The sequence below is a fragment of the Collinsella sp. AM18-10 genome (assembly GCF_003471585.1).
Lineage (GTDB): Bacteria > Actinomycetota > Coriobacteriia > Coriobacteriales > Coriobacteriaceae > Collinsella.
In genome coordinates, this window is record NZ_QRJO01000002.1 from 1 (window position 1) to 115,343 (window position 115,343).

General features: G+C 61.0%; 99 protein-coding genes, 4 tRNA genes, 1 other RNA gene, 1 pseudogene and 1 riboswitch (1 of these 106 running past the window's edge). Of the genes and pseudogenes, 88 read left to right on the forward strand and 17 right to left on the reverse strand.

Annotated features, from left to right (window positions below; genetic code table 11):
- Nucleotides 1-278: 278 nt before the first annotated feature.
- From DW211_RS02025 to DW211_RS02150, 26 genes are all read left to right on the forward strand, one after another.
- Nucleotides 279-617, forward strand: coding sequence for a hypothetical protein (locus DW211_RS02025; RefSeq protein ID WP_040358312.1), 339 nt, complete (start codon nt 279-281; stop codon nt 615-617).
- 178 nt (nt 618-795) lie between these two features.
- The gene (locus DW211_RS02030; protein WP_055252564.1) at nt 796-2,457 is read left to right on the forward strand and encodes a CTP synthase; all 1,662 of its coding nucleotides are present in this window, start codon (nt 796-798) and stop codon (nt 2,455-2,457) included.
- A 2-nt stretch (nt 2,458-2,459) separates the two neighbouring features.
- On the forward strand, nt 2,460-3,401 hold the full coding sequence (gene xerD / locus DW211_RS02035) for a site-specific tyrosine recombinase XerD (RefSeq protein WP_117584232.1): 942 nt from the start codon (nt 2,460-2,462) through the stop codon (nt 3,399-3,401).
- A 461-nt stretch (nt 3,402-3,862) separates the two neighbouring features.
- Nucleotides 3,863-4,297: a division/cell wall cluster transcriptional repressor MraZ gene (locus DW211_RS02040; protein WP_006234269.1), complete on the forward strand. Its 435-nt coding sequence runs from the start codon at nt 3,863-3,865 to the stop codon at nt 4,295-4,297.
- A gap of 20 nt (nt 4,298-4,317) precedes the next feature.
- The gene (rsmH, locus tag DW211_RS02045; protein ID WP_006234266.1) at nt 4,318-5,283 is read left to right on the forward strand and encodes a 16S rRNA (cytosine(1402)-N(4))-methyltransferase RsmH; all 966 of its coding nucleotides are present in this window, start codon (nt 4,318-4,320) and stop codon (nt 5,281-5,283) included.
- A 90-nt stretch (nt 5,284-5,373) separates the two neighbouring features.
- On the forward strand, nt 5,374-5,844 hold the full coding sequence (locus DW211_RS02050; protein ID WP_022094483.1) for a hypothetical protein: 471 nt from the start codon (nt 5,374-5,376) through the stop codon (nt 5,842-5,844).
- A 182-nt stretch (nt 5,845-6,026) separates the two neighbouring features.
- Entirely contained in the window at nt 6,027-7,727 is a 1,701-nt protein-coding gene (locus DW211_RS02055; RefSeq protein WP_332068160.1) for a penicillin-binding protein 2, read from the forward strand.
- A 128-nt stretch (nt 7,728-7,855) separates the two neighbouring features.
- The gene (murF, locus tag DW211_RS02060; RefSeq protein WP_118258929.1) at nt 7,856-9,280 is read left to right on the forward strand and encodes a UDP-N-acetylmuramoyl-tripeptide--D-alanyl-D-alanine ligase; all 1,425 of its coding nucleotides are present in this window, start codon (nt 7,856-7,858) and stop codon (nt 9,278-9,280) included.
- 3 nt (nt 9,281-9,283) lie between these two features.
- Nucleotides 9,284-10,303 carry a phospho-N-acetylmuramoyl-pentapeptide-transferase gene (gene mraY / locus DW211_RS02065; protein ID WP_089571579.1) on the forward strand — a complete coding sequence of 340 codons (1,020 nt, stop codon included), beginning with the start codon at nt 9,284-9,286 and terminating at the stop codon, nt 10,301-10,303.
- Nucleotides 10,304-10,312: 9 nt separating this feature from the next.
- Entirely contained in the window at nt 10,313-11,719 is a 1,407-nt protein-coding gene (gene murD, locus DW211_RS02070) for a UDP-N-acetylmuramoyl-L-alanine--D-glutamate ligase (protein WP_118258931.1), read from the forward strand.
- A gap of 36 nt (nt 11,720-11,755) precedes the next feature.
- Complete coding sequence (gene ftsW / locus DW211_RS02075) at nt 11,756-13,249, forward strand: putative lipid II flippase FtsW (protein WP_118065197.1); 1,494 nt, start codon at nt 11,756-11,758, stop codon at nt 13,247-13,249.
- Nucleotides 13,239-14,354, forward strand: coding sequence for an undecaprenyldiphospho-muramoylpentapeptide beta-N-acetylglucosaminyltransferase (murG, locus tag DW211_RS02080; protein ID WP_118238449.1), 1,116 nt, complete (start codon nt 13,239-13,241; stop codon nt 14,352-14,354). Before ftsW ends, murG begins: the two co-directional genes overlap by 11 nt.
- A 97-nt stretch (nt 14,355-14,451) precedes the next feature.
- Nucleotides 14,452-15,870: a UDP-N-acetylmuramate--L-alanine ligase gene (gene murC / locus DW211_RS02085; RefSeq protein ID WP_118258933.1), complete on the forward strand. Its 1,419-nt coding sequence runs from the start codon at nt 14,452-14,454 to the stop codon at nt 15,868-15,870.
- Between the two features lie 5 nt (nt 15,871-15,875).
- Nucleotides 15,876-16,787, forward strand: coding sequence for a UDP-N-acetylmuramate dehydrogenase (gene murB, locus DW211_RS02090; protein ID WP_117636007.1), 912 nt, complete (start codon nt 15,876-15,878; stop codon nt 16,785-16,787).
- 370 nt (nt 16,788-17,157) lie between these two features.
- Nucleotides 17,158-18,000, forward strand: a complete 843-nt coding sequence (locus tag DW211_RS02095) for a cell division protein FtsQ/DivIB (RefSeq protein ID WP_055251672.1) — start codon at nt 17,158-17,160, stop codon at nt 17,998-18,000.
- Nucleotides 18,001-18,199: 199 nt separating this feature from the next.
- Nucleotides 18,200-19,354, forward strand: a complete 1,155-nt coding sequence (gene ftsZ / locus DW211_RS02100; RefSeq protein WP_055251674.1) for a cell division protein FtsZ — start codon at nt 18,200-18,202, stop codon at nt 19,352-19,354.
- Nucleotides 19,355-19,564: 210 nt separating this feature from the next.
- A complete protein-coding gene (locus tag DW211_RS02105) occupies nt 19,565-20,365 on the forward strand; it encodes a polyphenol oxidase family protein (RefSeq protein WP_118258935.1) in 801 nt (266 codons plus the stop codon).
- Complete coding sequence (locus DW211_RS02110; RefSeq protein WP_118258936.1) at nt 20,362-21,198, forward strand: phosphate ABC transporter substrate-binding protein; 837 nt, start codon at nt 20,362-20,364, stop codon at nt 21,196-21,198. Before DW211_RS02105 ends, DW211_RS02110 begins: the two co-directional genes overlap by 4 nt.
- Before the next feature lies 1 nt (nt 21,199).
- Entirely contained in the window at nt 21,200-22,126 is a 927-nt protein-coding gene (pstC, locus tag DW211_RS02115) for a phosphate ABC transporter permease subunit PstC (protein WP_118258938.1), read from the forward strand.
- A 3-nt stretch (nt 22,127-22,129) separates the two neighbouring features.
- Complete coding sequence (gene pstA / locus DW211_RS02120) at nt 22,130-23,035, forward strand: phosphate ABC transporter permease PstA (RefSeq protein ID WP_118258939.1); 906 nt, start codon at nt 22,130-22,132, stop codon at nt 23,033-23,035.
- Between the two features lie 12 nt (nt 23,036-23,047).
- Entirely contained in the window at nt 23,048-23,851 is an 804-nt protein-coding gene (gene pstB / locus DW211_RS02125) for a phosphate ABC transporter ATP-binding protein PstB (protein WP_118258941.1), read from the forward strand.
- A 92-nt stretch (nt 23,852-23,943) separates the two neighbouring features.
- A complete protein-coding gene (locus tag DW211_RS02130) occupies nt 23,944-24,801 on the forward strand; it encodes a PhoU domain-containing protein (RefSeq protein WP_118258943.1) in 858 nt (285 codons plus the stop codon).
- Nucleotides 24,802-24,920: 119 nt separating this feature from the next.
- A complete protein-coding gene (locus DW211_RS02135; RefSeq protein WP_118258945.1) occupies nt 24,921-25,658 on the forward strand; it encodes a YggS family pyridoxal phosphate-dependent enzyme in 738 nt (245 codons plus the stop codon).
- Nucleotides 25,659-25,718: 60 nt separating this feature from the next.
- Nucleotides 25,719-26,441, forward strand: a complete 723-nt coding sequence (locus tag DW211_RS02140) for a cell division protein SepF (RefSeq protein ID WP_055251691.1) — start codon at nt 25,719-25,721, stop codon at nt 26,439-26,441.
- Between the two features lie 57 nt (nt 26,442-26,498).
- Nucleotides 26,499-26,744 (forward strand): YggT family protein, encoded by a 246-nt coding sequence (locus DW211_RS02145; protein ID WP_369832369.1) that lies wholly within the window; start codon nt 26,499-26,501, stop codon nt 26,742-26,744.
- A 60-nt stretch (nt 26,745-26,804) separates the two neighbouring features.
- Complete coding sequence (locus tag DW211_RS02150; protein WP_006234242.1) at nt 26,805-27,479, forward strand: DivIVA domain-containing protein; 675 nt, start codon at nt 26,805-26,807, stop codon at nt 27,477-27,479.
- Between the two features lie 167 nt (nt 27,480-27,646).
- Here DW211_RS02150 and DW211_RS02155 read toward each other — a convergent pair whose 3' ends face one another.
- From DW211_RS02155 to DW211_RS02165, 3 genes are all read right to left on the reverse strand, one after another.
- The gene (locus tag DW211_RS02155) at nt 27,647-28,177 is read right to left on the reverse strand and encodes a nitroreductase family protein (protein WP_118258948.1); all 531 of its coding nucleotides are present in this window, start codon (nt 28,175-28,177) and stop codon (nt 27,647-27,649) included.
- A 282-nt stretch (nt 28,178-28,459) separates the two neighbouring features.
- Nucleotides 28,460-29,083, reverse strand: coding sequence for a DUF47 domain-containing protein (locus tag DW211_RS02160; RefSeq protein WP_055251695.1), 624 nt, complete (start codon nt 29,081-29,083; stop codon nt 28,460-28,462).
- Nucleotides 29,084-29,150: 67 nt separating this feature from the next.
- The gene (locus tag DW211_RS02165) at nt 29,151-30,200 is read right to left on the reverse strand and encodes an inorganic phosphate transporter (RefSeq protein ID WP_055251696.1); all 1,050 of its coding nucleotides are present in this window, start codon (nt 30,198-30,200) and stop codon (nt 29,151-29,153) included.
- 250 nt (nt 30,201-30,450) lie between these two features.
- Here DW211_RS02165 and DW211_RS02170 point away from each other — a divergent pair, with 250 nt between their 5' ends.
- From DW211_RS02170 to DW211_RS02185, 4 genes are all read left to right on the forward strand, one after another.
- Nucleotides 30,451-30,789: a hypothetical protein gene (locus tag DW211_RS02170; RefSeq protein WP_118258950.1), complete on the forward strand. Its 339-nt coding sequence runs from the start codon at nt 30,451-30,453 to the stop codon at nt 30,787-30,789.
- An 85-nt stretch (nt 30,790-30,874) separates the two neighbouring features.
- A complete protein-coding gene (locus DW211_RS02175) occupies nt 30,875-31,570 on the forward strand; it encodes a Bax inhibitor-1 family protein (RefSeq protein ID WP_158568464.1) in 696 nt (231 codons plus the stop codon).
- A gap of 141 nt (nt 31,571-31,711) precedes the next feature.
- On the forward strand, nt 31,712-32,845 hold the full coding sequence (locus tag DW211_RS02180) for a TIGR02452 family protein (RefSeq protein WP_118258953.1): 1,134 nt from the start codon (nt 31,712-31,714) through the stop codon (nt 32,843-32,845).
- 75 nt (nt 32,846-32,920) lie between these two features.
- Nucleotides 32,921-33,580: an SGNH/GDSL hydrolase family protein gene (locus tag DW211_RS02185; protein ID WP_158568465.1), complete on the forward strand. Its 660-nt coding sequence runs from the start codon at nt 32,921-32,923 to the stop codon at nt 33,578-33,580.
- Nucleotides 33,581-33,832: 252 nt separating this feature from the next.
- On the opposite strand, the gene thiD is transcribed toward DW211_RS02185, so the two are convergent.
- Both thiD and thiC read right to left on the reverse strand, forming a co-directional pair.
- On the reverse strand, nt 33,833-34,663 hold the full coding sequence (gene thiD / locus DW211_RS02190) for a bifunctional hydroxymethylpyrimidine kinase/phosphomethylpyrimidine kinase (protein WP_117800350.1): 831 nt from the start codon (nt 34,661-34,663) through the stop codon (nt 33,833-33,835).
- Nucleotides 34,664-34,841: 178 nt separating this feature from the next.
- Complete coding sequence (gene thiC, locus DW211_RS02195; protein WP_099431544.1) at nt 34,842-36,176, reverse strand: phosphomethylpyrimidine synthase ThiC; 1,335 nt, start codon at nt 36,174-36,176, stop codon at nt 34,842-34,844.
- Nucleotides 36,169-36,284, reverse strand: a riboswitch (TPP riboswitch). It overlaps the preceding gene by 8 nt.
- A 63-nt stretch (nt 36,285-36,347) precedes the next feature.
- Between thiC and DW211_RS02200 the strand changes: the two genes are divergently transcribed.
- Complete coding sequence (locus DW211_RS02200; protein ID WP_117736398.1) at nt 36,348-36,863, forward strand: hypothetical protein; 516 nt, start codon at nt 36,348-36,350, stop codon at nt 36,861-36,863.
- A 40-nt stretch (nt 36,864-36,903) separates the two neighbouring features.
- Here DW211_RS02200 and DW211_RS02205 read toward each other — a convergent pair whose 3' ends face one another.
- Both DW211_RS02205 and DW211_RS02210 read right to left on the reverse strand, forming a co-directional pair.
- The gene (locus DW211_RS02205; RefSeq protein ID WP_118258956.1) at nt 36,904-37,713 is read right to left on the reverse strand and encodes a YaaA family protein; all 810 of its coding nucleotides are present in this window, start codon (nt 37,711-37,713) and stop codon (nt 36,904-36,906) included.
- A gap of 103 nt (nt 37,714-37,816) precedes the next feature.
- Entirely contained in the window at nt 37,817-39,214 is a 1,398-nt protein-coding gene (locus tag DW211_RS02210) for an aminopeptidase (protein WP_118258958.1), read from the reverse strand.
- Nucleotides 39,215-39,380: 166 nt separating this feature from the next.
- Between DW211_RS02210 and polA the strand changes: the two genes are divergently transcribed.
- Nucleotides 39,381-42,125 carry a DNA polymerase I gene (gene polA / locus DW211_RS02215; protein ID WP_118258959.1) on the forward strand — a complete coding sequence of 915 codons (2,745 nt, stop codon included), beginning with the start codon at nt 39,381-39,383 and terminating at the stop codon, nt 42,123-42,125.
- A gap of 345 nt (nt 42,126-42,470) precedes the next feature.
- On the opposite strand, the gene DW211_RS02220 is transcribed toward polA, so the two are convergent.
- Nucleotides 42,471-43,298 (reverse strand): Cof-type HAD-IIB family hydrolase, encoded by an 828-nt coding sequence (locus tag DW211_RS02220; protein ID WP_117629407.1) that lies wholly within the window; start codon nt 43,296-43,298, stop codon nt 42,471-42,473.
- A gap of 554 nt (nt 43,299-43,852) precedes the next feature.
- On the opposite strand from DW211_RS02220, the gene DW211_RS02225 reads away from it, so the two are divergent.
- The 4 genes from DW211_RS02225 (at nt 43,853) to ndk (ending at nt 47,814) form a co-directional block, all read left to right on the forward strand.
- Entirely contained in the window at nt 43,853-45,079 is a 1,227-nt protein-coding gene (locus DW211_RS02225) for an argininosuccinate synthase (RefSeq protein WP_118258961.1), read from the forward strand.
- 233 nt (nt 45,080-45,312) lie between these two features.
- Entirely contained in the window at nt 45,313-45,483 is a 171-nt protein-coding gene (locus DW211_RS10090; RefSeq protein ID WP_156058436.1) for a hypothetical protein, read from the forward strand.
- 118 nt (nt 45,484-45,601) lie between these two features.
- Nucleotides 45,602-47,032 carry an argininosuccinate lyase gene (gene argH / locus DW211_RS02230; protein WP_117655127.1) on the forward strand — a complete coding sequence of 477 codons (1,431 nt, stop codon included), beginning with the start codon at nt 45,602-45,604 and terminating at the stop codon, nt 47,030-47,032.
- Between the two features lie 377 nt (nt 47,033-47,409).
- Nucleotides 47,410-47,814 (forward strand): nucleoside-diphosphate kinase, encoded by a 405-nt coding sequence (gene ndk / locus DW211_RS02235; protein WP_055251725.1) that lies wholly within the window; start codon nt 47,410-47,412, stop codon nt 47,812-47,814.
- Between the two features lie 180 nt (nt 47,815-47,994).
- Here the strand turns inward: ndk and rpiB are convergent, their stop codons facing one another.
- Nucleotides 47,995-48,462: a ribose 5-phosphate isomerase B gene (gene rpiB, locus DW211_RS02240; protein ID WP_035138007.1), complete on the reverse strand. Its 468-nt coding sequence runs from the start codon at nt 48,460-48,462 to the stop codon at nt 47,995-47,997.
- Between the two features lie 269 nt (nt 48,463-48,731).
- On the opposite strand from rpiB, the gene DW211_RS02245 reads away from it, so the two are divergent.
- Nucleotides 48,732-50,051 carry a serine dehydratase subunit alpha family protein gene (locus DW211_RS02245; protein WP_118258963.1) on the forward strand — a complete coding sequence of 440 codons (1,320 nt, stop codon included), beginning with the start codon at nt 48,732-48,734 and terminating at the stop codon, nt 50,049-50,051.
- Here DW211_RS02245 and DW211_RS02250 read toward each other — a convergent pair.
- Nucleotides 50,048-50,806, reverse strand: coding sequence for an HAD family hydrolase (locus DW211_RS02250; RefSeq protein ID WP_118258965.1), 759 nt, complete (start codon nt 50,804-50,806; stop codon nt 50,048-50,050). The genes DW211_RS02245 and DW211_RS02250 overlap by 4 nt on opposite strands.
- Nucleotides 50,807-51,121: 315 nt before the next feature.
- On the opposite strand from DW211_RS02250, the gene rpsA reads away from it, so the two are divergent.
- The 3 genes from rpsA (at nt 51,122) to DW211_RS02265 (ending at nt 53,825) form a co-directional block, all read left to right on the forward strand.
- Nucleotides 51,122-52,288, forward strand: a complete 1,167-nt coding sequence (rpsA, locus tag DW211_RS02255) for a 30S ribosomal protein S1 (RefSeq protein ID WP_022095232.1) — start codon at nt 51,122-51,124, stop codon at nt 52,286-52,288.
- A 323-nt stretch (nt 52,289-52,611) separates the two neighbouring features.
- An RNA gene (gene rnpB, locus DW211_RS02260) (RNase P RNA component class A) lies at nt 52,612-52,973 on the forward strand.
- A gap of 213 nt (nt 52,974-53,186) precedes the next feature.
- On the forward strand, nt 53,187-53,825 hold the full coding sequence (locus tag DW211_RS02265; RefSeq protein ID WP_199576637.1) for a YigZ family protein: 639 nt from the start codon (nt 53,187-53,189) through the stop codon (nt 53,823-53,825).
- A gap of 67 nt (nt 53,826-53,892) precedes the next feature.
- Here DW211_RS02265 and DW211_RS02270 read toward each other — a convergent pair whose 3' ends face one another.
- The gene (locus DW211_RS02270; RefSeq protein ID WP_233540866.1) at nt 53,893-54,339 is read right to left on the reverse strand and encodes a C-GCAxxG-C-C family protein; all 447 of its coding nucleotides are present in this window, start codon (nt 54,337-54,339) and stop codon (nt 53,893-53,895) included.
- A gap of 230 nt (nt 54,340-54,569) precedes the next feature.
- On the opposite strand from DW211_RS02270, the gene DW211_RS02275 reads away from it, so the two are divergent.
- The 4 genes and pseudogenes from DW211_RS02275 to DW211_RS02290 all read left to right on the forward strand — a co-directional run.
- Nucleotides 54,570-55,853 (forward strand): O-acetylhomoserine aminocarboxypropyltransferase/cysteine synthase family protein, encoded by a 1,284-nt coding sequence (locus DW211_RS02275; RefSeq protein ID WP_118258969.1) that lies wholly within the window; start codon nt 54,570-54,572, stop codon nt 55,851-55,853.
- 142 nt (nt 55,854-55,995) lie between these two features.
- Nucleotides 55,996-57,300, forward strand: coding sequence for an MFS transporter (locus DW211_RS02280; protein WP_118258971.1), 1,305 nt, complete (start codon nt 55,996-55,998; stop codon nt 57,298-57,300).
- A gap of 157 nt (nt 57,301-57,457) precedes the next feature.
- The gene (locus tag DW211_RS02285; protein WP_089571612.1) at nt 57,458-58,036 is read left to right on the forward strand and encodes a xanthine phosphoribosyltransferase; all 579 of its coding nucleotides are present in this window, start codon (nt 57,458-57,460) and stop codon (nt 58,034-58,036) included.
- Nucleotides 58,037-58,192: 156 nt separating this feature from the next.
- A pseudogene (locus tag DW211_RS02290) lies at nt 58,193-58,501 on the forward strand (peptide chain release factor-like protein); the annotation flags it as partial.
- Nucleotides 58,502-58,522: 21 nt separating this feature from the next.
- Here DW211_RS02290 and DW211_RS02295 read toward each other — a convergent pair.
- Both DW211_RS02295 and DW211_RS02300 read right to left on the reverse strand, forming a co-directional pair.
- Nucleotides 58,523-59,485 carry a diacylglycerol kinase family protein gene (locus DW211_RS02295; protein WP_118258973.1) on the reverse strand — a complete coding sequence of 321 codons (963 nt, stop codon included), beginning with the start codon at nt 59,483-59,485 and terminating at the stop codon, nt 58,523-58,525.
- Nucleotides 59,486-59,572: 87 nt separating this feature from the next.
- On the reverse strand, nt 59,573-60,994 hold the full coding sequence (locus tag DW211_RS02300; protein ID WP_199576646.1) for a chloride channel protein: 1,422 nt from the start codon (nt 60,992-60,994) through the stop codon (nt 59,573-59,575).
- 211 nt (nt 60,995-61,205) lie between these two features.
- Here DW211_RS02300 and glp point away from each other — a divergent pair, with 211 nt between their 5' ends.
- From glp to DW211_RS02375, 15 genes are all read left to right on the forward strand, one after another.
- A complete protein-coding gene (gene glp / locus DW211_RS02305) occupies nt 61,206-62,468 on the forward strand; it encodes a gephyrin-like molybdotransferase Glp (RefSeq protein WP_118258975.1) in 1,263 nt (420 codons plus the stop codon).
- Nucleotides 62,469-62,478: 10 nt separating this feature from the next.
- Nucleotides 62,479-62,958, forward strand: a complete 480-nt coding sequence (locus DW211_RS02310) for a molybdenum cofactor biosynthesis protein B (RefSeq protein ID WP_118258977.1) — start codon at nt 62,479-62,481, stop codon at nt 62,956-62,958.
- Between the two features lie 204 nt (nt 62,959-63,162).
- A complete protein-coding gene (gene modA / locus DW211_RS02315; RefSeq protein ID WP_118258979.1) occupies nt 63,163-64,035 on the forward strand; it encodes a molybdate ABC transporter substrate-binding protein in 873 nt (290 codons plus the stop codon).
- A gap of 68 nt (nt 64,036-64,103) precedes the next feature.
- Entirely contained in the window at nt 64,104-65,546 is a 1,443-nt protein-coding gene (gene modB, locus DW211_RS02320; protein WP_233540922.1) for a molybdate ABC transporter permease subunit, read from the forward strand.
- A gap of 3 nt (nt 65,547-65,549) precedes the next feature.
- The gene (locus DW211_RS02325) at nt 65,550-66,620 is read left to right on the forward strand and encodes a sulfate/molybdate ABC transporter ATP-binding protein (protein ID WP_118258982.1); all 1,071 of its coding nucleotides are present in this window, start codon (nt 65,550-65,552) and stop codon (nt 66,618-66,620) included.
- A gap of 431 nt (nt 66,621-67,051) precedes the next feature.
- The gene (locus DW211_RS02330) at nt 67,052-68,335 is read left to right on the forward strand and encodes a double-cubane-cluster-containing anaerobic reductase (RefSeq protein WP_117798171.1); all 1,284 of its coding nucleotides are present in this window, start codon (nt 67,052-67,054) and stop codon (nt 68,333-68,335) included.
- 150 nt (nt 68,336-68,485) lie between these two features.
- A complete protein-coding gene (locus DW211_RS02335; RefSeq protein WP_118258984.1) occupies nt 68,486-69,649 on the forward strand; it encodes a double-cubane-cluster-containing anaerobic reductase in 1,164 nt (387 codons plus the stop codon).
- 159 nt (nt 69,650-69,808) lie between these two features.
- Nucleotides 69,809-70,573 carry an acyl-CoA dehydratase activase gene (locus tag DW211_RS02340; RefSeq protein WP_118258986.1) on the forward strand — a complete coding sequence of 255 codons (765 nt, stop codon included), beginning with the start codon at nt 69,809-69,811 and terminating at the stop codon, nt 70,571-70,573.
- 70 nt (nt 70,574-70,643) lie between these two features.
- Nucleotides 70,644-71,693 carry a selenide, water dikinase SelD gene (gene selD / locus DW211_RS02345; RefSeq protein WP_117635743.1) on the forward strand — a complete coding sequence of 350 codons (1,050 nt, stop codon included), beginning with the start codon at nt 70,644-70,646 and terminating at the stop codon, nt 71,691-71,693.
- 61 nt (nt 71,694-71,754) lie between these two features.
- Nucleotides 71,755-72,381, forward strand: coding sequence for a sulfurtransferase-like selenium metabolism protein YedF (yedF, locus tag DW211_RS02350; RefSeq protein WP_117635744.1), 627 nt, complete (start codon nt 71,755-71,757; stop codon nt 72,379-72,381).
- A gap of 19 nt (nt 72,382-72,400) precedes the next feature.
- Entirely contained in the window at nt 72,401-72,652 is a 252-nt protein-coding gene (locus tag DW211_RS02355) for a DUF3343 domain-containing protein (RefSeq protein WP_022095212.1), read from the forward strand.
- Nucleotides 72,649-73,788, forward strand: coding sequence for an aminotransferase class V-fold PLP-dependent enzyme (locus DW211_RS02360; RefSeq protein ID WP_118258988.1), 1,140 nt, complete (start codon nt 72,649-72,651; stop codon nt 73,786-73,788). Before DW211_RS02355 ends, DW211_RS02360 begins: the two co-directional genes overlap by 4 nt.
- Nucleotides 73,789-73,855: 67 nt before the next feature.
- On the forward strand, nt 73,856-75,214 hold the full coding sequence (brnQ, locus tag DW211_RS02365; RefSeq protein WP_118258990.1) for a branched-chain amino acid transport system II carrier protein: 1,359 nt from the start codon (nt 73,856-73,858) through the stop codon (nt 75,212-75,214).
- Nucleotides 75,215-75,305: 91 nt separating this feature from the next.
- A tRNA-Pro gene (locus DW211_RS02370) sits at nt 75,306-75,382 on the forward strand.
- Nucleotides 75,383-75,388: 6 nt separating this feature from the next.
- Nucleotides 75,389-75,462 (forward strand) — tRNA-Gly (locus tag DW211_RS02375).
- A 226-nt stretch (nt 75,463-75,688) separates the two neighbouring features.
- On the opposite strand, the gene DW211_RS02380 is transcribed toward DW211_RS02375, so the two are convergent.
- From DW211_RS02380 to DW211_RS02390, 3 genes are all read right to left on the reverse strand, one after another.
- Complete coding sequence (locus tag DW211_RS02380; protein ID WP_118258992.1) at nt 75,689-76,684, reverse strand: hypothetical protein; 996 nt, start codon at nt 76,682-76,684, stop codon at nt 75,689-75,691.
- A gap of 298 nt (nt 76,685-76,982) precedes the next feature.
- Nucleotides 76,983-77,438 (reverse strand): PIN domain-containing protein, encoded by a 456-nt coding sequence (locus DW211_RS02385; protein WP_199576648.1) that lies wholly within the window; start codon nt 77,436-77,438, stop codon nt 76,983-76,985.
- On the reverse strand, nt 77,431-77,754 hold the full coding sequence (locus tag DW211_RS02390) for a type II toxin-antitoxin system RelB/DinJ family antitoxin (RefSeq protein WP_118258994.1): 324 nt from the start codon (nt 77,752-77,754) through the stop codon (nt 77,431-77,433). Before DW211_RS02390 ends, DW211_RS02385 begins: the two co-directional genes overlap by 8 nt.
- Before the next feature lie 427 nt (nt 77,755-78,181).
- On the opposite strand from DW211_RS02390, the gene DW211_RS02395 reads away from it, so the two are divergent.
- The 29 genes from DW211_RS02395 (at nt 78,182) to DW211_RS02530 (ending at nt 114,644) form a co-directional block, all read left to right on the forward strand.
- A complete protein-coding gene (locus tag DW211_RS02395) occupies nt 78,182-78,700 on the forward strand; it encodes a 4Fe-4S dicluster domain-containing protein (protein ID WP_022095206.1) in 519 nt (172 codons plus the stop codon).
- 76 nt (nt 78,701-78,776) lie between these two features.
- Entirely contained in the window at nt 78,777-80,999 is a 2,223-nt protein-coding gene (gene fdhF, locus DW211_RS10365) for a formate dehydrogenase subunit alpha (RefSeq protein WP_118258996.1), read from the forward strand.
- 78 nt (nt 81,000-81,077) lie between these two features.
- A complete protein-coding gene (locus DW211_RS02405) occupies nt 81,078-81,695 on the forward strand; it encodes a 4Fe-4S dicluster domain-containing protein (protein ID WP_117584077.1) in 618 nt (205 codons plus the stop codon).
- Nucleotides 81,688-83,706, forward strand: a complete 2,019-nt coding sequence (hyfB, locus tag DW211_RS02410) for a hydrogenase 4 subunit B (RefSeq protein ID WP_118258998.1) — start codon at nt 81,688-81,690, stop codon at nt 83,704-83,706. Before DW211_RS02405 ends, hyfB begins: the two co-directional genes overlap by 8 nt.
- Nucleotides 83,707-83,718: 12 nt before the next feature.
- Nucleotides 83,719-84,645, forward strand: coding sequence for a respiratory chain complex I subunit 1 family protein (locus tag DW211_RS02415; RefSeq protein WP_118237871.1), 927 nt, complete (start codon nt 83,719-83,721; stop codon nt 84,643-84,645).
- A gap of 15 nt (nt 84,646-84,660) precedes the next feature.
- On the forward strand, nt 84,661-86,118 hold the full coding sequence (locus DW211_RS02420; RefSeq protein WP_118259000.1) for a hydrogenase 4 subunit D: 1,458 nt from the start codon (nt 84,661-84,663) through the stop codon (nt 86,116-86,118).
- Between the two features lie 13 nt (nt 86,119-86,131).
- Complete coding sequence (gene hyfE / locus DW211_RS02425) at nt 86,132-86,785, forward strand: hydrogenase 4 membrane subunit (RefSeq protein WP_118259002.1); 654 nt, start codon at nt 86,132-86,134, stop codon at nt 86,783-86,785.
- A 3-nt stretch (nt 86,786-86,788) separates the two neighbouring features.
- On the forward strand, nt 86,789-88,348 hold the full coding sequence (locus DW211_RS02430; protein ID WP_118259004.1) for a hydrogenase 4 subunit F: 1,560 nt from the start codon (nt 86,789-86,791) through the stop codon (nt 88,346-88,348).
- 3 nt (nt 88,349-88,351) lie between these two features.
- A complete protein-coding gene (locus tag DW211_RS02435) occupies nt 88,352-90,124 on the forward strand; it encodes an NADH-quinone oxidoreductase subunit C (RefSeq protein ID WP_118259006.1) in 1,773 nt (590 codons plus the stop codon).
- 1 nt (nt 90,125) lies between these two features.
- The gene (locus DW211_RS02440; RefSeq protein WP_118259009.1) at nt 90,126-90,842 is read left to right on the forward strand and encodes a formate hydrogenlyase complex iron-sulfur subunit; all 717 of its coding nucleotides are present in this window, start codon (nt 90,126-90,128) and stop codon (nt 90,840-90,842) included.
- A gap of 2 nt (nt 90,843-90,844) precedes the next feature.
- Complete coding sequence (locus DW211_RS02445) at nt 90,845-91,627, forward strand: NADH-quinone oxidoreductase subunit B family protein (RefSeq protein ID WP_118259010.1); 783 nt, start codon at nt 90,845-90,847, stop codon at nt 91,625-91,627.
- Complete coding sequence (locus tag DW211_RS02450; protein WP_199576652.1) at nt 91,628-92,209, forward strand: formate hydrogenlyase maturation HycH family protein; 582 nt, start codon at nt 91,628-91,630, stop codon at nt 92,207-92,209.
- Nucleotides 92,209-92,712 carry a hydrogenase maturation peptidase HycI gene (hycI, locus tag DW211_RS02455; protein ID WP_118259012.1) on the forward strand — a complete coding sequence of 168 codons (504 nt, stop codon included), beginning with the start codon at nt 92,209-92,211 and terminating at the stop codon, nt 92,710-92,712. The genes DW211_RS02450 and hycI overlap by 1 nt, the downstream gene beginning before the upstream one ends.
- A gap of 39 nt (nt 92,713-92,751) precedes the next feature.
- The gene (locus tag DW211_RS02460) at nt 92,752-93,591 is read left to right on the forward strand and encodes a formate/nitrite transporter family protein (RefSeq protein WP_118259014.1); all 840 of its coding nucleotides are present in this window, start codon (nt 92,752-92,754) and stop codon (nt 93,589-93,591) included.
- A 122-nt stretch (nt 93,592-93,713) separates the two neighbouring features.
- The gene (locus DW211_RS02465) at nt 93,714-95,831 is read left to right on the forward strand and encodes a molybdopterin-dependent oxidoreductase (protein WP_158568466.1); all 2,118 of its coding nucleotides are present in this window, start codon (nt 93,714-93,716) and stop codon (nt 95,829-95,831) included.
- Between the two features lie 52 nt (nt 95,832-95,883).
- A complete protein-coding gene (gene selA, locus DW211_RS02470; RefSeq protein WP_199569895.1) occupies nt 95,884-97,338 on the forward strand; it encodes an L-seryl-tRNA(Sec) selenium transferase in 1,455 nt (484 codons plus the stop codon).
- On the forward strand, nt 97,338-99,305 hold the full coding sequence (gene selB / locus DW211_RS02475; protein WP_158568467.1) for a selenocysteine-specific translation elongation factor: 1,968 nt from the start codon (nt 97,338-97,340) through the stop codon (nt 99,303-99,305). The genes selA and selB overlap by 1 nt, the downstream gene beginning before the upstream one ends.
- Before the next feature lie 149 nt (nt 99,306-99,454).
- Nucleotides 99,455-99,551, forward strand: a tRNA-Sec gene (locus tag DW211_RS10095).
- A gap of 154 nt (nt 99,552-99,705) precedes the next feature.
- Nucleotides 99,706-100,338, forward strand: coding sequence for a molybdenum cofactor guanylyltransferase (locus DW211_RS02480; RefSeq protein ID WP_158551528.1), 633 nt, complete (start codon nt 99,706-99,708; stop codon nt 100,336-100,338).
- Nucleotides 100,339-100,353: 15 nt separating this feature from the next.
- Complete coding sequence (locus tag DW211_RS02485; protein WP_158568468.1) at nt 100,354-100,749, forward strand: DUF3343 domain-containing protein; 396 nt, start codon at nt 100,354-100,356, stop codon at nt 100,747-100,749.
- Nucleotides 100,750-101,006: 257 nt separating this feature from the next.
- Nucleotides 101,007-102,362 (forward strand): NADP-specific glutamate dehydrogenase, encoded by a 1,356-nt coding sequence (gdhA, locus tag DW211_RS02490; RefSeq protein WP_118259023.1) that lies wholly within the window; start codon nt 101,007-101,009, stop codon nt 102,360-102,362.
- Between the two features lie 134 nt (nt 102,363-102,496).
- Nucleotides 102,497-103,399 carry a xanthine dehydrogenase family protein subunit M gene (locus DW211_RS02495; RefSeq protein ID WP_199576654.1) on the forward strand — a complete coding sequence of 301 codons (903 nt, stop codon included), beginning with the start codon at nt 102,497-102,499 and terminating at the stop codon, nt 103,397-103,399.
- Nucleotides 103,399-106,230 (forward strand): molybdopterin cofactor-binding domain-containing protein, encoded by a 2,832-nt coding sequence (locus DW211_RS02500; RefSeq protein ID WP_118259027.1) that lies wholly within the window; start codon nt 103,399-103,401, stop codon nt 106,228-106,230. Before DW211_RS02495 ends, DW211_RS02500 begins: the two co-directional genes overlap by 1 nt.
- 140 nt (nt 106,231-106,370) lie before the next feature.
- Nucleotides 106,371-106,454, forward strand: a tRNA-Leu gene (locus DW211_RS02505).
- 88 nt (nt 106,455-106,542) lie between these two features.
- The gene (gene tig, locus DW211_RS02510; RefSeq protein ID WP_233540923.1) at nt 106,543-107,844 is read left to right on the forward strand and encodes a trigger factor; all 1,302 of its coding nucleotides are present in this window, start codon (nt 106,543-106,545) and stop codon (nt 107,842-107,844) included.
- A gap of 163 nt (nt 107,845-108,007) precedes the next feature.
- On the forward strand, nt 108,008-108,628 hold the full coding sequence (locus DW211_RS02515; RefSeq protein ID WP_022095182.1) for an ATP-dependent Clp protease proteolytic subunit: 621 nt from the start codon (nt 108,008-108,010) through the stop codon (nt 108,626-108,628).
- Between the two features lies 1 nt (nt 108,629).
- A complete protein-coding gene (clpX, locus tag DW211_RS02520; RefSeq protein WP_118259031.1) occupies nt 108,630-110,036 on the forward strand; it encodes an ATP-dependent Clp protease ATP-binding subunit ClpX in 1,407 nt (468 codons plus the stop codon).
- A gap of 287 nt (nt 110,037-110,323) precedes the next feature.
- Nucleotides 110,324-113,020 carry a valine--tRNA ligase gene (locus DW211_RS02525; protein WP_118259032.1) on the forward strand — a complete coding sequence of 899 codons (2,697 nt, stop codon included), beginning with the start codon at nt 110,324-110,326 and terminating at the stop codon, nt 113,018-113,020.
- A 280-nt stretch (nt 113,021-113,300) separates the two neighbouring features.
- Nucleotides 113,301-114,644, forward strand: a complete 1,344-nt coding sequence (locus DW211_RS02530) for a folylpolyglutamate synthase/dihydrofolate synthase family protein (RefSeq protein ID WP_118259034.1) — start codon at nt 113,301-113,303, stop codon at nt 114,642-114,644.
- Nucleotides 114,645-114,993: 349 nt separating this feature from the next.
- On the opposite strand, the gene DW211_RS02535 is transcribed toward DW211_RS02530, so the two are convergent.
- Nucleotides 114,994-115,343: the final stretch of a Xaa-Pro peptidase family protein gene (locus DW211_RS02535; RefSeq protein ID WP_118259036.1), read on the reverse strand. It continues 739 nt past the right edge of the window; the window shows 350 of its 1,089 coding nt (coding positions 740-1,089); the start codon falls outside the window, past its right edge — the gene reads right to left on this strand; its stop codon occupies nt 114,994-114,996.

The window sequence follows — 115,343 nt, forward strand, 5'->3', positions numbered from 1 at the left end:
GTGGGGACACATGTATGTCAATCCTGGTCTAACAGAGCCAATTGCATTGCATTTTGGCCGTATCGGGTTAGCGCCCGGTACGGCTTTTTGATCAATAAAGCGTCTATTTCGGCGAAAAATAGCTGTTTACCTGCCTAGAAACAATTTGAGCGGTATACAATAACCGTAACTGTTTCATCCTTAGCGGGATGCCGCATGATGGATATTACCTGCCATCGTGAGGTGTGTCGGTCGCGCACGTCGCGTTAGATGCTCGTGCTCGGTTTGAGGAGGCTGCTATGGCGGGCAAGGGTCGTGCGAGTGTCAACGATATGAAGCGTGTCGAGGTGCTGGTGTTGATGGAGATCGACCAGCAAACCGAAGACAATGGCGGGCCGTATGGTTTCTCGCGCAAAACGCTTGCCGAGCGCGTGGGGGTTTCGCCGTATCGTGCCCGCGCCGCAATCGATCGCTTGGATTCCGAAGGTATGATTGATGTCGTCTCGCGTTATAGCGACGACGGCGGTCAGCTTGCAAATGGCATTTGCCTCACCGAACGTGGTGAGTGGTATCTTGAGGGCGTCCGTACCGGCATGCTCGTTCAAGAAATGCTTGAGGACGAGGTTGCTGATCGATAGCAGCATGTAACCCTTGCCATAGCGACGCCGCCTGGGAAACCGGGCGGCGTTTTGTTTCAAGATTGAGAAATGCAATCGCACGCGAGAAAAATTGCGGACGGTCCGCGGCGCGAGTATTACAATGAAGACCCGTAAGATGTGGATAAACAACTTCTACGGGAAGCGCAGGTAACTCAATATGACCAAGCATGTGTTCGTAACCGGTGGCGTGGTTTCGTCCCTGGGCAAGGGTATCACCGCGGCCTCGCTGGGCCGTCTGCTCAAGTCGCGTGGCTACAAAGTAACGATGCAGAAGGCCGACCCGTATCTGAACGTCGACCCCGGTACCATGAGCCCGTTCCAGCATGGTGAGGTCTTTGTAACCGAGGATGGTTACGAGTCCGACCTGGACCTGGGTCATTACGAGCGCTTTATTGATGAGAACCTGACCCGCGATTCCAACTTTACGACCGGTGCCATCTACAAAAGCCTAATCGCCCGCGAGCGTCGCGGCGACTTTTTGGGCGGTACCGTGCAGGTGATTCCTCACGTCACCAATGCCATTAAGGATAAGTTCCGCCGCATCGAAGAGCAGACCGGCTCCGATGTAGTCATCACCGAGCTGGGCGGCACGATCGGCGACATCGAGTCCCAACCGTTTGTCGAGGCCATTCGTCAGTACCGCAAGGAGGCCGGCCCCGAGAACGTCTGCTACATCCACGTGTCGCTCGTTCCCTATATCGCCGCCGCCCACGAGGTCAAGACCAAGCCCACGCAGCATTCCGTCAAGGAGCTCCGCAGCTTTGGCATCCAGCCTGATATTATCGTGTTGCGCTCCGACCACCATATCGATGACGCTATCCGCGGAAAGATCGCAAGCTTCTGCGACGTCGACACCGATTGCGTCTTTACCAACGAGGACTGCGCGAGTATTTACGATGTTCCGCAGCTGCTTGCCGAGCAGGACTTTGACCTGCGCATTTGCGAGCGCCTGGGTCTGGACCCGCGTGAGCGCGACATGAGCGAGTGGAACGAGTTCCTGCGCAAACAGAATCACGCCAACCATCACGCCGACAAGGTGAAGATCGCCGTCGTTGGCAAGTACACGCAGCTGCCCGATGCGTACCTGTCGGTTATCGAGGCCCTGCACCATGCGGGCGTCTTCTACGATCGCCATGTGGACGTCCAGCTGGTCGACGGCGAGAGCCTCGACGAGCAGAATGTCTCCGAAGTTCTGGGCGACGCCTCGGGCATCCTGGTCCCCGGCGGCTTTGGCAAGCGCGCCCTGGAGGGCAAGATCCTCGCGGCCGAGTTTGCCCGCGAGCACAAGATTCCGTATCTGGGCATTTGCCTGGGTATGCAGGTGGCCGTGTGCGAGTTCGCCCGCAACGTCGTCGGCCTTGCCGGCGCCAGCTCCTCCGAGTTCGACCCGGACGGTCCGTTTAGCGTCATCGATCTGATGAGCTCGCAGGAGGATGTCACCGAGAAGGGCGGCACCATGCGTCTGGGCGCCTATCCGTGCAAGCTCGCCGCCGATACCCTCGCTCGCGAGGCATATGGCGAGGATCTCGTCTACGAGCGTCACCGTCACCGCTTTGAGTTTAACAACGCCTTCCGCGACCAGCTTGAGGACGCCGGTTTGGTTATCTCGGGTCTGTCGCCCGACGAGCGCCTGGTCGAGATGGTCGAGCTGCCGCGCGACGTGCATCCTTGGTATGTGGCAACCCAGGCTCACCCCGAGTTCAAGAGCCGTCCGACCAACCCGCAGCCGCTGTTCCGAGAGTTCGTGCGTGCCTCGATCGGTCAGCACGAGGGTGTCGATCGCCTGCAGGTGACGCCCATGAACCTCGCTACGGACTAAGGGTGCCGGCGAACAAAGAACATACCGAAGCTACTCCCTCGTCGCTCGCCGTGGCGGCGGGGGAGTATCTCGATTACCTCGCGGTCGAGCGGGGTTTGGCGCGCAACACGATTGCGGCCTATCGTCGTGACCTGACGACGTACTGCGCGTATCTGGAGCGGGCGGGCATCATGTCTTTTGATGAGGTGACTCGTCAGGTCGTGGAGGGCTTTGTCGCCGACCGTCGCGATGGGGGCTATTCCGATGCCTCGGTGGAGCGTGCGCTTGCGGCCGTGAAGGGCCTGCATGCCTTTTTGGTGCGCGATGGGATTGTGGCCCAAAATCCAACGGCGGCGTTGCGCCTGCCTAAAAAGGCTGAGCGTTTGCCGGAGTATCTATCGGTGGAGGATGTCTCGGCGCTGCTCGATCAAGACTTCCCCGAGGGCGAGATGGGCTTGCGCGACCATGCCATCTTGGAAGTGCTCTACGGATGCGGCTTGCGTGTGAGTGAGTTGGTGGGGCTCGATGTGGGCGATATCCATATCGACGATGGCTTTGTGCTCGTTCGCGGTAAGGGCTCAAAGGAACGCCTGTCCCCGTTGGTGGGAAGCGCGGCGCGAGCTCTGACGCGCTATATAACTAAGGGGCGTTCTCGCTTGGCGGCCCATGCCCACGGAACCGAGACCTCGGCGGTCTTTTTAAATAAGAACGGCCGCCGTCTGTCGCGCCAGGGCATCCATGCCATCTGTGAGCGCTACGGGCGCCAGGTGGGGCTGGTGGGACTCCATCCCCATACGCTGCGTCACTCCTTTGCCACCCATATGCTTGCGGGCGGTGCAGACCTCCGTGTGCTACAGGAGATCTTGGGACATGCCGATATATCGACCACGCAGGTCTACACGCATGTCGATCGTACGCAACTGACCGAGGTCTATCTGGCGGCGCACCCGCTGGCACATCGTTAACACATCGCTGGCCTGCATATCTATAGGTATTTGGGGACGGGCCCCAGATTGCCGCGGCGTGCTTTTGCGCGCGCATGGGCAATCTGGGGCCCGTCCCATTTTTGCCACTTGTCGTCGCGGTGGCGGGCCGCATGTGCCTTGGGTGGGGGAGTTTGGGGGCGATGTGAACGGCATGTAAAGGGACGCAAAAATCGCCTCAAGGTCAACTTGAAGGTTGAGGTTGAAAGGCGGGGTGCCACAGGTGGCATCCCGCCGTTGCTGTAAACACAACATATTGTGTTTTCGAACATATGATTGGGGGTGTTTTGCAATATATGGTGGGTGGAGTGGTGGGGCGGGGTGGGGGAAGGGGTGGGGAAAGGTGTTGAAAAATGGGGCGGTTCCCCATATTATTAATGACGTCGACAGGCGGGGTGGTTCCCCGCGTACGTGCCATCTGAGTAACCGAGGGGAGGGCGCACATGGGAATGACTGGTGCATACGAGCGCAATCTCGATGCAAAAGGTCGTCTGTCCCTGCCTGCACCCCTTCGCGAGGAGCTTGGAGAGCACGTTCGCGTGTTCAAAGCCCTGGATGTCGATGCTCTGTACGTGTTCTCTGCCGAGGCCTTCGATAAGTGGGTCGAAGGACTCTTCGCGGGTCGTGAGGGCCACGAGGGTTTTAACCCGCGTGACATTAATGACCAGAAGCTCATGAGGGCGATCAACAAGCGCACCACGTCGATGGACGTGGACAGCGCCGGTCGTATCGGTCTTTCCGAGTCTCTCCGCAAGCAGGCGAACCTCGACCGCGAGGTCACGGTTGTGGGCAACTACGACCACCTTGAGGTTTGGGATCGCGCCGCGGCCGATGAGGACGATGACGATGAGGCCCTGCTGGACCTCTTCTTCTCGTAAGGGCAAGGCACGGGTAACGGATGGAGCGTGGGATCTTGACACAAGAATATCGGCATGAACCTGTCATGCTCGGCGAAGTGCTTGAGTCGCTGCGGCTAAAGAGCGGCTCCGTTGTCTGCGATTGCACCCTTGGCGGTGCCGGCCATTCGGTAAAGATGGCTGCGCAGGTGGGGGAGACGGGTCTTTTGCTCGGCGTCGATCAGGACGACATGGCCCTCGAGGCCGCTGGCGCCCGTCTGGACCGCGAGGTTCCCGGCGTTCCGCACCAGCTGCTGAAGGGCAACTTCGGCGACTTGGACGAGCTGCTTTGCTCGGCCGAGGTGCCCGGGGTCGATGGCTTCCTGTTCGATTTGGGCGTTTCGTCGCCGCAACTCGATATCCCTGGCAGGGGCTTTTCGTATAACGAGGACGCCCCATTGGACATGCGGATGGATCCGGGTAATAACACCTTAAACGCAGCTGAGGTCATCAACACCTATAACGAACACGACCTCGCCCGGATTCTACGCGTCTACGGCGAAGAGAAGTTCGCCTCGCAGATCGCGCGCGAGATCGTGCGCCGCCGCGAGCAAGAACCGATCGAAACCACCGGCCAATTTGTCGAGATCATCAAGGCGGGTATCCCGGCTGCCGCTCGTCGGCATGGCGGACACCCGGCCAAGAAAAGTTTCCAGGCCATTCGCATCGAGGTCAATCACGAGCTCGATGTGCTCGAACGAGGGCTTGATGCCGCCACCAGGTGGCTCAATCCGGGCGGACGTATCTGCGTCATCTCGTATCACTCGCTTGAGGACCGTATCGTAAAGAATCACTTTAAGGAGATGAGCCAGGGGTGCACGTGTCCGCCGGAGATTCCGGTGTGCGTGTGCGGCAACGTGCCGATACTCAAGGTCATCACCCGCAAACCCTTGGTTGCCCAGCCTGATGAGGTTGAGCGCAACCCTCGGGCGAGATCAGCCAAAATCCGCGTGGCGCAGCGTCTGTAGGCACGACCGCGCGATATTGGACCTCCCGCTCGCACCATAAACGAAGCTTAAACACACTACCAACGTACTCGGGATGGGAGGCGGCATATCATGGGCTACAACACTTCAAGCGCAGCACTCGCCTATGATATGAACGCCATGCCCGCCTATCGTGAGACGCCGCAGGCCCCCGTTGCTCCCCGTGAGCAGCGCACGCCGCGCTTTGATGTCTACACGGGCGCGGGCCGTCAGGCAAACCAGGCGGTAAGCCCGGTTTTCATGAGCGTTCTTAAAACGTTTTGCATCATTGCGGCCATCTTCATGACGATCGGCGTCGCCCGCGTGGCGCTCGCCGGCGTTACGGCCCAGGTGCTCAACAGCAACGCCGAGCTTACCAACACGCTCGAAAAGGCGACCGATGAGAGCTCCGACCTGGAGGTCATGCATTCGGTCTATGGCGCCGACACGCGCATTCGCGACCTTGCGGGCGCTTACGGCATGGTGGAGCCCAGCGAGAGCGTTACACTTGACTTTTCGCAGGATGCAGCCGCGGGCGCCAACGCGACCGCGACCGCTCAGTAGCAAGACGGTAGCTGAGTATGACAAATGACTATCGCCGCGGTTCCGATGGGGGCCGCGGTTCTGGACGTCCCTCGTCGCGGGGACGTTCTGGTTATCAAGGAACGGGTCGGCAATCTTACAACGCCGGGCAGTCCCGTGGCAACGACCCGGCGTCGCGACTTCGCGGCTCGGGCGGCCCTCAAGTGCATAACACCAGGTCGCGCAAGAGTTCGTCGACCGAATGGCTCACGGGCACGCCTCTGCCTCGCCGCAAAGCCGTCATGGGCTTCATTGGGCTTGGCTTGGGCTTGGGCGTCTTTCGCCTTGCCGACTATCAAATTGTCGAAGCCGATAAACTGCGCGAGCGTGCCGATGCGCGCCGCCTGCTTGCGCAGACCCTCTATGCCAAACGTGGCACCATCTACGACCGCAACGGTAACGTGCTGGCGTCGTCGGTCGAATGTCGCAACATCGCCGTGAACCCCCAGCTTGTCGAGGATGTTGACAAGACGGTGTCGGCGCTGGTCAAGGCAACTGGAATCGATAAAAAGACCTGCCGCAAGCTCGTTGAGTCCGATGGAACCTGGGTGTATATCAAGCGCCAGGTGGACGAAGACGACGCTGCGGCGCTGGAGAAGAAGAACCTGCCCGGCGTGCTTTTTGAGCAGGCCATGAAGCGCGTATATCCATACGGCAATCTGGCATCGCAGGTGCTGGGTGTAGTGAATGTAGACAACGACGGCTTGACGGGTCTCGAAAAGCAATACAACAAGCTTCTGACCGGCACGAACGGTTCTCTCGTACGCGAGCGCGCGAGGGACGGCAGCTATATCGCGGGCGGTGCCTATAAAAAGGTGGCTGCGGTCGACGGCGTTGATATCGTGACGACGCTCGACGTCAATATCCAGCGTGCGGCCGAGGATGCCCTGGCAGAGGCTGTCGAGAAGACAAAGGCCAAGAACGGCTCGGCGCTGGTCACCGATCCTACGACAGGCGAGATCTTGGCAGCCTGCTCGTATCCGACCTACGACCAGACCAATTTGGAAAACGCCAAGACCGAGGATATGAACCTGCGCCTGGTCACCGATGCCTACGAGCCCGGCTCGGTCTTTAAGACGCTCGTGGCGGGCGCCGGCTTCGACTTGGGTGTCGTGCGGTCGAGTACGTCGTTTGAGGTGCCGGCGAGCATCAAGGTGGGCGACGATACCGTCACCGATGCCGACAAGCGCGACTACGCCATGACCATGGATGTGCGCGAGATGATGCGCCGTTCGTCCAACGTGGGATTTGTCCTGGTGGGGCGCAAGATCGGTGCCGACGACTTTGCTGCCTATGTGGACAAGTGGGGCATCGGTCACAGCTCTGGTGTCGATTTTCCGGGCGAGAGCCTGGGCATCGTCAAGGAGCGTGACCAGTATGACGGCGCCACGCTGGGCTCGATGAGCTTTGGACAGGCGCTGTCTGTCTCACCGATTGAGATCGCACGTGCCGTGGGCGGCATCGCCAACGGCGGCGTGATGATGACCCCGCACTTCTATAAGTCCAGCAAGGGCGACGAGAAGGACTGGGGCGAGGGCGAGCGCGCGATTTCGGAGGACGCCGCATCCCAGGTGACATCGTGCATGCAGACGGTCGTGTCGGAGGGAACGGGCGTTGGCGGCGCTGTTGACGGCTATGACGTGGCGGGTAAGACCGGTACGGCCGAACGTGCCGACGAGAACGGCGGCTACCTCAAGGAGAACTACATGTCGTCCTTTATGGGCTTTGCACCGGCACAATCGCCCAAGGTGCTGTGCTATATCACGCTCGACGGAACGCCGAGCGGCTCAGATGCCGCTGCGGTGCCGTTCCAGTCCATTATGGCCAACGCGCTCGACGTGCTGGGTATCCCACACACGAAGTAGGGGGTTACAATCTTTGGGGCGTGGTTTGTTGTCCCATATGAGGGGTGTTCACATGCCCTGCACCACGCATGCGCGGCGCTGGGATACAATACGCCGATAGCATTATTTAGGTTTACAGGGGAGCTGCAATGATAGAGATCGCCGTCAACAACCTCGCGGCCGCAACAGGGGCCCGAACCGTGACGGGAGAAGTCGATCGGGTATGCCGCGGGTGCGTTATCGACTCGCGCCAGGTCGAGGAAGGGACGATTTTCGTCGCCTTTCCCGGTGAAAACGTCGACGGCAATGATTTTGCTTCCCGTGCCGTCCAGTCGGGTGCCGGCGCCGTCGTGATGACGCGTGAGCCCGAGACCGAGCTGGTCTCGCTGGCGCAGGACAAGGGCTGTGCCATCTTGCTGACCGATGATCCCGAGGAGTTTCTGCTGCGTTTGGCGCACGCGTATCGCCTGGAGCTTGGCTGCCTGGTCGTTGGCATTACCGGTTCCATCGGCAAGACGACGACCAAGGACGTTCTCGCCGCTGTGCTCGCCAAGCGCTATCGTGTCTGGGCCACCAAGGGCAATTTCAATAACCTGATCGGCATGCCGCTCACGGTGCTTTCCGCTCCGGCCGATACCGAGGTCCTGGTGCTCGAGATGGGCATGAACCATTTCCACGAGATCGAGCGCCTGTCCCAGTCCGCCAATCCTAACCTTGCCATCGTGAGCAAGATCGGCACCTCTCATATCGGCATTTTGGGCAGCCGCGAGAACATCGCCCGCGCTAAGGCCGAGATTGTCCAGGGCATGTGCGCCGCCGGCGACTATTTGCCGCTGCTGGTTTTGGGCGGCGAGGACGATTTTACGCCGTTCATTCGCGATACGTTCGCCCAGCCTGCTGGTATCGACGTGATGCTGGCCGGTGTCTCGGACGATGATGAGGTCCGCGCCCGCGACGTTCGCGTTGATGACGAGGGCCGTCCGGTCTTTACGCTCGATTTTGGCCAGGGCGAGACAATCGATACCATGCTTGCCATCCCCGGCGTGCAGTCCGTTCCTAATGCCGTTAAGGCCGCCGCGGTTGCCTATCGCCTGGGCGTGACGCCCGAGCAGATCGATGCTGCCTTTAGGGGTCTTACGATCACCGGGCACCGCCAGGAGATCAAGCGCGCCAAGAGCGGTGCACGCATCATCGACGATTCCTATAACGCCAGCGCCGAATCGATGGCAGCCGGCCTCGATCTGCTGTGCTCGCTTTCGTGCACGGGGTCTCGCATGGCGATCCTGGGCGAGATGGGCGAGATGGGCGATGAGGCTCCTCGCATGCATGAGCTCGTGGGCGCCTATGCCGCCGCCAAGAAGCTCGACATGCTGGCGTGCGTGGGTGGTGAGCTGGCCCAGCTTATGGCCGATGCCGCGCGCATGATGGGCATGGACGAGGACTGCATCCAGGTGTTCTCCGATTATCAGCAGGTGCTCGACCGCATGGGCGGCGCGCTTGAAAAACATGATGTTGTACTGGTCAAGGGTTCCCGCTTTGTTGAGCTCGACCGCTTTGTGGAAGGTGTGTGCTAGCCCATGTTCGGCAATCCCTCGTATCCAACGTATCAGGCTTTTTTGGGGCTTGGCATCGCCGCAGCCATTGCGCTGCTGCTCATGCCGTGGTGGATTAAGCTGCTCAAGGTCGAGGGTATCGGCCAGCAGGTTCGTGCCGACGGCCCCAAGCGTCATTTGGTTAAGCAGGGAACGCCCACCATGGGTGGTGTTGTCATCCTCGTCGCGATCTCGCTGACCTGCCTGCTGATGGGAAAGCTCACCACCGAGCTCGTGCTCGTGCTGCTCGCCACGCTGGCGACCGGTGTGCTGGGCCTGATCGACGACCTGACCTCCGTTACGCATGGGCGCTCGCTCGGTCTGACGCCTCATGCCAAGATGATCGGCCTAACCATTATCTGTGTCACCTTTACGGTGCTTGCCGTCAACTGGTGCGGCGTCGCCCCCGAGATTCGTTTTCCCGGTGGGTTGACGATTGACCTTGGCGTGCTTTCGACTACCATCTGCGGCTATTCGTTCCCGTGGCTCTATATTGTCTTTTGCTGGCTGATGATTGCCGGTCTTTCTAATGCCGTGAACTTGACCGATGGCCTTGACGGTCTTGCTGGCGGCACCTCCATGATCGCCATGCTCGCCATGGCTGCCATGGCGTTTTTGCACGGAGACGTGAACCTGTCCATCTTCTGCACCGCGTGTGCCGGTGCCTGCCTGGGCTTTCTGTGGTTCAACTGCTATCCGGCGAGCATCTTTATGGGTGATACCGGCTCGCTTGCCCTGGGCGCCGCGTTTGCCTGTACGTCCATCATGACTAACACCGAGGTCGTCTCCCTCATCATCGGTGGCCTGTTTATCGTTGAGACCCTGTCGGTCATGATTCAGGTTGTCTACTTCCACTTTACGCACAAGCGCGTCTTCCTTATGGCGCCCATCCATCATCATTTCGAAAAGAAGGGTTGGGCCGAGACCAAGGTCGTCATCCGTTTTTGGATTATCGCTGCGGCATTTGGTGCCGTTGGCCTTGCTCTGTTCTTCCAGTTGGGATAGTGGTCTTTCATGCCTCTTGCTGATGTCTTTAGCCTGCTCGTTTTGGGTCAGGGCAAATCCGGTCTCGATGTCGCCCGCTGGGCGCTGGCACATCCAGAGCGCGTAAGCGCCGTTACCGTGTATGGCGGCGGCACCTCTGAGCCCAATGACGCCACGCGTGCGCTCGAGGCTGCTGGTGCGTCGTTTGTCTATGGGACCGAACAGGTCGAGGGCGCCTATGACGTATGCGTGACGTGCCCGGGCATCTCGGAGTTCTCGGGCTTCTTTAAGGCCGGGCGCGAGCATGCCGCCCAGATTATGGGTGAGCCCGAGTTTGCCTATCGCCTGTCGCCCGATAACTGGATTGCCATCACGGGCACCAACGGCAAGACGACCACCACGTCGCTGACCGATTATCTGCTCAAGGCTTCCGGTGAGGCCAGTGTAGCTGTCGGCAACATCGGTGAGCCGCCTATCAACGAGATTGACGGCCGAGCCCACAACGAGTGGTTTGTGGCTGAGCTCTCGAGCTATCAGATTGCTACGACCACCGAGCTCCACCCCCGCGTGGCGGTGCTGCTCAACATCACTCCCGACCACTTGGGCTGGCATAAGAGCCATAAGAACTATGCGCTTGCCAAGATCAAACTGTTTGACAATATGGTCGATGACGATCTGGTGGTCGTCGACGTCGAAGACGCCGGCATTCACGAGTTCGATGAGTACATCTACACGCCGGGTCGTCGCATCTGCAAGGTTGCCTTTGATGAGCCAGAGGGTGAGGATGTCGCCTTTGTGCGCGATGGCAAGATGATCGTGCGCCTGAAGGGCGTCGAGACCCAGCTTGTCGCCACGTCCGAGCTCAAGATTTCGGGCCATCATAATGTTATCAATGCCCTGTGCGCTGCCACGGCTGTCCTGGCCGTCGGTGCCAATCCCGAGGGCATTTGCCGCGGTCTGGCCTCGTTCCAGCCGCTCGAGCACCGCGTGGAGCCGTGCGGCGAGATTGACGGAGTGCGCTACGTCAACGATTCCAAGGCGACCAACACCGACGCGGTCGAGAAGGCGCTGACGGCATTTCCCGATGACGACGTGATCTTGCTGCTCGGCGGCCACGATAAGGGCACGCCGCTCACGGACTTCGCGCGCGTCGTTATGGATAACGTGCGCTCGGTCGTCTGCTTTGGCGATGCGCGCGAGCGCTTTACCGCCGCTATGGACGAGGCCGATGTCGATGGCGATGTGGATATCGCCCAAGCGGATGACCTACGCGATGCCGTGGACGTTGCCCGTTCGCTGTCGAGCCGTGGCGACGTGATCTTACTTTCTCCTGCCTGCTCTTCGTTCGATGAGTTCTCGGGCTATGAGGAGCGCGGCCGCGTGTTTAAGGACTACGTGGCTCAGCTTGCCGCTGCAGCGAAATCGCAAATGGAATAGGGGTTGCCGGTGAGAGAGGAGAGCCCCCGACAAGGTATGAGGAGGCCCGACTCGGACCGTGCTTCCTCGCGGCGCAGCACACCGCGTTCCGGTCGTGGCAGGCAGTCGTTTAGCGAACGCTATATTGCCGGCGTTCCCGCCCGCATCATGCGCCCCCGTCTGATATTTATGGCCTGCCTGTTTACTTTGGTGTGCTTTGGTCTGCTGATGGTGTACTCGGCGTCTTCGGTCGAGGCGCTGCACGAGAATGGCTCGGCGACGTTTTTCCTGGGTCGACAGGCCGCGTTTGCCGTGGTTGGTGTTCTGGCGCTGATTGCCATCGTGCGCGTTTTGCCGGACAGCTGGTTTGGGGAGGATGTGCTTAGGATCTTCCTTATCGGCATGATAGGGCTACTGTTTCTGGTGTTCTTGGTGGGCAGCGGCAGCCGTGGCGCCACGCGCTGGCTCAACATCGCCGGTATTCAGTTCCAGCCTTCCGAGTTTTTAAAGCCATTTGCCATTGCGTATTCGGCCATCATGCTTGATCGCTTCTTTTCGCCCGGTGGCAACATCAACGAATTCCTTCGCAAGATGGGCATCTACCTGGGTATTTCGCTCTTTCTGATCTTTATCCAGCCCGATTTCGGTACTGTCCTGATCATCCTGTTGACCCTCATGTGCATGGCGTTGTTTGCGGGTCTCGACCCGAGATTTATCATCGGCGTGCTAATCTTCGGCATTCTCGTGATCGTGATTGCACTTGTCGCAGAGCCGTACCGTATGGTGCGTATTCAGGTTGCCTTGAACCCTTGGGCTGACGAGTATGGTGACGGCTATCAGGCCACGCTTGCCATCATGGCCTTTGCCTCGGGCGGTCTGTTCGGCCGTGGCATCGGCAACTCAACCATGAAGTACTCGTATCTGCCCGAGGCGCACAATGACTACATCCTGGCCATCATTGGCGAGGAAGTCGGCTTTGTCGGAACCGTGCTGTTCTTCTTGGTGTTTGCGATGCTGATCTACTCGGCGTTTCGCATTGCCGAGCAGGCGACCGATCGTCGGGGCGCGCTTATGGCGTCTGGCTCCGCGGTCATTCTCGCGGTGCAGTTTTTGATTAACGCGCTGGGCATCCTCAACGTGTTTCCCATGACGGGCAAACCGTTGCCGTTTATTAGCTACGGCGGTTCGTCGATTATTGTGTCGCTTATGCTTGCCGGTCTGATCCTGCGCGTTTCGTACGAGAGCGCCCGTCGCGATGAGTACGACCGTCGCCGCGAGAGCTTTGCCGTTATGGATGAGAGTACCGCCGGCGTAGCCCATGTGCGCGGTGAACGACCTTCGCGTAGCGGCTTTACCGTTCTGGATGGTTCTACATCCGAGCCGGCAGCTCGTCCACGTCCGCGGACGGCTCCGCAAGGTCGTCCTCAGCGCCCCAGCCCTCGCAGCGCGGGCGGCGGATATAATCGAATCGATTTGAACTCGGACCCGTCGGCGCGTCTACGCACCGACGACCAGGGACCGCGTGTACGAAGGGACTACCATGACCGATAAGATGACCGTTGCTATTGCAGCCGGCGGCACGGCGGGACACATCAACCCCGCGCTCGCCTTGGCCGAAGAGCTGCGTGATCGTGGCCACCACGTTGTGTTCGTGGGCCAGTCGCGCAAGCTCGAGGGTCGTCTGGTCCCCGAGGCTGGGTTTGATTTTGTGCCCATTACGGTCACGGGCTTCGACCGCTCCCGTCCTTGGACGGCGCTGACCTCCCTGTGGCGTGTCAACAAGGCCAAGCGTGCGCTCACCAGTCATTTCTCAAAGGTCGGCAAGCCCGATGCCGCCATCGGTTTTGGTGCCTATGTCGAGGTTCCGCTGCTGGGGTGGTGCAAGGGCGCAGGCGTTCCGTATCTGCTGCATGAGCAGAACTCTGTTCCGGGCCTGGCCAACAAGATGATGAACTCCCACGCCGCCCACGTGTGCATCTCGGTGCCGGCAGCGCGTTCGGTCTTTGAGCGCGAAGGTGACCCTGACCACGTGCTCATGACCGGCAACCCCGTACGTCGCTCGGTGATCGAGGGCGATCGCGCTCGCGGCCGCAAGGCACTTGGCGTTCCCGAGGACGCTACGCTGCTGCTCGTCTTTGGCGGTTCACTCGGCGCCCAGCACCTCAACGAGCGCGTGGCTTCGCTCAAAAACGAGCTGCTTTCGCGCAAGAACCTCTATGTGTTGCATTCGACGGGTGCCGACGGCTTTGAGGAGACCGAGCGCGCTTTGGCGCTGACGCTCGAGGAGGCGAAGCGTTACCGCGTCCAGCCTTACATCGACAACATGGGCGACATGCTGGCTGCTGCCGATTTGGTGCTATCGCGTTCGGGAGCATCGAGCGTGGCCGAGATCGCTGCGCTCGCCGTGCCTTCGGTGCTCGTGCCGTACCCGCATGCGACGGCCGACCACCAAACCACCAATGCCCGTTATCTGGTCGACGCCGGGGCCGGCGTGCTCTGCGCCGATGCCGATATCGACGGTTCTGCCTTTGCCGATGAGCTGCTGCACCTGGTCGATGACGCGGCGGCGCGCGACGCCATGCGTCAGGCGGCGCGTGGTCTGGCTCAGGATAGAGCCGCCGCTCTTCTGGCGGATGCAGTAGAGGGTTTGCGTTAGTTAGACGGGATATCTTCGGTCGCCCTCGCGCTGATGCGGTAGGTGCGGTACAGTTAACGGGTTACAGGCAGTGTTTACGCAAGGAGTACACGAGCACATGGCTGATTCCCAGACTGCAACCTCCGCGCCCGAGTTTAAGAGCGCCCACTTTATCGGTATCGGCGGCGCCGGCATGAGCGGCATCGCCCTCGTTCTGCACGAGCGCGGTTATGCCGTTACCGGCTCCGACCTTAAGACGTCACGTTATATCCGCCAGCTTACCCGCGCTGGTGTGAAGGTGCATGTGGGCCATGAGGCCGCCACGATCGACGAGGTCAAGCCCGACGTGGTTGTTGTCTCCACCGCTATTCCGGAGTCCAACCCTGAACTCGTGCGCGCTCGCGAGCTTGGTATTCCCGTGTGGCCCCGTGCCAAGATGCTCTCTGCTTTGGGTCACGGCTACACCACCGTCGCTGTTGCCGGCACGCATGGCAAGACCACCACGTCTTCGATGTGTGCCACCATGCTCGACCGCATGGGTCTGGATCCGAGCTTCCTGATCGGTGGCATCGTCGAGGGCTATGACACGAACGGCAAGAACGGCTCGGGCGACTACTTTGTCGCCGAGGCCGACGAGTCCGACAGCTCCTTCCTGTTCCTGAACCCCAACGTAGTCATTGTGACCAACGTCGAGGCCGACCACCTCGATCACTACTCGGGTATCGAGGAGATCGAGGCAACTTTCGCCAAATTCATGAGCCTGGTGGGCGAGGACGGCACCGTCATCGTCTGCGGTGAGGACCCGCATCTGGTCGAGCTCGCCAAGTCGACGGGCCGTCACGTGCTTTCCTACGGCTTTGCCGAGAGCAACGACATCGTCTGCATGCACCCGGACGTCAAGGGCATCCAGAGTGACTTTATCGTTCGCTTTGAGGACGGCACTGAGCGCGCTGTGGAGATCAAGAGCAATCCTGGTCGCCACAACATGCTCAACGCCACGGCGGTGCTCACCGTCGCCCATGTCCTGGGCCTTGACATCGACGCCGCCGCCAAGGCGCTCTCGAGCTTTGAGGGCGTCCGCCGTCGCTTTACCCACGTGGGCGATATCGATGGCATCACCGTGGTCGATGATTACGGCCATCACCCCACCGAGATCAAGGCGACGCTTGCTGCCGCTTCGTCGCTGGGTTACAAGCACGTCGACGTCGTGTTCCAGCCGCACCGCTATTCGCGCCTGCAGGCCCTGTGCGACGACTTTGCCGATGCATTTGCCAATGCCGATAAACTGCTGCTGATTGATGTGTTCTCGGCTGGCGAGATGCCCATTCCGGGTTTCACCTCTAAGATGCTCGCCGATACCGTGCGCGCCAAGCATCCTGGCAAGGAGGTCGTGTACTGCTCCAGCCGTCTTGAGCTCAATCAGGAGCTCGAGCAGATGGTGGGCGAGGGCGACCTGCTGCTCACCATGGGTGCCGGCGACGTTACGACCGTCGGTCCCGAGTTCATTGAGTATCTGACTGCCAAGAAAGACGCTTAAGTCTAATGGGTCTGTTTAACGCCGTCATGGCGCTCTCGGGCATGATCGACACGGATGTGATCGAGGACGAGCGCCTTGCGCGTCATACGAGCTATCGTATCGGCGGCAAGGCCGACCTCTTTGTGACGTGCCATAGCTATCATGCCCTCCGCCGCGCCGTGGCGGTGCTCGATCGCGAGCAGGTGCCGTGGGTCATCATCGGCAAGGGCTCCAATCTGCTGGTTGCCGATGGCGGTTATCGCGGTGCCGTCATTTCGCTCGGACGTGAGTTCCAGCGCACGGTTGTTGCCGATGACGGTTGTACGCTGACGGTCGGTGCGGGCGTGATGTTTGCGCGCCTGGTCAACGATGCCCTGTCGCGTAGCCTCTCGGGCCTTGAGTTTGCCGTTGGCATTCCTGGTTCGGTCGGCGGTGCGATATCTATGAATGCCGGCACGCGGACCGAGTGGATTGGCTCGCTGGTTGAGGATGTCGTAACGTTTGACCCGGCATCCGGTATCAAGCATTATGCGGGGTCCGAGATCTCTTGGGGCTACCGCGAATGTAGCCTTCCCCGCAATGAGATCATCCTCGAGTGCGTGCTCAAGCTTAAACCGGCGCCCAAGGCCGACATTCGCGAGCGCATGGAGCGGTACCTTACAAGGCGCAAGCGTACGCAGCCCATGGGTCGCGCATCCTGCGGGTCTGTCTTTCGCAACCCGCCCGATGCGAGTGTGGGCAAGCTTATCGAGGATTGTGGATTAAAGGGTTTTTCGATTGGCGGCGCGGAAGTTTCGCCCGTTCACGCTAATTTTATCGTTAATAACGGAACTGCCTCGGCCGATGACGTTGCCGCGGTTATCAGACATGTGCACGGAAAGGTGAGGGAGGCGTATGGCATCGAGCTCAGACCGGAAGTTAAATTCCTCGGCTTCTAGAGCATCGAAACCCACCTTCCGCCGCGCCGGAGGGCGTTCCGGCGCGCCTGCCAAACCTCAACGCAATACCGTCGCGCACTCTAAGTCTGTCGGGCATGCTCGACAGACCAGTCGTCCGGTCGTCGGCTCGCAGCTCGGTAATCGTCCGGCCGCAAAAAAGTCCTCTCGTCCCTCGGTGACGTCAAAGCCTGTTATGGGCGCCAAGCCTGCCCGTCCCATGGCAGCTCCCAAGCCCTCGACGGGAACTAAAGCGGCGCGTCCAGGTCTCACGCTGGGCGCATCGAAACCGCGCTCGCTGACATCGGTGCCGGCTACCGCCAAGAAGCCTTCGAGTAAAAAAGGTTTCAACCCGTTATCTTCACTTGGAGCGATGGCAAATAAAACATCAGATGCCGCTTCTGTCGTTACAGGCAAAGGCAAAATCGTGGGCGGCGTTCTGGCCGTCTTGGCCGTGCTCGTCGTCGTTGCCATCGTGGTGATCAACTCTGGACTGTTTACTGCCACTGATATTCAGATTCAAGGCAGCGAGCATGTGACGAAGCACGATGCTATCCAGCTGATCGACTTGCCCGAGGGAACGTCGCTTTTTAACGTCGATCCCGACCAGATTACCGAGGATCTCAAGCAGAACCCGTGGGTTTCGGGCGTGGATGTCCAGCGCCAGTTTCCCCATACGCTTATCATCACGCCGACGGAGCGTAAAGTTATCGCCATTGCGTATATCAGCTCCGACGACCTTGCCTGGGCTATCGGAGACGATGACACCTGGATCGCCCCGCTGTCGACGTCGGTCGAAGTGGACGACCAGGGCAACGTCATCACGACAGGGCAGGGTTCAAATACCTTGACCGGAATCGATGCCGCGCTGGCGCTCGCCAAGCATTATGGCGCGGTGTTATTGACTGATGTCTCGGCGGATGTCGCTCCGGTTTCCGGCCAGGCGGTGAACTCCAAAGCCGTTAAGGCCGGCCTGGATTATGTGCGTGGTTTTTCGAGCGAGTTCTTGGGACAAGTCAAGGATATTTCCACGCCTTCGGTCGAAGCCATCTCGGCAAACCTCAATAACGGCATTGAGGTGTCGCTGGGCGATTCGGACGATATCGCCAAGAAGGAACGCGTAGTCACCAAGTTGCTTTCGCAGGTAGAGGGCGTAACGTATATCAATGTGCGCTCTCCGGGCAACTACACATTTAGGAATGCTCCGACCTCGTAGCGCTGGTTGATGCTTTGTTGAGGGGCCATACCACGCCGTTTATCTGGTTTGTTTGGTTTTCACGGTCAATTATTTGACTGATACGTTCATAATGTGCAAACATAATACGGTTTACCTTTGCATTTACTTTCAACCTGAAGGTTAATGTGCGCAGGGGTCGACCCATGCTATGGCTATAACCTTTGTTCGGAGGACCGACATGCACGAGACAGAGATCAACAACTACCTTGCCGTCATTAAGGTGGTCGGCGTCGGCGGCGGCGGTACCAACGCGGTCAATCGAATGATCGAAGAGGGCATCCGCGGCGTCGAGTTTGTTGCCATCAACACCGATGCTCAGGCACTCGCGATCTCTGATGCCGATATCAAGGTGCACATCGGCACCGACCTTACCCGCGGCCTGGGCGCCGGCGCCAATCCCGAGGTTGGCCGCAAGGCTGCCGATGAGTCCCGCGACGACATTGCCGAGGCGCTTGCTGGTGCCGACATGGTGTTTATCACCTGCGGTGAGGGCGGTGGCACCGGTACCGGCGCTGCTCCCATCGTTGCCGATATCGCGATGAACGAGGTCGGCGCACTGACCGTCGCCGTCGTGACCAAGCCCTTCACCTTCGAGGGCCGCAAGCGCAAGAAGAGCGCCGAGGAGGGCATCAAGACCCTCTCCGATTGCGTCGACACCATGATCGTCATCCCTAACGATAAGCTGCTCGACATCGCCGAGAAGAAGACCACCATGCTCGAGGCCTTCGCGATTGCCGATGGCGTCCTTTCCCAGGGCACCCAGGGCATCACCGACCTCATCACCGTCCCCGGTATCATCAACCTGGACTTCGCCGATGTTAAGACCATCATGAAGCAGGCCGGTACCGCCATGATGGGTATCGGTACCTCTTCTGGGGATACTCGTGCCGTCGACGCTGCCCAGCAGGCCATCTCCAGCCCGCTGCTCGAGAGCTCCATCGATGGTGCCACGCGCGTTCTGCTCTCCATCGCCGGTTCCAAGGACCTGGGCATCCAGGAGATCAGCGACGCCGCCGACGTTGTCGCCAACGCCGTCGACCCCGAGGCGAACATCATCTTCGGTACCGTTGTCGACGAGTCCCTGGGCGATCAGGTGCGTATCACCGTCATCGCTACGGGCTTCTCCGATTCCAACGTCAACCGTCAGGACGAGCTCTTTGCTGCTCAGCAGTCTCAGAGCAAGGCCGCTGCCTCCGCTGAGCCGCAGCGCACCGCTCCGGCTGCCAGCCCGGCTCAGGCCGCTCCGACCCGCAACGTCGGTGGTACCGAGCTGCCCAACTTTGGCAACGACCAGTTCGAGCTTCCCGACTTCCTGAAGCGCGGCAGCTTCTAGTTCGTTTTTCTCAACGACCTGCACGGGGTGTGTCCATTTGGATGCACCCCGTTTTGTTTCTCGTTTGTAAACGAAAGCCTCCAATCTCCTTACGTTCCCTTTACGTTTGGTCCCTACCGCTGCGGGTATCCTTTTAAGGAAGTATGACAGCCGTATAAACGCGGACTGCGCGGCGACGCCGCGGTACTTGTGTTATTAGGAGGCTTTAGTATGGCAGCACGTGCGGACAACGTTTCGCGTGTCGACCATGATGGAGTTACGTTGGTGGAGGGCGCGACATCCGATGTCCGTTTTGCCTTTACCGAGCGCACCGGTGGCGTTTCTGAAGATGCGTACTCCTCGCTCAACCTGGGCTCGCATGTAGGCGATGACCCCTTTGCTGTTCAAGAAAATCGTCGTCGAGCGCTCGAAGCTATGGGTGCCACTGAGTGCGAGCATAATCTGCTCGTGCCCAATCAGGTACATGGTGACCATATCGTTACGGTGACTTCGAACGGCGCCGACGATCTTGAGGCTGTTCGCGAGCAGATTGCTGAGGGCTGCGATGCCATCGTCTGTACGGCCCATGACGTGCCCGTGCTGCTCTGCTTTGCCGACTGCGTTCCCGTGGTGCTGGTGGCCCCCGGCGGGTTTGCCGTGGTGCACTCCGGTTGGAAGGGCACGATTGCACGTATTTCTGCCAAGGCGTGCCAGGCGCTTTGCGATGCTGCCGGCTGCGATGCGAGCGACGTTTCCGCCTATATCGGCCCCCATATCTTGGCTGACGAATATGAGGTATCCCAGGAACTCATGGACCGCTTTGCCGCCGAGTTTTCGTGCATCGATGCGGGCGCTTCTCGCATGCTCGATCTATCTGCCGCCATTTGTGAGGCGCTGGTAGATGCCGGTGTGGACGCGGATAATATCGTGGATACCCAGCTTTCGACTGTGTGTCAGAACGACCGCTTTTATTCCTACCGTAACGAGGACGGCACCTGTGGGCGCCATGCTGCGATCGGCGTGATGCTATGAGAAAGATCGTATCGGTCCTGAGCGCCGCTGTGCTTACGCTTACGCTGTGCGCCTGTTCTTCGGGATCTTCTACCTCTTCCATTACCGTGGCCGGCTCCACGACCTGCCTTCCTATCGCCGAAATTGCGGCAGAGGGCTTTAAGGAGGAGACCGGCATCGACGTGCTCGTTTCCGGTTTGGGCTCTTCCGCTGGCATCGAAGCCGTCAGCGCTGGCACGGCCGATATCGCCAGCTCCTCCCGTGGACTCAATGCCGACGAACAGGATCTGGGCCTGACTCCCATCGTCATTGCCCACGACGGTATCGCGGTCATCGTGAACGAAGACAACCCCGTCGATAACCTCTCGACCGAGCAGCTCCGCGATATCTATGCCGGCAAGATCACCAACTGGAAAGAAGTCGGTGGCGAGGACCTGAGGATTCAGGTTATCAACCGAGATGAGGCGTCTGGCACGCGTGAAGCCTTCCGCACCATCGTGATGGACGGCACCCCGTTCGATCGCCGCTCCGCCGTTCTTTCGGGCACGGGCCAGGTGCGCGACGTGGTATCTCGTTCGCGCGGGGCTATCGGCTACATTTCGCTGGGCTTCGTCGATGGCCTCAACGCCAAGACCTCGGTCAAGGCCGTCTCGGTCAATCATGTTGAGGCGTCCGAGAAGACGGTCGCGAGTGGCGGCTATCCCATCTCGCGCGACCTTTACTTCTTTGTGAAGGGTGCGCCTTCGCAGCAGGCGCAGGATTACATCGACTACGTGACGTCCGAAAAGATGGACAAGCAGATTCGCGAGGCGGGCTTTATTCCCGTCACCAACGACGAGAAGGGGAGTGAGTAGCATGGAAGCACAGGAAAACTCCCAGACTGAGCAGAATGCTCAGGCGCCCAAGAAGCGCGAGCTGGCGCTCGTATCGCGCAGCACCTATATCAAGGAGAAGGCGCTGCAGTGGATTTTCTTTGCCTGCGCGTTCTTGGCGGTTGTTACCGTCATCCTGATTTTTGTCTTTACCACGTACTCGGCGCTGCCCGTCTTTACCGACATCGGTCTGGCGGACTTCTTTAGCTTTACGTGGGCGCCCTCTGAGGGCCACTACGGCATCGTGTCGCTGCTTGCCGGCTCGGGTCTGGTGACCGTCGGTGCGCTCGCCATGGGTGTGCCCCTAGGCGTGGGCACGGCCGTGTATCTGGTCGAGATCGCCAGCAAGCGCGTGCGCAAGCTCATCAGCCCTGCCGTTGACCTGTTGGCCGGCATCCCTTCTATCATCTATGGCTTCTTTGGCATGATCATCATCCGTCCGTTTATCGCGCAACTGACCGGTGGTCTTGGTTTTGGTGCGCTGACGGCGTGGTTCGTGCTTGCCATCATGATCGTCCCTACCATCACCACGCTCACCATCGATGCTCTCAATTCCATTCCCATGGGCATTCGCGAGGCGTCCTATGCCATGGGTGCCACCAAGTGGCAGACCATCTACAAGGTCGTGCTGCCGGCCGCCAAGTTGGGCATTGTGGACGCCATCGTTTTGGGCATGGGGCGCGCCATCGGCGAGACCATGGCCGTGCTCATGGTCGTGGGCAATGCTCCGGTCATTCCCGATAGCATCGCGAGCCCCATCTCGACGCTCACGAGCCAGATTGCGCTCGACATGAGCTACTCCTCGGGATTGCACCGCTCGGCGCTCTTTGGCATGGGCGTGGTCCTGTTTATCATCTCCGCCGCACTGGTGGGCATCGTCCGTCTGCTTTCCAAGAAGAAGAGGGGGTAGGCTATGTCCGATTCCGTTGACACGACGGTCGATACGACCTCGTCGCGCGAGCGCATCAAGCGTGCCCTTTCCCACGGCAAGAAGGGTCGCATTAACAAAGACCTGTCCAACAAGATCATGCTCGGCGTATTCCGCGCGGCTGCCTACATCACCACGCTGGTGCTGGTCGCCATCATCGCCTACGTGGTCATCAACGGCCTGCCGCATATCTCGCTCGACTTTATCTTCGGCTGGCCGCAGGGCGTCAACGCCGAAGGCGGCATTTGGCCGACGATTGTCTCGACCGTCTACGTGACGGCGCTCGCCATGCTCATCTGCACGCCGGTTGCCGTCCTAGCTGCGGTCTATCTGGCCGAGTACGCCAAGCAGGGCAAGGTCGTCGACATCATTCGCTATGCTGCCGATGCCCTGGCCTCGGTGCCCTCCATTGTTATGGGCCTCTTTGGCTATGCCTTGTTTGTCGAGGCCATGGGCCTAGGTCTTTCGATGGTCTCTGCCGCGCTGGCGCTGGCACTTCTGATGCTGCCTATCGTCATGCGCACCACCGAGGAGGCAATCCGCGCCGTTCCACGCTATATCCGTTGGGGTGCATATGGCCTGGGCGCCACCAAGTGGCAGGTCGTCTCCAAGATCGTGCTTCCCTCTGCCTTCGGCCGCATCGCCACCGGCATTGTCCTTGCCATAGGCCGCGCCATCGGCGAGACCGCCGTGGTGCTCTACACCATGGGCCAGGCCATCAACCTGCCTATTTTGCCGCTCGATTCCGGTCGTCCCATGACCGTTCACCTTTATCTGCTCGCCAATGACGGCATCAACATGAACGCAGCCTACGGCACCGCGCTTTTGCTGATGGCGATTATTCTGGCCTTCAACCTGTTTGCGCGCTATCTGTCGCGCAAGCGCCGCTAGTTAAGGAGTCCCATGTCCGTCTATCAGTCCGCTCCCGCGCCGGAGCAAGCGGCCATCACGGCCAAGGATTTCAACTTTTGGTACGGTGACTTTCACGCGCTGACGGGGCTCGACCTCAACATCGCCAAAAATGCCATCACCTCGTTTATCGGTCCTTCGGGCTGCGGCAAATCGACGTTTTTGCGCTGCATCAACCGCATGAATGACCTGATCGAGGGCACTCGCGTCGAGGGCACCATGACGCTCGACGGCAACGATATCTATGCCGAGGGCGTCGACCCGGTTGACCTTCGCCGCCGCGTGGGCATGATTTTTCAGCAGCCCAATCCGTTTCCCAAATCCATCTACGAGAATGTCGCTTTTGGCCCTCGTCTGCAGGGCGTGACTAGCAAAAGCGACCTCGACGATATCGTGGAAGAATCGCTCAAGCGCGCCAACCTCTGGAAAGAGGTATCCAATCAGCTCAACAAGGACGGTTTGGCGCTCTCGGGCGGTCAGCAGCAGCGTCTGTGCATCGCGCGTGTGCTTGCGGTGCAGCCCGATGTCCTACTGATGGACGAGCCCTGCTCCGCCATCGACCCCACGTCCGTCTCTAAGGTCGAGGATCTGATGGCCGAGCTGGCGCCCGAGATGACGATCATCATCGTCACGCATTCTATGCAGCAGGCGGCTCGTATCAGCGACTACACCGCATTTTTCTTGCAGGAAGTTGCCGGCGAGCCCGCCACGCTCATCGAGTATGGTCAAACCGACGCGATCTTCTCCAGCCCGGTGGATTCGCGGACGGAAGACTATATCACCGGCCGTTTTGGCTGATCGGTGCGACTAGTCCCAAGCCGATCGGACCTGGTCCGGTGCGTATTCACTGTGCGGGCGGCATGACCGCACCCAACTGATTGGAGTGAACCATGCGCAAACTGTTTTCCCGTCAGCTCATCGAGGCCCGTCACGAGATGCTGAGCATCTACGAGGCTGTAGACCTGGCGCTTCACGACGCCGTGAAGGCCTACGCGACCGACGATCGCAAGCTCGCCACCAAGACCAAGAAGCGCACGCTTTCGATTGACGCGCGCTGCGCCAACTTGGAGGCCGTGTGCTACAACCTGATCGCTACGCAGTCGCCGGTCGCCTCTGACTTCCGCTTGTTGCAGACAATCATCTACGTCGACTTTAACCTGCAGCGCATGACCGATAAGGTTCGCCAGATCTGCCGCGCCACGCGTCACATGGTCAAGGCCGACATCTCGCTGCCTCAGGAGCTTGTGACCTTGGTTGAAGCCGAGGCCGAGGCCGTCTATCAGGTGCTGGGTTCGTCGCTTTCTGCGCTCGTCACCAACGACATGTCCATCATCTGCAATCTGGCCGTCGAGGACGAGCCGGTGCATGCGGCGTACGAGAAGTTCTTCCGTACCTTCAACCGCATGGACACGGGAGATTTTATGGACGACGACAGTAACTATGACGATCTGCGCCGTGCCATCATGGTTTCGCGCTACCTCGATCGTATCGCTTCGATTTCCATCGATGCAGCCTGTCGTCTGACCTTCCTTTTGACCGGCCAGCGTATGACTGCCGGCGATATCGCCCGCACGGACGAGGACGAGCTCGAGAGCATGCGCGTGCCTTCGGGCGAGGGCGTTATCATGAGGCCCGCCGTCGATGCGCGTTTTGTTGCTAGGGTGCCTGCTAACGAGCTGAGCGAGGGCCTTCGCTACCTGCTTGAACACCTTGAGGACGAGGACGATGGCGAGGATGACGAGGAGTAAGTAGCCCCGTTCGTCGAAAGATTGTAAATACCTATGTGAGCGCGGCCTTGCACATGCGAGGCCGCGCTCTTGCGTTAGCATGGGACTACTTGTATGGCTGTCAGCGGAGGCGATTGGCAATGGATAACTATTTGGACTTGATGCGCGCTCGCCGTGAGCAGATTCTGGAGCGTTTTTATGCGGCACTCGATCGCGCGGGCCGTCCTCACGATGCCGCGCGCCTGATTGCCGTCTCCAAGACCGTTGGCGTCGATGAGACCGTTGCCGCCATCCAGGCGGGGTATCGCCATTTTGCCGAGAACCGCCCGCAGGAGCTCGTTCGCAAGCTTGCGGGCCTCACAGAGCATCCGGAGCTACCCGAGGTGCGCTTCGATATGATCGGCAACCTGCAGACCAACAAGATCAATGCGGTTCTGGGCTCGGCCGAGCTGATTCATTCGGTAAGCTCGCTGCATTTGGCGCAGGCTATCTCGACCCGTGCGGTCCGCAAGATTGAGGCGGGCGAGCTCTTCGGCCCCCAGCGCGTGCTGATCGAGGTCAATGTGAGCGGCGAGGAGTCCAAGGGCGGCTTTTCGCCCGACGAGATTCGTGCCTTCGCCGGCGAGCTTGCGGAGCTTGAGGGAATTTGTGTGCAGGGCCTTATGACTATGGCGCCGCGGGGGAATAAAGATGTGGCGCGCCGCACCTTTGCGGGGCTTCGTGAGCTGAGGGATGAGCTGGAGGCGGCGCATCCCGATTTGAACCTGCCTGAGCTTTCCTGCGGCATGAGCGAGGACTTTGAGCCTGCCCTTGAGGAGGGCTCTACGCTCGTTCGCCTGGGCAGGGTAGTATTTAGCCCGGAGTTTGCAGTAAAATAAGGCTCTGAAGTGCGCACTGATTATCGGGGCGCCTGCACTAAACCGCGAGAGGACACAACCATGGGCTTCCTTGACGAGATTAAAAATAAGATGCACCTGGGCGGCCAGCAGGGTTACGACCAGGGTTATGGCCAGGACGACGACTACGGCTACGATGACGGCTATGACGATAGTTATCAGGGCAACGGCTACAGCGGTGCTTCGGGCGAGGGCTTCTACACCCAAGACGAGCCGAGCAACGGCCTGCTTGGTCAGACGCGCCGTGGTGAAGCTGAGTCGGTTGCCGTGTATACGCGCTCCGGTCAGCTGGTCGGCGATGACTCCCGCCATGCCACGACGTATAACCCGCCTTCGCGCTCGCAGGACAGTGTTGCGAGCGGTTATCGTCCTGGTGCCTATGACACGCCGTCGAGCTACGCCGAGAACACCCGCGCCCGTGCCGCCGCTGCACCCGCGCCTGCACCGAGCGATGCCTCGGCCTATGCGAGCAATATCATCAACGCCACGCCGCAGCTGCCGGCCTATGTCCTGCGCCCCGAGAGCTATGACGACGTGGAGACCGTGGTGCGCCGCGTTCGCACCAAGCAGCCTGTCGCACTGATTTTTGTGGGCGTACGCACCGAAGTTGCCAAGCGCGTCTTGGACTTCTCTTACGGCTTTGCCTGCGGTCTGGGCGCCACGGTCAAGGAGGTAGGCGACCGCGTGTTCATGGTGCTGCCCGCCGGTTGCGAGGTCAAAGATTCCGATCTCAAGAAGCTTCGTGCCGACGGCTACCTTAAGTAAAGACAAGACGAGGAGATTCCCATCAACATCTACACTATCGTCCAGCTGGTCAACACGCTGTTCAACTTCTATTCCACGCTCATTGTCGTCTACTGCTTTATGACGTGGATTCCCATGAAGCAGGGCGGTTTGCTTCAGGATATTGCTGCGGTGCTCGATAGCGTGTGCGGTCCGTGGCTCGGCCTGTTCCGTCGTTTCATTCCGCCGATGGGCGGTATCGATTTTTCGCCGGTCGTTGCGATTATTGCGTTGCAGTTGGTGCAGAGGCTGGTTCTGCAGCTTCTTATAGGTATACTCGTATAGAACTGACTTAGTAACTTACGTCGGGCGTGTACGCCGAGGCGATGAAAAAGGAGACTTGTTATGGCTATTACCCCTGCAGACATCCAGGCTCAGACTTTCTCTGAGGCCAAGCGTGGCTACGATCCTGCTGAGGTCGACGTCTTCTTGGAGACGCTGTCCTCCGAGGTTGACGCTATGCTCGCTAAGATCGTCGACCTTAAGGGTCGTCTGACTGCTACCGAGCAGCAGCTTGCCGATGCCCAGGCTCAGCTTGCCCAGGCTCAGGATGCCACCGCCCAGGCCGTTCCTGCCGCCCCCGTGGCTGCTCCCGCCCCTGACTTCTCCGCTCAGGAGCGCCAGATTTCTGCTGCCCTGATCGCTGCCCAGCAGACCGCTGAGACCATCGTCAACGATGCCAACGAGAATGCTGAGCGCATCCGCAACGAGGCTGACGCCAAGGCCCGCGAGGTTATCCGCCAGGCTCTGACCGAAAAGCAGGCCGAGCTCGAGGAGATCGATCGTCTCAAGGCTTCCCGTGAGGAGTTCAAGGCCGAGTATCTCAAGCTTATCCAGCACTTCATGGACGATGCCCAGAACTCCTTCCCGGCCGACCTCATGGCCTCCACGCCGGTCGGTTCTGCCGCTTCTCCTGCGGTGACTGTTCCCGCCGAGCCGCTGCCCGTCGCTGACCCGGTTGTCCCCGTGGCCGATCCCTTTGCCCCGATCGACAACTTTGCTGCCGACGACCTGGACTAACATTCGGTCTACAATTTAGTGCCTAGAAAGGACCCGCAGCTTGCGGGTCCTTTTTTATGACTGTGCCGGGGTGCTTAACATAAAAAAACCGAGCCCTGCACATAATGGCGCAGAACTCGGCAAATGGGTGAGCGGTAAAAGGTAGGTTTTAGGGCATGTGCCAAAAACTACTTGAGGAGGAAGTTGGGGAGGGGAATGGTGCGGGCCTCGCGATGCTCGGGATCGGCGATGTGGTCGGCGGGATAGCCACAGACGAGCATGTGATAGGGATAGACGCCCTTGGGCAGATTGAACTGCTCCTGTGCCACCTCAGGCTTAAAATGGCATACCCAGCACGTTCCAAGGCCCTGCTCGGTGGCCTCCATCATCATCTGGTCGCACACGATGGACGTATCGATTTCACTGGAATTCATCTGGTCATACGGGCGCACCCAAGCATCATCGGTAACGCTGCAAATAAGGAAGACAAGCGGAGCTCCAAAGATAGACCCATCACGAGCAAACCAAGGCTGACAAGCAGCAGCCTTCTCCAACAGCTCAGGCGTATCCAGCACCATCACACGGGCTGGATGATTATTACAAGCAGAAGGAGCAATACGCCCAGCCTCAACAATGGCATCCACCACAGCCTGCTCAACAGAACGGTCCTCAAAAGAACGACAAGAATACCGACCACGAGCCAGATCCAAATAAGACATACAAGCCCTCCTAAAATTAAAAATCAAACAAACCCAAAGTAACCCAAACAGTACCCAAAGCAGCAATCAGCCAAACGCTCGTCAAGGGCCAAAGTGTCCGAACGGGTACCAAAGGTCCCTTCAGCCAAACCCCCATTGCGCTATAACTATCAGCCAAAGTTCCAATGGTGATACGTAAGGCGAAGGGCCGGCCATGGTTTACTTTCGAACGACTCTGCTACGCAGCCGGAGTGAGAAAGCAAACCGTGGCCGGCCCTTCGCCGCCGGGACACGTACCCCCAATTAACTGTTCTTCATGACAATCGAATCCACAACATCGGCCACATTCTCGCAGCAGTCAGCGCAGTACTCCAGGAAGGCGTAGACGTCACGCCAGGCGATGACCTCGAGCGGATCCTTGCCGTTGACATGCAGGTTGCGCATGGCGTTGATGTAGAGCTCGTCGGCCTCGGACTCGATGGTGTTGATCTGGATGACCAGCTCGCGCAGCGTTTTGGACTTGCGGTAGTTGGGCAGCTCGACCATCAGGTCCTTCATGGCGCGGCAGGCGTCGGTCACCTTGTGGGCGATCACGATGGCATCGGGATGGATGCTCTGGATGTTGGTGAAGTAGACGCGCTGCACGACGCCCTCGATACGGTCGAGCACGGTGTCGAGCGAGCAGCTCATCAGGTCCAGGTCCTCGCGCTCAAGCGGGGTGATAAAGGCCGTGAGCAGGGCGTCCTCAAGCTCATGGTGCTTCTTGTCGGCCGCATGCTCGATCGCGTGCATCTTGTCGAGCATATCGTGAATCTTTGCGGGATCGAAGTTCTCAAAAATCTTGGTAAGCAGCTCGGCGGCCTGGACGGCAAGGTCGGCGCAGGCGACGTAGTTGTCAAAGTAGAACGAATCGGGTTTCTTTGCCATGAGTGGGTCCTTTCGAGGCGAAGACGGGTGGGCGAGATATTACGGTCCGGATGGACGCTCGGTTTGACTAGATGAACATCATGAACAGCTTGGCCATGACAAAGCTGATGAGTCCGCAGGCGGGGAAGGTGAAGAACCAGGTGAACATCATGTCCTTGACGACGCCGAAGTTGATGGCCGAGAGGCGCTTGACGGCACCGACGCCCATGATGGCGCAGGTCTTGATGTGGGTGGAGGACACGGGGATACCGGTAAGGGTGGCAAGCAGCAGATTCGCGGCGCCCGCGAGGTCGGCGGAGAAGCCCTGATATTTCTCGAGCTTGACCATGCTCTGGCCGACGGACTTGATGATGCGCTCGCCGCCCACACTGGTGCCGATGCCCATGGTTGCCGAGCACAGCAGCATAATCCAGATGGGGATGCCGGCATCGCCGACGCTCGTCTGGCCGCTGGCAAAGGCCACGCCTAAAAAGAGCACGCCGATGAACTTCTGTCCATCCTGCGCGCCGTGCATAAAGCTCATGGCCGCAGCACTCGCGATCTGAGCGTATTTAAAGAAGACGTTGGCGCGTCGCCTGTTGGCGGCGGCGAAAAGAATCGAGACGAGCTTGCACAGGACCCAGCCCATGACGAAGCCCAGTCCGATGGAGAGCGCCAGGCCGTAGATGACCTTCATCCACTCGTGGACGTTGACGCTGCTCGCACCGCCGAGGGCGATGGCGGCACCGGTCAGGCCGGCGATAAGGCTGTGGCTTTGCGAGGTGGGGATGCCAAAACGCGACGCTGTGGCGCCGTAGACGACGATGGAGAACAGCGCCGCGCAGAGGCACGCGAGCGCCATGGTGCTGTTTCCGCCAAAGTCGACGATATGTGAGATGGTGTTGGCGACGCTCGCGTTAAAGTGCGTCATGATGAGCACGCCCAAGAAGTTGAATGCGGCACTCATGAGAATGGCGGCGCGGGCGGGCATGCAACGTGTGGTGACGCAGGTCGCGATGGCGTTGGGTGCGTCGGTCCATCCATTGACGAAGATGGCGCCGAGCGCGAGGATCACGGTGACGGCAAGGACTGGGTTCGACACAAGTTGGCCGAGGAAGGTTGAGAACGTTACGTCCATATATGGGCTTTCTCGAAGTTTGCAGGCACGTTACAAAAACATGATAAATCGTATCACCTCCTGCTGGTTTCTTTACCGAGTTCTGATGGGAGAAGTGAATTTTTTGGCACTAACATTGAATATTAGCCCTGTTGACCGCGGGTGTTCTTTTTGCTAACGCGTTGTGCGGACGTGCGCCTGCGGTCCGACACGCCAAAACCACAGCCTGTTCGCTTTACAACATACAAACATGCGTTCGATAATAGGGGGCATGGAATATCGACAGACAGATGGCAAAACTCGACGCGTGCACAAGCAGTATGTGGACGTCGTGGCCCGCATCCTTGCGGGCGGGCAAGTCGTGCCGGTCACCGTCTGCTGGGTCGACGGCCGTTGTTTTACGATCGACGAAATTATCTCGACCACCGGGTTTGGCCTGACGGTTCACGGCGTTCGTACGGCAACCTATAAGGTACGTTTTGGCGGACATGCGACCGAGTTGTATCTGGAGGACCAGGCGCGCGAGCGGGCGGATGGCTCGCAGGCGCACGTGATGCGTTGGTGGGTATGGGCGTTTGACCGTACGCTTGAGGGCGAGCGCCGCAGGTAAGAGCGCACGGCATTCGGGTACAATGGCAGGGATATTGTCGCCTACGGCGCCGTTATTTGTGGCGCTTTTTGAAAGGACGAAGTATATGAACGATATCCAGGGCTATCAGAACGGCCCCGTCGAGACCGGCGCAAGCCGCGCCAAGGAGATGTCGCCGCGCGCGTACAATCTCGCCATGTCTGCCCTGATCTTCTTGGGCTTTTGCGCCATGGGCGCCGGCGCCTACTTTACGAGCACCATGTCGTTTGCGCGCATGATGATGAGCGGCGCCGCCCTACCGCTGGTCTTTGGCTCGTTTATTTTGACCATCGTCGGCATGGTCATGATGTCGGCTGCTGCGGGCAAGCAGTCCGTGGGCCTGTCCCTTGTGGGCTACGTAATCTTTGCGAGTACCTTTGGCCTGACCGCGTCGTTTGGTCTCGCCAACTACGACCTGCCTACCATTAACACCGCCTTTATCGCCACGGCCGCCATCACCTTTGTCTTTGGTGCGCTGGGCGTGACCTTCCCCAAGTTTTTCCAGCGTGTGTATGGCATTGGTTTTGGCATCCTGCTTGCCACGATTCTGGTCGAGATCGTGCTGATGTTCATGGGCGTTTCGCAGTCCATCACCGACCTGATCGTGATCGTGGTGTTCGCCGGCTTTATTGGCTACGACACCTATGTTGCCACGACGGTGCCGCCCACGCTTCCCAATGCGGTGCTCATGGCATCCAACCTGTTCGTGGACATCATCAACGTGTTCCTGCGCATTCTGAACATCCTCGGCCGTCGCGATTAAAGCGCGGCATTGCGATGCTTCCTGCCGGACGCGGTAAAACGATGTGAAAGGCGGTCCTGCGGGGCCGTCTTTTTTGTGCACGGCGGGGTATCATGGATGGGAAAAAGCCGACACCGGCAGCGACAGGAAAGGTGACCACTTATGGCAGACGTCGACAACAGGAACCGTAACCGCAGGCCCAACCGCGCGGGACAGCCCAACCCCAAGCGTGAGGCGCGTGCCAAGGCCGCCGAGCGCCATGTGGCGGCTGTGTCCGAGGCCTGCGCCAAGGATATCGAGCGCTCGCTTGTCGGCGTTCGCGAATTCGACGGTATGCCTGCCGGTTTTGTCGCGGCGATGAAGGCCAAGGTCCAGAAGGCAGCGGCTGCTGAGGAGCCGGTTGCCGAGGTTGTGGAGGCCGACGCTGCCGTGGTTGAGGCCGCCGAGGTGGAGACTGCGGTCGAGTCCGAGGTGGCACCCGAGTCCACTGAGTCGGCCGACGGGGCTGAGTCCGCGCCCGCGGAGGAGGCTGCTCCGGTCCTGCCTGAGGTCACCGTGCTTGATGCCTCCGCCACGCAGGCAATCCTCGATAACGGTCGCGGCTATGCGCAGTTCTGCGATATGGCCGTGCTCGCCTTTGCCTCGTTTACCAATCCGGGCGGCGGTTATATCCAGGGCTACCTGGGCCAGGAGGCGATGCTCTGCGCCGATTCGTACCTGTACAACGTGCTCGACAAGCAGCGCAAGTGGTACGGCGAGAACCGTCGCCGCAACATCAACTGCGAGCTTTACCGCAATCGTGCGCTGGTGGTGCCCGCCGTGCGCTTCGACCGCAACCACGTGCACGCATACGCCGATGTGATCGTTGCCGCCGCACCTAACGTCAAGCGTGCCCGCCAGGAGTACCGCGTGAGCGAAGACGCCCTGTTGGATGCCCTGCGCGACCGTATCCGCTTTGTCCTTGCCATCTGCGATGAGCTGGGTCGCGAGAAGCTCGTGCTGGGTGCTTGGGGCTGTGACAATAACGGCTTTGATGCCGAGGTCGTAGCCGAGCTCTTCCGCAAGGAACTCGCGTCGGGCGACTTCAAGGTCAAGCAGGTCTTCTTTGCCGTGCCCTCTACGCGCTGGGACGAGGACTTCGCCAAGTTCGAGCACGTGCTGGCAAACTTCCCCGAGCGCAACGAGGAGTCCTATGCTCAGGTTGCCGCCCGCACCGCAGCCGCCCGTGCCGCCGAGCAGGCTCAGGCCGCTGCCGAGGATGACGAGGATGACGACGACTGGCGCAAGTACCTGTAAACGGTGCGCGTGATGCGATATACCGAGCCGACGGGGGCTGCTCCCGTCGGCTTTTTATTGAGTGGGGAGCTTACGATGAAAAACGTTCTATGCTTTGGTGACAGCAACACCTATGGTTACGATCCGGCGGGCATGCGCGACGGTACCGCGGTGCGCTATGCGCAGGATGTGCGCTGGTGTGGCGTGATCCAACGTGACTTAGGCGAGGGCTGGCATGTAATTGAAGAAGGCCTCAACGGCCGCACGACGGTACGCGACGACATGTGCCATCTGGACACTAACCTCAACGGTATTCGCGCGCTTCCGATGCTGCTCGAGGCCCATAAGCCGCTGGACGCCATTGTGATCATGCTGGGCACCAACGACTGTAAGACGGTCTTTAACGTGACAGCTTCCGATATCGCCCGTGGCGCCATGGCGCTGATTCGCGCCGTCCGCGCGTTTCCGTGGACCGACGCTGCGCCTTGCCCGCGCATCCTGCTGATGGCTCCTATCAAGATCAAGCCGCAGATCGCCGATGTGTATATGACCGACTTTGACGAGCATTCCGTTGAGGCATCTGAGCATTTTGGCGAGTACTATGCGCACGTGGCCGAGCAGTTTGGCTGCGACTTTTTGAATGCCGCCGAGTTTGCCGAGCCGGGCGATATCGACTATCTGCATATGATGCCCGAAAGCCACGAGAGCCTGGGTCACGCCGTGGCAGCCAAGCTCAAAGAGATGCTCGGTGAGTAGCACGGCCCCAAACCACCACAGAGTTCCCCTTGCGGGGGCTTGTTTCGTTTGTTTGTCTTGATCTGTAACAGTTCCAAGGCCGAAAACGGGCTAGATGTTACAGATTAAGATTATTTAGGTCGATATCGATTGTTTGTCTTGATCTGTAACATCTAGGGTCGATTTTGCCGAGTTACTGTTACAGATCGAGATGTTTGTGGGAGCCACCGCAAAGGTGCCTGTCCCCTTTGCGGCGGTTTTGGGCTGCGAATCTTAATATTGCCACATGTGGTTGACGGGGCCGGAGCCTTTGCCCATGTTCAGGCCGGCGGCCAGAGCGCCTGTCAGGTATGCCTTGCCCGCATTGACGGCATCGGCAAGATCCATGCCCTGGGCCAGCGCGCAGGCGATGGCGGACGAAAGCGTGCAGCCGGTGCCGTGTGTGTTGTCGGTCTCGATGCGCTTGTGGCGGAACCACGTGGTGAGCGGATCGCCCAGATGGTTGCCCTCGTCATCGAGTGGCGCGGGTTCGGCCAATACATCGTTGGCCTCGTTGACAAGATGCCCACCCTTAACGAGGGATGCGCAACCAAAGCGGCGGGTGAGGAGCATGGCAGCATTTTGCTGTGTGCGCTCGGAGTCGACCTCGTAGTCAAGCAGGGCCATGGCCTCGGGAATATTGGGCGTGATGACGGTTGCTAGTGGGAACAGGCGGCGGGTGAGCGCCTCGGCGGCATCTTCGGCAATCAGCCGTGCGCCCGAGGTGGCTACCATGACGGGGTCGACGACCACGTTTGTCGCGTTCCAGGCGCTCAGGCGGTCGGCGATAACCTCGATAATCTCGGCAGAGGAAACCATGCCGATCTTGACGGCGCTGGGGCGGATATCGTCAAATACGGCGTCGATCTGCGCAGCGACGATATCAGGGGAGATATTCTGCACGGCGGTGACACCGAGCGTGTTTTGTGCGGTGATGGCGGTGATGGCCGTCTCGGCATACAGGCGGTGCGCCGTGATGGTCTTGATGTCGGCCTGAATGCCGGCGCCACCGCTGGAATCGGATCCTGCGATGGACAGGACGGCAGGTACCTTACTGCGATCCATGTTTGCTCCCTTGTTCGGTCGGAATCAAATGGGTCTTTAAGCCAGCATTATAAAGATGCCCGGGCCGACTCTATGTCGAACCCGGGCGGGCGATGCAATCTTTACGCAAATGTAAGCAAATGTTCACACGTCAACAATTGACGAACACCATGTTACCGATTGTGGCTCCGGTGACGAGTTAGTCCTCCATGCCGAGGTCGATCGTCGTGCCTTCGAACACCTTGTTAACGGTGCGGACGGCGCACATCTTGCCGCACATGGTGCAGGTGCCCTCGGTGGCGGCGGGGGATTCTTCATAGCGTTTCTTGCCGGTGACCGGGTCGAGAGCACACTTCCACATGGCATCCCAGTCGAGCTTGCGGCGTGCCTGGCCCATCTTGTCGTCCATGTCGCGGGCGTGCGGCACCTTCTTGGCGATATCGGCGGCGTGCGCGGCAATCTTAGTGGCCATGAGGCCATCGAGCACGTCCTGGGCGTTGGGCAGGCACAGGTGCTCGGCCGGCGTCACGTAGCACAGGAAGTCGGCACCGGAGCTGGCGGAGATGGCGCCGCCGATGGCAGCGGTGATGTGGTCGTAACCCACGCCGATATCGGTCACCAGCGGCCCGAGCACATAGAACGGGGCATTGTGGCACAGGCGCTTCTGCAGTTTCATGTTGGCGGCGATCTCGTCGAGCGCCATGTGACCCGGGCCCTCGACCATGACCTGGACGCCGGCGGCCCAAGCGCGCTTGCACAGCTTGCCCAGCTCGATCATCTCAGCGGTCTCGGTGGCATCGTTGGAGTCGTAGAGGCAGCCCGGGCGGCAGGAGTCGCCGAGCGAAATCGTCACGTCGTACTCGTGGCAAATCTCGAGCAGCTCGTCAAAGTACTCGTAGAAGGGGTTTTCGTTGCCGGTGACCTCCATCCAGCCAAACAGCAGCGAGCCGCCGCGACTGACGATGTTCATCAGGCGGCCGGTCTCCTTAAAGGTCTTGGTGACCGACTTGTTGATGCCGCAGTGGATGGTCATAAAGTCCACGCCATCCTCGGCGTGCGCGCGCACGACCTCGAACAGGTCGTCCTTGGTCAGCTTGACCAGCGGCTTTTCCATGTAGCCGATGGCGTCGTACATGGGGACGGTGCCTACCATGAGCGGCGTCTCGTCGATGAGCTGCTGGCGGAACTGGCGCGTCTTGCCCGAGTTGGAAAGGTCCATGATGGCGTCGGCGCCAAAGTCCTCGGCGATCTTGACCTTCTTCCATTCCTCGGCGGCATCGGCTTTATCGCCCGAGATGCCCAGGTTGACGTTGACCTTAGTAGACAGGCCCTCGCCGACACCAAAGGCGCGCATGCCCTTTTTGATATGCACGATGTTGGCGGGAATGGCGATGCGGCCGTCGGCCACGCGCTCGCGGATGTACTCGGGGTCGCGATGCTCGCGCTCGGCAACCTCCTTCATCTGCGGTGTGATCTGCCCGGCGCGGGCGAAGTCGATTTGCGTGACGAGCTTGGGCTCGGTCTGTGTGCTCATTGGCACGGCTCCCTTCGTTGGCATTACCCATATCAGGTTTGCGGGTCAGGGCGGGCGCGCCCAATCTCAGCCTGCCGTCTTGTCCTGCAAGCTCCCCGTTTATGTAATGGGCTCAAGTATAGCTCGAATGGGTACGATTGGCCTAACGAGCGTGCCTGTGGGGAGGCGAACATGGAAGACAAGCATCTATATCGAGAGACGCAATGGGATGTATCGGCCGAGGAAAGCCGTGCGCACCATGGCCTTGTCGCGATTGGTTTTGCGGTGCTTGCTGTGCTGGTGATTGCCGTTTGTATCTGGACGTTTGGTGGTCGCGGCGGCGCTGCATGGGAGTTCGAGGCTGATGATAGCCTACCGATAATGACGGTGAAGGTCGCGGGTGGCAATACCGTTGCCGCGCCGGGCGACTATTGGTATCCGCGCGATGGATTTGTCCAGCTGCAGCTGAGCGGCGGTTCCATTCCTGGTGAAGAGATCGAGCGCGTGACCTTCGATGCGTCGCTTAAGACGCTGTCGGTCGAGCTCAAAGATCAAGGGGATGTGCCCACGACGATGGATATCGCGCTGACGGAATGGCGCTTGGAGCCCCCATCGGGTGTTGCGGTGTCCGAGGTAGAGCACGTTAAGATTACCTACCAAGATGGCTCGACAAACGAAGTTGCCAAAGCCGACGGCTTGGCGGAATAGACGCCGTGCCTAGGCAGCACATTCAAAAGTAGCGGTGGTCCTACAAGGTCTGTTCGTTCAGGAAGACCAAAGTGTTCTTATTTGAAAGCTCGGGAAAGTGACGATAACCAACATCAAACGCGGTGAGCCCGCTTACATCCTCGAGCTTGTTTTCTGCCATCCAGCGCACCATGGAACCACGTGCCTTTTTGCTGGCGGTCGAGCGCTGGATGGGCTTGCCGTTGCGGATGCCTTCGCCAAAGAGGCACGTGACGACCGTGGCGTCGCCCGCGAGATGGGGCAGAACGGCTTTGGCGTACTCTACGCTGGCGAGGTTGACGATCGTGGTGTTTGAGCCTGCCGGGGCGATAGCCCGCGCGAGCTTGTCGCTCCAAAACGCATAGAGGTCTCGGGCATCGTCAACGGCGAGCTTCGCGCCCATTTCCAGCCGATATGGTTCGACGGCATGAAAGGGGCGAACGCACCCGTAAAGGCCCGAGAGGATCCACAGATGGTCTTGCAGCCATGCGAGCTGCGCGGAATCCATCACCTCGGGCGCCATGCTCTGGTATTGAATGCCGTGGTAGGACATGACGGCAGGGGAGAGGTGACAGGCGAGTGCGGGATTGTCGAGATCGCCGTTTTTCAGGATGGGCCGGAACTCACGCAGGGTGTTGAGGCAAGGCCCCAGCAGTTTGTCACTCACGTTCCATAGCGCCTGCAGGCTGTCGCTGCCTTCATTTCGCTCGATATCTAGCAGTGCGCGGTGGAGGCGAGCCGTCTCGCGCGCAAAGGGTGGAATGCCCAGGACTTCAAAAGCATCTTGGGCCGAGCGCATTTGCTTGGCGGGTGAAACGATGACCTGGAGCATGAACTCTCCTATGCCAAAAAGGAAGTTGCGGTGGAATACGGTCTGTTTTGGTCGTTTATGGGCCAGTTTAGTCCGTATTTCACCGCAACTGATGAAGGGTTGGTTAGGCGCGCTCGAGGAAGGCCTTGTAGCCGCGATAGGCCTCGTAGATATCGGCCTTGTTAGCGACCTCCCACAGGGCGTGCATGGACAGGATGGCAACGCCAGAGTCGATGACGTTCATGCCGTACTTGGCCATGATGTAGGCGATGGTGCCGCCGCCACCTGCGTTGACGCGGCCGAGCTCGCAGGTCTGGAAGTCAACGCCCGCCTCGTCCATGATGTCGCGGATGAGGGCCACATACTCGGCGTCGGCGTCGTTAGAGCCGCCCTTGCCGCGGCTGCCCGTGTACTTGTTAAAGCACAGGCCACGACCCATGAAAGCTGCGTTCTTGGTCTCGAACTTGCCGGCATAGCCCGGGTCGAAGCCGGCGGACACGTCGGAGGAGAGCATGCGGCTGCGGGCGAGCGCGCGGCGCAGGGCCAGCGGGCTATCCTCGCCGGCGAGCGTCATGATCTCGGCGACGGTGTTCTCGAAGAAGCGGCTCGTCATGCCGGTGGCACCCACGGATCCGATCTCCTCCTTGTCGACGATGAGTGTGATGCTCGTGCGCTCCACGTTGGCGACGTTGATCTGGGCGAGCATGGACGGATAGGCGCAGACACGGTCGTCGTGGCCATAGCCCAGAATCATGGAGCGGTCGAGGCCCATGTCACGGGCGGGGCCGGCGGGCACGACCTCGATCTCGGCGGAGAGGAAGTCCTCCTCCTCGACGTCGTACTGCTCCTTGAGGATATCCAGGAACATCTGCTTGACGGGCTCCTTGGGAGCGTCCTTGTCGTCCTCGTCAAACTTGACGGGGCGGCCGCCCACGATCACGTCGAGGATCTCGGCGTCGACGGCGTCCTTGGCGGGCTTGGCCATCTGCTCGCTCGAGAGGTGGATCAGCAGGTCGGAGATGGTAAAGACCGGGTCGTCGGCCTTGTCACCGATGTTGATGTCGACGGTGGTGCCGTCCTTTTTGCAGATGACGCCCACGAGTGCGAGCGGGGAAGCGACCCAGTGGTAGCTCTTGACGCCGCCATAGTAGTGCGTGTCGAGATAAGCCATGTCGCCGGCCTCGAAGGCGGGGTTCTGCTTGAGGTCCAGGCGCGGCGAGTCCACGTGGGCGCCCAGGATGTTAAAGCCCTGCTCGAGCGGGGCGGTGCCCAGGTTGACGAGCATGAGGTCCTTGCCGTGGTTGGCGGCGTACACCTTGTCGCCGGCCTTGAGCGCGCGGCCCTCGGCGATCACGGTCTCCAGATTGACGTAGCCCGCCTCCTCGGCCATCTTGATACCGGCCTTGACGCACAGGCGCTCGGTCTTGTTCTCACTCAAAAACTGCTTGTAGCCGCGGCAAAGCTCCTCGAGCTCCTCGATCTGCTGTGGCGTGTACTTTTTCCATGCGCAGGGACGCTCCATGACGCAGGCTCCTTTCGGATCGATCGTGCTGGTTGATGTACCGTGAGCCATCGTATCACGCGCGGGCCCGCGGCGGCAGGGAAGCCTGATGTGCGGTGGCCGCGGGGCGGGGAGCGTGTAAACTGGTGTGAGCAAACCGTGCCCAGCCCAAAGCGAGGTATTCAATATGTCTGAAAAGCGCCGTACCTTTGCCGTCATCGACGGCAACTCGCTCATGCATCGCGCCTTCCACGCCGTGCCGCCGACCATGAACGCGCCGGACGGTCGCCCCACCAACGCGATCTTTGGTTTTCTGAACATGTTCCTCAAGATGATCGATGCCTTTAATCCCGACGGCGTTGTCGTGGCGTTTGACAAGGGCAAGCCGCGCGTGCGTATGGAGATGCTGCCGCAGTACAAGGCGCAGCGCCCGCCCATGGACCCCGACCTGCACGCGCAGTTCCCCATGATCAAGGAGCTGCTCGGTGCGCTCAATGTGCCGATTCTGCAGTCCGAGGGCTGGGAAGGCGACGATATCCTGGGAACCATGGCGCGCTTGGGTGAGGAGGCCGGCTGCGACATGCTGCTGGTGACCGGTGATCGCGATATGTATCAGCTCGTGACTGAGCACGTCAACGTGGTCTCGACTCGTAAGGGCCTGTCCGACGTGGCGATCATGACGCCCGAGAGCGTGGACGATCTGTATCACGGCATCACGCCGGCGCTCGTGCCCGACTTTTATGGTCTGAAGGGCGACACGTCCGATAACATTCCCGGCGTACCGGGCATCGGCCCCAAAAAGGCGAGCGCGCTCATTGCGCAGTACGGTAGCCTGGACGAGGTCATCGCACACGCCGATGAGGTCAAGGGCAAGATGGGCGAAAACCTGCGTGCGCACATCGACGATGCGCTGCTGAGCCGCAAGGTCGCAACCATTCGCACCGATGCGCCCGTTGAGCTCGATTTTGAGGCGACGTCCTTCCCGGCGTTTTCCGCCGATGAGGTTTCCGCGGCGCTGGGCACGCTTGGTATCACCGCCATGCAGAACCGTTTCTTGGCGCTGATCGGCGGCGAGGGCGGGGCAGCTGCCAGCACGTTTGAGATTCCCGCCGTTTTGCGCGCAGCCGCCGGCGATGCTGGCGCGCTTGGTGCCGTTGCGGCTGAGGTCTCCCGCGTGATTGATGCCGGCGAGTGGGTCGCCGCCGTGGTGGACGATGACAAGGAAGAGGGCGCGCTCTTTGGGCTGACGCGCACGCTGTGGTTGGCGACGTCCAAGGGCCTGTTTGCGCTCGAGGAGGGCGACAGTGGTGCGGCGGCTGAGGTTGAGGGCTTCAACTTCGCCCACGGCGTGATTGCCGGCGTGCTCGCGCGTCTGTTTATGGAAGGCCGTGTGGCGAGCCCGGATATGAAGGCGCTTCTGCATGAGCTTTCGCCCATCGATTCTTCTGAGCTCGAGCTCATGGATCCGCTGGCAGTCGATTCCACGCGCATCTTCGATACCGTTGTTGCCGCCTACCTGTTGGATTCCGACCGCTCCGAGTTTGACGAGGTGTATCTGGCCGATACGTATCTGCAGATGGCGCTGCCTGCGGCGCGCGGCGCAGAGGGTGCTGGCGAGGACGCTCCTGCGCCCGCCGCTCGCACGGCGGCCTTGACGCTGGCGCTGGTTGCACCGCTGCGTGACCGCATGGCCCGCGAGAACGCCGCCAACGTGTTCGATGGGATCGAGATGCCGCTCGTGCCGGTGCTTGCCAAGATGGAGCGCGCGGGCATGCTCGTGGACCCCGACCGCCTGCACAGTCTGTCCGAGGGCCTGGCGACCCAGATTGCCGATGTCGAGCGCAGCATTCGCGACCTGGCCGGCGACGAGACCTTTAACATCGGCAGCCCCATGCAACTCTCGCACGTGCTGTTTGATGTTATGGGACTTCCGACCAAGGGCCTCAAAAAGACCAAGCGCGGCTACTATTCGACCAACGCCAAGGTGCTGAGCGACCTTGCCCGCGACCACGAGATCGTGTGCCTGATTTTGGACTGGCGTGAGAAGTCCAAGATTAAGTCGACCTATCTGGACACGCTGGGCCCGCTGCGCCGTGGTGACGGGCGTGTGCACACCACGTACAACCAGACCATCACCGCGACGGGGCGTTTGTCTTCGAGCGACCCCAATCTGCAAAACATTCCGACGCGCTCGGAGCTGGGGCGTACCGTCAAGACGGCGTTCTCGGCGGGCGAGGGCAGCGTCTTTTTGGCGGTGGACTACTCGCAGATCGAGCTGCGCCTGCTCGCGCATCTTTCGGGTGACGAGCACCTGGTGCGCGCCTTCAACGAGGGCGAGGACTTCCATGCCGAGACGGCCGCGCGCGTATTTGGCGTGCCGGTGTCCGAGGTGACACCCGACCTGCGTAGCCGCGCCAAGGCCGTGAACTTTGGCATCGTGTACGGTCAGCAGGCCTATGGTCTGTCGCAGTCGCTGCACATCTCGATGGCCGAGGCGCGCGATATGATCGATCGCTACTACGAGGCCTACCCGGGCGTGCGCACGTTCCTCGACAATGTGGTGGCGCGAGCCAAGCGGACGGGCTATGCCGAGACCATGTATGGCCGCAGACGCCATATTCCCGAGCTCAAGGCCAAAAACCCACAGCTCCGCGGCTTTGGTGAGCGCACGGCCATGAACCACCCCATGCAGGGCACCGCCGCCGACATCATCAAGATCGCCATGGCCCGCGTAAGCCGTCGCTTGGAAGAAGAAGGCTTTGCCGCCCACATGATCCTGCAGGTACACGACGAACTGGACTTTGAGTGCCCCGTCGATGAAGTCGAGCGCCTCACCGCCATGGTCCGCGACGTCATGGAACACGTAGTAGACCTCCGCGTACCGTTGATCGCCGAAGCCAGCACCGGCATAACCTGGGCCGACGCGAAATAGGGAAGCACTCCGTAAGGCAAGCTCGCCCAAGACGCAAGCCCCCACATACTTAAGATTTGGGACAAACACTACTGATTAATTTGTCCCACAGTAACCAAAACAGAGGGGAGCCCCTTCCAACAAGGGGCTCCCCTCTGCTCAAATCATTTCAGCTAAGTATCTAGACACTCAAGACGCCATCTTGGCGGCAGGAAAGTAAACCTAGGACCTGGCCGGGCGGCGCGGATTAGTTTTTCGTAGATTCCGCACGAGCCGGAAAGCACTTAATGTGCTTGCCGAGCGAGCCCAGGACCTGACCGAACGAAAAACTTACCCGCCTCGCCCGGCCAGGTCCAACGAGTCACGTTACCGAGCCGCCAAGATGGCGTCGATGAGCGTCAGTACGCCCCCGTCGTTGTTGCTCGGAATGCGCCATTTGGCATGCGCGTTCATGTGCTCCTCGGCATTGTCCACGATAAAGCTATGCCCGACGCGCTCCAGCATGGGGATGTCGTTGTACGTATCGCCCACGGCAGCGGCGTCGGCGATATCGATGCCCAGGCGCTCGCAGAGATGTGCTACGCCCGACCCCTTGTCGACGCCCAGGTTCATAAAGTCGATCCACTCGCGGCCAGCATTGGTGACATAGAGTCGGTCCGAGAATGCCGGGCTGTAGTCCTCGCGAAACGCTGGCTCGGCATCGTAGGCGGGGAAGAAGATCGAAATCTTGTTAGACTCGATGTCAATGCCCTCAAAGCTATCGACGTAGTTGATCGTGTTGTAGTAGACGCTGATCTCGTCGTGGTATTGATGATCGCGGGCAAGTACATAGAACTCGTCGAAGCAGCACAGGACGGGGACAGCGCGCGAATCCTCCGAGGCGCGGCTCAAGACCTGCTGATACAGCGCCACGTCGATAGTGCTCTTATAGATATAGTTGCCGCGGTAGATAACGCACGCGCCGTTATCGGGGCAAAAAGCGATGCGGCTCTTGATGTCCTCAAACATCTCCTCGAGTTTGGGGGCGGGGCGTCCGCTGGCGGGGCAGAACACGATGCCAGCCTCGGCGAGCTTGTCCAGGCGCTCGTCGAGGCCCTGAGGCAGCACGCGCTCGTCGGTCAGTAACGTCTTGTCCATATCGACAGCGAGAATCTTAATGTTGCCGATGTTGGCGTCTGATTCGTAAGTCTGCATAAAACGCGCCTTTCGGTTTCCAGAATGTTTCGGGTGATTGACCCTCTACTTGATAGTCGGGCGTATTTTCGCAGGATTGGCGCATATTTGCATCATCATTCACAAAGTAATGAAAAAACTTTTCAGAAATTTGAATTTGTCGCTTGTACAGCAGGCACTTTAGCGTAATATAGCGACCATCGAAAACGGAGACGGAAAAACAACCGCTTACCGAGGAAAAGGTACCGTTTACGATATTAGAATTGCGCCCGGCGATAGGTGAAAGGAGAGGCAGATGCAGTTCGTAAAGATTATCACTACTGCAGACAATGCCATCCGACGCCAGCGCGCAATTTCCCGACGACGATAACAATCGTCTCTGTCCGCATGGGGCTAAATGCCCCAACAGAGTCATTTTGAGGTCGTTGGGTTTTAGCACGACATTGCTGCATGTTTCTAGGGCATGCTGTGCTGCTTTTTGCTATTTAACCTGATATTGCACGGTTTTTTGACCTCGAAATGACTTGCAACTGACCGATGTTCTAACTAGCTACCAAGGGCGAAAGGAAACAGCCATGAGCAAGGAAAAAGTCGTTCTCGCATATTCCGGTGGTCTTGATACATCCGTATGTGTCAAGTGGCTCCAGGACGAGAAGAATCTCGATGTCGTTTGCGTCTGCGGCAACGTGGGCCAGGAGGAGACCGGCTTGGATGCCAAGAAGCAGAAGGCGCTTGACCTGGGCGTTCTCGATTGCCAGGTGCTCGACCTGCGCGACGAGTTCTCCGATGAGTTCCTGACTAAGGCCATCGCCGCAAACTCCATGTACGAGAACAAGTACCCGCTGCTCTCCGCGCTGTCTCGCCCGCTGCTCGCCAAGAAGCTTGTCGAGGTCGCTCACGAGTTTGGCGCGACCTACGTCGCCCACGGCTGCACCGGCAAGGGTAACGACCAGGTTCGTTTTGAGGCTGCCGTCAAGGCCCTCGACCCCGAGCTTAAGGTTATCGCCCCGGTTCGCGAGTGGGATCTGAAGTGCCGTCCCGATGAGGTTGCCTATGCTCACGCCCACAACGTGCCGGTTCCCGAGGGCGCCAACGACAACCCCTACTCCATCGACGACAACCTGTGGGGTCGCGCCATTGAGTGCGGTCACCTGGAGGATCCCTGGAACGAGCCGCTCGATGACGCCTGGGTTATGACCAAGAACCCCGAGGACGCGCCCGACACCCCGACGTATGCCGAGATTGAGTTTGAGGCCGGCAAGCCCGTCGCCGTCGACGGCAAGAAGATGAAGCTCTCCGAGATCGTCATCGCCCTCAACAAGATCTCTGGTGACAACGGCTTTGGCCGTCTCGACCTGGTCGAGGATCGTCTGGTGGGCCTCAAGAGCCGTGAGTGCTATGAGGTTCCCGGCGCCCTGACGCTCATCACCGCCCACAAGGCACTTGAGGACATTTGCGTCGAGGGCGACCTGCTCAAGACCAAGATTAAGCTCGAGCAGGATTGGGCCACCGCCGTGTACAACGGCCAGTGGTACAGCCCGCTCAAGAACGCGCTCGATGCCTTTATGGCCGATACCCAGAAGTTCGTGACCGGTACCGTCCGTCTGAAGTTCTTTAAGGGCAACTGCCATGTCGTCGGTCGCAAGAGCCCGTTTAGCCTGTATGACTACGGTCTGGCTACCTACGACCGCGACACCACGTTTGACGAGAAGGCCAGCGCCGGCTTTATCGAGATCGATACGCTGTCGCTCAAGACGTGGGCAAAGGTCCAGGGTCCCAGCTCCGCTGCCGCCCAGGCCTAGCGCCTCCTTCCCTTGGTATCCGCGCGGCCCATCCGCGTGATACATAACGGGCGCACGGGGTCCCTACCTTTCGTTATGCTTGCTGACACTTCTTAACATCGGTGGCCCCTACGTTCCGCCCGCATAAATGATGCCGCGTCTACGGCTGAGTCCGAGCCCCGCCGGGGTTGTCCGGCGGGGCTCCTTATATCAATTTGGCGGCTCTGTGCCTATATATATGAGGAGTATCCATTATGTTCAACGCTATCGCGCATGCCTTGCTTGCCCTCGCGCCCGAGTTCGATGCTGCAAAGGTCGAGGATGTTCCTATGAGCCTGAAGGCCTGGATCGATGGTTCGCAAGGCAACATCCGGAGGGAGACGTTGGGCGCCAAGTGCATGGCGCGTCACTTCTTTGCAAATTAGCTATATGGCCTCGCACATGGTGGGGAATATGCAAAACTAGCGGTTGAGAAATCGCTTTAGCGACAGGGCGCATTGCTTTGGGCGCTTGTTTTGGGATTTGATGAAAGGGGACGGTTCCATGGCTCTTTGGGGCGGTCGTTTTGAGGCAGGCGTGGCCGAGGTCACGCAGGAGTTTGGCGCGTCGTTGCCGGTTGACAAACATCTCTATAAGCAGGATATCGCCGGATCTAAGGCACATGCCAAGATGCTGGCGGCCCAGGGCATTATCAGCGCCGAGGACGAGCAGGCGATTGCCGAGGGCCTGACCGGAATCGAACAGGATATCGATGCCGGCAACTTCACCTTTGATATCAACGACGAGGACATTCATATGTCCATCGAAAGCGAGCTGACGCGTCGTATCGGCGAGGCTGGCAAGCGCTTGCATACTGGGCGTTCGCGCAACGACCAGGTGGCGACCGATACGCGCCTGGGCGTCAAGGCGCTGGCCAAGGAGCTCATGGAGGCCAATCTTGAGCTGCGCCATGTGCTGGTGGATGCGGCCAAGAAGTACGACAAGGTGATTCTTCCGGGCTACACGCATATGCAGCACGCTCAGCCCGTGCTGCTCTCGCATCATCTGCTGGCGTATTCCTGGATGTTCGCGCGCGACTTTACGCGCCTGAAGGCCGCCTTTGATGCCGCTGACAACTGCCCGCTGGGTGCTGCCGCGCTTGCCGGTACGAGCTATCCGCTCGATCGCCAGATGACGGCTGCCGAACTTGGCTTTGCGGGCGTGATTCCCAACTCGCTCGATGCGGTTTCCGACCGTGATTTCCTGCTCGATCTGCATTACGCCGGATCCGTCATGGCGATGCACCTGTCGCGTCTTTCCGAGGAGATCGTGCTGTGGTCGAGCTCCGAATTTGGCTTTATCACGCTTTCAGACTCCTACTCCACCGGCTCGTCTATCATGCCGCAGAAGAAGAATCCCGACTTTGCCGAGCTTATCCGCGGTAAGAGCGGTCGCGTGTACGGCAACCTGGTGCAGCTGCTGGTAACCATGAAGGGCCTGCCGCTCGCTTATAACAAGGACTTGCAGGAGGACAAGGAGGGCGCGCTCGATACCGCTCACACGCTCATGCAGTGCCTGTCCGTTATGGCCGGAATGATTTCGACCTGGACCGTCAACGAGGATGCCATGGCGCGCGAGTGCGGCGTGGGGCACCTTGCCGCCACCGATGTTGCCGATTACCTGGCAAAGCGCGGTCTACCGTTCCGCGAGGCACATGCCGTGGTGGGGCACCTGGTCCTGATGTGTGAGAAGCGCGGCTGCAATCTTGAGGACCTGCCGTTTGAGGTGTTCCAGGAGGCAAGCCCGCTCTTTGAGCGCGATATTACCGAGGCGCTCGATATCCCGTCGATTGTCGCCGCGCGCACGACCGAGGGTGGTACCGCCCCTGCTGCCGTTGCCGTGCAGTTGGGAAGCGCCGAGGCGCAGCTCGCGGCCGATGAGGGTGTGTTTGGCTCGTTATCCAAGGTCGTCGAGATGGGCCACGGAGCTAATTAGCTTATTGGATGCGTCTGTCTGGTGTGTTCATCATATTTTGCCTTTACGGGTGCCCGCTATGGTGGGCACCCGTTTTGTTATAGAGAAGGAAGGAGCTTGTCGAGAACTTCTGTAGGACATTTGCGCAGGTTGTGAAGGGGGTGCGTTCACGGGCGACAATCGACCGCCCGTTCTGTTCGTTGCAGTTGAAAGTGGGACGGATGGTACTCTAGTCGGGCTTCGAAACAGAAGTGACACATATGGAGCGCTTTAATAAATAATAACGCTTCAATAAACGGCTTTTTGTTTAACTGCAGCTAGAACTCTGTTACGATGCAGTCCAGGCGGGTGCCGGAATGGGACTTGGGCACGCGCGAACCTACTTGAAAGGCTACCTTATGGCTATCGAGAAGACCTTCATCATGATTAAGCCCGACGCCGTGCGCGATCGCAAGATCGGCGAGATCGTTGCTCGCATTGAGCGCAGCGGCCTTGTTATCGAGCGCATGGAGATGACCACGCTCGAGCGCGCTACCGTCGAGGAGCACTACGCCCATCTGGCCGACAAGCCCTTCTTTGGCGGTCTCTGCGACTTTATGACGAGCGGTCCGGTCGTCAAGATGGTCGTTTCCGGCCTCTCCGCTGTCTCCAAGATGCGCACCCTTATGGGCGCCACCAACCCGCTTGATGCTGCCCCCGGCACCATTCGCGGCGACTTTGCTGTCGATGTCAACGCCAACGTGATCCACGGCTCCGACTGCCTGGAGAACGCCGAGATCGAGATCAAGCGCTTTTTTGGCTAAACCAGCTTTGACTCCTTAAAGCTGTTAGCGTGTGGCTTGGGCGCCGCGGAACTTCATCCGCGGCGCCCTTTTTATTCCAGTAGACTTTTGGTAAACCCCCACAAATCTACTAAAGAGCCCCCGTCCGGATGTTTCTTCCGGGCGGGGGCTGGCGTTAGCGTCGTATGGCTTTGTGAATCTTTAGGCCTCGTCGACGATCTTAAGGCCGCGCGTGTGGTCGATCTCGTTGAGGAGGTTAACGCGACGCTCGTGACGGCCGCCCTCAAACTCGGCGTCGAGCCACTCGTCGACGATCATCTTGGCGAGCTCGGAGCCAACGACGCGGGCGCCAAAGGCGAGCACGTTGGTGTTGTTGTGCATGCGCGAGAGCTTGGCGCTGAAGGGCTCGGAGCACACGACGGCGCGTACGCCCTCGACCTTGTTGGCAGCCAGGCTGATCCCGACGCCGGTGCCGCAGATCAGGATACCCAGGTCAACGTCGCCGTTGGCAACGGCCTTGCCCACTTTGTAACCGGCGATGGGGTAGTCGAAGCTCTCGGAGGTGTCGGTGCCAAAGTTCACGACCTCGCAGCCGCGCTCCTTCAGGTGCTCGGAAATGATGTTCTTGAGCTCGACGGCGGCGTGGTCGTTACCGATACCGATCTTCATGGATGGTTCCTCTCTGGTCTGTGCGGCGCAAATGCTAAAGGTGTTTACCGCGTTCGACTGCATGATAGCGCGACTTTTGCGTAAACGCTCGGGCGTTTTTTGGTCAAACGCTTTAGCAGGCAACAAGACCGGCCTCTCATGAATAATGCCGCCAATTTGTGCTTGAGCGCCGTCCGCCGGAACCGTGGTTGCGGTTTTTGATGCATTGTTATCAAATAAAGGAGCCAACTTTTTGAGAGTCCAGCCCGTTATGCAAGCAGGAGATACCTATGCCTACCGATTCCATCCGTGATGCCGCGTTTTGCGATGTTTTGAACCGCGAGCTTGTCTGTGCGCTCGGCTGCACCGAGCCTATTGCCGTTGCCTATGCAGCGGCGCTGGCGAGCCAGACGCTCGGTTGCGAACCCGATCATATGGACGTTGCCTGCTCGGGCAACATCATCAAGAACGTTAAGAGCGTGACCGTGCCCAACTCGGGCGGCATGCACGGTATTGAAGCCGCGGCCGTGCTGGGTGCCGTGGGCGGCGACGCCAAGAGCGCGCTCGAGGTGCTCGAGACCGTTAACGACGAAGATCGTGCTCGCGTGGCCGAGCTCCTCGCCGATGCCGGTTACTGCGGTGTATCGCTTGTCGAGGGTGTGCCCAACCTCTACATCAAGGTGACTGCCACGGCCGGGGGCCATACCGCGGTCGTCGAGATTACCGACCACCACACCAATGTCACGTGCCATACGCTCGACGGTATTCCGGTGTGCGGCAAGTCGGCGGGGGAGTGTGCCGCCTGCGCCGAGCGCGTGGTGGCCGAGCGGGCGGCAGATAATGCCGACACGCCCATGTCGATTGAGTCCATTGTCGACTTTATCGAGGACGGCGACATTGAGGGCGCTCGCGCTGCCGTTGAGCGTCAGATCGAGCTGAACGGCGCGATCAGCGCCGAGGGTCTGGCGCACGCTTGGGGTGCCGAGGTGGGTCGTACGCTGCTGGGTGCTCGCGCCGATGACGTTGCCTGCCGTGCCCGTGCCCGTGCCGCCGCCGGGTCCGACGCCCGCATGAACGGCTGCGCGCTGCCGGTCGCCATTGTGTGTGGCTCGGGCAACCAGGGCATTACCTGCGCACTGCCCGTTATGGAGTATGCCGAGTACCTGCGCTGCGACCACGACCGCCTGGTGCGCGCCGTGATGCTGTCCGATCTTATCGCCGTGCATATCAAGAGCTATATTGGTGCGCTCTCGGCGTTTTGCGGTGCTATTTGCGCTGCGTGCGGTGCCGGTGCTGCGATTACCTGGCTGTGCGGTGGCACGCGCGAGCAGATTGGCGCGACGGTTTCGAACACGCTCGGTAACGTTGGCGGCATCGTGTGCGATGGCGCCAAGGCGAGCTGTGCCGCCAAGATCTCGGCTGCCGTCGATGCAGCGATCCTGGGCCATGATATGGCCATGCAGGGTCGCGGCTTCCGCGCCGGCGAGGGCCTGATCCAAGATACCGTTGAGCAGACAATCGCCAGTATGGGCTACGTAGGCCGCGTGGGCATGAAGGACACCGACGTCGAGATCCTCAACATCATGATCGGCAAGACTCGAGTCTGTTAGGACAACTCTTCCGCTACTTGGTGTTCGTAGAAGGCTTCTACTACGGCGTTAAAGTCGCGGGCGAAGCCTTCCATGGTTCCGCGCCAGGTGACTCGGTTGGGCTTGCCCTGGCCTACATAGGCAGTCTGAATGCCGCAGGCGGGGCTAGGGAAGTCGCGTTTGGGATCGTTGCCCACCATAAGGACCTCGTGCGGTTCGAGCCCCATCACCTGAAGCTGCTCTAGATAGTAGGTGGCATCAGGCTTGCAGCGGGTGGCGTTTCCCATGTGCGTGACGAGCTCAAAGGGGGCGTCGGCCAGGTCGCCCCAACCCATGCGGCACTCGATGGCCCCCTGCGGAAAGCTGGGGTTGGTAAAGAGCGCGCAGCGCAGCCCTGCGTCCTGTACGGCCTGGAGCGCGGCGTGTGCGCCCGGCATGGCATGGGCGTTGATGAGTTCGTCATTCTTGTACGGAAGAACTTCGCGGTCGTAGTAGGTAAACGCCTCGTAGATGAGGGGATCGGAGAGGCAAATCCCGCATCGGCGCTTGACCTCTTCTTGGTAAAACTCAAGATTGGTGCGGTTGTCCGTGCCGCTGCGGCGATTGGCGTTGAGGTCGACCAGGATGGTGCCGAGGCGTGCCATCGTGCCCCCGCGGCTGCGACGTCCGATATCCGCGAGCATCGATGAGACATCCTTAAAATAGCGAAGGATGAACGCATTGAGGTTAATGCTAAGAAGCGTCTCGTCCATATCGAAAACGACTGCTTTGAGCACGCGGGCACCTTTCTCGAAAAATCGTTCCAGAATCGTATGTCTGGGATACTTTACCCCAAAGCAGTATGCTTCACTGCTTATCGTCAACTTGTGGAGACAGTCGTTCACAAGATTGCGAAAAAGTCTCCATACGAGTAAAAAATCGCAGTTCACGCTTGAAATCGAAGTGATTTCCCCGTAATCTATACGAACGTGATTGCATAAGCGTCACATCAGTATCTGTCGGCTCCCGAGTGTTCCTAAACGTTGTGTGCTTGTCGCACCCTTCTGTAGGTCCTAGCAATCGGGGCCCCGTAGTTCGAAAGGGGTCCACCTTTGAGTGAGATTCAGAACTCGTCCATTTTCTCTCTTGACGATGTCAACGAGGAGGAGATGAACAACCTCATCGACGGTACGATTACCGACTTTGATGAGGGCGATCTCGTTAACGGCACTGTCGTTAAGATCGAGCATGACGAGGTGCTCGTTGACATCGGATTTAAGTCCGAGGGCGTTATCCCGGTCCGCGAGCTGTCCATCCGCAAGGACGCTAACCCTGCAGACATCGTTGCACTCGGTGATCCCATCGAGGCCCTCGTTCTCCAGAAGGAGGACAAGGACGGTCGTCTGGTCCTGTCCAAGAAGCGTGCCGAGTACGAGCGTGCTTGGAACCGCATCGAGGAGAAGTTCAACTCCGGCGAGAACGTCGAGGGCGAGGTTATCGAGGTTGTCAAGGGCGGCCTGATCCTCGACATCGGCCTGCGTGGCTTCCTGCCCGCTTCCCTCGTCGACCTCCGTCGCGTCAAGGACCTCACCTCTTACATGGGCACCCGCATCGAGGCCCGCGTCATCGAGATGGACCGCAACCGCAACAACGTCGTCCTCTCCCGTCGCGTCGTGCTCGAGGAGTCCCGTAAGGCCGAGCGCTCCGAGATCCTGTCCAAGCTCAAGTCTGGCATGCGTCTCCAGGGCACCGTTTCCTCCATCGTCGACTTCGGCGCCTTCGTCGACCTCGGCGGTATCGACGGCCTCATCCACATCTCCGAGCTCTCCTGGAACCACGTCAACCATCCTTCCGAGGTTGTCAAGGTCGGCCAGGAGGTCGAGGTCGAGGTTCTCGACGTCGATCTCAACCGCGAGCGCATCTCCCTGGGTCTCAAGCAGACCACCGAGGATCCGTGGCGCGCACTGGTCAAGAAGTACCCCGTCGGCGCTATCGTCGAGGGCACTGTGACCAAGCTTGTCCCGTTCGGCGCTTTCGTCGATCTGGGCGAGGGCATCGAGGGCCTGGTGCACATCTCCGAGATGGCCAACAAGCACGTCGATCAGCCTTCTCAGGTCACCCATGTGGGCGACAAGGTTCAGGTCAAGGTCATGGAAATCGACCTCGACCGTCGTCGTATCTCCCTGTCCATGAAGTCTGCTGCTGAGACTCTGGGCGTCGAGATCGAGGTTACCCCGCTGCCTTCCGAGAAGAAGGACGAGGAGACCGACGCCGAGTAAATCGGTTTGACGATCACTTGTTTTAAGGGATCCGTCCGTAATGGACGGGTCCCTTTTTGCATTTGGCACCGAGATGCGCAATGCTGCCGGGCTGTCCACAGGCTATTGGATTGTCGGTGCATGAAAAAAGCCGACATCCCGCCTCGGGGAGGAGGCGGGAACACACCGAGTAGACGGAGGGGTGCGGAGCGCGGTCGCGTCTCGACTGACGACGTTGCCCATCGACAGGACCATTGTAGCGCATGGCGGTTCTTGGTTTATCGTGTCGAGCGTTTGCGTTGTGCCATTGCCTGCGGCAACGGTGTGTTACACTCTTGCACTGCTGAGTGGGCCAGACGGTCGCGCGATGTGCTGCTTGCAGTACGCGTGAGGAAAGTCCGGGCTCCAGAGGGCGGGATGCCGGCTAACGGCCGGGCGGAGTGATCCGACGGAAAGCGCCGCAGAAAAGAAGACTCCCACCTGCGCCGCAAGGCGTAAAGGGAAAAGCTGAAACGGTGGTGTAAGAGACCACCAGCGTCGTGGCAACATGGCGGCTTGGCAAGCCCCATCCGGAGCAAGCGCGAATAGGAACGCTATGGGCCGGCCCGGTCCGCGTTCGGGTAGCGTGCGTGGAGCTGCACGGTAACGTGCAGACAAGATAAATGACCGTTCACGACAGAACCCGGCTTATCGGCCCACTCGGCACTTTGTTGACGCTGCGAACCCGTCAGCGCGGCAATCTGCCTTTCAAACCTTCGGGCATGACCATAAGGTCAATGCCCTCGGCTTTCAAGGCACCTTGCTCGCGCTGACGGGTTCTCGCTTTCGTTGACGGAATCATCGGCGTTGCCATTCTTTTTACTAGGGTTATCGTATTATTGAGGCTGTTTGTTGCTGCGCTTTATTTTGTTGAGGGGCTTTGTTGGACAGCTATTTTACTCTGCAATTGAATATTGAGGCTTCGGGCGAGTTTGTGGACCGCAAGAGCCGGTTTATTGCCCAGCTGGTCCATATTGAGTCCGAGGACGAGGCGAATGCTTTTATCGAGATGGTTCGCAAGCGTCATTATGACGCTCGGCATAATGTGCCCGCGTGGATTTTGGTCGATGGACGCGAGCGCCAGAGCGATGATGGCGAGCCAAGCCGCACGAGCGGAATGCCGACGCTCGAGGTGCTGCGCGGTGCGGGACTTAAAAACGTATGCTGTGTTGTGACACGTTATTTTGGTGGCACGCTGTTAGGGCCCGGTGGCTTGGTGCGCGCCTATACCGCGGCGACGCAGGCGGCGGTGGCCGCGGCTCAGGAGGCCGGGCAGATCGTTGAGATGACGAGTGTCGTGCCGGTTGACGTGCATGTAGCCTATCCACAGTATGAGCAGGTGCTTCGCTTGGCGCAGGATTCGGGCGCCAAGGTTTCGGATACCGATTACGCGGATGCCGTGACACTTCACTTGGTGTTTAAAGCGGGGGAGCAGGAAGCGTTTTGCGCCAAGATGCGCGAGCTTATGGCGGGGCGCGAGGAGATTGAGGTCGGCGCTCCCGAATTTGCCGAGTTCTAACGGCGACGGCCGGCGTGCTTTTGGATGGATTCCAAGCGCGCCGGCCGTCGTTTTATGTCGCTGCCGTTTACTCGGCGAGCTGCTTTAGCACATCGCAGGCGATCTCGATGGCATCGTCGATGCAGCCGGGGCAGCTGCGGAGCGGACCCTTGTCCGATCCGATGCCCTTGAGCGTGCCGCAGATGGTCGTCGTGTTCTTCTCGCCAAAACGCTTGGCGATCTCGCGCGACAGCTTGTAGGTCTGGCCCTTGGTCTTGGGGTTTTCCATGCCATCGCTCATCACAAAGCCCATGATGGCCACCGCGCCCGAGATGGCGCCACAGGTCTCGGTCATGCCGCCCATGCCTGCGCCAAAGCCCTCGGTGAGGGTAAAGGCGACTTGGGGGTCAAGCCCGACGGCGGGCGCGAGCGTGCAGGCGACGGCCTGCGCGCAATTAAAGCCACGGGCGTGGTACTCGGCAGCCTGAGCCTGACAGGCGGCGGCGTCGAGCTGGGCTGTATCGATTTGCTTCATCGTTGTCTCCTTGGTCACGGTGTACCCGCCTATGGTACCCGTGACGAGGCATGTAATCATCGAGAGCTTCATGTATGCCTCATGTATATCCATCGAATAAATGCCTAAGGCTGAGACGAATGCCCCTGATTTATTTGTCTCATAACCTATCGGCGGGATGGGTTGAGAGGGGTGCGGGGTAGCGGTATCGTGAACCGAATAAAATCAAAACCCAAGTAAGGGAGTTGGATATGAGCGAGCAGACCATCGGTACCACGTGTGTTCAGGGCGGTTATCGCCCGGGCGATGCAGAGCCGCGTCAGGTGCCTATCTACCAGTCAACCACGTGGAAGTACGACACGTCCGAGCACATGGGCAAGCTGTTCGACCTGGAGGAGTCGGGCTACTTCTACAGCCGCCTGCAGAATCCCACGTGCGACCTGGTTGCCGCCAAGATCTGCGAGATGGAGGGCGGCACTGCTGCGATGCTCACGAGCTCGGGCATGGCTGCGAACTTCCTCGCCATCTTTAACGTGGCCGGTGCCGGCGATCATGTGGTCGCAAGCTCTGCTATCTACGGCGGTACCTACAACCTGCTTGCCCATACCATGGGTCGCATGGGCGTTACCTGCACGTTCGTTGCCCCCGACTGCACCGATGAGGAGCTCGAGGCTGCCTTTGAGCCCAACACCAAGCTCGTCTTTGGCGAGACGATCGCCAACCCCGCCCTTGCCGTGCTCGATATCGAGCGCTTTGCCAAGGCCGCGCATGACCACGGCGTGCCGCTGATGGTCGACAACACCTTCCCGACGCCCGTGATGTGCCGTCCCTTTGAGTGGGGCGCCGACATCGTTACGCACTCCACCACCAAGTATATGGATGGCCACGCTGCCTACCTGGGCGGCGTGATCGTCGACCACGGCCAGTTTGACTGGATGGCCCATGCGGACAAGTTCCCGGGTCTCACCACGCCCGACGAGAGTTATCACGGCGTGACCTATGCCGAGAAGTTTGGTCGCGAGGGCGCCTTCATTACCAAGGCCACCGCGCAGCTCATGCGCGATCTTGGCCCCATGCAGAACCCGCAGGCGGCGTTTTTCCTGAACAGCTCGCTCGAGAGCCTGCATGTGCGCATGCCGCGTCATTGCGAGAACGGCCTGGCCGTTGCCAAGTTCCTGCAGAGTCATCCCAAGGTGCGCTTCGTGAGCTATCCGGGCCTGGAGGGCGACAAATACTATGACCTGGCTCAGAAGTACATGCCCAACGGTACCTGTGGCGTCGTGAGCTTTGGCTTTAACGGCGGTCGCGCGGCAGCTGAGACCTTTATGAAGAGCCTCAAGCTCGCCCAGATCGCCACGCATGTGGCCGACGCCCGCACTTGCTGCCTGCATCCCGCTAACGCCACGCATCGCCAGATGAACGATGAGGAGCTCATCGCCTGTGGCATCTCCGCCGACATGGTGCGCCTGTCGTGCGGCCTCGAGGACACGGCCGACCTGATTGCCGACCTTGAGCAGGCTCTCGAGCAGTGCTAGGCTAGCGTTCGCATAAGTCGCCGATGCCGACAGAGGGCTTCGGCGACCTTTACGTTCCGATTCCGTAGGCGGGACCCCAATCGCGGCTGTTTGCAGGCGATTGGGGCCCCGTTTTTGTGTTGCGCCACTCGAAAGGATGGATATGGAGAAAACCGCAGAGCAGCTGCGCCGCGAGCACATTGCCCTAGAGGGCGACACCCATGGCAAGAACAAATGGGCGATTCTGTTTACCGTGCTCATCATGACGTTTATGGCGTGTCTGGATTCGACCGTCGTGACCGTGGCACTGCCCGTGATGCAAAAGGAGCTGGGCGTGGGCCTCGACCGCATCCAGCTGGTGAGCTCGGTGTATCTGCTTGCGACATGCGTGGCTATGCTGCCGTTTGGCCGTCTGGGCGACGTGCGCGGCAAGGTGGGCGTATTCCAGTTGGGCGTCATCGTCTTTACGGTCGGCTCGCTGCTGTGCGGCCTTTCGGCCTCGCTCGAGGTTCTTATCCTGGCACGTATTGTTCAGGGAGTCGGTTGCGCGGCGGCCATGGCTAACAACATGGGTATCATCACCGAGTCGTTTCCGGCGCGCGAGCGCGGTCGTGCCATGGGTATCCTCGCGACTTTCGTGGCCCTCGGCATGATGTGTGGTCCCGTGCTCGGCGGCATGTTGGTGGCAAGCTTTCCCTGGGAGAGCATCTTCCTCATCAACCTGCCCATTGGCGTCATCTCGCTTATCGTGGGGCTTTACACACTGCCGCATGTTAAGCCGGAGGCCGGCGAGCGCCCCATGTCGCTGGCGGAGGCCACGCGTCGCTGCTTTGCGAGTTCGGCTTTTACGATTAACTTGGCATGCATGCTTATTGTGTTTATCGGCATCGGTGCATCTGAGTTTGTGCTGCCGTTCTATTTCCAGGATGCCCATGGCTTTAGCTCCGATATTTCCGGACTGCTCTTTTTGGCGCTGCCGATGGTGAATGCCTTTATCGGGCCGCTTTCGGGTACGGTTTCGGACCGTGTTGGCTGCGAGGGTCCCACGGCGGTCGGCCTGGGTGTGTACGTATGCGGTCTCTTTGCGGTAAGCATGCTCGACGAGCACTCCTCCATCCCTGTGATCGTGTGCTGTGTCGCGTTTATGTCGTGCGGCACGTCGATTTTCCAGAGCCCCAATAACTCCCTGTACATGGGCTCGGCTCCGCGCGAAGCGCTCGGTTTTGCTGGCAGCTTGGGCAGTTTGGCGCGCTACGCTGGCATGGCAGTGGGCATTACGGCGGCGTCGCATATCCTGTATGGGCAGATGAGCGTGGCGATGGGCGAGGCCGTGACCAGTTTCGTTGCAGGCCGTCCGGATGTGTTCTTATTCGGCTTTCGCTCGGTGTTCTACGTGCTCATGGCTGTGGCCGCTGTGGGCTTTGCGCTCGCCATGGTGCGTTTGGTGAAGATGCGCGCCCGCCATTAGCGTGTTGGGAGGCTGTCTGCCACGATTCGCGCCGTCCCAAAAAGACTGGTTTGTGGTGCGATGTGGCTTGTGGGACGGGCGGGGGTCGGTCCGTGGTAGACTATCGAACAACGTTTATTAATCGCGCGGTATCGTTGCCGCGAGAAGGGGTTGCGCCATGCAGGAGCTTGAGGATCGTATTCGCCATGACGGCATCGTAAAGGCCGGTAACGTCCTTAAGGTTGATGCCTTCCTCAACCACCAGTGCGACGTTGAGCTGTTCGATCACATGGGCGCTGAGTGGGCCCGTCTGTTCGAGGGCGTCGAGATCAACAAGATCCTGACGATCGAGGCTTCGGGCATTGGCATGGCCTGCATCGCAGCTCAGCATTTTGGCGGCGTGCCGGTGGTCTTTGCCAAGAAGGCCCAGTCCATTAACCTCGACGGCGAGCAGTATGCTACGACCATCTACTCCTTTACCAAACAGAAGGAGTACCCGGTTATCGTGGGCAAGCGTTTCTTGTCCGAGGGCGATAAGGTCCTGATTATCGACGACTTCCTGGCCAACGGCTGCGCGCTTGAGGGTCTTATCAAGATCTGTGAGGCCGCGGGTGCCGAGGTTGCTGGCATTGGCATTGCGGTGGAGAAGGGCTTCCAGGGCGGTGGCGATAAGCTCCGCGAGCGCGGCTTCCGCGTTGAGAGCCTGGCTCGCATTGCCGATATGGACTGCGAGAACGGCGAGATCACCTTCGCCTAAGCGCGAAACACAAGCGATTGGTATGCGATGTGACAAAGGGACTGTCCCTTTGTCACATTTTTTTGTATGAGGGGAGGTGTTGATATGGATGAGAACAAGATGGGATGGCGCGAGTATGCGCGCTATGCCGCGATGGCGGCCGAGGAGCTGGCGCGCGATTGCGAGGTACAGGTGTTTCGCGCGACGGGTCCGGGCGGCCAGGGTGTGAACACGACGGACTCGGCGGTGCGCATGAAGCATATTCCTTCGGGGATTACCGTGACGGCGCGCGAGAGCCGCAGTCAGTTCCAAAATCGCTCGAGCTGCCTGCGTAAGCTGCGCGCCGAGCTTGAGCGTCGTGGGCGTCCGCCGCGCCGACGCGTAAAGACCAAGGTGCCTCAGCGCTCCCGCCAGCGCAGGCTCAACGACAAGCACTTCAATGCCATCAAAAAGGCTAACCGTCGCAAGCCGGGCAGCGACGAGTAGTCGATTGCTCCACTGGCCTTGCTAGCGGGCGGGGTGCCAAACTTGGAGGGCGCTGCCGAGGACGTCAACCTCGATGCGCGAGGCGACAATGGGCTCGCCGTCGGCCTGGATGGGGTAATCGGGCTGCTCGAAGGTGAGCTCGGCATGGCGGCAGCGGCGCATGCGTACCGGCGGAAGCTTGGTGTGGTGGCCGTCTTTGGCCGAAAGGAACATAGGCAGGGCAACGGCGCGGGGGACGGGGCCGCAGGCGTAGCAGACATCGAGTATGCCGTCGCAGGGGTCGGCATCGGGGCAGATGCGATAGCCCGAGCCATAGGTGGGGCCCAGCTGAATCGCCATGATAATCGCCCGCACGCGCTCGGCGGGCGCGCCGTCAAAGCTGACTGTCATGGGGTAGTTGCGATAGCGCAGACCAAACTGCTCAAGTCCCGAGAGGGTGTAGAGCGGCGCGCCTGTCAAGCCGGTCTGTTTGCGCAGCTCGGTGGTGCCAAGGCCGATGGCGGCATCGATGCCGACCGAAAGCGTCTGGTCATAATACTCGACCGTCGCCTCGCCGCTACCGCTTGCGGGGTTCCATGAGCGAATGCGCCCGATGTCCTGACGTTGCAGCTCGCAGGTGAGCAGCGCGCCAAAATCCTTGCCGGAGAAATCGTCGATACCGAGCGTTTGGGCAAAATCGTTGCCGGAGCCCACGGGCAGGACGGCAAGGGCGGGGCGGGCGTCCTGCTTTTGCTTCATAAGCCCATTGACGACCTCGTGGATCACGCCGTCGCCGCCAAGAGCGATAACGGTGCGGTAGCCCTGGGCCTGTGCGGCAAGTTCCTTGGCATGCCCCATGCGCTCGGTCAGTACCAAGTCAAACTGGGATGCGCGTGCAGTCATGTCCAAAAAGCGTTGCAGGCGCTCGGCAACTTCGCGCGCCGCACCCGACTGGGCGGCTGGGTTGGCGATGATGAGCGTGCGACCAAAATCAGTTGCGTGCATGGGGCGACTCCCGGCGTGTGACATGACAGTGCGGTCGCGCTCAGGTCGAATTGCCCCCGATTGTGGCTGCACGGCGAATACTAACGTCTACTCTATCAGGTCGTTGTGGCGCTCGATAGCATCCGCTACCGTACCGCCCTCATCCACAATAAGCGAACGGCGCTTGGGTGAGATGATGCGCTGGGCGGGGTACACGCCGCGGTGTCCGCCGGTTAGGTAGCTGATAAAGGCCACGATGGCAAAGAACCCGGCGGCCGTGCCGTGGAACAGGTCGATGGCCATCATGCAGGTGGTGATGGGCACGTTGAGGCCGGCGCAGAACACGCCGAGCATGCCGAGAGCCGCCAGAAAACTGGGGTCGAGCCCGGTAAGGCAACCGATCCAGCCACCGAGTGCCGCACCGATGCCAAACAGGGGCGTGACCTCGCCGCCTTGGAAGCCCGCGCCCAGGGTAAGCGCTGTGACGACCAACTTGATGACTGCGTCCGCCAGGGTGGTGTTGCCTGCAAATCCGGCGCCGGAAAGCCACGTGGAAAGGCCGGCGTAGTCCCAGGCGTCGAGCATCGCGTAGGCCGCGAGCACCACGAGTGCGCCTATAAGTGCGCGAATGAGGTAATTGGTGATAAAGCGACCGTACAGGTTCTTGACGGTTCGAACCGACCACGCAAAGAGGCGCGCGGTGAGACCAAAGATAATGGCGCTGATAACAACGATGGCAACCGTCCGCGGCGTCATGTCGGGGACGCTGGCGATGACATTCACTTCGTACTCGGTACCCAGGGCGAGTGATGTAAAGTAGCCGGTAAACGAGGCGACCAGGCAGTAGATGCCCGCGGTGTAGTCGATCTTGCCGATAAAGCACATCTCCATGCCAAAGAAAGCTCCGGCAAGGGGCGAACCGAATACGGCTCCAAAGGCCGACGAGATGCCGGCGAGCATGAGGTCGTGGTGGTCATGCTTTTTGAGGTGGGCGAGGTTCGAGATGTTGCTGGCGATGGTGCCGCCAATCTGCACCGCGGCTCCCTCGCGACCGGCCGATCCGCCCGTTAGGTGCGTGAGCGTGGAACAGACGAAGGTGAGGACGGCCATGCGCATATGGATGAGGCGTGTGCCCAGAGCGGAGTCGATGACCAGGTTGTTGCCACGCTTGGCGGCGAGGCCGTGGTTTTTGTACACCCATGCGGTGGCAACGCCCACAACGGGGAGCAGCGCGTAAATCCACTCATGGTGCTCGCGATAGTCGGTCGCGATATTCAGCGAGGCCAAAAACGCCCAAGCGGCAACGCCCATGGCGAGCGAGACGATGACGACGAGCGCGAGCAACTTGGCGCTCGCGAGTAGGTTGCGGGCGTTGCGGCGCGTGTCGGCAGCCAAGAGATGCTCGGAGCGGGTGAGCTGTTGCCTGCCTGCCATGATGACGTCATTAAGGGAGAAAAAGCCGCCGTCGTCGAGCGACTGGGAATGATCCTGCGCCTCGTTTGCGCTTTCGGGTTTGTCGGTAAAAGCCATACGTTCCTCTTTTGGGTTGCAACACGAGCATTATAGAACGTGCCAAACGTGACAAACCGGCTGGTTGGTTTTGGTTCTGTTTCGCCGTCCGTTACCGACAGGTGTATTCGTGGGCACGGGCCGTGTCGCCGTCGTGCGGCGCGGGATTATACTGAGATAAACATAAAGAATCGGCGCCCGTGATGTGCGCCGTTGCATGCTAGAGGTGTATATGGCAGAGAAACTCATTCCGTTGGAGGACGCACAGGCGATCGTCTTGTCGCACGTGAATCGCACCGGAGTTGTCGAGATTCCCGTGTGGCAGGCCGCCGGTCTTCCCTTGGCAGAGGACGCGGTGGCCGATATCGACATCTCGCCGTTTGCCAACAGCGCTATGGACGGATATGCCGTGCGCTCGGCGGATTTGGCGCAGGCATCTGGTGAGGCGCCGGTGACGCTCGACGTTATCGGACACGAGGCCGCGGGCCATGTGTTTGAGGGCACAATTGGCGCGGGCGAGACGGTCCGCATCATGACGGGCGCGCCGGTGCCCGAAGGTGCCGATGCCGTTGTGAAATACGAGATCGTTGATGTGCTCGACGGCGATGGCAACGAGGGCTCGCGTGCGAGGTTCTCGGCGCCGACAAAGGTGGGGGAGAACGTTCGCTCTGCCGCCGAGGAGGCCCATGCTGGCGATGTTGTGATGCACGCCGGCGAGGTCGTGGCTCCGGCGGGCGCTGGCTTGCTGGCGAGCGCCGGTTACGCGAGCGTGAAGGTCCATGCCGCTCCGCGCGTGGGCATCATCTCGCTGGGCACGGAGCTGGTCGCGCCGAACGAGCTGCCGGCGCGCGGGCAGATTCGCGACTCCAACTCGTCGGCGTTGATGGCCGAGGCGCTCGATGCCGGCGCCGAGCCCGTGTTCTACGGCATTGCGCCCGATGATGAGCGGGCGATTGCCGAGCTGGTGCATCGTGCCGTGCAGGAGTGCGATTTTGTCATTACGAGCGGTGGCGCCTCGGCAGGCGACTACGACTACGTGACGGCGCTGGTCCAGCGCGAGGGCGAGGTGCTGTTTGACCGCATCTCGATGCGTCCGGGCAAGGCCATCACGTTTGGGCTGCTCGGCGGCAAGCCGTATCTGGGGCTTTCGGGCAATCCCGCGGCGGCGTATGTGGGCTTTGAGATGCTCGCCCGCCCGGCGATCCGCAAGATGCGCGGTTTTGCCGAGGGGGCGCGTCCCGTGCAGCAGGCGATGCTCACGCACGGCGTGAAAAAGCGACAGCATCGCCGCTTCTTCGATCGCGCCACGGTTTTGCGCGACCCCGAGACCGGTGAGCTGTTGGTGACCGAGGCCAAGACGCAGAATTCGGCGTTGCTCGGCACTATGCAGCGGGCCAACTGCCTGCTGCGTATTGACGAAGGTCCGTGCGAGCTCAAGGCGGGCGACATCGTGGATGTTGTGCGTGTCGACCTGCCTGAGGGCGCCGTGTTGTAGGAGGAATGCTATGGAGCTGAAGATATCGATCGTGACGTGTTCGGATACGCGGGACCTTGCCCAGGACGAGGCTGGAGCCGCACTCGAGGAACTTATCGAGGCGCAGGGCTGGACGGTCGTCTCACATCTGGTCGTGCGCGACGACGTCAGCGAGATCGGTGATGCCATTGTGGAAGCCGCCGATGAGTGCCACGCCAATGTCGTGCTCACCTGCGGCGGCACGGGGCTTTCGATGCGCGATGTGACGCCCGAGGCGACGCGTGCCGTCTGCGATCGCGAGGTGCCGGGTATTGCCGAGGCGATCCGTGCGTACTCGATGACCAAGACGCGCCGCGCCATGCTCTCGCGCGCTATTTGCATGCAACGAGGTCATACACTTGTCGTAAACTTTCCCGGTTCTACGAAGGCCGCTCGCGAAAGCTGGGAGGCCATAGCGGACCAGCTGGAGCATGCGGCTCAGATGACAGCGGGCGGCGGACATACCAACTAAGCGGTTTACCTGCGGCGGAGCGACCTGAACGGCTGCTCCGCCTTTTATTTGCGCCCAAGGGGACGGCATTCTGTAGGCATGCTTGAAACTATATTCTCAGACGAGAATAATTTCTCATAATCATTATTCGCACCGAAGTATAATCTAATTACAGAATAAAGCCCGCGGTGGGGTACCCGGGCATAAGGTCCGAAAGGGTTGAACATGTTCGATATGGTTTCTCGCCGCGGATTCGTCTCGCTCTCTGCTGTCGCCGCTGCCGGCCTTGGCCTTGCCGGCTGCTCTGGCAACAAGACGTCTGAGCCGACTGGCTCCGATGCCGGTTCTGCTAAGGCATCTTCCAAGAAAGCTGTCGAGCTGCAGGTCTTTGCCGCCAACTCGCTCGAGAAGGCTCTGCCCGAGGTTCAGGAGCTTTACACCGAGCAGACCGGTACCACGTTTGCCGACACGCAGTTTAAGGCGTCTGGCGACCTCGTTGAGCAGATGCGCGCCGGTGCCACGGTCGACGTGCTCATCACCGCTTCCAAGGGCACCATGGACGACGCCGAGGCCGTCGAGCTCGTCGATGCCGACACGCGTGAGGATATGTTCGTCAACGATCTTGTGATCATTCGCGCTGAGGGCTCCGACACCAAGATCGAGGCCATCGCCGGCGTCGCGAACCTGGACGGCAAGATCGCCATCGGCGACGCCAAGACCGTCCCCGCCGGCAAGTACGCCAACCAGGCGTTGGCTTCCGTGGGCCTCTACACCGGCACCGAAGGCGACGACGGCGAGTATGCTCCCGAGATCGCCGACAAGGTCGCACTGGCCGACAAAGTTGGTACCGCTGCCGCCTATGTGTCCACAGGCGACTGCGTGGCCGGTTTTGTCTACAGCTCCGATATCTTCCGCTACGACGGCATCGAGGAGGCGTTCGTGTGTCCCGAGGACTCGCACAAGCCCATCGTGTATCCGGGCGCCGTTGCCGAGAGCTCCGAACATGCCGACGAGGCTAAGGCGTTCATCGACTTTTGCCTGTCCAACAAGAAGGCTCAGAAGATTTGGGCTAAGTACGGCTTTGAGCTTTCCGCGTAGTGCGGCTTGGCGCGATAATTCCATCGTTTTGTGTTTCACTCCGTCCTTGTATTCGCTTGGAGCTTTTCGTGCTTAATAGATTCCGCATGCTTGTCGCCTGTGCTTTGACCTTCGCGCTTTGCTGGATGCCGGGATTTGCGTTTGCTGGGGACGCTGAGGACGGGGCCCAGGTTGCTGCGACCGCTCATGGGCTTTCCTATGGGATCGAGGGTTTTGAGCGGTTGGCCAAGGGGACCGCTCGTGCCATGGAGGGCCAGCCTGAGGGCTACCGGTTTCCCGTTGACGAGGACGTGGACCTTGTAGCGGCGCCTGCTGCCGATCGCGTTGTGGTGTGGATATCGCCCAAGGCGGTCGAGAAGTTTGGATTGGATCCGCAGGACAACGAGTGCGTATCGGGTCTCAAAGCCCTCGTCTGTGAGCTCGACAGCTCAAACTGCATGGGAGGTGCGCAGCTAGGGGACGTGGATCTTCCTTGGTATGTCACGGCGGAAACAACGTTTGATACCGGCGGGTATACCTATGGCTTTGACGAGCGTGGTACGGATGGGGACCGCTATGTGGTGATTGCATCAGCCTCGGGTGATGCCAAGGGCGGCGCGCGTTGGCTTGATAGCGCTCAAATGGTAGAGGCATCGTCTGCCGTGTTGCGGGATGAGCGGGGGCCCTTGACCTCTCTGGCCTCCTTTTTGGGCGACATCGACTATCGCCCGTTTTGGGTGTCCATTAAAACGAGCGGCCTTGCCCTGCTGATCTCCTTTGCGCTGGGCCTGTTCGCCGCGTGGAAGACTATGGGTACCTCGAGCCGCATCAAGGGCCTGCTCGATTCGGTCTTTACGATTCCTATGGTGCTGCCGCCCACGGTCTGCGGCTTTCTGCTTCTCATGCTGTTTGGCCGCTCGACCGGGGTGGGCCAGTGGCTCATCGCGCACGGCATCTCGATCGTCTTTACCTGGCCCGCGGCGGTGATATCTGCCGTGGTAGTGTCGTTTCCGCTGGTCTACCGCACGACGCTCGGAGCCTTCGAGAGCCTCGACACGCAGATGCTCGACGCCGCGCGAACCCTGGGATGGTCCGAGCGTCGCATTTTTACCAAGCTTATGATGCCGCTTGGCTGGCCCTCGATTGCCGCCGGCACGGTGCTCGCCTTTGCCCGCGCGATGGGCGAGTTCGGTTGCACCCTGTTCTTTGCGGGCAACTACGCTGGCATTACCCAGACCATCCCCATCGCCATCTACTTTGAGTGGATGGGCGGCAACACGTCGGTGGCGCTCTTTTGGGTCATCGTCGTAATCGTGTTCAGCTTCCTGGTCATTCTGTTCATCAATATGTACACGGCGCATTCGCAAAAGTACCGTGAGCGCGGCCTGTCCCGCGCAGAGCGCAAGCAGGCCAAGCAGCTGGGCGGCCAGACCGATTCGCTCGACCCAGTCGGCGGCGATGCACTGCGTATCGATCGCGAGGCGCTGGCCGAGCTTATGCGCGATGACACGGTCGCAAAGGGAGGTCGATAAGCCATGTCGCTTGTTCTGGCTATCAAAAAGCGCTATCCGGGGTACACTCTCGACATGCAGCTTGAGGCCGGCGAAGAGCGCGTGGCGCTGCTGGGCGCCTCGGGTTGTGGCAAGAGCTGCACCTTGCGTTGCATTGCCGGCGTGGAGACGCCCGACGAGGGCGAGATCGTCGTCAACGGCGTGACCTTCTTTGACTCGGCGGCGGGTATCAACCTGTCGCCCCAGGAGCGCAAGTGTGCCCTGCTGTTCCAAAACTATCAGCTGTTTCCCAACATGACGGTGGCCGATAACGTATGCGCCGGTGTAAAGGACGCGGGTGACGCCGCCGCGCGCAAAACGCTCGCCGAGCGCTATCTGAGCATTTTCGGTCTGGCCAATTTTGCCGATCGCTATCCCGCGCGCCTCTCGGGCGGCCAGCAGCAGCGCGTGGCGCTCGCGCGCATGGTGGCGGCGCACCCGGGCATCTTTATGTTCGACGAGCCCATGAGCGCGCTCGATGCTTACCTTAAGAGCGCGCTCGAGCAGAACATGCTCGACCTGTTCGACGTGTGCAACCGCACCGTGCTCTACGTGAGCCACGACATCGACGAAGCGTGCCGCCTGTGCCAACGCATCTGCGTGATGCATAGCGGGCACATTGAGGAGATTGGTTCTGTCGAGGACGTAGTTCGCCGCCCGCAGACACTGGCGGCGCTGCGCCTGACGGGCTGCAAGAACACGAGCCGTGCGCGCAAGATCGGCTACGAAGAAGTTGAGGCCCTCGATTGGGGCATGACCTTTAACGTGGGCCGCGAGGTCCCCGATGATGTGGCGTACCTGGGGATTCGTGCAAGTTACTTCCATGTTGACAACCGTGCCGAACGGGGCCGCAACAGCTACGATTTGCACGTGGCCCGTGTGAGCGATTCGCGTTTTGAGCGCTTGGTGCTGTTGGATGTGCCACGTACCGATGCGCCGACTCGCCTGCAGTGGAAGGTCAACAAGGTGGGCGTACCTGTAGAGGAGTTGCCACAGGCGGGGGAGACCTTGCGCATGCATTTTGATGCGAGCAGGATTCATTTGGTTTGTCGATAGCGCCGGGTAATGCCGTCGGGGGATATAAGCCTCGGCGGCTTTGTTTTTGCCGTTCACCGAATGAGGGATGACAAACTCTTATCAATCAAGATAATAATTTATTGAATGACGGAACACGACGCTGTCGTACGAATGTCAACGGTGTTCGCATGGTCGATGACCGTTGATATAGTTGACCTCAACTTGTAAAGGAGGGTGCGCACATGCCGCAGACGACATACATTCGCCGCGTTGCCGCGCGCGCCCTGTATATGGCTCGGAGTCGCATATGAGCAGGTATGTTCACGGCTCCGGGAGAGACGACACGCAGCTAAATAACCGAACGCAAGGCAGGTTCCCCAAAATTCCGGGTTTAGGCGCGGCTGGGTTTTCGCCACCCACCGTGCAGCAATACCGTAGCTATTCATATTTGGTTCGAGAGGGGAACCGTCATGGCTGAAGAATTTGATTTCCATCCGATGTGGGAGAGCCTCGGCATGAATCTTGCCGACCACGACATGCTGCTGGGCGCCGTGGGCCAGATGTACGGCGATATGTTCTTGACGCAGAACAATCGCCCCAAGTCCACGTCCTACCTGGACTTTGTGGCCAGCAACATCCACAGCGGCCGTATTAAGGAGATGCTCGACAAGAAGGAGGCCGGCGAGGCCACCAAGATCGTCGGTTCGTTCTGCGTGTACGTGCCCGAGGAGATCGTGCTTGCCTGTGACGGCATTCCCGTTGGCCTGTGCTCGGGCGCCGATTGGGCAACGGACAAGGTCGAGGAGCACCTGCCGCGCAACACCTGTCCGCTTATCAAGAGCTTTGCCGGCTTTAAGCTGGGCGAGGTCTGCCCCTACATCGAGTCGAGTGACCTGGTGGTGGGCGAGAACACCTGCGATGGCAAGAAGAAAGCCTACGAGTTCTTTGCCACGCAAAAGAACATGTACGTCATGGATATTCCCAACGTGCACGACGAGTCGACGCTCGTGACCTGGAAGGCCGAGGTCAAGAAGCTCGCCGCCAAGATCGAGGAAGAGTGTGGCGTCAAGATTACGCCCGAGCGTCTGAAGGCCGCCATCCACGCCGTCAATGAGAAGCGCCGCGCCCTGCAGCGCCTCGCTGCCACGCGCGCTGCCGACCCAGCGCCCATCAGCGGTCTCGACAGCCTGCTGACCGTTCAGGCCGCCTTTATGGACGACACGCCGCGTCTGACCGGAGCCATCAACGATATGGCGGCTGAGTGCGAGCAACGTGTCGAGGCCGGCGAGGGCGTGGCGCCCAAGGGGACCAAGCGCATCCTGTACACCGGTACGCCCATGGCTGTGCCCAACTGGAAGCTGTTCAACCTCATCGAGAAGGCCGGCGGCGTTGTGGTGGGCGAGGAGTCCTGCACGGGTTCGCGCTATTACAAGGACCTGGTCGATGAGTCCGGTGAGACGGTTGACGAGATGCTCGATGCTATCGCCGAGCGCTACTTTAAGATCAACTGCGCCGTCTTTACGCCCAACGACCAGCGTATGAAGGACATTGTCCAGATGGCCAAGGACCTGCATGCCGACGGCATTGTCGACGTGGCTCTGCAGTTCTGCACGCTCTACGAGATGGAGTCGTTTGCCGTGGAGAAGGCTGCCGAGGAGGCAGGCATTCCGTTTATGCACATCACGACCGACTACGCCGGTGAGGATGCAGGCCAACTGCAAACCAGGATCGAGGCCTTCTTGGAAACCATTTAGGGCTATCCGTCCCGGCGGCTTTTCCAGGCACCCGATCTTGCCGTTCAAACCGTCGCTTGCGTGCGAAAGTACGCGGCGGGCCTCTTTCACGGCAACCTCGGGCACCTGGGAAAGCCGCTTCCTTGGTTGGTTAAAAGGTTTAAGAGTTATATGTCGGAAAATATTGAGCAGCCGTTGCCCAGCACGTTTGAGGAGTTCAACGAGCAGCGCAAGGCGGCGTTTATTCGCGTCAAGGATTACAAGCAGGCCGGTAATCGCCTGATCGGTTTTCTGTGCAGCTACACGCCGCTCGAGATTATCGATGCCGCGGGCGCTGCAAGTGTGGCCTTGTGCGGTACGTCCGATGAGGTGATTCCCGAGGCCGAGAAGGTGCTGCCGGCAAATCTGTGTCCGCTCATCAAATCGACGTACGGCTTTGCCTACTCGCAAAAGTGCCCGTTTACGTACTTTAGCGACATGATCATCGGCGAGACCACCTGCGACGGCAAGAAGAAGATGTACGAGCTGCTCAACGAGCTCAAGCGCACGCACATTCTGCATCTTCCGCAGGGCCGCGATCGCGCTTATGAGCGTGAGGGCTGGTACGAGGAGTGCCGCCTGCTCAAGGAGGAGCTCGAGAACTTCTACGGCATCACGATTACCGACGACGACCTGCGCGCCGCCGTCCGTCGTCGCAACCGCTTGCGTGCGGCCCAGCTCGAGATGTTTGCGTTGCAGGCTAACCAGCCGGCGGCCATGAGCGGCGTCGACCTGATGAGCACGATGTTTGCCGGTACGTTCAGCTTTGATATTGAGGCCTATACGGAGCAGCTGGAGCAAAAGGTCGCCAAGCTGCGCGAGGCCTACGACGCGGGCGAGCGCCCGGTTGCGGCGGATGCCAAGCGCATCCTGATCACCGGCTGCCCTGTGGGCGGCGTGATTAACAAGATCGGTCGCACCATCGAGTCCAACGGCGGCGTGGTCGTGTGCATGGACGATTGCTCGGGCGAGCGCACGGCGGCCATGATGATCGATCCGGAGGCTCCCGACATCCTGCGTGCCATCGCCGACCGCTACCTGGACATCAACTGCTCGGTCATGACGCCCAACGATGGTCGTATGGAAAACACGCTGGCCATGTGCGAGAAGTATCACGTCGATGGCGTAGTGGAGAGCGTGCTCCAGGCGTGCCATACCTTTAACGTGGAGAGCGCACGCATGCAGGAAGCTGTCGAGGGTGCGGGCATTCCGTACATGAAGATTGAGACCGACTACAGCAACGGTGATATGGGCCAGATCGAGACCCGCATCGCCGCCTTCATCGAAACCCTCTGACGTCTGAGGCGCCCGACCTTCCGGCTCCAACCCTCCTCGCGTACCTTGAGTACGCTTCGTCGGGCTTGTCGCTCGGAATCTCGGGCACCTCAGACGCCAGAGGGCCGTTGTTGCAGCAGTGTCTGATCGTTTGATTTTCTTGCTGATTAGGAGAGAGCCATGATAGGGATCGGGATCGATATCGGGTCTACGGCGGCTAAGGCTGCCGTGGTCGATGGGGAGGGTTCGGTGGCGTGGGCGTGCGTGCAGCCCACCGGGTTCTCGTCGGTCGATGCGGCCGAGCGCCTACGCGGTGAACTCGCCGCAGCCGGCTATGACGTGACGGGCGACGATGTTCGCGTGGTCGCGACTGGCTACGGCCGCATCGCGGTGCCCTATGCTCACAGGGTCGTGACCGAGATCACCTGCCACGGCGTCGGTGCCGTGCGCCTGTTTGGCGAGCGGGGCACGGTGATCGACGTGGGCGGCCAGGACACCAAGGTCATTCAGCTTAAAAGTGGCCGCGTGGCCAAGTTCGCCATGAACGACAAGTGTGCCGCCGGCACGGGGCGCTTTCTGGAGATCATGGCCGACCGCCTAGGCATTTCCCAGCAGCAGATGGCCGACCTGGCGCGTTCCGGCGAGCCCACCAAGATCAGCAGCATGTGCACGGTGTTTGCCGAAAGCGAGGTCATCAGCCTGATCGGTCGCGGTGAGCCGCGCGAGAACATTGCGCGTGGCGTGATCGACAGCGTGGTCTCGCGCGTGGCGACCATGGCCGGGCAGGCCGCGGGCGCCCCGTACTACCTGACCGGTGGCCTGTGCGAGAACGCCTTCGTGGTGGAGCGGTTGGGCGAGCTACTGGGGTCGCCGGTGACCACCTCGCCCCAGGCCCGCTTTGCCGGTGCCATCGGCGCGGCGATTCGCGCACAGGCGCTCGATTAATGCATCGGCCGTGGGCCTGCATTCATGCGTATACTGGGAGGAAATGATTGACCGATGAGAGGGGGTATCGATGCCTGACGATCAGATGAAGCTCACGTCTATGACTGCCGCGAGCGGTTGAGCCGCTAAGTTGGCTCCTGGAGCCCTCGCCCAGGTCCTGGGCGACTTACCCAATGTGCATAACGACAACCTGCTCGTGGGGTTCGATACCTCCGACGATGCGAGTGTCTTCCGTGTTGGCGATAATTTGGGCCTCGTGCAGTCCATCGACTTCTTCCCGCCGATGGTCGACGACCCGTTCCTGTTTGGCCAGATCGCCGCGGCAAACTCGCTGTCGGACATATACGCCATGGGCGGACGACCGAGCCATGCTATGAACCTGCTGTGCATTCCCAATTGCCTGGGTGTTGAGGTTGCCGGGCAGATTTTGGCGGGTGGCGCCGACAAGTGCGTCGAGGCTGGCTGCACCATCGCGGGCGGCCACACCATCAACGACGACGAGCCCAAGTACGGCCTGTCCGTGAGCGGCTTTGTCTCGCTCGACCGCATGCTCGCCAACAGCGGCGCGCGCGTGGGCGATGTCCTACTGCTGACCAAGGCGATCGGCTCGGGCATTATCACCACGGCCATTAAGGGCGAGCTCATCGAGCAGGACGAGGCCAGCCGGATGTTTGATTCTATGCGCACCCTCAACGAGGCCCCGATCCGTTTGGCCGAGGGGCTCGAACTTCACGGCTGCACCGACATTACGGGCTTTGGCCTGATTGGGCATGCGTGCGAGATGGCCGAGGGCTCGGGCGTGCAGATTGAGCTTGCGTCGGGGGCGGTGCCTCTCTTTGACCAGGTGCTCGACATGGCGCGTCTGGGCATTATCCCCGCTGGCTCCTACCGCAACCAGGACTTCTTTGGCCCGCGCGTGGCGGCCGACGATGACCTGGAGCCGGGCATGCTGGATGCGCTGTACGATCCGCAGACCTCGGGCGGCCTGCTCATCGCAGCGCCTGCTGCCGATGTGGATGAGCTTGCGCGTCGCCTGCATGCCGAGGGGCGCATCGCGGCCGTTGTCGGGCGCGTGTGCGAGGCGGAGCCGGGCGGTCCTGCCGTCCGCGTTGTTCGCTAGCCCGCACGTTTATGTAACTGTTTGCCGTTCTCTAGAACGGCTCTTTCGAAAGGAATTTGCTATGTCTACCAAGATTGAAGTCAATGCCATGGGCGATGCCTGCCCGCTGCCCGTCGTCAAGACGCTCAAAGCTCTGAAGCAGCTCGATGGCGAGGGCGCCGTCGTGACCTCGGTCGACAACGAGACCGCCGTCAAGAACATCTCCAAGATGGCGCAGGAGAAGGGCTGCACGGCCTCGGTCGAGAAGGTTTCTGACGCCGAGTGGCACGTGACCGTGGCGACCTCTGGCGCCATTGCCATGGCCGATCCCGAGCAGGATGGCGCTGCCTTCTGTGATGCCAGCGCCGGCAAGGGCAGGCTCGTCATTTCCGTCTACACCGACTGCATGGGCCGTGGCGACGACGAGCTGGGCCACAAGCTCATGAAAGCGTTTATCTTTGCCGTGACGCAGCAGGAGGAGCTGCCCGCGACCATGCTGTTCTACAACGGCGGCGCCAAGCTCACCGTTGAGGGCTCGCCGGTGCTCGACGACCTGAAGGGCCTGGCCGAGCAGGGTGTCGAGATTCTCACCTGTGGTACCTGCCTCGACCACTATGGCATTAAAGACCAGCTTGCGGTGGGCGAGGTCACCAACATGTACGTGATCGTGGAGAAGATGGAGCAGGCCGTGCGCGTCGTGCGCCCGTAGCGTATTGGTTGGAGTTGCCATGAGGGAGAAGCGCCCGGCGCTTGTCATCACGTTTCCCACCACGGCGGCCGCCATGGGCTGCGAGTCCCTGTGCATCGAGCGCGGCCTTCCCGGGCGAACGATTCCCGTGCCCGGGGAGGTCGCTGCCGGCTGTGGTCTGGCGTGGAAGGCGTTGCCTGCCGATGAGGAGCTGCTGCGCGGCGAACTCGCCGCGGCGGGCGTTCCTACCGAGGGCTATACCGTGATTGATATGTGGGAGGTCGTGCGATGATCTACCTGGATAACGCGGCGACGACCATGCACAAGCCTCAGACGGTCATCGATGCCGTGACGCAGGCGATGTGCTCGCTCGGCAATGCCGGGCGCGGTGCCACGTCGGGTGCCCTCGATGCCGCTCGTACGATTCACGCTTGCCGTACCAAGCTCGCGCGCCTTTTGGGCTGCCCGAGGGCGGACCATGTGTGCTTTACGCCCAACTCCACGGCTGCGCTCAACACCGCCATCAATGGCGTGGTGCGTCCCGGTGACCGCGTGGTCACGACGGTGCTTGAGCACAACTCGGTGCTGCGTCCGCTCAATCGCTTGGCGACGGAGCAGGGTGTGACGGTTGAGCATGCGGGCTGCGACGCGAACGGCGCGCTCGACTACGACGAGCTCGAGCGGTTGGTCACGCCCGGTACGCGTGCCGTGGTGGTGACGCACGCTTCCAATGTGACCGGCAACGCGGTCGACATTGCGCGCGTGGCGGCCTTGTCACATGCCGCGGGTGCGCTTGTGATCGTCGATGCCTCGCAGTCTGCCGGCACGGCGCATATCGATATGCAGGCCATGGGGCTCGACGTCGTATGCTTTACCGGCCACAAGGGGCTCATGGGACCCCAAGGCACCGGCGGCCTGGTCGTGGCGGAGGGCATTGACGTGGCTCCGTGGGCCATGGGCGGCACGGGTGTGCACAGCTTCGATACGCTGCAGCCGCTTGGGTGGCCCACGCGCCTTGAGGCGGGCACGCTCAACGGTCACGGCATCGCCGGCCTTTCCGCTGGTCTCGACTTTATCGAGACCCAGGGTGGGGTCGAGGCGATTGCGGCGCGTGAGCGCGCGCTTGCCGAGCGCTTCCTCGCCGGCGTTCGCGAAATATCCGGCATTGCGCTCTACGGTGCGTTTGACCAGCCCGTGCGCTCTGCGATCGTGTCGCTCAACGTGGGCGATATCGATTCGGCCGAGATCTCGGATGCACTCATGCAAGGGTGGGGGATTGCGACGCGCCCCGGCGCCCATTGCGCTCCGCTCATGCACCGTGCATTGGGGACCGAGCGCCAGGGCGTCGTCCGCTTCTCGTTTGGGTATTTCAACACGAACGAGGAAGTCGATACCGCGATTGACGCTTTGCGCGATTTAGCCTGCTAAAGCGTATATACTTGCGGGACGGGTCTTTTGCCCGTTCCGTTTTAGTTTCGACCCGAAAGGTGGTCCCATGGCTTCATCCGCCTCGCGCGGTCTGCGCTCCGACCATGTCGTCACCGTCGGCATCGCCCTGTTCTCGATGCTCTTTGGTGCCGGCAACCTCATTATTCCGCCACTGCTGGCGCTGCAGGCAGGTTCTGCCACGCCGGTCGCCATGCTCGGCTTTCTGATTGTCGCCATCGGCCTGCCCGTCATGGGCTTTATCGCCGTGGCGCTTGCCGGAACGGCACGCGAGCTTGCCGGCCGCGTGCACCCCAAGTTTGGCGAGTTCTTTGTCGCGGCGGTGTATCTGGCCATTGGCCCGTGCCTGGCCATTCCGCGTACGAGTTCCACGGCCTTCGAGATGCTGGTGCCGCTGCTACCCGGGGGCGTCTCGCTCGGTACGGCTCGCCTGGTGTTTGCCGTTGGCTTCTTTGTCGTCGCGTTTGCGCTCACGCTGCGCCCGGGTGTCATCACACGCGTGCTCGGCCGCATTACGGGCCCCGCACTCATTGCGCTCATTGTGCTGGTCGTGGGTGCTGCCGTGATCTCGCCGCTGGGACCGGCTGCCGCGCCTCAGGCTCCTTACGATGCGGGCGCCGCCGTGCAGGGCTTTCTGACTGGCTATCAGACCATGGACCTGCTCGCGTCGCTCGCCTTCGGCATCATCATCGCCGAGACCATCCACGAGTTGGGTGTCACCGATGACAAGCGCGTCGCTTTTGAAATTTCGCGCTCCGGTGTGATCGCCGGCGTGCTCATGGCCATCATCTACTGCGGCTTGGGCCTTGCCGGTATGCAGCTCGGCACCGTGATGCCCGACGCTACCAACGGCGCCGCCATCCTCGCCCGTTCGGCCTCCATGCATTTTGGGCTTGCTGGCACGGTCGTGGTCTTCGCCATCTTCTTCCTCGCCTGCATGAACGTGTGCATCGGCCTCATCAGCTGCTGCTCGCGTTACTTCTGCGAGACGTATGTGGTCGAAGGGGGAGCGGAGGCCTCTGAGGAGGCCATGCGCCGTCCCTTTGCTGTGCTCGCCTTTGTGTTCGCAGCGTTTTCGTGCGTGCTCTCCAACGTGGGCCTCGACGTGATCCTTATGTTCTCGGTGCCCATGCTCAACGCTTTGTACCCCGTTGCCATCGTGCTGGTGCTTATGGGCCTGGTGCACGGCTTTTGCGACGCTCATCCGCAGGTGTGGGTCTGGGTCGGCGGCGTAGTCGCTGTGCAGAGCGTGATCACCTCGGTCCGCGATGCGTTCTTTGCGGGAGCGTGGCTACCGTTTGATGTGCTGCCGCTGGCAGACATCGGTGCCGCGTGGGCGCCGGTCGCCGTAGTTGCCTTTGTGATCGGTCTGCTCCATAGTCGTTTTGTTGCACATTCGAGGAGCTAAGGCATCAATGCTTGCACAGGCGGGGAGTCTCCCCTATAATTTCCTTCGCTTTGGGACACGCAAGGTTTAGACCTTAGCTGCTCAACACCTTCGGGACGTGGCGCAGTTTGGTAGCGCGCCTGCTTTGGGAGCAGGATGTCGCAGGTTCAAATCCTGTCGTCCCGACCATATCTTGCGGGCGTAGTTCAATGGTAGAACCCCAGCCTTCCAAGCTGATGACGCGGGTTCGATTCCCGTCGCCCGCTCCATAAGATAGATGAATGGCTCTGGTTCCTTCTGGGACCAGAGCCATTTTCGTAAGTGTACGGGGTGACGGGAATCGAGTCCGCCCCGCGCTCCACCTAAGTTGCGGTGAAATAGTTCCTGGTTTTGGGCTTTTAAGGGTTATTCGGGAACTATTTCACCGCAACTTATTGAGGCCGAGTTGGTTGGGCCGATGTTAGGTTCTGTTGTCGAGAAGATGCGTGCCGTTGGTCAGGAGTCGGCGTAAGGTTTTGTTGTCGGAATACCATAGCCGCGCATCATGGCGCCAAATGCTTCGACATCGTAGGTGTCTGACAGCTTGAAATGTATGACGTTATGACCCATGGCGCGAAGGTTTGCGTCGCGTATGAGGGCAGCTCGATAGGTCTTTGCTGCAGTATGTTCCGGATCATTTTGAGCATCGTCCTCAAACTTGCCTAGTCCATGAAGTTCGGCAAGCATCCAAGAGCCGTTCGGCATCTGCCATCCGTAGTCGGCCAGATAGTAGCCGGCGTTCCCCGGCCGTGTTATCTCAACCTGTAGTTCGGGCGTGGTGACGCCGGCAAGAATCATCGCCGCCCTTGCCTCCGATTCGCCACCGTTGTCCGATTGACCGTCCATATACTCAAAAACATCAAACGCACGCGCGATGCCGTGCAGCCCTCGGCAATTGGCCTGCGCGTATGCCCGCAGTTCTTCGCGCTCGACATCGTACTCACGGGCCAAGCCATCGACATAACCTAGCGCATAGCGAAACGCGGTCGTTCGGGCGATATCGACAACCGTTCGATACGGATCCGTCAGCGTAAACGGACCGAGCTGCCACACTTCGCCCGCCCGCCAGCGACGATACTCAACGAATTCATACGTATCACGCCTGGTAGAACGCGGCAACAGCACTTGCACCTTGTCGAGAAGCGTGTGTGCAGAACCGATGCCATAGAGCAGTGCCGCTGTTGCTCCGCAAAACACGGCATCCGGTTCAACGATCGCAATGGCGGATGCCAGCTGAAAAATTCGACCTTCTATACCAAGTCCATTCCAATATGCAGGGTCGGCATAGACGTGGTTATAGAGTCGAACGATCATTTGTTTTTTCATGAGTGCGTAGGCGCATCGTTCATCCCATTTTTCCGTAGCTACAAACAGGCGCCCGTCATGATGAGCCTCGAATATCGAGAAGAATAGCTTTACCTGTGGTTTAGTACAGCGGTCATCGTTACTCATTGGCGACCCCAGGGCATTGAGAGGGAATGAATGACATCAAGCTATCGCATATTCATTCTGTCGGAGCTTGCCATGAACTGACCAAAAGCTTGACGGTGCAGGTCAGGGGCTTATAACGGAGCTGGGTACATCGGCAAACGGTCGATAATGGCCTTTCGGCGGTATTAAAACCTGCCCTTACAGAAAGTTGCGGTGAAATAGTTCCTGAAAAGCTCGAATAAGCCTAAATCCAGGAACTATTTCACCGCAACTTAGGAGGGGATGGGGCTGAAGGGAGGGCGATGCCGTTGTCTGTCGGTTAGTGGCGGGATTGGTGGCGGAGCTTGTCGATAGTGGCGTCGGTGCTTCGGCTGCGGGCTTCGGCTGCGGTTTGGCGCTTGCGGCGGTAGTCGATCATGCCTTGGATGATGGGCTTGCCAAAGCTCACGACATCATCGTTGTAGATGGCGGTTCGGGCTGCGAGGAGGCAGTCGGTAAAGTCCATATGGGTCTTGCCAAAGAGTTTGACGGCAAGGGCGACAACGGTGGGCTCGTCGACCATGACGTCATCGAGCAGCCTTTTCATAGCCGCAGCAATCTCAACGCGGGGAACCTTATAGACGTCGCGCAGCGTGACCACGACGCGCGTGATGATTTCGGGGTAGACACGAGCGGTGCGCGTGGCGATGACCTTAGCGGCGCGTGGTGACAGAACTTCGTCGTCGTCAAGCAGGTAGCGTAGGATGACGGTCTCGTCGATGATGGTGCTACTCATGGATATCTACTTCCTCGGGACCCAAAATCGAATCGTCGCTTTCCGTAGCAAGGTATTCAATCCAGGCATTGCGTTCCTCAGAGCGGCGATTGGGGTCCCCATATGCTTTGAGCGATCCATAGGCGGCGGTGCCGTCCTTTGAGCGCACGGCGACTGGCTGAAAGGGGAGTTTGCGCATCAAAATGCTCTGCGCGACAAATAGGCGGACGGCCTCGGCGAGCGAGGTGCCCATGGCGTCGTAGAGGCGCTCGGCATGCTGCTTGTCATCTTCGCGGATGCGCACCTGCAGGATGGCTCTTTTTTGAGTCGATGACATCGCTGGCCTCCCTTTATTAGCGTGCAATATGGATGGTCAAATACGGCACGTGCCGATACTTGGCAATCATATATCCAATACTTTATTGCACTCAAGTTTATGAGTGTAAACATTACTACAAGCGTAGTACATCTTTAAAAGAAGAGCGCGAAATCTCTCGCGGCGTACGCGTGTAATACACTCATCTCTATATCTAAGCAAGAATAATCCTAACCAGCCCAAACCCCTGCAATACACACGTATTGCAGGGGTTACGCTCAAGTTTACCCCCTGCAACTGCGTATATTCAACCTGTATACCGTTGGAGAAATTCTACCGAGTGCCTGTTTCGCCGCATGCATTCGATACGCCGATGCCAGGCCACGGGCGGCTTGGGACAACGTCGACAGGGTCTCTCCGGCATGGGATTCAGGAGGGAGTGAACAACATGGGCAATAAACGAGTCGTAGCCGATTCCTCGCGCTGCATTGGGTGTCAAACCTGCATGGCGGCGTGCATCGAGGCGCACGACATCCCCGGTAACATCGCCGCGCCGCGCCTGCGCGTGACGCGTACGTACGAGATCTCCGCACCGGTGGCTTGCCATCACTGCGAGGACGCCCCGTGCGCCAAGGCCTGCCCCACGGGTGCCTTGTTCTTTGATCCAAAGAACCATCGCATCGGCGTTAACGAGGACAACTGCATCGGCTGCAAGAGCTGCGTCATGGCTTGTCCCTTTGGCGCCGTGAGCGTGGCGACCACGCAGGTCCCCGTCTTGATGGGCGACGTGCGCGTGGGTTCGCAGACCAAGAGCTTCGTGCTCAAGTGCGACCTGTGCGTGGACCGTCCCGGCGGTCCGGCGTGTGCCGAGGCGTGCCCGACCAAGGGCCTCACCCTGGTAGACGAGGAGCGCCTGGCGGAGCTGACCGCCGAGCGTGCCCGCGCCACCATCGAAAACGAGGCGTAGGCGGGCGGCCATACAGGCCCAACGATTGTCAAATACGTACCGATTAATCGGTAGCAGAGAAAGGAAGGAGGGTGTCATGGAGAAGCATAAAGTGATCTGCCCGTACTGCGGCGCCGGTTGCCAGTTTAACCTCCTGGTCCAAAACGGCCAGGTCGTGGGTACCGAACCGCTTAACGGCATCACCAATCAGGGCGAGCTGTGCCTCAAGGGCATGAGCGGCTACGACTTCATCAACGACACCAAGATCTTGACTCCTCGCGTACTGCACCCGATGATCCGCCGCACCAAGGGCGCGGATCTTGAGCGCGTAAGCTGGGACGAGGCACTGGATTTCACCGCATCTAAGATGCAGGCCATAATTGACGAATATGGTCCTAACGCTGTCATGACCACCGGCTCTTCGCGAGGCGGCGGCAATGAGGCGAACTACGTCATGCAGAAGTTTACGCGTGCGTGCATCGGCACCCACAGCGTGGACAACTGCGCCCGTACTTGACACGGCCCTACTGTCCTCGGTCTGATGGACACGGTTGGTTCAGGTTGCATGTCATGCTCCATCCCCGGTATGGAGGATGCGGGCTGCATTTTCCTCTTCGGCTATAACCCTGCCGATTCGCACCCCATCGTCGCAAGGCGTATCGTGCGAGCCAAAGAAAAGGGTTGCAAGATCATCGTCGCCGACCCGCGCCATATCGAAACTGCGCGCATCGCCGATATCTACCTTCCGATCAAGAACGGTTGCAATGTTGCGTTCCTCAACGCCTTTGCCAACTGTCTGGTCAACGATGGCCTCTACGACAAGGAATTCGTCGCCGAGCATACGAACGGCTTTGACGAGTGGTGGGAGACCATCAAGAACTACACTCCCGAATCCGTACAGGACATCACGGGTGTCGAGCCCGCGCTGATCCACCAAGCTGCCGAGATGTACGCCACGGCGAAGCCTTCTGCCATCATTGGCTGGGGCATGGGCGTATGCCAGCAGAAGCAGAACCTGAAGACGGTGCACACCATCGCCTCCATCGCCTGCGTTGCCGGCCAGATCGGCAAACCCAACTCCGGTCTCGCGCCCGTGCGTGGCCAGAATAACGTCCAGGGCTCCTGCGATATGGGCATGCTGCCCAACCTGTACCCTGGTTACCAGAAAGTCACCGACCCCGCCGCTCGCGCCAAGTTTGCCAAGGCCTGGGGCGTGCCCGAGGAAAAGCTTCCCTTGGAGGAGGGCTACAAGCTCACCGACCTGGGTCACCTGGTCGACGAGGGCAAGGTGCACTGTTTCTACAACTACGGCGAGGACCCGGTCCAGACCGAGCCCGATTCGGCCGGTATGCGCAAGACGCTCTCCGAGCTGGATCTGTTCATTTGCCAAGACATCTTTATGACGCAGACGACTATGCTCGCCGACGTCATCCTGCCTGCCACCTCTTGGGGCGAGCACGAGGGTGTCTTTACCGCATCCGACCGTAGCTTCCAGCACTTTGACGCGGCCGTTCCGCCCAAGGGCGAGTGCCGTCACGACTGGGAGATCTTCGCGGACCTGTCCACGCGCATGGGCTACCCCATGCACTACGACAACACCGAGCAGATCTGGAACGAGTGCATTAGCCTGTGCCCCAACTTTGTGGGCGCGACCTACGAGAAGATGGCTCCCGAGGGCGGCTACGCTCAGTGGCCTGTCAAGAGCACCGATGTGAACGACCACGGTACGGCCGACATGTTCGCTGGTGGCAAGTTCACCACCAAGGACGGCCGCGCCAACCTGATGGCGCACGACTGGGAGGCGCCCTCCGAGCTTCCCGACGATGAGTACCCACTCATCCTGTGCACCGTCCGCGAGGTCGGCCACTACAGCTGCCGCTCGATGACCGGCAACTGCAAGACGCTGGCGCTGCTTGCCGACGAGCCCGGCTTTGTCCGCATGAATCCCGCGGACGCCCAGGCGCGCGGCATCAAGAACGGCGACATCGTCTCGATTCACAGCCGCCGCGGCCAGGTATACAGCCGCGCCGACGTGAGCGACCGTATCAACAAGGGCACGGTCTATATGACCTACCAGTGGTGGATCGGCAAGTGCAACGAGCTGACCATGCACAAGGTCGACCCGGTCTCGCATACGCCCGAGGACAAGTTCTCCGCCTGCCAGGTCGACGCCATTGCCGACCAGGTCTGGGCCGAGGGCGAAGTCGAGCGTCAGTACACCGAGCTCAAGCAGGCTCTGGTCGACGCCGCCGCTCCCCAGGACGTTGAGCCCGGTGCCGCCAAGTTCGACGACGAGACGCACGTGAATCAAATCGTGTAGTCCCGTTCTCGTTGGCTTTTTGGGCCGGGCGTCCCGTACGTTCGGGAGCCCGGCCCGTTATTTTGAAAGGAAGTGGGGATGAACCGCTTCATCGACATCAACCCGGAGAGGTGTATCGGCTGCGGAACATGCCAGTCCGCCTGTGCCGACGCCCACCGGATGCAGGGTCTTCAGGATACGCCGCGCCTGGCGCTCGTGAAGACCGGCGGTATTTCGGCCGCCCTTGCCTGCCACCATTGCGAGGGTGCCCCCTGCGCCGAGGTTTGCCCGGTGAATGCCATCGAGCACGATGGCGATCGCATCCACGTCAAGGAGCAGGAGTGCATCGGGTGCAGGCTGTGCGCCATCGCGTGCCCCTTCGGAGCCATCCATCCCGATGGCACGTCTATCGCCGGTGTCGCAGGCATGTGCGACCCGACGCCTTCGTATCCTAAGTCCCTGAGCAGCCTGCTTACGTGGGCTCCTGGCCAGTACACCTGCGCTGTCAAGTGCGACCTGTGCGCCTTCGATCCGGACGGCCCGCATTGTGTGGCGGCGTGCCCCACCAAGGCGCTGACCGTCATGGGCGGCGCGGCCGATCGCGAGCTCGACGAGGCCAAGCGCCTGCGCTCGATCGAAAACGGTCCGGCCGTCGACGTTACCGCCGTGGCCCAGGGCCTGTCCGAGAAAGCAGAAGGGAGCGTAAACAATGGATAGCATGACGCTGTTTATCGCATCGCTTGCCGTCTCGTGCATCGGTGCGCTCGCCTCGGTTCTGCTGATCAAGGCCGATAACGCCGCCAAGACCGCCGGCTGCCTTATCGGCGCCGTCGCCGCGGTGCTTTCGTTTGTGGCCGGTATCCAGGCCGTGCTGGGCGATGTCACGTCGGTCGACACCATCGTGTTCTTCCCGTTTGCCCATTTCCAGCTGCTGCTCAATCAGCTGTCCGGCCTGTTCGTGGCGCTCATCTCGGTGCTCGCGTTTGCCGGTTCGATCTACGGTCTCAACTACTTTGATGAGTACCCGGGCAAAAAGGGCCGCGCTGGCTTCTTCTTTAACACCTTCGTGGCGTCCATGATGCTCGTCATTACCGCCGACAACGTGTTTTGGTTCCTGGTCGCCTTTGAGCTCATGTCGCTGACCTCGTACTTCCTGGTTGTGATCGAGGAGAACGAGAACTCCATCCATGGCGGTTGGCTCTACTTTGTGATCGCGCACGTGGGTTTTGTGCTCATCATGGCGAGCTTCCTCACCATGACTAACTTCGCCGGCGGCTCGTTTGCCTTTGCGGATTTCCGCGCCACGCAGTTTAGCCCCGCGGTCGCATCCGCGTGCTTCGTGCTCGCCTTCTTTGGCTTTGGTGCCAAGGCCGGTATCATCCCGCTGCACGGCTGGCTGCCCAAGGCACATCCCGAGGCGCCGTCCAACGTGAGTGCCCTCATGTCCGGCGGCATGATCAAGATCGGTATCTTCGGCATCCTCAAGGTGGGCCTCGACCTGCTCTCCGCCTCGGGCGTTCAGGTCTGGTGGGGTCTTATGGTCATGGTCTTCGGTGCGATCTCGTCGGTTCTCGGCGTGGCCTTCGCCCTGCAGGAGCATGACATCAAGCGCCTGCTGGCCTATCACTCCGTCGAGAATATCGGCATCATTCTGCTCGGCGTCGGCGCCTCCATGGCCGCCATGGCGCTCAACTCGGTCGGCATCGCCGTCCTGGCTCTGATGGCCGCCCTCTACCACACGTTTAACCACGCGATGTTTAAGGGCGAGCTGTTCTTGGGCGCCGGTGCGCTGCTGTACTCCACGGGTACGCGCAATATGGAGAAGATGGGCGGCCTGCTCCGCCGTATGCCGGCAACGGCCATCTGCTTCCTTATTGGCGCGCTTGCCATCTCGGCCATCCCGCCCTTCAACGGCTTTGTGTCCGAGTGGTTTACCTACCAGTCGTTGTTTAATGCCGCCATGCAGGGCGACAAGGCCGTCATGATCGTGGCCGTGTTCGCTGCCGTCGCGCTTGCCATTACCGGCGCGCTGGCCGTCACGTGCTTCGTCAAGGCCTATGGCGTCTCCTTTGCCTCCGCGCCCCGCTCCGAGGCCGCGGCCAATGCCAAGGAGGTTCCCGCCCCCATGGTGTTTGCGCAGGGCCTGCTCGCGGCCATCTGCGTCGTGCTGGGCATTGGCGCTCCCGTGATCGTTCCCGTGCTGGTCGATGTCGCCGCGTCCGTGCTGCATCCGTACGGTGGCGTGTTTGCCGCCGAGGGCATGGAGCTCATGAACCAGTACTCCGGCGCTGCCACCTCCACGCCCGCGATCGCTATTGCGCTCGTGGTGCTTGTCGGCCTTGCCTGCGGTTATCGCAAGCTCAAGACCGTCGGCAAGGTGCAGAAGTCCCAGCCGTGGGCATGCGGCTATGCTCCCAACGAGCATATGCCCGTCGTGGCCACGACCTTTGCCTCCGAGGTGTCCTGGTTTATGCAGCCGCTCTACACGCTGCGCGACCGCTGCACGGCCGTCTGCTGGTCCATCGCGCACTTCTTCCAGAAGCTCACCGGTGTGGCCGAGGCTGTGGAGCCCGTACCCGACAAGGTTCTCGTCGATGCCCCGCATAAGGGCGTCGAGAAGCTCGCCGACCTCGCGACTAAGCTCGAGGGCGGCAACTACAGCATCTATATCTGCTACATCGTCGCGGCACTCGTGGTGTTCCTCGTGCTCGCCGTGCAAATGGGTTAAGGAGGGGAGAGCATGAACAACATCGTACTTGCCGTTCTGCAGGGCGTGGTCGTTATGGCCGTCGCGCCGTTCTTCTCCGGTCTCGGTCGCGTGATCCGCGCCAAGATGCACAACCGTCGCGGCCCCAGCATCATGCAGGACTACCGCGACCTGGCCAAGCTTTTTGCGCGCCCCGAGTCCCAGAGCGAGGACGCGAGCTTTGCGCTTCGCATTATGCCGCCGCTGTTCTTCGCCGTCGCCTTTATGCTCGCGATGGGCCTGCCGCTCTTTACGGCACAAAGCCCCATCCCGGTCTTTGGTGACGCTATCACCATCATGTACAGCCTGGCGCTTGCCCGCTTCTTCTTCGCCCTCTGCGGTGTGGATTCGTCCAACGCCTACGCCGGTATCGGCGGCGTCCGCGAGCTGCTCATGAGCGTGCTCATCGAGCCGTCCATGCTGCTGGCGCTGTTTGCCGCGGCCCTGGTGTGCGGCTCCACCGACATCGCCACCATGGGTCAGCACATCATGACGGGCGCCGTCGACGCGCCGGTCGCCGTGATCCTCGCCGGCATCGCCTTTGCGATTGCCTGCTATATGGAGCTCGGCAAGCTGCCGTTTGATCAGGCCGAGGCCGAGCAGGAGCTCCAGGAAGGTCCGCTCGCCGAGCTTTCCGGCCCGTCGCTTGCGATGGCCAAGCTCGCCATGTCCATGAAGCAGGTCCTGGTCGTCGCCTGGTTCTGCGCGATCTTCGTCCCCTGGGGCGAGCCCGCGACCGTGGGCGCCGCCGCCGTTCTGGGCGCGGTCATCTTCCTGGTGAAGTGCCTGATCGACTTTGTCGTGTGCGGCGTGATCGAGAACTCCTGCTCGCGCTCGCGCTTTAAGGTGCTTGGCAATCAGACCTGGGCCGTCGTGGGCATCGCCGTTCTGGCGTTTGTCTTCGTGGTCGTCGGCGTGTAGGAGAAGGGAGAAACAATGTCATTTGCAGTCAGTCTGTCCCTTCTCGGCTTGGTCGCTATCGCGGCCCCGATGGTGGCCTCGGTGCTCGTCGCCCTGTTCCCCCGTCCGTACGCCAAGTGGTTCAGCGTTTTGGGTGCCGCCGTCTCGACGGCCTGCACCATCGCCCTCGCCGCGAATTTCGCCGGCGCCGGCATGCCCGACACGCAGGTCCCCCTGATCTCGTTTGGGCAGACCCTCGTCATGGGATTCACCTTCGATCGCATGAGCACGCTGCTCGCGCCCGCCTTTGTGGGTATCGGCCTGCTTGTCGTGATCTATTCGATTCCCTATATGAGCGAGAATAACCGTGAGCATCCCGACGCGCCGCGTCGTCGCTTCTACGCATACCTCGCGACCTTCATCGGCGCCATGGCCGGCCTCGTGTACAGCTCGACCCTTTTGGGCCAGCTCGTGTTCTTTGAGATCACGGGTGCGTGCTCTTGGGGCCTTATTAGCTACTACATGACGCCTACGGCCAAGAAGGCCGGCATGAAGGCCCTGATCATCACGCATATCGGTGCGCTCGGCCTGTATCTGGGCGCCGCCATTGTGTTTGCCCACACCGGCACCTTCGCCATTACCGCGATTGCCGGCCTCGATGCCAAGCTCAAGGCCATCGTCCTTTTGCTCGTGTTGTTTGCGGCCTGGGCCAAGTCCGCACAGGTTCCCATGTACATGTGGCTGCCTTCGGCCATGGAGGCGCCGACGCCTGTTTCGGCCTACCTGCATGGTGCCTCGATGGTCAAGGTCGGCGTGTGCGTGTTCGCGCGTGCACTCGTCTCTGCCGGCGAGATTCCCGAGATCGTGGGCTGGGTTGCCATTATCGACGCCATGGTCACCATGCTCTTTGGTTTCCTTATGTACCTGCCGCAAAAGGACATGAAGCGTCTGCTGGCCTTCTCCACGATCGCCCAGCTCTCCTATGTGTTCTTTGGTCTGGGCCTTTCGGTCTTTGGCAGCCAGCTGGCCTTTGATGGCGCTGTTTGCCACATCTTTAACCACGCTTTCGCCAAGACGCTGTTCTTCCTGATTGCCGGTTCGTTCTCCTTCACCCTCGGCACGCGTATGCTGCCCAAGCTTCGCGGCATCGTAAAGAAGTACCCGATTTCGGGCGTGGGCTTTGGTGTCGCGGCGCTCGCCATTGCCGGCGTGCCGCCCATGAACACGTTCTTCTCGAAGTTCCAGATCATCGCCGGCGGCTTCTCTGTGGGTGCCGGCAACGTCGCGATCCTGGTGCTCGTGTGCATCATGGTCGCCGAGACTGTCGCCACCTTTGCCTGGTTCCTCAAGTGGATGGGCTATTGCCTGCCCGGCGAGCCGAGCGAAGAGGTCGCTGCGGGAGCCCCGCTTCCCCGCGCGATGGCGTTCGTGTTCATCGTGCTCATCATCATGGTCATCGTCAGCGGCCCGCTTTCGGCCAGCTGGATCGGTTAGGAGGTAGAACGACATGGGTTATTCGATCGTCAACATCCTTGGCGGCCTTCTGATCGTCACGTCTACCATGGTGGTCGTCTCCAAGAACATCAAACATGCCATCCGCTGGTATGCGGTGCAGTCGCTGGTGCTCGTGGGGCTTCTCGCCACGCTCGGTATCACCACCGGTGCGCAGGAGCTGCTTATGTGGGCTGGATCTGCCTTTATCACCAAGGTCGTCTTGGTCCCTTATATCCTCAACCGCGCATACAAGAAGATGGGCGAGCCGAGCGACGCTTCGCTCAAGGCCGGCCTTAAGCCCGCGTGGGCCATTTGCATCATCGCCGTGGAGGTCGCGATCTGCTTTGCCGTCGTGACGCAGATCAGCCTGCCCACGGCCGAGGTCGCAACGCCTGCGCTCGCCATTAGCTTCGCTCACTTCTTTGTGGGCCTCACCTGCATCATTTCGCAGCGCAACATCATGAAGCAGATCTTTGGATACTGCCTTATGGAAAACGGCAGCCATGTGACGCTCGCGCTTTTGGCCCCCACCGCTCCCGAGATCATCGAGATCGGTATCGCCACCGACGCCATCTTTGCCGTTATCATCATGTCCATCGTCGTGCGTCGCATTTGGGACGACTCCCACTCGCTCGATGCGCGCGACCTGTCCGAGCTGAGGGGGTAGTCCATGGAAACGCTGATTCTCGCCCTGCTCGCGACTCCTTTGGTGTTCTCGCTGGTCATGGCGTTTTTGCCCAAGAACACGTCCTATAACGTGTTTGCCGGTCTCAACCTGGTCTCCGTCGCAGCCGTCCTGGTGCTGTCGATTGTGACGGCCGGTGACGTCCTTATGAGCGGCGACACCGCGAGCGCTCTTGGCCTGTGGTTCCACCTCGATTCGCTGGGCGCCATCTTTGTGCTGCTCATCGGCTTTATCGGTTTTCTTACGGGGCTGTTCTCGCTGCCCTATGTAAAGGCCGATATCGAGGAGGGCTCCATGCCCGCCGAGCGCGCCAAGCAGTATTTTGCGCTGTTTAGCCTGTTTGTGTTCACCATGCTGCTCGCGTGCCTGTCCAACAACATGATCCTCACGTGGGCCGCCGTGGAGGCAACCACGCTTTCCACCGTGTTCCTCGTGGGTATCTACAAGAACAAGACGGCCCTCGAGGCTTCTTGGAAGTATGCGATGGTCTGCACCGCCGGCGTGGCCTTCGGCCTGTTCGGTACGCTGCTGATCTACGCCAACGCCGCCGACGTGATTCCCAACGCCCACGAGGCCGCATTCCTGTCGTGCGTGCTGCCGTATGCCGACCGGTTCGACCCGACGCTCATGCGCCTCGCCTTTGCGTTTGTCGTGATTGGCTTTGGCACCAAGGCCGGCCTGTTCCCCATGCACACTTGGCTGCCCGATGCCCACTCCCAGGCCCCGAGCCCTGTCTCGGCCCTGCTCTCGGGCGTGCTGCTTAAGTGCGCCATGCTTGTGATCATGCGCTCCTACGGCTTTACTATCCAGGCCGTGGGCGCCGAGTATCCGCAACTTTTGCTGCTGATCGTCGGCACGCTGTCCATTTTGGTGGCGGCACTCTCGATGTTTCGCCAAGACGACCTCAAGCGCCGCTTTGCGTACTCGTCTGTGGAGAACGTGGGCGTTATCGCCCTGTGCCTGGGTATCGGTGGCCCGCTGGGTATCGCCGCGGCCCTGCTGCACTGCGTGTTCCACGGCTTTACCAAGACGCTTGCCTTCTGCGTGTCCGGCAACATCCAGCATGCCTTTGGCACGCGTAGCCTGGCCAAGATTCAAGGCGTCGTTGAGGTTGCACCCGCAACCGCCGCACTCGCCATCCTGGCGCTGCTCGGCCTTGCCGCCTTCCCGCCCTTTGGCATGTTTATTTCCGAGTTCCTGACTTTTGTCGCCGGTGTTACCGCCGGTCCCATGTGGCTGGTCGTCGTGGTCGCCCTCGGTCTTACCGTGGCCATCTCCGCGCTCACCCGCATCGCACTCAAGTCGGTATTCGGCCATGCGCCCCAGGGCATGGGCAAGCATGAGGCCCCGGCGCTCATGCTTATCCCCGAAATCATCCTGGCTGTCATGATCTTGTGGTTTGGCATCGCCACCCCGCTGCCTCTCGTGCACGGTGTGGAGACCGCGACCGGCATCGTGCTCGAGCAGAGCACCGAGGAACTTCACGCGACGCCGATGTACCGCGCTGTGTTCGGTACCGAGACCGCTCAGAGCGAGGTGGAGTAACGAATGATTGAAACTGAGAACAAGGTGTATGCCCGTCGCTGCGAGAGCCATGTCGAGGCCCTGCGCCGCGCCGTTCCGGGCTGCATCGAGAAGGTCGAGTGGCAGTGCGAGGACCAGCTGACGATTACCGTCAAGCAGGACAAGCTGCCCGAGGCCGTCCACTACCTGTATTACGAGCGCTACGGCTGGATTCCCGTGATCATCGGCAATGATGAGCGCAGTCTGTGCGGCCGTTACGCTGTGTACTACGTCATCTCCATGGAGGGGGAGGACCCCGGTTGGGTGACCGTGCGCACCGAGGTCGATCCCGCCAAGATGACGTTCCCGTCCGTGACGCCGTTCGTCCCCGCCTGCGTGTGGGGCGAGCGCGAGCTTCGCGACATGTTCGGCCTGATCCCCGAGGGCCTGCCCGATCGTCGTCGCTTGGTGCTGCCCGACGATTGGCCCAGCGGCCTGTACCCGCTGCGCAAGGACTCCATGGACTACCGTTTCCGTCCCGCTCCCGCGAGCGACATGGAAAACTACGAGTTCTTGGCCGATACCAAGGGCAAGGAGACGACGCTCGTCCCCATGGGCCCGCTGCACATCACCTCCGACGAGCCCGGCCACTTCCGCCTGTTCGTTGAGGGCGAGACGATCGTCGACGCCGACTACCGTCTGTTCTATGTGCACCGCGGTATGGAGAAGGTCGCCGAGACGCGCCTGAACTATGACGCCGTGACGTTCCTCGCCGACCGCATCTGCGGCATCTGCGGCTGCGCCCACTCGGTGGCCTATGCCGAGGCCGTCGAGCGCGCCCAGGGCATTCATGTCCCGCCGCGCGCCCAGTACATTCGCGCCATCATGCTCGAGGTCGAGCGCCTGCACTCGCATCTGCTCAACATTGGCCTCGCATCCCACTACACGGGCTTCGACTCCGGCTTCCAGCAGTTCTTCCGCGTCCGCGAGAAGTCCATGGACCTGGCCGAGAAGCTCTCCGGTCACCGTAAGACCTACGGTCTCAACGTGATCGGCGGCGTGCGTCGCGACATTTTGGCCGAGCAGAAGCTTTCCACGCTCACGACCATCCACCAGTTGCGCTCCGAGGTTCAGGAGCTTGTCGACGTCTTGCTCTCCACGCCCAACTTTATTGAGCGTACGAGTGGCATTGGCATCTTGGACCGCAAGATCGCACGCGACTTCTCGCCGGTCGGCCCGCTCATGCGTGGCTCGGGCTATGCCCGCGACGTGCGCTTTGACCATCCCTTCGACGGCTACGCCGATCCGGATATTCAGAAGATGCACGCCGCCACGGCCGACACCTGCGACGCCTTCGGCCGTACCGCCGTTCGCATCCAGGAGGTCTACGATTCGATCGACATGATCGAGACCATGCTCGAGAACTGCCCGTCGGGCCCCATCCTCACCACGGATTGGGAGTACACCCCGCACAAGTACGCCATCGGCGCCACCGAGGCGCCGCGCGGCGAGGACGTGCACTGGGCGATGCTCGGCAACAACCAGAAGTGCTACCGCTGGCGCGCCAAGGCTGCCACGTACAGCAACTGGCCGGTCCTGCGCTACATGTTCCGCGGCAACACCGTGGGCGACGCGGCGCTGATCGTCGGTTCGCTCGACCCGTGCTACTCCTGCACCGACCGCGTGACGGTGACCGATGTCGCCGCCAAGCGCGACCACGTGCTCGACAAGGAGCAGTTCGAGAACGTCTGGCGCGACAAGTCGCCGCTTGCGGGCGAGGGCACCATGGCCGCTCCGCTCGATGAGGAGGCGCTCTAATATGCTGAAGCTTTGGAAGGTCAACGCCAAGGCCGGCGACGCGACGGTCAAGTACCCGTTTGCGCCGTTCCCCACCAACAAGGACATGCGCGGCAAGCCCGAGCACAACGCGGAGCTCTGCATCGCCTGCGGTGCCTGCGGCGTGGCGTGCCCGGCCGATGCCATTCGCATGGACACCGACCTTGTGGCCGATACCATCACCTGGTCGATCGACTACGGTCGCTGCATCTTCTGCGGCCGCTGTGAGGAAGCCTGCCCCATGGAGGCTATCAAGCTCACCGAGGAGTTTGAGCTGGCCGTCATGAGCAAGGACGACCTCACCAGCAAGAGCGTCTATACGCTCGAGCACTGCTCGCGTTGCGGCAAGCCGTTTGCCCCGCACAAGGAGATCGACTACGCCAAGCGCCTGCTGCAAAAGGCCGGCGGCATGGAGGCCATCCAGGCCGCCCGTACCGTTGGTATGTGCCAGGAGTGCAAGCGCGAGCTCGACGCCCTGCGCGCCGCCTCGGCCGTAAAGACCGGTAACGCGCGCGGCATGGCTGCCAACGAGACGCTTGCGTCCGGTGAGCCCCAGGGCCCCGGCATGGAGTATCTGGGCGGCCACGGTGTGAATCCGGAGTATGTCGACCGCGAGCTCAACCCCGATGCGCCCGAGATCCCCGCTGGACCTGCACCGGTCGAGGGCATCATCATGGATTTTGAAACGAAGGAGGAGTAACCATGGCCGAACCCACGCTTTTGCCCGAGCGGCTCCAGTACCGCCCGACCAAGATCGAGCTCGACGAGAGCATCGAGAAGGCCAAGGCGACCCTTCTTAAGAAGATCAAGCGCTCGGTGTACGTCTACCGTGTTGACTGCGGCGGCTGCAACGGCTGCGAGATCGAGATCTTCGGTTCCATCACGCCCGTCTTCGACGTCGAGCGTTTTGGCATCAAGGTCGTGCCCTCGCCCCGTCACGCCGATGTGCTGCTGTACACCGGCGCCGTGACGCGCGCCATGCGCATGCCGGCCCTGCGCGCCTTTGAGGCCGCGCCCGATCCCAAGATCGTGGTGTCCTATGGCGCGTGCGGCTGCACTGGCGGCATCTTCTACGACAACTACTGCGTCTGGGGCGGAACGGATAAGATCCTGCCGGTTGATGTCTACATCCCCGGCTGCCCGCCCAGCCCCGCGCAGACCATCTACGGCTTTGCCATGGCGCTTGGTCTGCTGGACCAAAAGCTCCATGCCGAGACCACGGTGGAGGCTACCGGCGAGCAGGCCGATATCCTGCACCCCGGCGTGCCGTACAAGCTGCGCGTTGCCATCGAGCGCGAGGCTCGCGCCATGAGCGGCTACCGTTACGGCCGCGACCTGGCCAACGAGTTTATGGATACGCTCGAGGGTGCGCCCAAGGGCGATATCCGCGGTGCCATGGCGCTACTCATCGACAAGCAGGACGATCCGCGCCGCGTTGAGGTGTACTCGGCGCTGCAGGATCTGGTGCTGGCCGGAGGTCGCTAGATGGAGCTCACGGACCGCTCTGGTTACTTTGCGGGCCCCGGCATGCTCGGCGGCTCCTTTGGCGATGCCTCGCGCGCAAGCGACGAGGCCGCCGAGGGCGTCGCCGACCCCTGCCTGGGCCATGCGCCCGATCAAGTGGTCTTTTACGAGCTCACGCGTAAGTTTGTGGAGACCGAGGAAGACGTTCCCCAGGAGGCCTGCGACGTGCTGTACTACACGCTCGCCGTGGGCCACCACACCGGCGTGCTCGACTGCTTTGAGCCGCGCCTGTCGGTGCCGGTGAACGTCTTCTATTCGCTCGTCGACGCGCTGCCGGAGGGGGAGGCCAAAACCAAGTTTGAGGCCATCCGCTCCTTTGGTGAGTGCCAGCTCGACAAGACGGCGGTGCCGTCGTTGCTCGAGGCCTGCGATGCGTTGCTCGACGAGCGCGGTTTTCGCGGTTCTGCCAAGGCCGGCATCTCGGTGTTCGATGACGACTTTGGCCTGCATGCCCAGCAGGTCGCGTTTTTGATGAAGTTCCGCGATCTGGTTGAGCGCGTGCGCGATGTGTCGGGCGTGTATCTGACGGGGAGGTTGCAGTAATGGGTCGCGTTGTGGATGGACGTGTGAACGGCGCCCCGTTTGCGGGTATCGTGCTCACGGCGGGAAGTGTGCTGCGTGCCGACGATGCCGCCGGCCCCGTGCTCTCCAAAAAGATGGAGGACGCGCCCATTGCCGGTTGGTACACCATCGACGGCGGCCAAACGCCCGAAGACGACATCATCGAGGTCAAGCGCGAGCGTCCGCCGCGCCTGGTCTTGGTCGATGCCGCCGACATGGCGCTGCCCGTCGGGTCCATCCGTTTGCTCGACAAACGCGATGTGGCCCGCAAGTCGATGTTCACCACGCATTCGCTTCCCTTGTCGATTCTGATCGAGGAAATCGAGCAATCGTGCGATGATATCGTCTTCGTCGGGATTCAGCCGGGCGACACGGAGTTCTACAACCCCATGTCCCCGGAAGTCTTTGACGCCGTCGGCGCCGTGTACGACGCCGTGGCCGCCAACGACTTTTCCCACTTTGTCCGCTTGGGGCAAGAGCAATAGGAGCGCTTGTCTCTGCTGATTAGGAAAGAAGTGATTGACATGGCAGATTCCAAGGTGGAGTACCCCGCTCCCGATTGCCTGGCGCCCGCTGCGATCGAGGCCAAGACCGAGGCCGCCGGCGTGACCAAGGCCAACCTGCCGGTCGCAAAGGCCTTTGTTTTGGCAATGTTCGCTGGCGCGTTCATCGCCTTCGGCGGCCTGTTCTTTACGGTGTTTTTGAGCGACAGCACGCTGGGCTGGGGCGCCCAGCGCGTCGTGGGCGGCCTGTGCTTTTGCCTGGGCCTGGTGCTCGTGCTGGTGTGCGGCGCCGAGCTGTTTACCGGTAACTCGCTTATGGTCTGCGCGCTCAAGAGTAAAAAGATCACCCTGGCTCAGATGCTCAAGGCTTGGGTCGTCGTATGGGTCGGTAACTTTGTCGGTGCCCTGTTCATCGTCTTTTTGGTGTACATGGCCGGCATTTACAAGCTCAACGGCGAGGCGGTCGCCAATTCCATGGTGAGCGTCGCCGCCGGCAAGGTGACGATCGACTGGGTGACGATCTTCTTCCGCGGCATCCTGTGCAACATCTTTGTGTGCCTGGCCGTGTGGATCGGTACCGCCGGCAAGACCGTGGTTGATAAGGTTGTGGGCATTCTGCTGCCCATCGCCGCCTTTGTGGCCTGCGGTTTTGAGCACTGCGTCGCCAACATGTACTTTTTGCCCATGGGCGCCGTGATGCACGCGTGCGGTTATGGTGCCGACGTCGCCGGCGCCGATGCGCTCAACGCCGCGGGCATTGCGTTTAACCTGTCCGCCGCCACGCTGGGCAACATCGTGGGCGGCGCGGTTCTGGTCGCGCTTGGCTACTGGTTTATCTACGCCAAGAAGTCCGAGGCGTAAGGTACCGTCTGTTTGACGTTGGGCCTCCCGCGGGGCGTTGCCGTGCGGGAGGCTTTTTTGGCCCGGGACTCGTTGCCGGGCTTTTGGCCTGTTGTGTTTGGCTGATGAAAGGGGTAATCGAGATGGCATCTGCTGTGAAGCGTGACGGTCGCGCCGTGGTGACTACATGCGGGGGATGCTATGCCGATTGCGCCTTTGCGGCACGCGTTGGGGACGGTCGCGTGGTGGCCGAGTTACCGGTGCCGGGGCATCCGTGCGCGGCGCGTGCCCTGTGCACCCGCGGACGGCATCGCCTGGCAATGCCGTTTGACGAGCGCGACCGCATTGTGCACCCCATGCGTCGGCGAGCTGATGGCTCGGGGTTCGATGCGATTTCGTGGGACGAGGCGTTCGCGCAGATTGCGGCGCGCCTTGGGGGGATTATTGACGAGTGTGGTCCGCGTGCGCTGGGCATGACGCTCGGCGTGCCCTCGTTCGACCGTTACTGGGCGTATCGCCTTATGCATGCGCTGGGCTCGCCCAACGTGTATGGTGCCGACGGTGCCTGCGAGGTGAGCCGTCTCACCGGCTGGGAGCACAGCCTGGGTTACAGCCCCGCCTCCGACCTGGCGCATACCGATTGCATCATGTATTTGGGGCGTTCCATTGTCGATTCGTCGACGATGGGGGCCGTTGATGCGCTCAACGATGCCCGTCGCCGTGGGGCGAAGATCATCGTGGTTGACCCCCGGCGCAGCGGCTCGGCCGCGCTTGCCGACCGCTGGCTGCGCGTGCGCCCTGGCTGCGACTTGGCATTGCTGTTGGGTATTGCCCATGTCTTGATTGCCGAGGGCCTGTACGATCACGAGTTTGTTGCCCGCTATACCATAGGCTTTGACGAGCTGGCGCAGGCGGCCCGTGCTTGGACGCCCGAGTGGGCCGAGTCGATGTGCGACGTGCCGGCCGCAGAGATTGTCGCCACGGCGCGCGATCTCGCTGCCGCCGCGCCTGCCGCTGTGGTGGATGCGGGCTTTCATGGTGGCATCGGTATCGCGTATGCCAATAGCACCCAGACCGCGCGCGCTATCTGCTTGGTCGATGTGCTGCTGGGCTGCATCGGGCATGTAGGCGGCGCGTTCAATCCGCCCACGCCGCTTGTGTTGGGCGACCTCGATCCCGCGCGCTTTGCGACGCCGCCGGTGCCTCGCGGGCCCAAGCTGGGGTCCGAGCGCTATCCACTGGTCGATCCGGTGCGCGGCCTGTGCACGACCATCGGTCAGTCGATACTGGCCGGCGATTTGCGTGGGCTCATCGTCTATGCTAGCAATCCCGGGGCAGGCTATGGCAACGCCGGAGCGTGGTTGGGTATTTTGCAGCAGCTCGACTTGCTCGTGACGATTGATATCCGCTGGTCCGAGACAGCGCGCGCTTCTGACTTCGTGCTGCCCGATGTGACGTATTTGGAGGCCGACCGCGGTGTGGGCACAGTCGTGGGTGCCAACGATTCGCGGGTGTTCTACCGCAACGCCGTGCTGCCTGTGCAGCATGACGACACACGTCCCGGTCGGGAGATTTTTGCCGGTCTGGCGCAGGCGTGTGGGGCTGGCGAGTACTTCCGGTTTACGTCTGACGACCTGGCGGCTGCCCAGGTGGCGCCTTTTGGGATCGATCTGGACGAGCTCAAGGAGCGCGGCTGGGCCGACACGGGTGTTGCGTTGCCGTCGCGTACGGGCGAGCCGGCGATTCCCTTGGATGGCGGCAAAATTGCGCTGGCAAGCGACGTATGGGAACGAGCTGGCCTGGGTCGTGTACCCAACTGGATCGCCCCCATGGTGGAGCCGGGCCCGGGGATGTTTCGCCTCATTAGCGGCAACCGTCCCTTTGAGTCGCATACCTCGCGAAGGCTTGCAGCCCAAGGTGCCGCCGAGGCTGGGTCGGACCTGGATGCCGTGCAGATGAATGCCGATGCTGCCGCGCACATGGGCATCGCCGACGGCGAGGTCGTCGAGCTTGTGAGCGATATGGGCCGCGACCGCGTGCGCGTGGAGACGACGCCGTACCTGCATCCGGCGTGCATCTTTACGTCGGCCGCCCCCGGCGGGCGTTCGTTTGGTGCCGATGCCGGTGGCGCTCAAGCCTTGGGCGTGGGCCCGCTCGACCATACGCCGTTACGTTGGGACCCGTTGACGGGTGCTGCGCTCACCCAGGAAAACGCCGTTCGCGTGGAAAAGATCGCGGCGCGCGGGGATAATGACGAGTAATTGACTCAGCTGATGTATTTGACTGATCCACGTTTCTTTTGAAAGGCCGCACATGAGCGATAGCCAGAACATGTCCGATGAGGTGCGCGCCCGCCTGCGCGCCATTCCTTCCGTCAACGAGCTGCTTGCCGAGTGGCCGGTGGTGAAGGCGGCGGGGGAGACCTGCGACGCGGTGGTCCATGCTGCCGTGACGGCCGAGCTCGACGAGGAGCGCGCCGCGATTCGCGCCGGTGCCGCCCCGCGTTCCAAGCGCGAGCTGGCCTCGGCCATCGAGTGGCGTGCGCATCGCTCCGCGCTGCCGAGCCTGCGTCCCGCCGTCAACGCCACGGGTGTGGTCATCCATACCAATCTGGGCCGTGCCCCGCTTGCGGAGTCGGCGGCAAAGGCCGTGGCCGAGGTTGCGCGCGGGTATAGCACGCTCGAGTACAGCGTCGACACCTGTTCGCGCGGGTCGCGCAAGGAGCACGCCGCGCAACTGATCCGCTCGCTCACCGGTGCCGAGGACGCGCTCGTGGTCAACAACAACGCCGCTGCGGTGCTGCTGGTGCTGGCAACCCATGCCGCGGGCAAAGAGGTCATAGTCAGCCGTGGCGAGCTTGTTGAGATCGGCGGCAGCTTCCGTATCCCCGACGTCATGGAGGCCTCGGGTGCCAAGCTCGTCGAGGTCGGGGCCACCAACCGCACGCATCTGGTCGACTACGAGCGTGCCATCACGCCCGATACGGCGATGATCCTTAAGGTCCATCCTTCTAACTATCGCATCGAGGGTTTCCACGAGGAGGTGGGTTCTCGGGAGCTTGCGGCGCTTGCTCACAAGCATGGCCTGCTGTTCTACGAGGACCAGGGTTCGGGCGCGCTGCTGCCCGATGACATCTTGGTGCGCGGCGGCGAGGAACCCACGCCGGCTTCGGTTTCGGCGGGGCTCGATGTGGTGTCGTGCTCGGGCGATAAGCTGCTCGGTGCCGCACAGGCGGGCATTATCATGGGCCGTCGCGATCTGGTCCAGGCCTGCGGCGCACATCCGCTCATGCGCGCTCTGCGTCCGGGCAAGTTGGCGCTCACGGCGCTCGAGGCCACACTTCGCATCTACATGGACGGCGCCGACGTGGCCCATCGCGATATTCCGGTGCTCAGCATGCTCACGCTGCCGCAGGCCCATTTGGAACGACGTGCCCGCAAGCTGCGCGATCGTATGGTCGCCGGGCTCGATAAGGCTGGCTGCCCGTGTGCCGTGCAGGTGGAAATCGTCGAGGAGTCCTCGACGCCCGGCGGCGGTTCGCTGCCTACCGTTGAGCTGCCGACGATGTGCGTTGCCGTGCGCTTTGTTGACGAGCGCCTGACGGTCGACGCGCTCAAGCGCTCGCTTGTCCAGGACTTCGACACGCCGGTCGTCACGCGAACCTCGCACGATCGCATTTTGTTTGACGTCCGTACGCTTGTGGGCGACCGCGATATCGAGACGGCGGCGTCGACGCTTGCCGCATGCGTTGCCAAGGCGGTGCGCTGATGAGTGAGGCCGAAGCGTTGGTGGAATGCCCCGTTATCGTTGGCACGGCGGGCCATGTCGACCACGGTAAGTCGGCGCTTATCGAGGCGCTGACGGGTAAAAACCCCGACCGCCTGGAGGTTGAGCGCCGTCGAGGTATGACCGTTGAGCTTGGCTTTGGCGAGTTGGCGCTGCCGAGTGGCAAGATCGTCGGCCTGGTCGACGTGCCGGGCCACGCGCATTACCTGCGCGCCATGGTGCAGGGTGCCACGGGCATCGACGTTGCTGTGCTGGTGGTATCGGCCGTCGAAGGCGTGATGCCGCAGACCCGCGAGCACGTGCATGTGCTGGAGCTGCTGGGCGTTACGCATATGGTGGTGGCGCTGACGATGTGCGACTTGGCCGACGCCGAGATGACCGAGCTTGCCGAGCTCGATGTCGATGACTTTTTGTCGGGTACCGTGTTTGCGGACGCGCCGATTGTGCCCGTGTCGTCCAAGACTGGCGCGGGGATCGATGACCTGCTGGCTACGCTCGACGAGCAGGTTGCCGCTTGCTGGGATTCCTGCCGCGACCGTGCCGAGCGCACCGATGCCGCGCCGCGCTTGCCCATCGACCGCTGCTTTACGATCAAGGGCGTCGGCACCGTCGTGACGGGAACGCTGCACGATGCGCCGGTTGCGGTGAGCGATGAGCTCGTTGCGCTGCCGTCGCGCACGACCTGCCGCGTGCGCGGGATCCAAGTGCATGGCGATACGCAGCGGGCGCTGCCCGGTCAGCGTGTGGCGCTCAACCTGGTGGGTGACGGCGTCGCGGCACTTGACCGCGGTGAGATGCTCGGCGTGGCGGGCCGCTTTGGCCAGACGATGCGCTTTATGATGACGTTTACGTATTTGGGTCGCGAGGGAGCCAAGCCGCGTGTGCTCGAGTCGGGTGCTCGTGTGCACGTGATGGCGGGTACGTCCGAGGTTGTCGGTCGCATCATGTTCATGGAGGGCGAGGCCTCCATGGCGGTGGGCGAGACCCGTATCGTTCAGGTGCGCTTGGAAGACTCGCTGCCGCTACGTGCCGGGGACCATGCCGTGGTGCTGTCATATTCGCCCGTGATGCTTATTGGCGGCGGGCGCGTGCTGCTTTCGCGCTGCCGTCGCTCGCGCGAGCTTGCTGAGGGGGAGCGCGTGCTGTACGCGGCTCTTGAGGCCGGCGATATCGCGGGCGGTGTGGGCGCTTGGCTGGCGTTGCAGACGCTGCCGGTTACGGCGATTGATGTTGCCGAGGGTTTGGATCTTGGTGCCGGCGAGGTCGATGCCGCACTGCGCGGGTTGGTGTCGCAGGGCTCTGTTCGCAAGCTTGACGCGGGTGATGCTGGCCTCTTGGCGGACGTCGTGGTGCTCGACGCCGCGATGGATGCACTGGCGGCGGCCCTGTCAGCCATGCATGCGGCGTCTCCCAAGGAGACGGGCTTTACGCCTGGCGCCGTTGCCCATGCTGCGTGGCCTACTGCTGATGAAGGCGTTGCCGCGGCTCTGATTGCCGAGGGCTGCTCGCGTGGCGTGTGTGCCGCCGAGGGCGCCGAGGTATTCGACCCGCACTCCGCTGCCGCCGCGGCGCGTGTGGTGCGCGAGGCCTGCGAACGTATCGTTGCCTTGCTGGACGAAGCCGGCCTCGACGCACCGACGTTGCCCGAGGTGGGCGAGCAACTGCAGCTCGATCGCGACACCATGACGCGTGCCCTGCGCGAGCTTTCGCTCAACCGTTCCATCGTGAAGGTCGAGCGCGACGTTGCCCTGTCCGCTGCCGCCGAGGGCCATGCGCGTGATCTTGTCGCCTCTGCCATTGGCGACGCCGGTGGCGCTGCTACCACGAGCGCCCTGCGCGAGGCCCTTGGTGTGTCGCGCAAACGCGCCATCAGCATCTTGGAACACCTGGATGCCGTACGTTTTACGGTGCTCGACAAGGACGCCGGCGGCCTGAGGTCCCTACGCTAGGCCGGTCACCCGCCCCCGTCTCCTCAGTTGCGGTGAAATAGTTCCTAGTTGGGGGCTTTGGCAGCAAAAACAGGAACTATTCCACCGCAACTTCTTGCTCGTCTTTATGGGATGGGGCCTGTTCGGTTTGGTAAAATACGCCCGCACTTGGGAACGGATGGGCTCCGGTGGGCTCCGCGGTCCTCAAAACCGTTGCGAGGCGTGCAAAACGTCTTGGATGTGTTCGATTCACATACGTTCCCGCCATACGCTACCAGCGCTTTTGTGCTCGCGGTCTTGCTGCGTGCCGCAAAGGCGCTGTTTTGTTTTTGCGCGAGCTTTTCGTAGTGTCGCTATTTCGGCGGCTGTATTTAGCTTCGTGCACCGGGTTTCGAGCATGCCGATGGAGGTGGTTTGCCGTATGACTACCGTAAGACGTGCCGATCTTTCTTGCGTCGTCCAGGCGGGCGGGTTGTCGTCGCGTATGGGCTGCGATAAGGCGCGCATGGCGTTTTGCGGCGAGCCTCTCATCGAGCGCGTGCTGGGTCGGCTGGCGCCAGTTGCCGGCGAGTTGGTCGTGACGACTTCGCGTCCCAGCGAGCTTGCCTATCTTGAGGAACTTATGTTTGATGGCCTGCGCCCCCGCGTGGTGATGGACGTCGACGGTCCCGCCGGTGCCATGCGCGGCATCGCGAGCTCGTTGGCCGCGGCCCGATTGCCGCTCGTGGCGATCGTCGCCTGCGACATGCCGTTTGTCTCGCCGGAACTGATCGGCGCGCTTGCCGATCGTGTTGAGGCCGAGGCGCTCGATGTGTGCGTGCCGCGCGAGGAGCGGGGGATTGAGCCGCTTTGCGCCGTCTGGCGCTGTGACGCGTGTGCGCCGGTTGCCCACGAGCTGCTTGCTTGCGACCGCCAGCGCATTCGCTGCCTGATCAATCGCGTTCAGGCTGGTTATATGGATGAGCCGCAGATTGTTAAGGCCGCGGGCTCGACGCTCTGCTTCGAGAACGTCAATACGCCCGAGGAGTTTGCGGCGGCCGAGTTACTCGCCTAGACGATGGGAGATGCCATGTCTCACGATATTTGCCCCGACACGGGAGAGCCTTGCACTTGCGGCGGGTCCGAACCCTGTACCTGCGGTTGCGGTGGCTGTGGACATACCGCGGAAGAGGAAGCGGCCGCCGCGGCGTATCGTGAGGCACACCTCGAAGGCCCGTCCAGTGATGCCCCCGATCGCGAGCGCAAGATCATCGTATCGTTCGACAGTACCTTCGATGTGATGGAATGCGAGCAGCTGTGCCTTGCCGCCGGTGTGCCCGGGCGCATCATGCCGCTGCCCGGCTCCATCACCGCCGGCTGCGGCCTGTGCTGGGCCATGCCGTTCTCGGGCGATGCGCTCGCCGCCTTCCGCGCTGCCACCGAAGGCCGCATAACCCCCGCCGACTATCATCAGCTCGTCCTCTAACCGCCAGCACCACCACAAAGGTGCCTGCCCTCAATGTGGTGGTTTGGAACACGTAGACGAAACAGGTTTGAAACACGGGTTTTGCACGTCTGGTGCTTAAAAACGCTTCTACCTGCATCGTAATCAAAACGAAACATCTGCTCGTCGGCTTATGCGAAACTTTGCTGCAACAGTGCGATATTATCCATACTCGATAAAGTTCGCGGTGCATAGGGTGCCGCGACCGACATTTTTCGTTTCCCATCATTGGAGGAAGCATGAGCTACACGCAGAAAGTTCTCGACGAGCTCAAGGCCCGCTATCCCGAGCAGCCTGAGTTCATCCAGGCCGCGACCGAGATCCTCGGCACCATCCAGCCGGCGCTCGACGCCCACCCCGAGTACGAGGAGGCCGCCCTGCTGGAGCGCCTCGTCGAGCCCGAGCGCATCGTCATGTTCCGTGTGCCGTGGGTCGACGACCAGGGCAAGGTTCAGGTCAACCGCGGTTACCGCGTCGAGTTCAACTCTGCCATTGGACCCTACAAGGGCGGCCTGCGCTTTAACCCCACGGTCACCCTGGGCATGCTCAAGTTCCTGGGCCTGGAGCAGATCCTCAAGAACAGCCTGACCACCCTTCCCATGGGCGGCGGCAAGGGCGGCTCCGACTTTGACCCCAAGGGCAAGTCTAACAACGAGATCATGCACTTCTGCCAGTCCTTCATGACCGAGCTCTATCGCCACATCGGCCCCAACACCGACGTTCCCGCCGGCGACCTGGGCGTTGGTGGCCGCGAGGTTGCCTACATGTTCGGTCAGTACAAGCGCCTGACCAACGAGTGGACCGGCGTCCTCACCGGCAAGGGCCTCTCCTTTGGCGGCTCGCTCGCCCGTACCGAGGCCACCGGCTACGGCCTGGTCTACTTTGTGGACGAGTACCTCAAGAGCCGCGGCGAGTCCTTCGAGGGCAAGAACGTTGTCGTTCACGGCTCCGGTAACGTCGCTATCTACGCGGTCCAGAAGGTCTCCCAGCTCGGCGGCAAAGTGCTGGCCTGCTCCGACACCCATGGCTGGGTCGAGGATCCCGACGGCATCGACTACACCGTGCTCGAGCATGTCTACAACAAGAAGCGCTCCGGCCACGACAAGGGCGTCGCGCTCGCCATGTACGTTGACGAGAAGCCCAACGCCGTATGGCACGAGGGCGACGGCCGCGGCGTGTGGCAGCTGCCCTGCGATATCGCGCTGCCCTGCGCTCGCGAGAACACGCTGCTGCTCGAGGACGCCCAGGCGCTCGTCGCCAACGGCTGCAAGGTGGTCGGCGAGGGCGCAAACATGCCCACGACCATCGAGGCCACGAACTACTTCCAGGAGAACGGCGTCGCCTTTATGCCCGGCAAGGCTGCCAACGCCGGCGGCGTGCTCGTGTCCGGCCTGGAGATGAGCCAGAACGCCGAGCACCTGTCCTGGACCTTTGAGGAGGTCGACGGCAAGCTCGAGCAGCTCATGCGCGGCATGTTCCACAACGTGGACGACACCGCCAAGGAGTATGGCCAGGAGGGCAACTTTGTCATGGGCGCCAACATCGCCGGCTTCCTGAAGGTCGCCGACGCCATGCTCGCCCAGGGCGTCTGCTAAATCTTCGCTCGACATAGCATGTGATGAGGCTCCCAGCCATTCCGGTTGGGAGCCTTTTTCTATGGTGGCGAAGGCCGTGCGCCCTCGTTTGGTACACTTAGAGGTACTGGACAAGTGAAGAGATGGGGGAGAACGTGCTCAAGTTCGGTACCTACGTCCGTGTTGGAAACGCGGCCGAAGCCTATGAGCTCTTGCAGAAGAACCGCAACAACAAGATTGTGGGCGGCGGCATCTGGATGCGTCTGGGTTCGCGTCGTGTGGCGACGGCGATTGACCTTTCGGCCTGCGGACTCGATCAGATCGAGGAGACCGAGACCGAGTTTCGCATCGGTGCCATGTGCACCCTGCGCCAGCTCGAGCGCCATGCCGAGCTCAACGCGCTCGTCAACAACGTATTCGAGTTCGCCGTCCATGACATCGTGGGCGTGCAGCTGCGCAACACCGCCACGGTGGGCGGCAGCATCTACGGCCGCTTTGGTTTTTCGGACGTGCTCTCGGCCTTTTTGGCGCTCGACTCGTACGTCGAGCTGACGGGTGCCGGCCGCGTGCCGCTTGCCGAGTTTGTGAACATGGGCTATGTGCGCGACGTGATCGAGCACGTCGTGGTCGTTAAGCACGACTACCGTGCAAGCTACGAGGCCGTGCGCAAGGCCGCGACCGACTTCCCCTCGCTGAACGTCACTGCCGCCTGGTGGGACAACAGCTGGCATGTCACCGTGGGTGCCCGCCCGCTGCGCGCGACCCTGCTGCGGGACGAGGCATGCGGCCTGGTGAACGAGCAGCCTTCCGAGGACGAGCTGCGCGCCCTGGCCGCGTCCGTGCGCGCGCTGAGCTATGGCACCAACATGTGGGGCTCGGCCGACTACCGCCGCCGCATCTCGGCCCCGCTCGCCGTCCAGGCCGTGCGCCGCGCCGCCGGCATTGAGCTTTCGGCCGCGCTTGCCCGCGAGCTCGAGACCGTTCAGGTCCCCAAATATGCCACGGACGAGTATTCCTGCCGCCGCGTGCCCGGCGTCGATTCTAGCGAGGTGCGCTAATGGCTGCCAAACTCATCGATCTTTCCTTTACGCTCAACGGCCGCAAGGTCAAGGTTCAGATTGCCCCCGACACCATGCTCTTTGCGCTGCTGCGCGAGCAGGGTTGCGCGTCGGTGCGCTGCGCCTGCGAGACCACCAACTGCGGTCTGTGCACGGTGTGGCTCGACGGCGACCCGGTGCTGAGCTGCTCGGTTCCCGCCGCGCGCGTCGAGGGCCGCTCCGTCACCACGCTCGAGGGTCTCAAGGCCGAGTCCGAGGCGCTCGCTCGCGCCATGGCTGCCGAAGGTGCCGAGCAGTGCGGTTTTTGCGCCCCCGGCCTCATCATGAACGTGCTTGCGCTCGCCCGCGCCGCCAAGGAGGACCCGAGTCTCGTCGCCACGCGCGAGGAGCTCTCTCGCCAGCTCGCAGGCAACCTCTGCCGCTGCAGCGGCTACGAGAGCCAGCTGCGTGCCATCGTCCGCTTCCTGAACGAGTCCGGCGTGCAGGTGGGCTTTGAGATGCCTGCGTTGCCGGTCAACGACACGAGCTCCGGCGGCGTCTCCTACAAGCAGATCACCCACAAACAGCCCAAGAAGGACTCGAAGGCTTTGCTCGAGGGCCGTCCCGTCTACACGGGCGACCTGGTGCCCGCCGGCGCGCTCATCGTCAAACTCAAGCGCAGCCCGTATGCGCGCGCCAAGATTCGCTCCATCGATACGTCGCGCGCTCTGAAGGTGCCCGGCGTGGTGGGCGTCTACACCTACGAGAACGTGCCCAAGCGCCGCTTTACCATCGCCGGTCAGAGCTATCCGCAGCCGAGTCCCTACGACCGTCTGATTCTCGAGAACCTCGTCCGTTATCAAAACGAAGAGGTGGCGATCGTCGCCGCCGAGACCGAGGAGGCCGCCGATAAGGCGCTCAAGCTCATCAAGGTCGACTACGAGGTGCTCGAGCCTCTGCTCGACTTTACCCAGGCGCTCGATAACGACATCGTGGTCCACCCCGAGGGCGACGTGACCTTTATGTTCCCGCAGGGCGGCGATGTTCCGCGCAACCTGGTGTGCAGCGGTACCAGCGATTATGGCGATCTGGACGAGGCCTTTGCCCAGAGCGACATCGTCTTTGAGCGCACCTACACCAGCCAGGCCACGCAGACCGCGCCCATGGAGACCTTCCGCGCCTTTGCGACGACCGATGCGTTCGGGCGCATTTCGGTGACCACCTCCACGCAGGTGCCCTTCCACGTGCGCCGCATGGTCGCGCAGTCGCTCGACATTCCGCAGTCGCAGGTGCAGGTCATTAAGCCGCGCATCGGCGGCGGCTTTGGCTCCAAGCAGACGGGCTGCTGCGAGATCTTCGTGGCGTTCGTCACCCAGCAGACCGGCCGTCCGAGCTATTGCTGCTACACCCGCGAGGAGACCATCACTGCGGGCAACTCGCGCCACCAGATGCAGATGACCGTTAAGCTGGGCGCCATGAACGACGGCACCATCACGGCCATCGACCTGCATACGCTTTCCAACGCCGGCGCGTACGGCGAGCACGCCACCACGACGATCGGCCTTTCGGGCCACAAGAGCCTGCCGATCTACAACCATGTGAAGGCGAGCCGCTTTAGGTGGGACGCCGTCTACACCAACACCAACCGCGGCGGCGCGTATCGCGGCTACGGTGCCACCCAGGGCCAGTTTGCCGTGGAGAGCGCCGTCAACGAGCTCGCCGACATGCTGCACATGGACCCCGCCGACCTGCGCCTTAAGAACATCGTGCGCGAGGGTGAGGTCATGCCGCAGTACTACAACGAAAAGCTCAACGCCTGTGCGCTCGACCGCTGCCTGCTGCGCGCGATGGACATGATCGGTTGGCGCGACAAGCCGCTGGCCGTCGACCTGGGCGACCGCGTGCGCGCCCTGGGCTGCGCGCTCACCATGCAGGGCTCGGGCATCTCCAACGTGGACATCGCCGGCATCGACATGCGCCTGGAAGAGGACGGCTTCATTACCATCGGCACCGGCGCCACCGATAACGGTATGGGCGTCGACACGATCCTGGCGCAGATTGCCGCCGAGGAGCTGGGCGTGGAGAGCTCGCTGATCGTGGTGCGCGGCGTGGACACCGACGTGTCGCCGTTCGACGCCGGCTCGTACGCGAGCTCGGGTACGTACGTGACGGGCCTGGCAGCCAAGAACGCCGCGACCGAGCTGCGCCAGAAGATTTGCGCCAAGGCCGCCCAGATGTGGGACGTGGACGCCGCCGACGTGGTCTTCGACGGCCAGTACGTGCGCCTGTCCGACGAGCGTGCCGCGCGCGAGCAGAACCGCTACCTCACGCTGCGCGACTTTGCCAACCTGTGCGTCAAGAACATCGCGGGCGGCGACGCGCTGACCTCGCATGCCTCTGCCTGCCTGCCCGTTTCGCCTCCGCCGTTTATGGCCGGCATTGCCGAGGTCGAGGTCGACAAGGCCACCGGCAAGGTGACTGTTGTGGACTACGCGGCTGCCGTCGACTGCGGTACCGTGATCAACGAGGCGCTCGCGCGCGTCCAGGCCGAGGGCGGCATTGCCCAGGGTATCGGCCACGCGCTCTACGAGATTGTTGAGCATGACGATCGCGGCCGCCTGCGCACCGGCAACTTTATGAGCTACAGGCTGCCCACGCGTCTGGATATCGGCAGCATTCGCGTGGCCTTTGAGCCGAGCTACGAGCCGACGGGTCCGTTTGGCGCCAAGTCGATCGGCGAGGTCGTCATCAACACGCCGCTCGCCGCCGTGGCCTCGGCCGTCGCACACGCCACCGGCCACCAAGTTCGCTCGCTGCCGATCACGCCGGAGAAAGCGCTGCTGGGGGAGTAGCGGGTCAGCGAACAAGTCGTAATTGGCGGGACGGGGCAACTCGTTCCGCCTTTCGCACTCGTGGTGAGGTCGTGAGCCTGTAAAACGTGTGCGTGCGCTAGTCGTTCGTATCTGCTATCATTCCTAGTCTGTGCGCTCATGCGGGCGTGGCGGAATTGGTAGACGCGCCAGATTTAGGTTCTGGTGGGATTCCCGTGAAGGTTCGAGTCCTTTCGCCCGCACCAACGCATCTGCGTCGGCCCTGGCCGTCGCGACTCTTTGTTGCATAAAGGTACCAGCACCTCAGATAAGCTGGGCAGTATGAGGAGGAACGTGTTGAACATCACCGCTTCTGACGTCAAGGACGCCAAGCTCACCGCTACGGTCAAGATCCCGGCCGCCGACGTCGACGCCGCGATCAAGAAGGCTTACAAGGACACCGCCAAGAAGTACCGCTTCCCGGGCTTCCGCGCCGGTAAGGCTCCCCGTCCGGTTATCGACTCTGCTCTTGGTGCCGAGGCTACCCTCGCTCAAGCCACCAACGACCTGATCGCCGCCAACGAGCCCGCCGTCCTCAACGAGCTGGACATCGTCCCCACCAAGAACGGTGACTACAAGGACCTCGACCTCGCTAAGGATCACGAGGACTACACCTACACCGTCGAGTTCTCCTTGCGTCCCGCCGCTGAGCTCTCCTCCTTCGACGCTGTCGAGATCGAGATGCCCCCTGCGGAGGTCACCGAGTCCGAGATCAACAACCAGGTCGAGATGCTCCTCAACTACCGTGCCACCTTCGAGGACGTTGAGGGTCGCGCCGTCGAGGCCGAGGACTACGTCACCGTCGACCTCAAGGCCGTCGAGAACGCCGACAACTTCGCTGCTGAGGGCCGCATGCTCATCGCCGGTAGCGACAGCAACCCCAAGGAGTTCAACGAGGCCCTGATCGGCGCTAACGTTGACGACGTCAAGACCGTCACCTGGACCGACGAGGTCGAGGAGGGCGAGGAGGCCGAGACCCACACCGTCGAGGTCACCGTCAAGGGCATCAAGGTCCGCAACACCCCCGAGCTCACCGACGAGCTCGTCAAGTCCGACTTTGGCTTCGATAGCATCGAGGCCATGCGCGACGCCATCAAGATCGAGATCGAGCAGGACAAGGCTTCCCGCCTCCCGGCCGAGAAGGAGAACCGTTGCGTCTCCGCTCTCGCCGAGCGCCTGCAGCTCGACGAGATGGATGCCGACTACGAGCAGTCCGTCTTTGAGGAGCTTGGCCAGAACTTCCTGTCCAACCTCGCTGCTCGCGGCATGACGCTGGACACCTGGCTGCCCGCTTCCGGCCTGACCATGGAGCAGTTCATCGGCGACCTGCACAAGCAGGCCAACGACGTTGCCCGTGAGTCCCTGGCGCTCGACGCTCTCGCCCGTGAGCTCAAGATCGAGGTCACCGAGGACGACATCAACGCCGAGTTCGAGAAGGCCGGCGTCAAGGACGTCGAGGCTTCTAAGGCCGAGTTCATCGCCGATGGCCGCATGCCTGCCGTTCGCGAGTCCATCCGCCGCTCCAAGGCCGTCGACCACCTGGTCGAGAACGCCAAGGTGACCGAGGTCGATGAGACCGCCAAGGACGCCGAGTAATTCTCGCCACCTTGCCCGCGAGCGCATGTATGTGCCCGTGATGGGGTAAAGTTAATAGCCGGTTATCCGGTTGTTTCGTACGGTGCCAGCCAATGCATAGCATGCGGGCACCGTACGTTTATCTAGAACCAATTTGGTCCGCAAGAGAGAAATGGAGATGCGTATGATCGCTAAGTTCGATTCCGCCCTCGTGCCATACGTTATCGAGCAGACGCCGCGCGGCGAGCGCAGCTACGATATCTATTCGCGCCTGCTCAACGACCGCATCATCTTCTTGGGCGAGGAGATTAACTCCGTCAGCGCCAACCTGGTCGTTGCCCAGTTGCTGCATCTTGAGAGCCAGGATGCCGAGAAGGATATCTCGCTCTACATCAATTCGCCCGGTGGCGAGGTTTACTCTGGCCTGGCGATTCTTGACACCATGAACTTCATCAAGCCGCAGGTCTCCACCATCTGCGTCGGTATGGCCGCGTCCATGGCCGCCGTGCTGCTTTCGGCCGGCGCTAAGGGCAAGCGCTTCTGCCTGCCGCACTCCAAAGTCATGATTCACCAGCCCAGCGGCGGTGCCCAGGGCCAGCAGACCGAGATCGAGATCGTTGCCGAGGAGATCAAGAAGACCCGCCGCGAGCTCAACCAGATCCTGTCCGACGCGTCGGGCCAGCCCATCGAGAAGGTCCAGGCCGATACCGAGCGCGACAACTACCTGACCGCTGCCGAGGCCCTCGACTACGGCTTGATCGACCGTATCGTCACCTCGCGCGACCTCGCCGCGAAGGACGCCTAGGATGGCAGGTAACATGCAGGACAACTTTGACGAGAACGGCAACCCCATCCGCTGCTCCTTTTGCGGAAAAGAGCAGGGCCAGGTCCGTCGTCTCGTAAAGGGCCCGACCAACATCTTTATCTGCGACGAGTGCGTCGCCGCCTGCTCCGAGATCCTTGAGGAGTCGCTTGCTTCGGACTTTATGGACGCTGCCCGCAACGGCAAGCTGCCAGGCTTCCTCAACGACCACGGCCAGGCTGCATCCCAGCCCGCCGTGGACCCCGAGACCGAGGGCTTTGAGCTCGAGGACGACCGCCAGGTCATTACGCACGTGCCGACGCCGCACGAGATCTATGACGAGCTTTCGGCCTATGTTATGGGTCAGGAGGACGCCAAGCGCGCCATGTCGGTGGCCGTGTACAACCACTATCGCCGCGTGATCGAGGGTGGCGCCGCGGTGTCTGCCTTTGACGGCGGCATGGGCTCGCAGTTTGACGACGATATGGACGAGGTAGAGCTTGCCAAGTCCAACATCCTGCTGCTCGGTCCCACCGGTACCGGCAAGACCTTGTTGGCCCAGACGCTCGCGCGCATCCTCGAGGTGCCGTTTGCCATTGCCGATGCTACCGCGCTCACCGAGGCCGGTTACGTTGGCGAGGACGTGGAGAACATCCTGCTCAAGCTCATCAACGCCGCCGACGGTGATATCGAGCGCGCACAGGTGGGCATTATCTACGTGGACGAGATCGACAAGATCGCCCGCAAGGCCGAGAACCTGTCCATCACCCGCGATGTTTCGGGCGAGGGCGTTCAGCAGGCGCTGCTTAAGATCCTTGAGGGCACGGTGGCAAGCGTTCCGCCCACCGGCGGCCGCAAGCATCCCCAGCAGGAGCTGCTGCAGATCGACACGACCAACATCCTGTTCATCTGCGGCGGTGCCTTTGTGGGCCTGGATAAGATCATCGCCGACCGTGTTGGCAACAAGGGCGTGGGCTTTAACTCCGAGATCGCCGGCCCCACTTCGGTCGACGAGAACGACCTGCTGCGTCAGGTGCTCCCGCAGGACCTCAACGCCTTTGGCATGATCCCCGAGTTTGTGGGACGTACGCCTGTCGTCACCCAGACGCAGGCGCTCGACGAGGACGACCTGGTGTCGATCCTGACCGAGCCCAAGAACGCCGTGGTGCGCCAGTACCGTAAGATGTTCCAGCTCGAGGACGTTGAGCTTGAGTTTGAGGACGCCGCCCTGCACGAGATCGCCCGCATGGCGCTTGCCCGCAAGACCGGCGCCCGTGGCCTGCGCGCCATCTGCGAGGACGTGCTGCAGCAGACGATGTTCGACCTGCCCAGCGAGGAGGGCGTCGCCAAGGTCATCGTGACCGAAGCCTCCGTAAAGGGCGAAGAACAGCCCCAGCGCATCTACGGCTAAAACCTGCCAAAACGTTTTTGTCGATAGCCTCCGGCCACCCGCGGTCGGAGGCTATTTTATATATACGCAATAACCCCAACTACCTGTGTTATTCTGTGTGTTTGTTTAAGTCTCAGCTAAGTCATATCAGACTGAAGTAATCGATACCTAAGGGGAGGAATGTAGGCCCGATTTTCGTAGATTCCGTACGAGCCGAAGACCACTTAATGTGGTCTTCGAGCGAGCCCAGGACCTGACCGAGCGAAAATCGGGCCTACATTCCTCCCCGGCGGGACAGGGAGAGATATATGGAAGAAATGCCCAAGAACTACGATCCGTCGACCAACGAGCCGGCGATCCTGCAGAAGTGGCTCGACGGCGGCTACTATAAGCGCCGTGAGGGCGTGGGCGACTGCACCGTCACCATTCCGCCTCCCAACGTGACCGGCAAGCTCCACATGGGTCACGCCACCGACGACTCCATCCAGGACGCCATCGTCCGTATGGCCCGCATGCGCGGCAAGTCCACGCGCTGGGTGCTGGGCACCGATCACGCCGGTATCGCCACGCAGACCAAGGTCGACAAGAAGCTCAAGAGCGAGGGCATCAGCCGCCTGGAGATCGGTCGCGACAAGTTCGTCGACGCCTGCTGGGACTGGACCCACGAGTACGGCGGCATCATCGTCGAGCAGATCAAGCGTATGGGCTGCTCCGTCGACTTCGACAACGAGCGCTTCACCATGGACGAGGATTACGCCCAGGCCGTGCGTAAGGTCTTCTGTGACTGGTACCACGACGGCCTGATCTACCGTGGCAAGCGCATCGTCAACTGGTGCCCCAACTGCACCACCGCCATCTCGGACGACGAGGCCGAGTATAAGGACGAGAAGGGCCATCTGTGGCATCTGCGCTACCCGCTGACCGAGCCTGTTAACGGCCAGGACTACATCGTCGTCGCCACTACGCGCCCCGAGACCATGCTCGGCGACACGGGCGTTGCTGTCTCCCCGAAGGATCCCGAGAAGGCCGCCTTCGTGGGTAAGACCGTCAAGCTCCCCATCGTCGACCGCGAGATCCCCATCTTTGAGGATTGGCATGTCGACGCCAACTTTGGCTCCGGCTTCGTTAAGGTCACCCCGGCCCACGACCCCAACGATTACGCCATGGGCCAGGCCCACGACCTGCCGCAGATCAATATCTTCGATGAGCACGCAGTGGTCGTCGAGGGCTACGGCGAGTTCACCGGCATGAACCGCGACGAGTGCCGCGAGGCCGTCATCAAGTGGTTTGAGGAGCACGACCTGCTCGACCACGTCGAGGACCTCGACCACTCCGTCATGCACTGCTACCGCTGCGACGCCGCCCTGGAGCCGTGGCTGTCCGAGCAGTGGTTCGTCGCCGTCGACAAGCTCAAGGGGCCGGCGCTCGATGCCGTCAACTCCGGCAAGGTCACCTTCCACCCCGCCCGCTGGACGCAGACCTACACCACCTGGATGGAGAACCTCAAGGATTGGTGCATCAGCCGCCAGCTGTGGTGGGGTCATCGCATCCCCGTGTTCTACTGCGAGGACTGCGGCTGGGAGGATGCCCTTACCGAGGACACCGATGTGTGCCCCAAGTGCGGCGGCCATCACGTGCATCAGGACGAGAACGTGCTGGACACCTGGTTCAGCTCGCAGCTGTGGACCTTCGCCACGCAGGGCTGGCCGCAAAAGCCGGAGCTGCTCGAGGGCCATCATCCCACGACGGCGCTCGTCACCGCGCGCGACATCATCGCGCTGTGGGTCGCCCGCATGGTCATGAGCTCGCTGTACTTCCTTGATGAGGTGCCGTTTAAGGACGTCGTCATCTACCCGACGATTCTGGCCAAGGACGGCAGCCGCATGTCCAAGTCCAAGGGCAACGGCGTTGACCCCATGGACCTCATTGGCATGTACGGCGCCGACGCCATGCGCTACAACTTGCTCACGCTGTGCACCAACAACCAGGACGTCAAGTTCGACGCGAACATCGACAAGAAGACCAAGAAGCTCATCGACAGCCCGCGCACCGAGCAGGCCAAGTCGTTTGTGACCAAGATCTGGAACGCCAGCCGCTTCCTGCTCATGAACATGGAGGGCTACACGCCCGGCGAGCCCGTCGTGGAGACGCCGGCCGACGCCTGGATGTTCAGCCGCCTTGCCAAGGCCGTCAAGATGGTCACCGAGGGTATCGAGAACTACACCTTTGGCGACATGGCCCGCGGCGTGCAGCAGTTCTTCTGGAACGAGGTCTGCGACTGGTACGTCGAGGTCACCAAGGCCCGCCTGAAGGGCGAGGGCCGTCTGCAGGCCCAGCGCAACCTGATCTTTGTGCTCGACACCTCCATTCGCCTGATGCACCCGCTTATGCCGTTTGTCACTGAGGAGATCTGGGACAACATGCCGGCGAGCGTGCTCGACCTGGACGCCGAGGGCAACGTGAACCGCGCCGAGGCGCTCATGATCGCCAAGTGGCCCGAGCCCGCCGACTACGCCAAGTATGTTGACGAGGACGCCGAGCGCGCATTTGAGCTGTGCCGTACCGTCGTGTCTGCCGCCCGCGCCACGCGTTCGCGTTATCGCTTGAGCCCCAAGGCCGAGCTCGACGTGGTCGTGCGCGCCGGTGTCGAGGACATCGAGAAGCTCGAGAGCCTGCGTTCGACCATCGAGCCGCTGGCAAATACTGCCTCGCTGGTTATGGGTACCGATGTCGAGAAGCCGGCCGCAAGCATCGCCGTGGTCGATAGCGGTGTCGAGGTCTTTGTGGTGCTCGAGGGCAAGGTTGATCTTTCGGCCGAGAAGGCGCGCCTGGAGAAGGAGATTGCCGCCGCGCAGAAGGAGCTCGCCGGCTGCGAGAAGACGCTTGCCAACGAGGGCTTTGTGGCCAAGGCCGCGCCCGCGGTGGTCCAGAAGAAGAGGGACCGTGCAGCTGAGCTCAAGGAGATCCTGGCGGCGCTGACTGCTCAGGTTGCTGACTTCTCGTAAGGTTTACTCGGGGGCGCGTCCCGATGCTTTGCTCTCCGCTGCGGACAGTCCTGCGCAAGACGGACAGCACATTAAGTGCTGCCCTTTGCGTGCGGAACTTGCGGCGAGCAAAGCATCGGGCCGCTCCTAGTTCGTTTACGTGGTTGTTTGCATCTGGCGTGTTAGGGCCACTGGGTTGTGGCCTTGATCTTGCTGCAATCGGGTAAAGGCTGATATTGTCAACGTGAGGGGCTCATTCATTTTGGTGGGCCTCTTTTTCTGTTATGGGGGACTTTGGGTTATGGCTAAGCGTTCTGGGTCGTATGTCGTTCCTTTCTCGTTTGAGTTGCTTTCGTTTGGTGAGGCCGTTGCTTTGGCTGCCGATACGGGGCGGATTTCTGGGGATGCTGGTCCTCTGCTTGAGACGGTTGTCGATATGCTCGATGAGTTGGGGCGTCCGGATGAGTATTTCGATTGCATTCAGGTTGCCGGTACCAATGGCAAGACTTCGACCACGCGTTTTTCGGCTGCTATCCTTCGCGGCGAGGGGCTTAAAACCGCACTGTATACGTCGCCCCAGCTTGTTCGCTATCCCGAGCGCATGGAGGTCGATGGATGTGTCGTGAGCGATGACGCCTTTGCCCGTGGCGTTTCTGCCGCTGTCGAGGCGGGGCATCGTGTGAATGCCCGTCGTGTGGCGGCGGGGGAGCGCGCCTATACCATCACGCCGTTTGACCTGCTGACGGCTGCCGCGCTGGTAGTGTTTGCCGAGGCTGCGGTGGATGTTGCCGTGCTCGAGGTTGGCATGGGCGGGCGTTGGGACGCCACAAGTGCGACCGATCCCGTGGCCGTCGCCATTACGGGCATTGGACTTGACCATACGAAGGTCCTGGGCGATACGCTCGAGGCCATTGCGGGGGAGAAGGCTGCGGTTATTAAACCCGGGCGCTTGGTTGTTTTGGGCGAGGGCACGCACGAGGCGAGCGTTCAGCGCGTGATGGATGCCCGTTGCCGCGCGTGCGGCATCGTGCCGCTCGTGGTGAGCCACGCAACGACTAAGGTGCCGGCGCATGTGGGCGACACGGTGGAGTTCAGCTGCACCACGCCGCGTGCGATCTATACGACGAGCATGGTCAAGCCGGCCTACCAGCCGCAGAATGCTGCGTGCGCGATTATGCTCTGCGAGGGGTATTTGGGTCGCGAGCTCGACCACGATGCGCTTGATGCGTCGCTTATTGGTTGCCCCACACCGGGTCGCTTTGATGTGCTGGGAACCGATCCGCTCAAGTTGATTGACGCCTGTCATAACCCCCAGAGCTGCGAGAACTTTGTGAGCGCGCTGAGCGAGATCGATCCGTGTGTAGAAAATCGCCCCACGCTGCTGTGTGCCGCGCTGGCCGATAAGGACGTTGCGGGTATCGTTGACGTTCTGGTTCCGGCGTTCCCCCGCGTGGTCGTGACCCAGACCGATTCCGATCGCGCCCTACCGGCAGAGGAGCTCGCCGCCCTCGTTGATGCTGATAAGCTCGCTGGCGTATACCCGAGCGTGTCCGATGCCCTTGTCGCCTTCGATGCTGCGGGCGAGCCCTTCGTAGCAGCCGGCACCATCACCCTAGCCGGCGAAGTATCCGGCCTGCTCCGTTAACCCACCCCCACATCAGTTGCGGTGAAATACGGACTGTTTTACAAGCCAGAAGCCTCAAACAGTCCGTATATCACCGCAACTCAAAAGCAGTCAATTTGGGACGGGGCTTTTTGGCCGTCCTGTGCCCCCGAGTTGACTCGCTCGCCACGAAATGGGCCCATCTACTACGTTTGGCCGGTAACCCTTGACCATACCGAGAATTGTGAAATCAAAACCGCAGGTAAAGGGGTTGCCATTTTTTAAAAAAGACCCGCATGGTCGACCCATGCGGGTTAAACGTAGTAGATGGCCCGTTTTCGTGGCGCAGCTAATCGGAAGGGACAATGGGACTGTCCCTTTGGCACATTGCCTAGTCCAGACGGACCGGATCGTGGGGGTAGGCGTTGAGAATCTCGACGCCGTTTTCGGTCACCAGGGCTAGGTCCTCGATGCGGACACCGGTGCGGCCGGGGAGGTAGATACCCGGCTCGATGGAGAAGGTCATGCCCGGCTCGACAACCTGCTCGTTGACGAGCGAGACGTCGCCCGGCTCGTGGTCCTGCAGGCCGATCGAGTGGCCCAAGCGATGTGTAAAGTACTGCCCATAGCCCGCGTCTTCAATTACATCGCGCGCGGCACGGTCCAGATCGCACATGCGCACGCCCGGTGCGATGAGAGCCTCGGCGGCCTCGTTGGCGCGGCGTACGATATCGTAGATGC

Excerpts from the sequence above, each read along its gene's own strand:
- DW211_RS02280 (WP_118258971.1), top strand. The coding sequence starts at position 55,996 with ATGGAGAAAACCGCAGAGCAGCTGCGCCGCGAGCACATTGCCCTAGAG.
- selA (WP_199569895.1), top strand. The coding sequence starts at position 95,884 with ATGAGCGATAGCCAGAACATGTCCGATGAGGTGCGCGCCCGCCTGCGC.
- hycI (WP_118259012.1), top strand. The coding sequence starts at position 92,209 with ATGGGTCGCGTTGTGGATGGACGTGTGAACGGCGCCCCGTTTGCGGGT.
- DW211_RS02300 (WP_199576646.1), bottom strand. The coding sequence starts at position 60,994 with ATGGCTTTTACCGACAAACCCGAAAGCGCAAACGAGGCGCAGGATCAT.
- DW211_RS02220 (WP_117629407.1), bottom strand. The coding sequence starts at position 43,298 with ATGCAGACTTACGAATCAGACGCCAACATCGGCAACATTAAGATTCTC.
- DW211_RS02130 (WP_118258943.1), top strand. The coding sequence starts at position 23,944 with ATGCGCAAACTGTTTTCCCGTCAGCTCATCGAGGCCCGTCACGAGATG.
- DW211_RS02245 (WP_118258963.1), top strand. The coding sequence starts at position 48,732 with ATGCCTACCGATTCCATCCGTGATGCCGCGTTTTGCGATGTTTTGAAC.
- DW211_RS02330 (WP_117798171.1), top strand. The coding sequence starts at position 67,052 with ATGGCTGAAGAATTTGATTTCCATCCGATGTGGGAGAGCCTCGGCATG.
- DW211_RS10090 (WP_156058436.1), top strand. The coding sequence starts at position 45,313 with ATGTTCAACGCTATCGCGCATGCCTTGCTTGCCCTCGCGCCCGAGTTC.
- DW211_RS02185 (WP_158568465.1), top strand. The coding sequence starts at position 32,921 with ATGAAAAACGTTCTATGCTTTGGTGACAGCAACACCTATGGTTACGAT.
- modA (WP_118258979.1), top strand. The coding sequence starts at position 63,163 with ATGTTCGATATGGTTTCTCGCCGCGGATTCGTCTCGCTCTCTGCTGTC.
- DW211_RS02500 (WP_118259027.1), top strand. The coding sequence starts at position 103,399 with ATGGCTGCCAAACTCATCGATCTTTCCTTTACGCTCAACGGCCGCAAG.
- pstA (WP_118258939.1), top strand. The coding sequence starts at position 22,130 with ATGTCCGATTCCGTTGACACGACGGTCGATACGACCTCGTCGCGCGAG.
- murB (WP_117636007.1), top strand. The coding sequence starts at position 15,876 with ATGGGTCTGTTTAACGCCGTCATGGCGCTCTCGGGCATGATCGACACG.
- DW211_RS02430 (WP_118259004.1), top strand. The coding sequence starts at position 86,789 with ATGGAAACGCTGATTCTCGCCCTGCTCGCGACTCCTTTGGTGTTCTCG.
- DW211_RS02335 (WP_118258984.1), top strand. The coding sequence starts at position 68,486 with ATGTCGGAAAATATTGAGCAGCCGTTGCCCAGCACGTTTGAGGAGTTC.
- murD (WP_118258931.1), top strand. The coding sequence starts at position 10,313 with ATGCCTCTTGCTGATGTCTTTAGCCTGCTCGTTTTGGGTCAGGGCAAA.
- DW211_RS02485 (WP_158568468.1), top strand. The coding sequence starts at position 100,354 with ATGTCTCACGATATTTGCCCCGACACGGGAGAGCCTTGCACTTGCGGC.
- DW211_RS02310 (WP_118258977.1), top strand. The coding sequence starts at position 62,479 with ATGGAGCTGAAGATATCGATCGTGACGTGTTCGGATACGCGGGACCTT.
- ndk (WP_055251725.1), top strand. The coding sequence starts at position 47,410 with ATGGCTATCGAGAAGACCTTCATCATGATTAAGCCCGACGCCGTGCGC.
- DW211_RS02450 (WP_199576652.1), top strand. The coding sequence starts at position 91,628 with ATGGAGCTCACGGACCGCTCTGGTTACTTTGCGGGCCCCGGCATGCTC.
- DW211_RS02355 (WP_022095212.1), top strand. The coding sequence starts at position 72,401 with ATGAGGGAGAAGCGCCCGGCGCTTGTCATCACGTTTCCCACCACGGCG.
- DW211_RS02205 (WP_118258956.1), bottom strand. The coding sequence starts at position 37,713 with ATGCTCCAGGTCATCGTTTCACCCGCCAAGCAAATGCGCTCGGCCCAA.
- DW211_RS02200 (WP_117736398.1), top strand. The coding sequence starts at position 36,348 with ATGGAAGACAAGCATCTATATCGAGAGACGCAATGGGATGTATCGGCC.
- selB (WP_158568467.1), top strand. The coding sequence starts at position 97,338 with ATGAGTGAGGCCGAAGCGTTGGTGGAATGCCCCGTTATCGTTGGCACG.
- DW211_RS02270 (WP_233540866.1), bottom strand. The coding sequence starts at position 54,339 with ATGAAGCAAATCGATACAGCCCAGCTCGACGCCGCCGCCTGTCAGGCT.
- DW211_RS02415 (WP_118237871.1), top strand. The coding sequence starts at position 83,719 with ATGAACAACATCGTACTTGCCGTTCTGCAGGGCGTGGTCGTTATGGCC.
- DW211_RS02285 (WP_089571612.1), top strand. The coding sequence starts at position 57,458 with ATGCAGGAGCTTGAGGATCGTATTCGCCATGACGGCATCGTAAAGGCC.
- murC (WP_118258933.1), top strand. The coding sequence starts at position 14,452 with ATGGCTGATTCCCAGACTGCAACCTCCGCGCCCGAGTTTAAGAGCGCC.
- thiC (WP_099431544.1), bottom strand. The coding sequence starts at position 36,176 with ATGAGCACACAGACCGAGCCCAAGCTCGTCACGCAAATCGACTTCGCC.
- DW211_RS02135 (WP_118258945.1), top strand. The coding sequence starts at position 24,921 with ATGGATAACTATTTGGACTTGATGCGCGCTCGCCGTGAGCAGATTCTG.
- DW211_RS02095 (WP_055251672.1), top strand. The coding sequence starts at position 17,158 with ATGGCAAATAAAACATCAGATGCCGCTTCTGTCGTTACAGGCAAAGGC.
- DW211_RS02515 (WP_022095182.1), top strand. The coding sequence starts at position 108,008 with ATGATCGCTAAGTTCGATTCCGCCCTCGTGCCATACGTTATCGAGCAG.
- thiD (WP_117800350.1), bottom strand. The coding sequence starts at position 34,663 with ATGGATCGCAGTAAGGTACCTGCCGTCCTGTCCATCGCAGGATCCGAT.
- DW211_RS02025 (WP_040358312.1), top strand. The coding sequence starts at position 279 with ATGGCGGGCAAGGGTCGTGCGAGTGTCAACGATATGAAGCGTGTCGAG.
- DW211_RS02105 (WP_118258935.1), top strand. The coding sequence starts at position 19,565 with ATGGCAGCACGTGCGGACAACGTTTCGCGTGTCGACCATGATGGAGTT.
- yedF (WP_117635744.1), top strand. The coding sequence starts at position 71,755 with ATGTCTACCAAGATTGAAGTCAATGCCATGGGCGATGCCTGCCCGCTG.
- DW211_RS02440 (WP_118259009.1), top strand. The coding sequence starts at position 90,126 with ATGCTGAAGCTTTGGAAGGTCAACGCCAAGGCCGGCGACGCGACGGTC.
- DW211_RS02040 (WP_006234269.1), top strand. The coding sequence starts at position 3,863 with ATGGGAATGACTGGTGCATACGAGCGCAATCTCGATGCAAAAGGTCGT.
- rsmH (WP_006234266.1), top strand. The coding sequence starts at position 4,318 with ATGGAGCGTGGGATCTTGACACAAGAATATCGGCATGAACCTGTCATG.
- DW211_RS02340 (WP_118258986.1), top strand. The coding sequence starts at position 69,809 with ATGATAGGGATCGGGATCGATATCGGGTCTACGGCGGCTAAGGCTGCC.
- DW211_RS02360 (WP_118258988.1), top strand. The coding sequence starts at position 72,649 with ATGATCTACCTGGATAACGCGGCGACGACCATGCACAAGCCTCAGACG.
- murG (WP_118238449.1), top strand. The coding sequence starts at position 13,239 with ATGACCGATAAGATGACCGTTGCTATTGCAGCCGGCGGCACGGCGGGA.
- pstB (WP_118258941.1), top strand. The coding sequence starts at position 23,048 with ATGTCCGTCTATCAGTCCGCTCCCGCGCCGGAGCAAGCGGCCATCACG.
- argH (WP_117655127.1), top strand. The coding sequence starts at position 45,602 with ATGGCTCTTTGGGGCGGTCGTTTTGAGGCAGGCGTGGCCGAGGTCACG.
- hyfB (WP_118258998.1), top strand. The coding sequence starts at position 81,688 with ATGGATAGCATGACGCTGTTTATCGCATCGCTTGCCGTCTCGTGCATC.
- DW211_RS02030 (WP_055252564.1), top strand. The coding sequence starts at position 796 with ATGACCAAGCATGTGTTCGTAACCGGTGGCGTGGTTTCGTCCCTGGGC.
- ftsZ (WP_055251674.1), top strand. The coding sequence starts at position 18,200 with ATGCACGAGACAGAGATCAACAACTACCTTGCCGTCATTAAGGTGGTC.
- DW211_RS02325 (WP_118258982.1), top strand. The coding sequence starts at position 65,550 with ATGTCGCTTGTTCTGGCTATCAAAAAGCGCTATCCGGGGTACACTCTC.
- DW211_RS02390 (WP_118258994.1), bottom strand. The coding sequence starts at position 77,754 with ATGTCATCGACTCAAAAAAGAGCCATCCTGCAGGTGCGCATCCGCGAA.
- DW211_RS02050 (WP_022094483.1), top strand. The coding sequence starts at position 5,374 with ATGGGCTACAACACTTCAAGCGCAGCACTCGCCTATGATATGAACGCC.
- ftsW (WP_118065197.1), top strand. The coding sequence starts at position 11,756 with ATGAGGAGGCCCGACTCGGACCGTGCTTCCTCGCGGCGCAGCACACCG.
- DW211_RS02465 (WP_158568466.1), top strand. The coding sequence starts at position 93,714 with ATGGCATCTGCTGTGAAGCGTGACGGTCGCGCCGTGGTGACTACATGC.
- DW211_RS02385 (WP_199576648.1), bottom strand. The coding sequence starts at position 77,438 with ATGAGTAGCACCATCATCGACGAGACCGTCATCCTACGCTACCTGCTT.
- DW211_RS02180 (WP_118258953.1), top strand. The coding sequence starts at position 31,712 with ATGGCAGACGTCGACAACAGGAACCGTAACCGCAGGCCCAACCGCGCG.
- mraY (WP_089571579.1), top strand. The coding sequence starts at position 9,284 with ATGTTCGGCAATCCCTCGTATCCAACGTATCAGGCTTTTTTGGGGCTT.
- DW211_RS02275 (WP_118258969.1), top strand. The coding sequence starts at position 54,570 with ATGAGCGAGCAGACCATCGGTACCACGTGTGTTCAGGGCGGTTATCGC.
- hyfE (WP_118259002.1), top strand. The coding sequence starts at position 86,132 with ATGGGTTATTCGATCGTCAACATCCTTGGCGGCCTTCTGATCGTCACG.
- DW211_RS02525 (WP_118259032.1), top strand. The coding sequence starts at position 110,324 with ATGGAAGAAATGCCCAAGAACTACGATCCGTCGACCAACGAGCCGGCG.
- DW211_RS02140 (WP_055251691.1), top strand. The coding sequence starts at position 25,719 with ATGGGCTTCCTTGACGAGATTAAAAATAAGATGCACCTGGGCGGCCAG.
- glp (WP_118258975.1), top strand. The coding sequence starts at position 61,206 with ATGGCAGAGAAACTCATTCCGTTGGAGGACGCACAGGCGATCGTCTTG.
- polA (WP_118258959.1), top strand. The coding sequence starts at position 39,381 with ATGTCTGAAAAGCGCCGTACCTTTGCCGTCATCGACGGCAACTCGCTC.
- DW211_RS02435 (WP_118259006.1), top strand. The coding sequence starts at position 88,352 with ATGATTGAAACTGAGAACAAGGTGTATGCCCGTCGCTGCGAGAGCCAT.
- DW211_RS02225 (WP_118258961.1), top strand. The coding sequence starts at position 43,853 with ATGAGCAAGGAAAAAGTCGTTCTCGCATATTCCGGTGGTCTTGATACA.
- DW211_RS02295 (WP_118258973.1), bottom strand. The coding sequence starts at position 59,485 with ATGCACGCAACTGATTTTGGTCGCACGCTCATCATCGCCAACCCAGCC.
- rpiB (WP_035138007.1), bottom strand. The coding sequence starts at position 48,462 with ATGAAGATCGGTATCGGTAACGACCACGCCGCCGTCGAGCTCAAGAAC.
- DW211_RS02160 (WP_055251695.1), bottom strand. The coding sequence starts at position 29,083 with ATGGCAAAGAAACCCGATTCGTTCTACTTTGACAACTACGTCGCCTGC.
- DW211_RS02395 (WP_022095206.1), top strand. The coding sequence starts at position 78,182 with ATGGGCAATAAACGAGTCGTAGCCGATTCCTCGCGCTGCATTGGGTGT.
- DW211_RS02150 (WP_006234242.1), top strand. The coding sequence starts at position 26,805 with ATGGCTATTACCCCTGCAGACATCCAGGCTCAGACTTTCTCTGAGGCC.
- DW211_RS02480 (WP_158551528.1), top strand. The coding sequence starts at position 99,706 with ATGACTACCGTAAGACGTGCCGATCTTTCTTGCGTCGTCCAGGCGGGC.
- pstC (WP_118258938.1), top strand. The coding sequence starts at position 21,200 with ATGGAAGCACAGGAAAACTCCCAGACTGAGCAGAATGCTCAGGCGCCC.
- DW211_RS02210 (WP_118258958.1), bottom strand. The coding sequence starts at position 39,214 with ATGGAGCGTCCCTGCGCATGGAAAAAGTACACGCCACAGCAGATCGAG.
- DW211_RS02175 (WP_158568464.1), top strand. The coding sequence starts at position 30,875 with ATGAACGATATCCAGGGCTATCAGAACGGCCCCGTCGAGACCGGCGCA.
- brnQ (WP_118258990.1), top strand. The coding sequence starts at position 73,856 with ATGGCTTCATCCGCCTCGCGCGGTCTGCGCTCCGACCATGTCGTCACC.
- DW211_RS02460 (WP_118259014.1), top strand. The coding sequence starts at position 92,752 with ATGGCAGATTCCAAGGTGGAGTACCCCGCTCCCGATTGCCTGGCGCCC.
- DW211_RS02380 (WP_118258992.1), bottom strand. The coding sequence starts at position 76,684 with ATGAGTAACGATGACCGCTGTACTAAACCACAGGTAAAGCTATTCTTC.
- gdhA (WP_118259023.1), top strand. The coding sequence starts at position 101,007 with ATGAGCTACACGCAGAAAGTTCTCGACGAGCTCAAGGCCCGCTATCCC.
- DW211_RS02405 (WP_117584077.1), top strand. The coding sequence starts at position 81,078 with ATGAACCGCTTCATCGACATCAACCCGGAGAGGTGTATCGGCTGCGGA.
- DW211_RS02445 (WP_118259010.1), top strand. The coding sequence starts at position 90,845 with ATGGCCGAACCCACGCTTTTGCCCGAGCGGCTCCAGTACCGCCCGACC.
- DW211_RS02110 (WP_118258936.1), top strand. The coding sequence starts at position 20,362 with ATGAGAAAGATCGTATCGGTCCTGAGCGCCGCTGTGCTTACGCTTACG.
- clpX (WP_118259031.1), top strand. The coding sequence starts at position 108,630 with ATGGCAGGTAACATGCAGGACAACTTTGACGAGAACGGCAACCCCATC.
- DW211_RS02170 (WP_118258950.1), top strand. The coding sequence starts at position 30,451 with ATGGAATATCGACAGACAGATGGCAAAACTCGACGCGTGCACAAGCAG.
- DW211_RS02165 (WP_055251696.1), bottom strand. The coding sequence starts at position 30,200 with ATGGACGTAACGTTCTCAACCTTCCTCGGCCAACTTGTGTCGAACCCA.
- DW211_RS02530 (WP_118259034.1), top strand. The coding sequence starts at position 113,301 with ATGGCTAAGCGTTCTGGGTCGTATGTCGTTCCTTTCTCGTTTGAGTTG.
- murF (WP_118258929.1), top strand. The coding sequence starts at position 7,856 with ATGATAGAGATCGCCGTCAACAACCTCGCGGCCGCAACAGGGGCCCGA.
- DW211_RS02155 (WP_118258948.1), bottom strand. The coding sequence starts at position 28,177 with ATGTCTTATTTGGATCTGGCTCGTGGTCGGTATTCTTGTCGTTCTTTT.
- DW211_RS02420 (WP_118259000.1), top strand. The coding sequence starts at position 84,661 with ATGTCATTTGCAGTCAGTCTGTCCCTTCTCGGCTTGGTCGCTATCGCG.